This is a genomic window from Sphingobium psychrophilum (assembly GCF_012927105.1).
Classification (GTDB): Bacteria; Pseudomonadota; Alphaproteobacteria; order Sphingomonadales; family Sphingomonadaceae; genus Sphingobium; species Sphingobium psychrophilum.
The window spans coordinates 53939-164188 of the sequence record NZ_JABBFV010000008.1 but is presented as its reverse complement, the minus strand read 5'-3'; the positions used below and the strand labels follow the sequence as shown (position 1 = coordinate 164188).

Annotated in this window: 115 protein-coding genes, 2 tRNA genes and 1 riboswitch (1 of these 118 running past the window's edge); of the genes, 63 read left to right on the top strand and 54 right to left on the bottom strand. The window is 64.6% G+C overall.

All coding sequences use genetic code 11. The annotated features are described in order from the left end of the window. Positions 1 to 53 precede the first annotated feature (53 nt). The 3 genes from HHL08_RS13235 to HHL08_RS13225 all read left to right on the top strand — a co-directional run bounded on the left by HHL08_RS13235 (position 54) and on the right by HHL08_RS13225 (position 1694). Positions 54 to 569: a hypothetical protein gene (locus HHL08_RS13235; protein ID WP_408021778.1), complete on the top strand. Its 516-nt coding sequence runs from the start codon at positions 54 to 56 to the stop codon at positions 567 to 569. A gap of 134 nt (positions 570 to 703) precedes the next feature. Beyond that, positions 704 to 1144, top strand: a complete 441-nt coding sequence (locus HHL08_RS13230; RefSeq protein ID WP_169573621.1) for a SufE family protein — start codon at positions 704 to 706, stop codon at positions 1142 to 1144. A 58-nt stretch (positions 1145 to 1202) separates the two neighbouring features. Then, positions 1203 to 1694, top strand: coding sequence for a hypothetical protein (locus HHL08_RS13225; RefSeq protein ID WP_169573620.1), 492 nt, complete (start codon positions 1203 to 1205; stop codon positions 1692 to 1694). Between the two features lie 89 nt (positions 1695 to 1783). Here the strand turns inward: HHL08_RS13225 and ggt are convergent, their stop codons facing one another. From ggt to HHL08_RS13205, 4 genes are all read right to left on the bottom strand, one after another. Then, the gene (gene ggt, locus HHL08_RS13220; protein ID WP_169573619.1) at positions 1784 to 3484 is read right to left on the bottom strand and encodes a gamma-glutamyltransferase; all 1701 of its coding nucleotides are present in this window, start codon (positions 3482 to 3484) and stop codon (positions 1784 to 1786) included. Between the two features lie 80 nt (positions 3485 to 3564). Further along, positions 3565 to 3822: a DUF3253 domain-containing protein gene (locus HHL08_RS13215; RefSeq protein ID WP_169573618.1), complete on the bottom strand. Its 258-nt coding sequence runs from the start codon at positions 3820 to 3822 to the stop codon at positions 3565 to 3567. Then, a complete protein-coding gene (locus HHL08_RS13210) occupies positions 3819 to 4106 on the bottom strand; it encodes a UvrB/UvrC motif-containing protein (protein ID WP_169573668.1) in 288 nt (95 codons plus the stop codon). The genes HHL08_RS13215 and HHL08_RS13210 overlap by 4 nt, the downstream gene beginning before the upstream one ends. Positions 4107 to 4160: 54 nt before the next feature. Beyond that, positions 4161 to 5219, bottom strand: coding sequence for a quinone-dependent dihydroorotate dehydrogenase (locus HHL08_RS13205; protein WP_169573617.1), 1059 nt, complete (start codon positions 5217 to 5219; stop codon positions 4161 to 4163). 353 nt (positions 5220 to 5572) lie between these two features. Between HHL08_RS13205 and HHL08_RS13200 the strand changes: the two genes are divergently transcribed. From HHL08_RS13200 to HHL08_RS13140, 13 genes are all read left to right on the top strand, one after another. After that, positions 5573 to 6514 (top strand): helix-turn-helix domain-containing protein, encoded by a 942-nt coding sequence (locus HHL08_RS13200; protein ID WP_169573616.1) that lies wholly within the window; start codon positions 5573 to 5575, stop codon positions 6512 to 6514. Between the two features lie 244 nt (positions 6515 to 6758). Continuing rightward, positions 6759 to 7169 (top strand): RrF2 family transcriptional regulator, encoded by a 411-nt coding sequence (locus tag HHL08_RS13195; protein WP_066606680.1) that lies wholly within the window; start codon positions 6759 to 6761, stop codon positions 7167 to 7169. Next, positions 7166 to 8650: a Fe-S cluster assembly protein SufB gene (gene sufB / locus HHL08_RS13190; RefSeq protein ID WP_169573615.1), complete on the top strand. Its 1485-nt coding sequence runs from the start codon at positions 7166 to 7168 to the stop codon at positions 8648 to 8650. The genes HHL08_RS13195 and sufB overlap by 4 nt, the downstream gene beginning before the upstream one ends. A gap of 137 nt (positions 8651 to 8787) precedes the next feature. After that, on the top strand, positions 8788 to 9189 hold the full coding sequence (locus HHL08_RS13185; protein WP_235955048.1) for an endonuclease domain-containing protein: 402 nt from the start codon (positions 8788 to 8790) through the stop codon (positions 9187 to 9189). Beyond that, positions 9186 to 9641, top strand: coding sequence for a hypothetical protein (locus HHL08_RS13180; RefSeq protein ID WP_169573614.1), 456 nt, complete (start codon positions 9186 to 9188; stop codon positions 9639 to 9641). Before HHL08_RS13185 ends, HHL08_RS13180 begins: the two co-directional genes overlap by 4 nt. Positions 9642 to 9668: 27 nt before the next feature. Further along, the gene (locus HHL08_RS13175; RefSeq protein ID WP_169573613.1) at positions 9669 to 9980 is read left to right on the top strand and encodes a hypothetical protein; all 312 of its coding nucleotides are present in this window, start codon (positions 9669 to 9671) and stop codon (positions 9978 to 9980) included. Continuing rightward, the gene (gene sufC / locus HHL08_RS13170; RefSeq protein WP_169573666.1) at positions 9967 to 10713 is read left to right on the top strand and encodes a Fe-S cluster assembly ATPase SufC; all 747 of its coding nucleotides are present in this window, start codon (positions 9967 to 9969) and stop codon (positions 10711 to 10713) included. Before HHL08_RS13175 ends, sufC begins: the two co-directional genes overlap by 14 nt. Further along, positions 10710 to 11462: a SufD family Fe-S cluster assembly protein gene (locus tag HHL08_RS13165; RefSeq protein WP_169573612.1), complete on the top strand. Its 753-nt coding sequence runs from the start codon at positions 10710 to 10712 to the stop codon at positions 11460 to 11462. The genes sufC and HHL08_RS13165 overlap by 4 nt, the downstream gene beginning before the upstream one ends. Further along, a complete protein-coding gene (locus HHL08_RS13160) occupies positions 11459 to 12664 on the top strand; it encodes a cysteine desulfurase (RefSeq protein WP_169573611.1) in 1206 nt (401 codons plus the stop codon). Before HHL08_RS13165 ends, HHL08_RS13160 begins: the two co-directional genes overlap by 4 nt. Next, complete coding sequence (locus HHL08_RS13155) at positions 12661 to 13113, top strand: SUF system Fe-S cluster assembly protein (RefSeq protein WP_169573610.1); 453 nt, start codon at positions 12661 to 12663, stop codon at positions 13111 to 13113. Before HHL08_RS13160 ends, HHL08_RS13155 begins: the two co-directional genes overlap by 4 nt. Beyond that, a complete protein-coding gene (locus HHL08_RS13150) occupies positions 13113 to 13475 on the top strand; it encodes a HesB/IscA family protein (protein WP_169573609.1) in 363 nt (120 codons plus the stop codon). The genes HHL08_RS13155 and HHL08_RS13150 overlap by 1 nt, the downstream gene beginning before the upstream one ends. 27 nt (positions 13476 to 13502) lie before the next feature. Beyond that, positions 13503 to 14300: a Rossmann-fold NAD(P)-binding domain-containing protein gene (locus tag HHL08_RS13145; RefSeq protein ID WP_169573608.1), complete on the top strand. Its 798-nt coding sequence runs from the start codon at positions 13503 to 13505 to the stop codon at positions 14298 to 14300. Between the two features lie 77 nt (positions 14301 to 14377). Further along, positions 14378 to 14530 (top strand): hypothetical protein, encoded by a 153-nt coding sequence (locus HHL08_RS13140; RefSeq protein WP_169573607.1) that lies wholly within the window; start codon positions 14378 to 14380, stop codon positions 14528 to 14530. Here the strand turns inward: HHL08_RS13140 and HHL08_RS13135 are convergent. After that, complete coding sequence (locus HHL08_RS13135; RefSeq protein ID WP_169573606.1) at positions 14527 to 15423, bottom strand: DMT family transporter; 897 nt, start codon at positions 15421 to 15423, stop codon at positions 14527 to 14529. The two genes, HHL08_RS13140 and HHL08_RS13135, sit on opposite strands and share 4 nt — an antisense overlap. Beyond that, positions 15416 to 16435, bottom strand: coding sequence for a threonine aldolase family protein (locus tag HHL08_RS13130; protein ID WP_169573605.1), 1020 nt, complete (start codon positions 16433 to 16435; stop codon positions 15416 to 15418). Before HHL08_RS13130 ends, HHL08_RS13135 begins: the two co-directional genes overlap by 8 nt. A 158-nt stretch (positions 16436 to 16593) precedes the next feature. Between HHL08_RS13130 and HHL08_RS13125 the strand changes: the two genes are divergently transcribed. Then, the gene (locus tag HHL08_RS13125) at positions 16594 to 17685 is read left to right on the top strand and encodes a branched-chain amino acid aminotransferase (RefSeq protein ID WP_169573604.1); all 1092 of its coding nucleotides are present in this window, start codon (positions 16594 to 16596) and stop codon (positions 17683 to 17685) included. A gap of 191 nt (positions 17686 to 17876) precedes the next feature. After that, complete coding sequence (locus tag HHL08_RS13120; protein WP_169573603.1) at positions 17877 to 19085, top strand: FAD-dependent monooxygenase; 1209 nt, start codon at positions 17877 to 17879, stop codon at positions 19083 to 19085. 260 nt (positions 19086 to 19345) lie between these two features. Here HHL08_RS13120 and HHL08_RS13115 read toward each other — a convergent pair whose 3' ends face one another. Further along, on the bottom strand, positions 19346 to 19858 hold the full coding sequence (locus HHL08_RS13115) for a cytochrome b (RefSeq protein WP_169573602.1): 513 nt from the start codon (positions 19856 to 19858) through the stop codon (positions 19346 to 19348). A gap of 96 nt (positions 19859 to 19954) precedes the next feature. Further along, positions 19955 to 21898, bottom strand: coding sequence for an acetate--CoA ligase (gene acs, locus HHL08_RS13110; protein WP_169573601.1), 1944 nt, complete (start codon positions 21896 to 21898; stop codon positions 19955 to 19957). A 184-nt stretch (positions 21899 to 22082) separates the two neighbouring features. On the opposite strand from acs, the gene HHL08_RS13105 reads away from it, so the two are divergent. Next, a complete protein-coding gene (locus HHL08_RS13105) occupies positions 22083 to 22754 on the top strand; it encodes a glutathione S-transferase family protein (RefSeq protein ID WP_088185356.1) in 672 nt (223 codons plus the stop codon). A 6-nt stretch (positions 22755 to 22760) separates the two neighbouring features. On the opposite strand, the gene HHL08_RS13100 is transcribed toward HHL08_RS13105, so the two are convergent. Next, the gene (locus tag HHL08_RS13100) at positions 22761 to 23918 is read right to left on the bottom strand and encodes a GGDEF domain-containing protein (RefSeq protein ID WP_169573600.1); all 1158 of its coding nucleotides are present in this window, start codon (positions 23916 to 23918) and stop codon (positions 22761 to 22763) included. Between the two features lie 59 nt (positions 23919 to 23977). Continuing rightward, positions 23978 to 24856 (bottom strand): LysR substrate-binding domain-containing protein, encoded by an 879-nt coding sequence (locus tag HHL08_RS13095; protein ID WP_088185357.1) that lies wholly within the window; start codon positions 24854 to 24856, stop codon positions 23978 to 23980. Between the two features lie 336 nt (positions 24857 to 25192). Between HHL08_RS13095 and HHL08_RS13090 the strand changes: the two genes are divergently transcribed. The 4 genes from HHL08_RS13090 (at position 25193) to HHL08_RS13075 (ending at position 30986) form a co-directional block, all read left to right on the top strand. Further along, the gene (locus HHL08_RS13090) at positions 25193 to 27487 is read left to right on the top strand and encodes a CDC48 family AAA ATPase (protein WP_169573599.1); all 2295 of its coding nucleotides are present in this window, start codon (positions 25193 to 25195) and stop codon (positions 27485 to 27487) included. A gap of 126 nt (positions 27488 to 27613) precedes the next feature. Continuing rightward, a complete protein-coding gene (locus HHL08_RS13085) occupies positions 27614 to 28288 on the top strand; it encodes a class I SAM-dependent methyltransferase (RefSeq protein ID WP_169573598.1) in 675 nt (224 codons plus the stop codon). Positions 28289 to 28396: 108 nt separating this feature from the next. Further along, positions 28397 to 29497, top strand: coding sequence for a helix-turn-helix transcriptional regulator (locus HHL08_RS13080; protein WP_169573597.1), 1101 nt, complete (start codon positions 28397 to 28399; stop codon positions 29495 to 29497). Between the two features lie 223 nt (positions 29498 to 29720). Next, positions 29721 to 30986, top strand: coding sequence for a glutamate-5-semialdehyde dehydrogenase (locus tag HHL08_RS13075; RefSeq protein WP_169573596.1), 1266 nt, complete (start codon positions 29721 to 29723; stop codon positions 30984 to 30986). Between the two features lie 112 nt (positions 30987 to 31098). Here the strand turns inward: HHL08_RS13075 and kdsA are convergent, their stop codons facing one another. Continuing rightward, positions 31099 to 31950: a 3-deoxy-8-phosphooctulonate synthase gene (gene kdsA / locus HHL08_RS13070; RefSeq protein WP_408021777.1), complete on the bottom strand. Its 852-nt coding sequence runs from the start codon at positions 31948 to 31950 to the stop codon at positions 31099 to 31101. Next, positions 31947 to 32240, bottom strand: a complete 294-nt coding sequence (locus HHL08_RS13065; protein WP_169573595.1) for a hypothetical protein — start codon at positions 32238 to 32240, stop codon at positions 31947 to 31949. Before HHL08_RS13065 ends, kdsA begins: the two co-directional genes overlap by 4 nt. 22 nt (positions 32241 to 32262) lie before the next feature. Between HHL08_RS13065 and HHL08_RS13060 the strand changes: the two genes are divergently transcribed. Both HHL08_RS13060 and HHL08_RS13055 read left to right on the top strand, forming a co-directional pair. Continuing rightward, positions 32263 to 33396, top strand: coding sequence for a hypothetical protein (locus HHL08_RS13060; RefSeq protein ID WP_169573665.1), 1134 nt, complete (start codon positions 32263 to 32265; stop codon positions 33394 to 33396). Next, positions 33393 to 34754, top strand: coding sequence for a cytochrome P450 (locus tag HHL08_RS13055; protein WP_169573594.1), 1362 nt, complete (start codon positions 33393 to 33395; stop codon positions 34752 to 34754). Before HHL08_RS13060 ends, HHL08_RS13055 begins: the two co-directional genes overlap by 4 nt. Here HHL08_RS13055 and HHL08_RS13050 read toward each other — a convergent pair. The 4 genes from HHL08_RS13050 to HHL08_RS13035 all read right to left on the bottom strand — a co-directional run bounded on the left by HHL08_RS13050 (position 34747) and on the right by HHL08_RS13035 (position 41681). Further along, positions 34747 to 35643 (bottom strand): transglutaminase family protein, encoded by an 897-nt coding sequence (locus tag HHL08_RS13050; RefSeq protein WP_169573593.1) that lies wholly within the window; start codon positions 35641 to 35643, stop codon positions 34747 to 34749. The genes HHL08_RS13055 and HHL08_RS13050 overlap by 8 nt on opposite strands. Next, positions 35640 to 38111: a circularly permuted type 2 ATP-grasp protein gene (locus HHL08_RS13045; protein WP_169573592.1), complete on the bottom strand. Its 2472-nt coding sequence runs from the start codon at positions 38109 to 38111 to the stop codon at positions 35640 to 35642. Before HHL08_RS13045 ends, HHL08_RS13050 begins: the two co-directional genes overlap by 4 nt. Next, a complete protein-coding gene (locus HHL08_RS13040; RefSeq protein ID WP_169573663.1) occupies positions 38111 to 41470 on the bottom strand; it encodes a transglutaminase family protein in 3360 nt (1119 codons plus the stop codon). The genes HHL08_RS13045 and HHL08_RS13040 overlap by 1 nt, the downstream gene beginning before the upstream one ends. Positions 41471 to 41594: 124 nt before the next feature. After that, positions 41595 to 41681 (bottom strand) — tRNA-Leu (locus tag HHL08_RS13035). A 160-nt stretch (positions 41682 to 41841) separates the two neighbouring features. Between HHL08_RS13035 and HHL08_RS13030 the strand changes: the two genes are divergently transcribed. Then, entirely contained in the window at positions 41842 to 42336 is a 495-nt protein-coding gene (locus HHL08_RS13030) for a hypothetical protein (RefSeq protein ID WP_169573591.1), read from the top strand. 6 nt (positions 42337 to 42342) lie between these two features. Here HHL08_RS13030 and gltB read toward each other — a convergent pair whose 3' ends face one another. The 5 genes from gltB to HHL08_RS13005 all read right to left on the bottom strand — a co-directional run bounded on the left by gltB (position 42343) and on the right by HHL08_RS13005 (position 51235). Beyond that, complete coding sequence (gene gltB / locus HHL08_RS13025) at positions 42343 to 46884, bottom strand: glutamate synthase large subunit (protein WP_169573590.1); 4542 nt, start codon at positions 46882 to 46884, stop codon at positions 42343 to 42345. Between the two features lie 45 nt (positions 46885 to 46929). Further along, positions 46930 to 48375 carry an NAD(P)-dependent oxidoreductase gene (locus tag HHL08_RS13020; protein ID WP_169573589.1) on the bottom strand — a complete coding sequence of 482 codons (1446 nt, stop codon included), beginning with the start codon at positions 48373 to 48375 and terminating at the stop codon, positions 46930 to 46932. A gap of 164 nt (positions 48376 to 48539) precedes the next feature. After that, entirely contained in the window at positions 48540 to 49349 is an 810-nt protein-coding gene (locus HHL08_RS13015; RefSeq protein ID WP_169573588.1) for an undecaprenyl-diphosphate phosphatase, read from the bottom strand. Positions 49350 to 49469: 120 nt separating this feature from the next. Then, positions 49470 to 50396 (bottom strand): complex I NDUFA9 subunit family protein, encoded by a 927-nt coding sequence (locus HHL08_RS13010; protein ID WP_169573587.1) that lies wholly within the window; start codon positions 50394 to 50396, stop codon positions 49470 to 49472. A 260-nt stretch (positions 50397 to 50656) separates the two neighbouring features. Further along, the gene (locus tag HHL08_RS13005) at positions 50657 to 51235 is read right to left on the bottom strand and encodes a TMEM165/GDT1 family protein (protein WP_169573586.1); all 579 of its coding nucleotides are present in this window, start codon (positions 51233 to 51235) and stop codon (positions 50657 to 50659) included. A 17-nt stretch (positions 51236 to 51252) separates the two neighbouring features. Continuing rightward, a riboswitch (yybP-ykoY riboswitch) is annotated at positions 51253 to 51438 on the bottom strand. Positions 51439 to 51471: 33 nt separating this feature from the next. Here HHL08_RS13005 and HHL08_RS13000 point away from each other — a divergent pair. Further along, positions 51472 to 51888 carry a DUF1801 domain-containing protein gene (locus HHL08_RS13000; protein WP_169573585.1) on the top strand — a complete coding sequence of 139 codons (417 nt, stop codon included), beginning with the start codon at positions 51472 to 51474 and terminating at the stop codon, positions 51886 to 51888. Next, positions 51885 to 53459, top strand: coding sequence for an amidase (locus tag HHL08_RS12995; protein ID WP_169573584.1), 1575 nt, complete (start codon positions 51885 to 51887; stop codon positions 53457 to 53459). The genes HHL08_RS13000 and HHL08_RS12995 overlap by 4 nt, the downstream gene beginning before the upstream one ends. A gap of 102 nt (positions 53460 to 53561) precedes the next feature. Here the strand turns inward: HHL08_RS12995 and HHL08_RS12990 are convergent, their stop codons facing one another. The 14 genes from HHL08_RS12990 to HHL08_RS12925 all read right to left on the bottom strand — a co-directional run bounded on the left by HHL08_RS12990 (position 53562) and on the right by HHL08_RS12925 (position 63626). Next, positions 53562 to 53963: a hypothetical protein gene (locus HHL08_RS12990; RefSeq protein WP_169573583.1), complete on the bottom strand. Its 402-nt coding sequence runs from the start codon at positions 53961 to 53963 to the stop codon at positions 53562 to 53564. Positions 53964 to 54055: 92 nt separating this feature from the next. Next, complete coding sequence (locus tag HHL08_RS12985) at positions 54056 to 54604, bottom strand: hypothetical protein (protein ID WP_169573582.1); 549 nt, start codon at positions 54602 to 54604, stop codon at positions 54056 to 54058. A 13-nt stretch (positions 54605 to 54617) separates the two neighbouring features. Beyond that, a complete protein-coding gene (locus HHL08_RS12980) occupies positions 54618 to 55172 on the bottom strand; it encodes a demethoxyubiquinone hydroxylase family protein (RefSeq protein WP_169573581.1) in 555 nt (184 codons plus the stop codon). Continuing rightward, complete coding sequence (locus HHL08_RS12975; RefSeq protein WP_169573580.1) at positions 55169 to 55648, bottom strand: disulfide bond formation protein B; 480 nt, start codon at positions 55646 to 55648, stop codon at positions 55169 to 55171. Before HHL08_RS12975 ends, HHL08_RS12980 begins: the two co-directional genes overlap by 4 nt. 147 nt (positions 55649 to 55795) lie before the next feature. After that, positions 55796 to 57148, bottom strand: a complete 1353-nt coding sequence (locus HHL08_RS12970; protein ID WP_169573579.1) for a S41 family peptidase — start codon at positions 57146 to 57148, stop codon at positions 55796 to 55798. A 104-nt stretch (positions 57149 to 57252) separates the two neighbouring features. Next, positions 57253 to 57630 (bottom strand): VapC toxin family PIN domain ribonuclease, encoded by a 378-nt coding sequence (locus HHL08_RS12965; protein WP_169573578.1) that lies wholly within the window; start codon positions 57628 to 57630, stop codon positions 57253 to 57255. Next, the gene (locus HHL08_RS12960; protein WP_169573577.1) at positions 57627 to 57824 is read right to left on the bottom strand and encodes a type II toxin-antitoxin system VapB family antitoxin; all 198 of its coding nucleotides are present in this window, start codon (positions 57822 to 57824) and stop codon (positions 57627 to 57629) included. Before HHL08_RS12960 ends, HHL08_RS12965 begins: the two co-directional genes overlap by 4 nt. A 54-nt stretch (positions 57825 to 57878) precedes the next feature. Next, complete coding sequence (locus HHL08_RS12955) at positions 57879 to 59072, bottom strand: murein hydrolase activator EnvC family protein (protein ID WP_206377875.1); 1194 nt, start codon at positions 59070 to 59072, stop codon at positions 57879 to 57881. A gap of 69 nt (positions 59073 to 59141) precedes the next feature. After that, positions 59142 to 59564, bottom strand: a complete 423-nt coding sequence (locus tag HHL08_RS12950) for a 23S rRNA (pseudouridine(1915)-N(3))-methyltransferase RlmH (RefSeq protein ID WP_169573575.1) — start codon at positions 59562 to 59564, stop codon at positions 59142 to 59144. Positions 59565 to 59687: 123 nt separating this feature from the next. After that, positions 59688 to 60077, bottom strand: a complete 390-nt coding sequence (gene rsfS / locus HHL08_RS12945; protein ID WP_088185147.1) for a ribosome silencing factor — start codon at positions 60075 to 60077, stop codon at positions 59688 to 59690. Between the two features lie 12 nt (positions 60078 to 60089). Further along, positions 60090 to 60719, bottom strand: a complete 630-nt coding sequence (locus tag HHL08_RS12940) for a nicotinate-nucleotide adenylyltransferase (RefSeq protein ID WP_169573574.1) — start codon at positions 60717 to 60719, stop codon at positions 60090 to 60092. A 58-nt stretch (positions 60720 to 60777) separates the two neighbouring features. Next, positions 60778 to 60951, bottom strand: coding sequence for a hypothetical protein (locus HHL08_RS12935; RefSeq protein ID WP_169573573.1), 174 nt, complete (start codon positions 60949 to 60951; stop codon positions 60778 to 60780). Positions 60952 to 61039: 88 nt separating this feature from the next. Continuing rightward, the gene (rmuC, locus tag HHL08_RS12930; protein ID WP_169573572.1) at positions 61040 to 62518 is read right to left on the bottom strand and encodes a DNA recombination protein RmuC; all 1479 of its coding nucleotides are present in this window, start codon (positions 62516 to 62518) and stop codon (positions 61040 to 61042) included. 124 nt (positions 62519 to 62642) lie between these two features. Further along, positions 62643 to 63626: a GlxA family transcriptional regulator gene (locus HHL08_RS12925; protein ID WP_169573571.1), complete on the bottom strand. Its 984-nt coding sequence runs from the start codon at positions 63624 to 63626 to the stop codon at positions 62643 to 62645. 129 nt (positions 63627 to 63755) lie between these two features. On the opposite strand from HHL08_RS12925, the gene HHL08_RS12920 reads away from it, so the two are divergent. The 3 genes from HHL08_RS12920 (at position 63756) to HHL08_RS12910 (ending at position 66081) form a co-directional block, all read left to right on the top strand. Next, positions 63756 to 64586: an alpha/beta fold hydrolase gene (locus tag HHL08_RS12920; protein WP_169573570.1), complete on the top strand. Its 831-nt coding sequence runs from the start codon at positions 63756 to 63758 to the stop codon at positions 64584 to 64586. A 67-nt stretch (positions 64587 to 64653) separates the two neighbouring features. Then, positions 64654 to 65439, top strand: coding sequence for an SDR family NAD(P)-dependent oxidoreductase (locus HHL08_RS12915; protein WP_169573569.1), 786 nt, complete (start codon positions 64654 to 64656; stop codon positions 65437 to 65439). Positions 65440 to 65568: 129 nt separating this feature from the next. Then, positions 65569 to 66081, top strand: coding sequence for a hypothetical protein (locus tag HHL08_RS12910; RefSeq protein WP_169573568.1), 513 nt, complete (start codon positions 65569 to 65571; stop codon positions 66079 to 66081). On the opposite strand, the gene HHL08_RS12905 is transcribed toward HHL08_RS12910, so the two are convergent. The 5 genes from HHL08_RS12905 to HHL08_RS12885 form a co-directional block, all read right to left on the bottom strand. After that, on the bottom strand, positions 66036 to 67208 hold the full coding sequence (locus tag HHL08_RS12905) for an aminotransferase (protein ID WP_169573567.1): 1173 nt from the start codon (positions 67206 to 67208) through the stop codon (positions 66036 to 66038). The genes HHL08_RS12910 and HHL08_RS12905 overlap by 46 nt on opposite strands. A 78-nt stretch (positions 67209 to 67286) precedes the next feature. After that, positions 67287 to 68846, bottom strand: coding sequence for a glutamine-hydrolyzing GMP synthase (guaA, locus tag HHL08_RS12900; protein WP_169573566.1), 1560 nt, complete (start codon positions 68844 to 68846; stop codon positions 67287 to 67289). Positions 68847 to 68889: 43 nt separating this feature from the next. Then, on the bottom strand, positions 68890 to 70143 hold the full coding sequence (locus tag HHL08_RS12895) for a TCR/Tet family MFS transporter (protein WP_169573565.1): 1254 nt from the start codon (positions 70141 to 70143) through the stop codon (positions 68890 to 68892). Between the two features lie 26 nt (positions 70144 to 70169). Next, positions 70170 to 70811, bottom strand: coding sequence for a YoaK family protein (locus tag HHL08_RS12890; RefSeq protein ID WP_169573564.1), 642 nt, complete (start codon positions 70809 to 70811; stop codon positions 70170 to 70172). Between the two features lie 43 nt (positions 70812 to 70854). Beyond that, the gene (locus HHL08_RS12885) at positions 70855 to 71466 is read right to left on the bottom strand and encodes a hypothetical protein (RefSeq protein WP_206377868.1); all 612 of its coding nucleotides are present in this window, start codon (positions 71464 to 71466) and stop codon (positions 70855 to 70857) included. A gap of 108 nt (positions 71467 to 71574) precedes the next feature. Between HHL08_RS12885 and HHL08_RS12880 the strand changes: the two genes are divergently transcribed. Further along, positions 71575 to 71901, top strand: a complete 327-nt coding sequence (locus HHL08_RS12880; RefSeq protein WP_169573563.1) for a hypothetical protein — start codon at positions 71575 to 71577, stop codon at positions 71899 to 71901. 15 nt (positions 71902 to 71916) lie between these two features. Here the strand turns inward: HHL08_RS12880 and HHL08_RS12875 are convergent, their stop codons facing one another. The 5 genes from HHL08_RS12875 to rpsM all read right to left on the bottom strand — a co-directional run bounded on the left by HHL08_RS12875 (position 71917) and on the right by rpsM (position 76879). Beyond that, positions 71917 to 74124, bottom strand: a complete 2208-nt coding sequence (locus HHL08_RS12875; protein ID WP_169573562.1) for a prolyl oligopeptidase family serine peptidase — start codon at positions 74122 to 74124, stop codon at positions 71917 to 71919. Between the two features lie 101 nt (positions 74125 to 74225). Then, positions 74226 to 74648, bottom strand: coding sequence for a 50S ribosomal protein L17 (gene rplQ / locus HHL08_RS12870; protein WP_169573561.1), 423 nt, complete (start codon positions 74646 to 74648; stop codon positions 74226 to 74228). 216 nt (positions 74649 to 74864) lie between these two features. Then, the gene (locus HHL08_RS12865; protein ID WP_169573560.1) at positions 74865 to 75926 is read right to left on the bottom strand and encodes a DNA-directed RNA polymerase subunit alpha; all 1062 of its coding nucleotides are present in this window, start codon (positions 75924 to 75926) and stop codon (positions 74865 to 74867) included. Between the two features lie 118 nt (positions 75927 to 76044). Continuing rightward, positions 76045 to 76434, bottom strand: coding sequence for a 30S ribosomal protein S11 (rpsK, locus tag HHL08_RS12860; RefSeq protein ID WP_169573559.1), 390 nt, complete (start codon positions 76432 to 76434; stop codon positions 76045 to 76047). Positions 76435 to 76510: 76 nt separating this feature from the next. Beyond that, a complete protein-coding gene (gene rpsM / locus HHL08_RS12855) occupies positions 76511 to 76879 on the bottom strand; it encodes a 30S ribosomal protein S13 (RefSeq protein WP_169573558.1) in 369 nt (122 codons plus the stop codon). A gap of 279 nt (positions 76880 to 77158) precedes the next feature. Between rpsM and HHL08_RS12850 the strand changes: the two genes are divergently transcribed. Then, a complete protein-coding gene (locus tag HHL08_RS12850) occupies positions 77159 to 77740 on the top strand; it encodes a hypothetical protein (protein ID WP_169573557.1) in 582 nt (193 codons plus the stop codon). Positions 77741 to 78195: 455 nt separating this feature from the next. On the opposite strand, the gene HHL08_RS12845 is transcribed toward HHL08_RS12850, so the two are convergent. The 5 genes from HHL08_RS12845 to HHL08_RS12825 all read right to left on the bottom strand — a co-directional run bounded on the left by HHL08_RS12845 (position 78196) and on the right by HHL08_RS12825 (position 80243). After that, positions 78196 to 78465, bottom strand: coding sequence for a 3TM-type holin (locus HHL08_RS12845; protein WP_169573556.1), 270 nt, complete (start codon positions 78463 to 78465; stop codon positions 78196 to 78198). Positions 78466 to 78476: 11 nt separating this feature from the next. Next, complete coding sequence (locus tag HHL08_RS12840) at positions 78477 to 79016, bottom strand: glycoside hydrolase family 108 protein (protein WP_169573555.1); 540 nt, start codon at positions 79014 to 79016, stop codon at positions 78477 to 78479. Between the two features lie 89 nt (positions 79017 to 79105). Beyond that, on the bottom strand, positions 79106 to 79513 hold the full coding sequence (locus tag HHL08_RS12835; protein WP_169573554.1) for a hypothetical protein: 408 nt from the start codon (positions 79511 to 79513) through the stop codon (positions 79106 to 79108). Then, positions 79506 to 80003 (bottom strand): ImmA/IrrE family metallo-endopeptidase, encoded by a 498-nt coding sequence (locus HHL08_RS12830; RefSeq protein ID WP_169573553.1) that lies wholly within the window; start codon positions 80001 to 80003, stop codon positions 79506 to 79508. Before HHL08_RS12830 ends, HHL08_RS12835 begins: the two co-directional genes overlap by 8 nt. Positions 80004 to 80166: 163 nt before the next feature. Continuing rightward, a tRNA-Pro gene (locus HHL08_RS12825) sits at positions 80167 to 80243 on the bottom strand. Between the two features lie 185 nt (positions 80244 to 80428). Here HHL08_RS12825 and yajC point away from each other — a divergent pair. The 5 genes from yajC (at position 80429) to HHL08_RS12800 (ending at position 85374) form a co-directional block, all read left to right on the top strand. After that, positions 80429 to 80764 carry a preprotein translocase subunit YajC gene (yajC, locus tag HHL08_RS12820; protein WP_169573552.1) on the top strand — a complete coding sequence of 112 codons (336 nt, stop codon included), beginning with the start codon at positions 80429 to 80431 and terminating at the stop codon, positions 80762 to 80764. Between the two features lie 8 nt (positions 80765 to 80772). After that, the gene (gene secD / locus HHL08_RS12815; RefSeq protein WP_169573551.1) at positions 80773 to 82371 is read left to right on the top strand and encodes a protein translocase subunit SecD; all 1599 of its coding nucleotides are present in this window, start codon (positions 80773 to 80775) and stop codon (positions 82369 to 82371) included. 21 nt (positions 82372 to 82392) lie between these two features. Next, positions 82393 to 83394: a protein translocase subunit SecF gene (gene secF / locus HHL08_RS12810; RefSeq protein ID WP_169573550.1), complete on the top strand. Its 1002-nt coding sequence runs from the start codon at positions 82393 to 82395 to the stop codon at positions 83392 to 83394. An 8-nt stretch (positions 83395 to 83402) separates the two neighbouring features. Continuing rightward, the gene (locus HHL08_RS12805; RefSeq protein ID WP_169573549.1) at positions 83403 to 83798 is read left to right on the top strand and encodes an Mth938-like domain-containing protein; all 396 of its coding nucleotides are present in this window, start codon (positions 83403 to 83405) and stop codon (positions 83796 to 83798) included. A 151-nt stretch (positions 83799 to 83949) separates the two neighbouring features. Next, positions 83950 to 85374 carry a M20/M25/M40 family metallo-hydrolase gene (locus HHL08_RS12800; protein ID WP_169573548.1) on the top strand — a complete coding sequence of 475 codons (1425 nt, stop codon included), beginning with the start codon at positions 83950 to 83952 and terminating at the stop codon, positions 85372 to 85374. Between the two features lie 206 nt (positions 85375 to 85580). Here HHL08_RS12800 and HHL08_RS12795 read toward each other — a convergent pair whose 3' ends face one another. After that, a complete protein-coding gene (locus tag HHL08_RS12795) occupies positions 85581 to 89069 on the bottom strand; it encodes an autotransporter domain-containing protein (RefSeq protein WP_169573547.1) in 3489 nt (1162 codons plus the stop codon). Positions 89070 to 89404: 335 nt separating this feature from the next. Between HHL08_RS12795 and HHL08_RS12790 the strand changes: the two genes are divergently transcribed. The 4 genes from HHL08_RS12790 (at position 89405) to HHL08_RS12775 (ending at position 93209) form a co-directional block, all read left to right on the top strand. Further along, positions 89405 to 90526 (top strand): Ppx/GppA phosphatase family protein, encoded by a 1122-nt coding sequence (locus tag HHL08_RS12790; RefSeq protein ID WP_169573546.1) that lies wholly within the window; start codon positions 89405 to 89407, stop codon positions 90524 to 90526. Then, positions 90523 to 91227 (top strand): RlmE family RNA methyltransferase, encoded by a 705-nt coding sequence (locus tag HHL08_RS12785; RefSeq protein WP_169573545.1) that lies wholly within the window; start codon positions 90523 to 90525, stop codon positions 91225 to 91227. Before HHL08_RS12790 ends, HHL08_RS12785 begins: the two co-directional genes overlap by 4 nt. A gap of 44 nt (positions 91228 to 91271) precedes the next feature. Beyond that, a complete protein-coding gene (locus HHL08_RS12780; protein ID WP_169573544.1) occupies positions 91272 to 92780 on the top strand; it encodes a YifB family Mg chelatase-like AAA ATPase in 1509 nt (502 codons plus the stop codon). Positions 92781 to 92873: 93 nt separating this feature from the next. Continuing rightward, positions 92874 to 93209, top strand: a complete 336-nt coding sequence (locus HHL08_RS12775) for an immunity protein Imm33 domain-containing protein (RefSeq protein WP_169573543.1) — start codon at positions 92874 to 92876, stop codon at positions 93207 to 93209. Positions 93210 to 93581: 372 nt separating this feature from the next. Here the strand turns inward: HHL08_RS12775 and HHL08_RS12770 are convergent, their stop codons facing one another. The 3 genes from HHL08_RS12770 to HHL08_RS12760 all read right to left on the bottom strand — a co-directional run bounded on the left by HHL08_RS12770 (position 93582) and on the right by HHL08_RS12760 (position 97582). Further along, positions 93582 to 93965: a bactofilin family protein gene (locus HHL08_RS12770; protein ID WP_206377867.1), complete on the bottom strand. Its 384-nt coding sequence runs from the start codon at positions 93963 to 93965 to the stop codon at positions 93582 to 93584. Beyond that, positions 93946 to 95127, bottom strand: a complete 1182-nt coding sequence (locus HHL08_RS12765; protein WP_206377866.1) for a M23 family metallopeptidase — start codon at positions 95125 to 95127, stop codon at positions 93946 to 93948. Before HHL08_RS12765 ends, HHL08_RS12770 begins: the two co-directional genes overlap by 20 nt. A 160-nt stretch (positions 95128 to 95287) precedes the next feature. Continuing rightward, a complete protein-coding gene (locus HHL08_RS12760; protein ID WP_169573541.1) occupies positions 95288 to 97582 on the bottom strand; it encodes a putative bifunctional diguanylate cyclase/phosphodiesterase in 2295 nt (764 codons plus the stop codon). Between the two features lie 351 nt (positions 97583 to 97933). On the opposite strand from HHL08_RS12760, the gene rpsL reads away from it, so the two are divergent. The 21 genes from rpsL to rplF form a co-directional block, all read left to right on the top strand. Further along, positions 97934 to 98305 carry a 30S ribosomal protein S12 gene (gene rpsL / locus HHL08_RS12755; RefSeq protein WP_088184308.1) on the top strand — a complete coding sequence of 124 codons (372 nt, stop codon included), beginning with the start codon at positions 97934 to 97936 and terminating at the stop codon, positions 98303 to 98305. A 13-nt stretch (positions 98306 to 98318) separates the two neighbouring features. Beyond that, the gene (rpsG, locus tag HHL08_RS12750; RefSeq protein ID WP_088184256.1) at positions 98319 to 98789 is read left to right on the top strand and encodes a 30S ribosomal protein S7; all 471 of its coding nucleotides are present in this window, start codon (positions 98319 to 98321) and stop codon (positions 98787 to 98789) included. A 159-nt stretch (positions 98790 to 98948) separates the two neighbouring features. Beyond that, positions 98949 to 101021, top strand: a complete 2073-nt coding sequence (gene fusA / locus HHL08_RS12745) for an elongation factor G (RefSeq protein WP_169573540.1) — start codon at positions 98949 to 98951, stop codon at positions 101019 to 101021. Between the two features lie 137 nt (positions 101022 to 101158). Continuing rightward, on the top strand, positions 101159 to 102349 hold the full coding sequence (tuf, locus tag HHL08_RS12740) for an elongation factor Tu (RefSeq protein WP_169573539.1): 1191 nt from the start codon (positions 101159 to 101161) through the stop codon (positions 102347 to 102349). A gap of 208 nt (positions 102350 to 102557) precedes the next feature. Next, positions 102558 to 102866 carry a 30S ribosomal protein S10 gene (gene rpsJ, locus HHL08_RS12735; RefSeq protein WP_007686587.1) on the top strand — a complete coding sequence of 103 codons (309 nt, stop codon included), beginning with the start codon at positions 102558 to 102560 and terminating at the stop codon, positions 102864 to 102866. Between the two features lie 285 nt (positions 102867 to 103151). Further along, positions 103152 to 103907 (top strand): 50S ribosomal protein L3, encoded by a 756-nt coding sequence (gene rplC, locus HHL08_RS12730; RefSeq protein ID WP_169573660.1) that lies wholly within the window; start codon positions 103152 to 103154, stop codon positions 103905 to 103907. A 3-nt stretch (positions 103908 to 103910) separates the two neighbouring features. Further along, positions 103911 to 104534, top strand: coding sequence for a 50S ribosomal protein L4 (gene rplD / locus HHL08_RS12725; RefSeq protein WP_169573538.1), 624 nt, complete (start codon positions 103911 to 103913; stop codon positions 104532 to 104534). After that, a complete protein-coding gene (locus tag HHL08_RS12720; protein ID WP_066606478.1) occupies positions 104527 to 104844 on the top strand; it encodes a 50S ribosomal protein L23 in 318 nt (105 codons plus the stop codon). Before rplD ends, HHL08_RS12720 begins: the two co-directional genes overlap by 8 nt. 1 nt (position 104845) lies before the next feature. Beyond that, complete coding sequence (gene rplB, locus HHL08_RS12715; protein ID WP_066606476.1) at positions 104846 to 105682, top strand: 50S ribosomal protein L2; 837 nt, start codon at positions 104846 to 104848, stop codon at positions 105680 to 105682. A 6-nt stretch (positions 105683 to 105688) separates the two neighbouring features. Further along, the gene (gene rpsS, locus HHL08_RS12710) at positions 105689 to 105964 is read left to right on the top strand and encodes a 30S ribosomal protein S19 (protein WP_007707899.1); all 276 of its coding nucleotides are present in this window, start codon (positions 105689 to 105691) and stop codon (positions 105962 to 105964) included. After that, complete coding sequence (rplV, locus tag HHL08_RS12705) at positions 105964 to 106350, top strand: 50S ribosomal protein L22 (RefSeq protein WP_066606469.1); 387 nt, start codon at positions 105964 to 105966, stop codon at positions 106348 to 106350. Before rpsS ends, rplV begins: the two co-directional genes overlap by 1 nt. Positions 106351 to 106354: 4 nt before the next feature. Then, positions 106355 to 107050 (top strand): 30S ribosomal protein S3, encoded by a 696-nt coding sequence (gene rpsC / locus HHL08_RS12700; protein WP_066607441.1) that lies wholly within the window; start codon positions 106355 to 106357, stop codon positions 107048 to 107050. Between the two features lie 21 nt (positions 107051 to 107071). After that, the gene (gene rplP, locus HHL08_RS12695; protein ID WP_056691692.1) at positions 107072 to 107503 is read left to right on the top strand and encodes a 50S ribosomal protein L16; all 432 of its coding nucleotides are present in this window, start codon (positions 107072 to 107074) and stop codon (positions 107501 to 107503) included. Positions 107504 to 107506: 3 nt separating this feature from the next. After that, the gene (gene rpmC, locus HHL08_RS12690; protein ID WP_056691689.1) at positions 107507 to 107710 is read left to right on the top strand and encodes a 50S ribosomal protein L29; all 204 of its coding nucleotides are present in this window, start codon (positions 107507 to 107509) and stop codon (positions 107708 to 107710) included. A gap of 12 nt (positions 107711 to 107722) precedes the next feature. After that, the gene (gene rpsQ / locus HHL08_RS12685) at positions 107723 to 107986 is read left to right on the top strand and encodes a 30S ribosomal protein S17 (protein WP_066606468.1); all 264 of its coding nucleotides are present in this window, start codon (positions 107723 to 107725) and stop codon (positions 107984 to 107986) included. Positions 107987 to 108151: 165 nt separating this feature from the next. Beyond that, the gene (rplN, locus tag HHL08_RS12680) at positions 108152 to 108520 is read left to right on the top strand and encodes a 50S ribosomal protein L14 (protein ID WP_056691686.1); all 369 of its coding nucleotides are present in this window, start codon (positions 108152 to 108154) and stop codon (positions 108518 to 108520) included. Next, the gene (gene rplX / locus HHL08_RS12675; RefSeq protein WP_066606466.1) at positions 108520 to 108831 is read left to right on the top strand and encodes a 50S ribosomal protein L24; all 312 of its coding nucleotides are present in this window, start codon (positions 108520 to 108522) and stop codon (positions 108829 to 108831) included. The genes rplN and rplX overlap by 1 nt, the downstream gene beginning before the upstream one ends. Continuing rightward, the gene (gene rplE, locus HHL08_RS12670) at positions 108831 to 109406 is read left to right on the top strand and encodes a 50S ribosomal protein L5 (RefSeq protein WP_169573537.1); all 576 of its coding nucleotides are present in this window, start codon (positions 108831 to 108833) and stop codon (positions 109404 to 109406) included. The genes rplX and rplE overlap by 1 nt, the downstream gene beginning before the upstream one ends. Positions 109407 to 109458: 52 nt before the next feature. Further along, a complete protein-coding gene (gene rpsN / locus HHL08_RS12665; RefSeq protein WP_169573536.1) occupies positions 109459 to 109764 on the top strand; it encodes a 30S ribosomal protein S14 in 306 nt (101 codons plus the stop codon). 12 nt (positions 109765 to 109776) lie between these two features. Beyond that, complete coding sequence (gene rpsH, locus HHL08_RS12660) at positions 109777 to 110172, top strand: 30S ribosomal protein S8 (RefSeq protein ID WP_066606458.1); 396 nt, start codon at positions 109777 to 109779, stop codon at positions 110170 to 110172. Continuing rightward, a protein-coding gene (rplF, locus tag HHL08_RS12655; RefSeq protein ID WP_169573535.1) for a 50S ribosomal protein L6 crosses the window boundary here: on the top strand, positions 110172 to 110250 show its start. 455 nt of this gene lie beyond the right edge of the window; 79 of the gene's 534 nt are visible here — the first part of the coding sequence; the start codon lies at positions 110172 to 110174; its stop codon lies beyond the right edge, outside the window. Before rpsH ends, rplF begins: the two co-directional genes overlap by 1 nt.

Here is a 110250-nt window from a genome sequence, read left to right as displayed (position 1 = left end):
TCGTTCGGGAACCGACAAGGCCATCGGTGGTTTGACCGACCGGGAGGACGACGATGAAACTGACTATGACCGCCATTGCCCTGATGCTGATGCTGCCGGGCGCTGCCCTGGCGCAGGACCAGGCCAAGCAGGCACCCGAAAAGCAGGAAAAGCGCCGGGACGACACGCTGGACAAGGCGGGCACGATCGCCAGCCAGCCCGTGCGCGACGTCGGCCTGGACAAGGACGAGATCCCGCCGATTTTGCTCAAGGCCATGGATAATCCCTATGCGCCGCCGCCTTCGCGCACCTGCAAGGGGCTGAACACATCGCTGGGGGAATTGAACGCGGTGTTGGGCGAGGATTTCACGGCCGGTGCCGCCGCCAACGAAAATCGCACCGGCAAGATCGCCGAGGCGGTGGGCAAGACGATCGTCAACTCGCTGATCCCGTTCCGCGGGCTGGTGCGCGAAATCAGCGGCGCGGCGCCAGCGCAGCGGCGCTTGCAGGCGGCCGTGACGGCCGGCATCGCGCGCCGCGGCTATCTGCGCGGCCAGGCGGCGGCCAAGGGGTGCAAGGTCACGAGCTGACGGCGCGAAGCAAGGCTGAGGTGTTCCCGCGCAGGCGGGAACCCAGTTCAGACGGCCGGACTGGGTTCCCGCCTGCGCGGGAACACGGTGCGCCGTGATGCAAAGCGGGTTCCGCTTTTGCCATTTGCGCCTATATGGCGGGCATGACCGACCTACCCAATCTCGCCGATCTTCAGGAAGAGTATGAATTTCTCGATGCGGACGACCGCTATAGGCTGCTGATCGACCTGGGGCGCGGGCTGGAGGACATGCCCGATGCGCTCAAGACCGACGCGACCCTGGTGCGTGGCTGTTCGGCGGCGGTGTGGGTCTATCCGACGGTGCTGGATGCCGATACGCCGGATGGGGGCCGGCTGCATTTCCTGGCGGATAGCAATGCCGCGATCACCAAGGGGATCATCGCGCTGGTGCTGCTGACCGTGCAGGATCGCGCGCCGGCCGAGATCAACGCGACCGATATCGAGGGGGCGTTGGCACCGTTTGACCTCAAGAACCAGCTCAGTTCCAACCGGACCCAGGGCATCCCCAACATGATCGCGCTGATCCGCGATACGGCGGCCCGCTACGCCGCATAGGAAACCGCAGGCCGGTTCAGACATTATCCTTCCGTAACTATATGGAAGGAAGAAGGCGATGCGCACCATTTTGATGATTGCAGCGGTCGCGACGCTGGCCGCCTGTTCGGACAAAACCAAGGAACCGAGCCAGCGCGAGCAGATCGGCCAGGTTTGGAAATATGAAGGCGGAGAGGCCGGGAAGGCCAAGGTCGCCTATATCGGCAGCGCCAATGCCGTCGCGACGATGACCGCGCCCGACACATTTTCCGTGTTGCTGGTCCAGCCGCTCGACAAGGGGATGGCGGACGTGACGGTCAAGCTGGTGGGCGCGCCCTTCACCTGCGACCTGTCCGACTGCCGCGTCACCGCGACCACCGACGATGGCAAGCGCCATGCGTGGCAAGGGCGGATGACGCAGGCGAAGGACGGCATCACCATAGCCCCGTCGCAGGGGGCTTATGAGGCGATAAAAGACGCCAAGAGCGTGAAGATCGACCTGGTGGTGGGTCCGAAGGACGCGACCGCGCCGTTCGATTTCAACGTCGCGGGGCTGGATTTGAAGGGGTAATTTGAGAATGTGGCGTGCTTCCGCGCAGGCGGGAGCCCAGATCATATGGCGGTACTGGACTCCCGCCTGCGCGGGAGCACGCTGCGCTTTTATTCCTGCAACGACACGCCTGGACTGCGCGGGTCGGCGGCACCCTGCCAGTGGCCGTCGGGCAGGCGCTCGGCGGCGTTGGCTTTCAGGCCCATTTTGTTGATGCTGACGCGGTGGCCGAGTTTTTCCAGCGGCGCTTTCATCGCCTCCAGCGAGGTGCCCTGTTCCACGACCAGCCCTTCGCCGTTGAAGAAGAGGAGGCCGTGGGCGATCGATTCCTGCGCCGACAGGCCCCAGTCGAAATGGGCGATCAGCGCCTTGGCGACCTGCATGATGATGGTCTTGCCGCCCGCCGCGCCGATGGTGAAGATCGGCGTGCCGCTGGCGTCATAGACGATGGTGGGAGACATGGAGGAGAGGGGGCGCTTGCCCGGTTCCACCCGGTTGGCGACGGGCTTGCCGTCCTTTTGCGGCGTGAAGCTGAAATCGGTCAGTTCGTTGTTGAGGATGACGCCGTTGGCGATCAGCTGGCTGCCGAAGAAGCTTTCGATGGTGGAGGTCCAGGCGGCAATGTCGCCATTGCGGTCGACCGCAACGAAATGGCTGGTGCCGCTTTCGGGTTGGGGTAGCGAGGCGGTGCGGGGTTGCGCGCCGGGCGGGGTGCCGGGTTTATAGACATTCAGCGCCTTGTTGAGCCGGATCAGCGAGGAGCGCTGTTTCAAATAGGCGGGGTCGATCATGCCGCTGACCGGCACCGACACAAAGTCCGGGTCGCCCAGCCAAGTTTCGCGATCGGCATAGGCAAGCTGCATCGCTTCGCCGATGACATGCCAGCTGCGCGGATCGTCCTTGCCCCATTGCGCCAGCGGGAAGCGTTCCACCATGCCGAGAATTTCCAGCACGGTGACGCCGCCGGCCGAGGCCGGTCCCATGCCGCAGATGGTGTAGATGCGGTAATGGCCACAGACGGGTTTGCGCGGTTGCGCCTTGTAGCCCGCGAGGTCGGCCTCCGTCATCGGCACCGGGTTTTTCGGCGCGTTGGTGACAGCCTGGCTGATGAGACGGGCGTTTTCGCCGGTGTAGAAGGCGTCAGGGCCTTCGGCGGCGATGCGTTTGAACAGGGCGGCGAGCGGCGGGTTTTTGAGTGTCGTGCCGACCGGGGGCGGGGCACCGTTCACCCAGAAGAGCTTCTGGATTTCGGGGAAGTCGGCCCAGATGCCCTGGGTCGCGCGCAGCGCGGTGGCGGTGCGTTCGCCCAGCACGAAGCCGTCCTGCGCATAGCGGATCGCGGGAGCGAACAGGTCGGCCCAGGGCAGCTTGCCCCATTTTTTATGCGCGTCCCACGCCAGGCGCAGATTGCCCGGCACGCCGGCGGAATAGCCGCCCGGCCAGGCCTGAATGAAGGGGAGGGGCTTGCCGTCTACGCCCATGAAGCGGTCGGGCCGAGCGGCGGCGGGCGCGGTTTCACGGCCGTCGATCGATTCGAGCAGGCCGGTCGCGCCGTCATGATGCATCAGGAAGCCGCCGCCGCCGATGCCGCTATTATGCGGCTCCACGACGTTGAGCGTCAGCATCATCGCGATCGCCGCGTCGGTGGCGCTGCCGCCCTGGCGCAATATCTCCTGCCCCGCCTGCGCCGCGCGCGGGTCGGCCGCGGACACGGTGGCGTTGGTCGACACCGGCGCGCGGGCGGCGGCGGGTGCGGGGATGAGGGCAAGGAGGGCGAGCGGGGCCAACAGGCGCGAAAGGCGGGGAAGCATGGCATCCACCCTAGCCATTGCGTTGCGCGCCGCAACCCTTTGTCTGGTGCGATGAATCTTAGGGTCGCCTATGCCGTACGTCAGGGGCCGCTTTGATCGCCATCGGTGATAGCGATGCGATAGGGACCGGCTCGGCTTGTGAGCCGCTCCCCTTTCCAGCTCAGCCGCACAAGTCCCTGCGCCACCAAACCGTCGACCGCGGCATGGACCGTCGGCATCGCCCCTCGCCAATCTCCATCGGCGGCCATCGCCCGAGCAACCTCGCTGGGGCATATCGTCGCGCCTTCATGGCGAGCGCCAAGCAGCGTCAGCCTCATTTCGCGTGCAATGTCCGTCATTTTCGCGGCTTGCCCCGCATGCTGCGCCCGGATGTCATCGGGTCTGGCTTTGCAGGCGGCGTCCAGCCTGGCGGCGGCGCAACGCACTGTCGACTGGTGCCGAGGCCCATGGCTCCGGGCTGCTGGCGATGAAGCCCATCCAAATCAGCCTTCGCCGCGTCTTGTGCCGAAGCGCCGCCCCGCATCAGGCTTATCCTGTCCCGATATCGTTTCGCTTCTTCGAAATCGAGAGCACGGGCCGCCGCGTCCATTTTGCGTTGGAGGGTTTCGATCGTGTCGCTGATGTCCGATCAACGCGCAACGACGATAACAGGGTGCAGGGACCAGGCCGGCTGATCCTATTGTGCGTCGACGCCCACCAGTTCGGCGATCGTCTTCACCCCGTCGCGGGCCATCAGTGCCTTCAGCCCGGCGTTGATCCGCTTCGCCAGATAGGGGCCTTCATAGACCAGCGCGCTGTAGAGCTGGACCAGCGACGCGCCGGCGCGGATGCGGGTATAGGCTTGTTCCGCATTGGCGATGCCGCCTACGCCGATCAGCGGCAGGCGCGTGCCGGCGAGGCGGCGGAAGTCCCGAAGCCGCGCCAGCGACAGGTCGGTCAGCGGCGCGCCGGACAAGCCGCCCGTTTCACCCGCATGGGGCGAGCGCAGCGCCGGGCGCGAGAGGGTGGTGTTGGACACGATCAGCGCATCGACGCGATGGTCGATGCAGGCGGCGGTGATATCCTCCACATCGGCCGGTTCCAGATCGGGCGCGACCTTCAGAAAGATCGGCGTCGTTCCCGCGCCGCGCGCCGCCATCACCGCCGAGAGCAGATCATCCAGTGCGGCGCGGCCTTGCAGCGCGCGCAGGCCCGGCGTGTTGGGGGAGGAGATGTTGACGGTGAGATAGTCGGCCAGCGGGGCCATGCAGGTGATGCCGGTCACATAGTCGGCGATGCCGCGCCCGGCCGCCGTCGCATCCTTGTTCGCGCCGATATTGATGCCGATCACCGGGCCGCCGCTGTTTACGGGCTGGCGATAGCGGGCGATCCGGTCCGCCGCCGCGCCCTGGCCGCCATTGTTGAAGCCGAAGCGGTTGATGACGGCGCGGTCCTGAACCAGGCGGAACAGGCGCGGCTGGGGGTTGCCCGGCTGGGCCAGCGGGGTCAGCGTGCCGAGTTCGGCAAAGCCGAAGCCCAAGCCGTGCATTTTATGCGCGATCCGGCCGTCCTTGTCATAGCCTGCGGCGAGGCCGACCGGGTTGGGGAAGCGGATTCCCGCCACTATCGTTTCCAGCATCGGGTCGACGCCAAGCGGGGCGGGGGTGGGCATGAACCGCAGCGCGGCGATCGAGAGATGGTGGGCGCGTTCGGCATCCAGGGCGAACAGCAGCGGGCGGATCAGGCGATAGGACATGGCCATAGCCTATGCCAGCGGACCATCGGTCCGTCGAGTCACTGTGGCTATGCAGCAACAGCGCGGCAACAAGGTTATTTCATGACAAGAAACGTCATGAATGGGACCGTTTGCGCGCGAAAAATGTCCGTTTCATCCAATAAAGTTGCTGCGATTCGGGGGTAAAGCCGCCTTGCGACCCGAAGGCTCTCTGGCCTATGGCCAATGAGACCTTTTACTGACCCGGCGGTGCAAACCGCCGGGTCATTTTTTGGCGCATTTCAAAGCTAGGTGTCGAAAAACTTTACCATATTTCCAAGCGGCCGCTTGCGCTGCGCCTGCGTTGGCGCATATTGATCGGCAGGGGTGAAAACATGGGGTCGCATCACAGCGATAATATGGCGCGCGCCGTCGCGTTGCCGGATGACCGCGGGCCGCTGTCCTATACAGTCGATGCCGCACAGGGGCCTGTCCGGCTGCGCTATTTTGCGCCGCCCGCGCATCTGCGTGCCTATTTCGGATCGCTCTATTATTTTACCGTGTCGGCTGACCGCTATGCCGACGTCACCCGCGCCGATGTGCCGCAGTTGCGGTTGATGCTGAACGGGGGCGGCGATTATCATTTTCAGGACGGGGTGATGATGGCCACGCCCGACGTCTGCCTGTTGGGGCCGACCATGGGCGCGACCCGGTTCGAGCTGGACAGGCCCGCACGGGTGGTCGGCATTTCGCTGCTGCCCGCCGGCTGGCTGGCGCTGCATGGCGGCGACGCCAGCGGATTGGCGGACCGGCTGTGCGACCTGGCGGCGGAGCGGGGCGACGCCTATGCCCGGTTGCTGGACGGGTTGCGCGGGTTGGGCGACGACGCGGATGCGATGGCGGCGCTGTGCTGGAGCGAATTGGGGCGGCTGACGCGGTCGCTCCGCCCGGCGACCTGGGAATTGCTGGCGGCGATCGACGCCTGGCTGATGGACGAAGGGTCGCCGCGGATCGAGATACTGGCCGAAACCACGGGCCTGTCGCCGCGCCAGCTCGCCCGCCTGGCCAATAAATATTATGGCGCGCCGCCCAAATTGCTGGCGCGCAAATATCGCGCGCTGCGCTGTTCGGCGCGGATCGCGCTGGACGGGGAAAGCTGGCAGCAATTGTGCGAGGAGGGCGGCTTTTACGACCAGTCGCACTTCATTCGGGAGATCAAGCATTTCATCGGCCTGACCCCGCACCAGTTGCAGACCGAGCCGTCGGCGGTCGCGCAATTGACGTTGCTGCGGCGATCGCTGGGCGGCGACGTGGCGGTGCTCAACCGGTTGAGTTAGAACCAATCGCCATGCAGCCCAGGCGGGCCTGCAAACCGCGCTTTCCTGCGTTCCGGTGCTCACCTACTTTGAGTACGCTGCGCTCCGTTACTCGGAAATCACGCTTTTCGGCTCCGCCTGAACTAAATGTCGATCGGTTCTAAAGGTTGCTGGCATCAGAAATGCCTTGATTAACCGCGCCTGCGGGACCACATGCGCCCAATCGGATGGAATCAGTCCGATTTGAGAATGGTTCGCAATTGATATGAAATTATCGAGCTTTGCCGACTATGCGGTCGTATTGATGTCCGCAGCGGCGCGCCATTGTGGCGCGGCGAAGATGAACGCGACCACGCTTTCGGCCGAAACCGGTATCCCGTTGCCCACCGCGCAGAAGCTGGTGAGCCGGCTGTCGGCCGCGGGCCTGCTCGAATCGAGCCGGGGCACCGGCGGCGGTGTGCGGCTGTCGCGCCCGCCCGCCACGATCACGCTGGCCGATGTGGTGGAGGCGGTCGAAGGGCCGATCGCCATGACCGCCTGCAACGAATTGGGAGCGCATGACTGCAATCTGGAAACCGACTGCCGCATCCGTCCGCACATGAACGTGGCCAATGAAGCAATCCGATCCGCCCTGGCCGGCGTGACGATCGCCAGCCTTAGCAGAGAAATGGCATGACCGAGCAAATCACCACCGTTCGCAACCAGGAAGCGCAGGAGGCCGCGGATCGCGCGTCCACCTATGAATATGGCTGGGCGAGCGACATCGAGCAGGATTTCGCGCCCAAGGGGCTGAACGAGGATACGGTCCGCTTCATTTCCGCCAAGAAGAAGGAGCCGCAATGGCTGCTCGACTGGCGGCTGAAGGCGTTTGCGATGTGGAAGACGATGACGCCGCCGGACTGGGCGAAGCTGAACGTACCGCCGATCGACTATCAGGACGCCTATTATTACGCCGAGCCGAAGAAGAAGGTGGAGCTGGATTCGCTCGACGAGGTCGACCCTGAAATCCTGGCCACCTACAAGAAGCTGGGGATTCCGATCGCCGAGCAGGAGATGCTGGCAGGCGTCAAAGGCAGCCGCCGGGTTGCGGTGGACGCGGTGTTCGACAGCGTGTCGGTCGCCACCACCTTCCGCAAGGAGCTGGAGGAAGCGGGCGTCATCTTCCGATCGATCAGCGAAGCGGTGCGCGAATATCCCGAGCTGGTGAAGAAGTGGATGGGCAAGATCGTGCCAATGCACGACAATTATTTCGCGACGCTCAACTGCGCGGTCTTTTCCGACGGGACGTTCGTGTACATCCCCAAGGGGGTGCGTTGCCCGATGGAATTGTCCACCTATTTCCGCATCAACGCGGAAAATACCGGGCAGTTCGAGCGGACGTTGATCGTCGCGGATGAGGGGTCTTACGTCTCCTATCTCGAAGGCTGCACCGCGCCGATGCGCGACGAGAATCAGCTGCACGCCGCGGTGGTGGAACTGGTCGCGCTGGACGATGCGGAGATCAAATATTCGACCGTCCAGAACTGGTATCCTGGTGATGCGGACGGCAAGGGCGGCATCTATAATTTCGTGACCAAGCGCGCGCTGTGCCAGGGGCGGAACAGCAAGGTGTCGTGGACGCAGGTGGAAACTGGGTCCGCGATTACGTGGAAATATCCGTCCTGCGTGCTGAATGGCGAGAATAGCGTGGGCGAATTTTATTCGGTCGCGCTGACGAACAACATGCAGCAGGCCGATACCGGGACCAAGATGATCCACAATGGGAAAAACACCCGATCGACCATCGTGTCGAAGGGGATTTCGGCGGGGCGGAGCAACAACACCTATCGGGGCCTCGTGCGCGTGGCGCCCGGCGCGGAGGGCGTGCGGAATTTCACCCAGTGCGACAGCCTGCTGCTGGGCGACCAGTGTGGGGCGCATACCGTGCCCTATATCGAGGTGCGCAATCCCAGCGCGCAGATCGAGCATGAGGCGACGACCAGCAAGATTTCCGACGACCAGCTATTTTACGCGATGCAGCGCGGGCTGGATGCGGAGAGTGCGGTATCATTGATCGTGAATGGGTTCGCGCGGGAGGTGTTGCAGCAACTGCCGATGGAGTTTGCGGTTGAGGCGCAGAAGCTGCTGGGGATTTCGCTGGAGGGGAGCGTGGGGTGATGACGCGCGCGCCCACCCCAACCCCTCCCCTGAAGGGGAGGGGCTTTAGCAGTCGCGAGACATCCGCACGCATTGACTCCCCTCCCCTTCAGGGGAGGGGCCGGGGGTGGGGGCTATCGGCTGAGCGCCTAGCTCAGTTGGATGGCTTCGCGCGCGACATGCGCCGCGATCCTACAGAAGCGGAAAAGCGTCTGTGGACCCGTCTGTCCCACTCGCAATTGGGCGGTCACAAATTCCGTCGTCAGTCCGTGATAGGTCCATTCATTGCGGACTTTTTTTGCCCGCAAAAGGGTCTGGTCGTCGAAGTGGATGGCGACACGCATGATATTCTTGCCGATCTCAAGCGCGATGCTGCGCTGAACAGGCTGGAATTAACAGTGCTGCACGTCGGGAACGCAGACGTGATCCGCAATCTTGACGGCGTGTGTGAGACGATCCTGCTCGCGCTCGAACGGGCGCCTGATCGTTGGGCACGCCCCCACCCCAACCCCTCCCCTGAAGGGGAGGGGCTTACCCACTCTCAAGGAACAGAATTTTGAGCGACGAAGACGATATTCAGGATGCCCTCGCGGATTTCGCGGAGGATGTCGGCAATGGCCAGTCATGGACCGCCGCTGTTCGTATCCTGACCGAGGATTATGAGCTGGAAGAAGGCGAACTGGAGCCGCGCGCGCGCGCGGAGTTCGGCGATCTCGATGCCTATCAGGCGACCAGCCGCGAGACGCTGCAAAAGGCGGACGCGGCGATGACCGAGAAGCTGCGCAAGGACAAGGCGTTCCATAAGGCGAAGGCGCCCAACCTGGCCCGCATGGGTCCGGTCAGCGAATTCGTCGTCGGCTTGTTGGAAAAGGGACCGCCGGAGGGCGAGGCCGACTGGTGGCCCTATATGCCGGTGAAGCGCTATATCGACACGCTGTTCCCCGCGCCGGGCGACGTGCGCGACATGGCGTTCTGGACCGCGCGGACGCTTCAGCGCGCGCATGAGGGATAAGCGATGCCGATAACGACACTGGCGTTCATGGCGGCGGCGCTTCTGGCGCAGGGCGACGCTGTGGCACCGGTGGACGAGGCGGCGATCGTGGTGGTCGCCCGGCGCTTCGATGAGACGCACGGCAAGTTGAGCCGCAGCCTCTTTTCGAAAAAAATGACCTGCACGGTGTCGCAGTCCAGCGGCGATACCGTGATCGACGACGCCGTATGCAATGTCGCGATGACCTGCATCGGCAAAACCAAGAAGCGCCCGGCCTTCCTCGACTGTGTCGCGGCCGGCCGCCAGACCTTCCTTGACAACTACCGCCTTGCGGAACGGGATGACGATGCTCAAAATTGATGACCTTCACGCCACCGTCGCGGACAAGCCGATCCTCAAAGGGCTGACGCTGGCGCTCAATCCGGGCGAAATCCACGCGATCATGGGGCCGAACGGCGCGGGCAAATCGACGCTGGCCTATACGCTGGGCGGACGGCCGGGTTATGAAGTGACCGGCGGCACCGCGACGCTGGACGGCGCGGACCTGCTGGACATGGAGCCGCATGAGCGCGCGGCGGCCGGGTTGTTCCTGGGCTTTCAATATCCGGTCGAAATCCCCGGCGTGTCCAACCTGCAATTCCTGCGCGAAAGCCTGAACAGCCAGAAGCGGGCGCGGGGCGAGAAGGAATTGAACGGCGGCGAGTTCATCCGCCTGGCCAAGGAGAAGGCGGCGCTGCTGGGTCTCGACATGGAGATGCTCAAGCGGCCGGTGAATGTCGGTTTTTCGGGTGGCGAGAAGAAGCGAGCCGAAATGGTGCAGATGGGTATTCTCGACCCCAAGCTGGCGATACTGGACGAGACGGATAGCGGCCTGGACATCGACGCCCTGAAAGTCGTGGGTGCGGGGATCAACGCGATCATGCGCAAGAGCGACAAGGCCGTGCTGCTGATCACCCATTATCAGCGGCTGCTCGATTATGTGAAGCCGGACTTTGTGCATGTGCTGGCAGGGGGCCGGATCGTGAAGTCGGGCGGAGCGGAACTGGCGCTGGAGCTGGAGCGTGAAGGTTATGCCGAGGTGGTGGCAGCGTGAACGCTCTCGCTCTCCCGACCCGCAAGGACGAAGACTGGCGCTATAGCGATGTGGAGGCTGTCGCCTCGATCTGGCCGACGCCCGCGCCGACGCGGATCGACGTGGCGGCAGGCGAAGCCGCGCGCCATCATCTGTTGCAGGACGCAGCGGATGGGGCGGCGGCGGTGCATGACTATGTCATCACCATCGCCGATGGCGCGCGGTGCGATTTTCATGTGCTCAATATCGGCGGCAAGCTGGGGCGGGTGACCTTTCATGTGACGATCGGAAGCCATGCGCATTTCGAGCTGAACGGCGCGATATTGGGTGGCGGTGACCAGACGTTGGAGATCATCACCAGCGTCACCCACGCCAAGCCCGATTCGACCAGCGGCCAGACGATCCGGTCGATACTGGGTGGTCGCGCGACCGGCAGTTACCTGGGCAGCATCAATGTCGCGCGCGATGCGCAGCGGACCGATGCGTTCCAGTCGGTCAAGGCGATGCTGCTGGACCGGACGGCGACGGCCAACGCCAAGCCGGAACTGGAAATCTTCGCCGACGACGTGAAATGTGCGCATGGCGCGACCGTGGGCGAACTGGACAAGGCGGCGCTGTTCTACATGGCGTCGCGGGGCATGGACCCGGCGACGGCCAAGACGCTGCTGCTGCGATCCTTCGTCGCGGGCGTGTTCGACGATGTGGCGGATGATGCGGTCAGGCAAGCGCTGGAAGCGGCCGCGATCGCCAAGCTGGAGGCGCTGGTATGAGTGATCTCGCCCAGACTTTGCGGTTGCGGGACGATTTCCCCGGTGTGGGGAACTGGCATTATCTGGATAGCGCGGCGACCGCGCAGAAGCCCAATGCCGTGATCGACGCGATCGCGCGCGCCTATGGCCCCGATTATGCGACGGTGCATCGCGGCGTTTATGAGCGGTCGGCGAACATGACGCTCGCCTATGAAGCGGCGCGGCGGAAGGTTGCCGGATTCATTGGCGCGGCGAGCGACAGCGAGATCGTCTATGTCCGCGGCGCGACCGAGGGGATCAACCTGGTCGCGCAATGCTGGGCGGGGACGCAGTTGCAGGCGGGCGACCGCATCCTGCTGTCCACGCTGGAGCATCACAGCAATATCGTGCCGTGGCAGATGGTGGCGGAAAAGATCGGCGCGCATATCGACGTCGTGCCGCTGACGCAGGACGGCAAGATCGACCTGGACGCGATGCGCGCGATGATGACGCCGCGGCACCGGATGGTGGCGCTGGCCCATGTGTCGAACGTGCTGGGCAGCGTGCTGGACGTGCGCCGCGCCGCGGATATCGCGCATATGGTGGGCGCCAAGATATTGATCGACGGGTGCCAGGCGGTGCCGCGGCTGACGGTCGATGTGGCGGCGATGGACTGCGATTTCTACGTCTTTTCCGCGCACAAATTATACGGCCCGACCGGCATCGGCGTGTTGTGGGGCCGGGCCGAATTGCTCGACGCCATGCCGCCCTATCAGGGGGGCGGGTCGATGATCGACAAGGTGACGTTCGAGAAGACGACCTACGCCCCCGCGCCCACCCGGTTCGAGGCGGGAACGCCGCATATCACCGGGGTCGTCGGTCTTTCCGCCGCGATCGATTATGTGCAGGCGATCGGGCTGGACCGGGTCCATGCGCATGAATGCGGGTTGGTGGCCAAGGCACGGGCGGCATTGGATGGTATGAACAGCATCCGCCTGTTCGGGCCGGACGATAGCGCGGGCATTCTGTCTTTCGCGGTGGAGGGGGTGCATCCGCACGATGTCGGCACCATATTGGACGAAACGGGCGTCGCGATCCGGGCCGGCCATCATTGCGCACAGCCGCTGATGCGCCATCTGGGCGTCGAGGCGACCGCACGGGCCAGTTTCGGCATCTATAGCGACGATAGCGATGTCGATGCGCTGGTCGTGGGACTAGAACGGGTAAGGAAAATCTTCGGATGACCGAGGAACGCAAGATCATGGTGGAAGAAGTGGATGCGGTGGAAACCCCGCCCAAGGCGCGTGTCGAAGAGGCACCGCGCCAGCGCGACTATCTGGACGGTTTCCTGAGCGCCAAGCCCAGCGCCGTGCCGGCCGGGGAACCGGGCGGCAACCTCTATGACGGGATCATCGAGGCGCTGAAGGAGATTTTCGACCCGGAAATTCCGGTCAATATCTATGATCTGGGCCTGATCTACGGCGTGGATGTGACGGACGATGGCCATGCCGTCGTCACCATGACGTTGACCACGCCGCATTGCCCGGTCGCCGAATCCATGCCGGGCGAGGTCGAACTGCGCGTCGGCGCGGTGCCGGGCGTGGGCGATGCGCAGGTCAATCTGGTCTGGGACCCGCCATGGGACCCGCAGAAGATGAGCGACGAAGCCAAGCTTGAACTGGGGATGCTGTGATGACCGAGGTGCAGACCAAGACCCGCGCCCGCCCCGCCGCCGTCATCCTGACGCCGACGTCGCAGGCGCGTATCGCCGACCTGATGCGCCAAGCGCCTGAGGGCGCGATCGGCGTCAAGCTGTCCACCCCCAAGCGCGGCTGTTCGGGCCTGGCCTATTCGGTCGATTATGTAACGGAAGAGACGAAGTTCGACGAGAAGATCGAAACGCCGGGCGGGGTGCTGTATATCGATGGCGCGTCGGTGCTGTATCTGATCGGATCGACGATGGACTGGGTGGAAGATGATTTCACAGCCGGCTTCGTGTTCAACAATCCCAATGCCAAGGGCAGCTGCGGCTGCGGCGAGAGCTTTACGGTCTAGAATCGTCCATCCGACCGGGGGTAAGTCATGCCACACATGCTCATTTTCGGCATGGGCTATACCGCTTCCCGCCTAGCGATGCGTTTACGTGAAGCGGGCTGGCAGGTGACCGGCACGCGCCGCACCGCCGATGGGCATAGCATCGCCTTCGATGACGAGCGCGCCGTCCGTGCCGCCATCGCTGGCGCGAATCACATCCTTTCCTCCGTCCCGCCAGAAGGGGACGCAGACCCCGTCCTCACCCGTTATGGCGCCGCGATCGCCGCCGCGCCAGCGGTCTGGACCGGCTATTTGTCGTCCACCGGCGTCTATGGCGATGCGGCGGGGGCGTGGGTGGATGAGGCCAGCCCGGTGGGACAGGGACGGCGCACCGCGCGCGCCGCAGCCGATGCCGACTGGGGGGCGTTGCGACCCGACATGCGGCGTTTTCGCTTGCCGGGCATCTATGGGCCGGGGCGATCGGCGTTGGACCGGGTGCGCGCGGGCAAGGCGCATCGCATCGCGCTGGCGGGGCAGTTGTTCAGCCGGGCGCATGTGGACGACATCGTCGCCGGGGTGATCGCGTCTATCCGCGCAGGGCCGCCCGGCGTCTATAATCTGGCGGATGACCTGCCCTGCGCCCAGAATGATGTGATAGAGGCCGCCTGTGACCTGCTGGGCCAGTCCTGGCCGCCGCTACAGACCATGGAGGAGGCCGCCCTGTCGCCGATGGCGCGGGGTTTTTACGCCGAAAATCGCCGCGTTGCCAATGGCCGGGCGAAGCGGCTGCTGGGCTGGGTGCCGCGCTATCCGACCTATCGGGAGGGGTTGCGCGCTTGCCTGTGAGGCAGCTTGGCGCATGGTTTACGGGTTGTTAACCAGCGGCAGCGAAAGCGGGATCATCACGTCGCAAGGATGATCCCATGACCCGTATCGACAAGGCTTTTTCCGCGCTCAGCGACCGGATGCAGCATCTGTCCGCGCCCGGCCGTGCCGTTGCCTCGTCCGAATCGATCTCCAGCCTGCTCGCGAAGGTCGATGCCGCCAAGCGGCGTTACCAGCCAGGCGCGCGTTAAGTCGTTTTCGAGCGCAGGGCGATGGCCATGCCTGTCATCGCCAGCAGCGCGCCGAGGATGGCCAGCGCGCTCCAGCGATAGCCCTCCGCCAGGGTCGAGATCAGCATCGCGATGACCGGGATCAGCACGCTGGTATAGGCGGCGCGGCCCGCGCCCATTCGCTGGATCAGGGTGAAATAGAGCGGGAAGGTCACGACCGATCCGGCGATCCCCAGCCAGCCTATGCCCAATATATAGCCCAGCCGCGGCTCGAATTGCGGCGGGCCGACGGTGGCCCAGGCGAAGGCGGCGTCCACCCCCGCGCCGATCAGCATCGCCCAGGCCAGCACCGCCACCATCGGCAGGCGGCGGGCGATGTCCATCCCCTGCATGACATTGGCGGCAGAGGCGCTTAGCAGCCCGGCGAGCGAGAAGGCCGCGCCGAGCAGTACCATATCCGGCCGGACGGTAGCGGCATGATATTCGTGCAGTAGCATCAGGACGATGCCTGTCATCGCCACCAGCGACCCGCCGATAAAGGCGCGGCTGACCGGTTGGCGGAAGATCAGCCAGGCGAGGATCGAATTGGGGATCAGCAGCATCGCATAGACCACCGCGACCACGCCGGAGGTCAGATAATGTTCCGCCCGATAGACGAAGTTGAAGTTCAGGACGAACTGCGCCACGCCCAGCAGCGTGGCGTAGAGCAGGCCCGTGCCGCCGATGCGGAGCGACACGCCGCGCAGCCGCGCGAAGGCGGCCATGGCGATCCCGGCGAGCAGGAAGCGGTAGCAGACCGACCAACTGGCCGGCACCGAGCCGATCTGGTCGCGAATGACGATCCAGGTCGAACTCCAGATCAGGGTGACGAGGATGAAAGGGGCTATGACGCCGCCCGATTTGCTTTCAGCCATCGGGAAGCGCCCGCAGCGCCTGCGCCAGTGGCGCGACGCTGGCGGCGTCCTGGGACCAGTTGGTGACCAGCCGCGCCGCATCGTCGCCCCAGTCGTAGAAATCGAAGCCCTGCGCGCGCAATATGGCGGCTTCGTCGGCGGACAGGCGGATGAACAGCTCGTTTGCCTGCACGGGATGGAGCAGGCGGCCGGTCGCGCCACCGGCCAGCGCCTGCGCCGCCGCATTGGCCGCGCGGGCATTGGCCAACCACAGGTCGCCTTCGACCATCGCCAGGATCTGGGCGGCGAGATAGCGGCCCTTGGAAAAGAGATGGCCCGACCGTTTGCGCCAGCGTTGCGCTTCGGCCGCGCGCGCCGCGGCCTGTTCGCCGAAGAAGAGCAGCGCTTCGCCGATCATGCCGCCATTTTTGACGCAGCCGAAGGACAGCGCATCCACCCCGGCGCGCCATGTGACGTCGGCGGGCGCGCAGCCCAGATGGGCGACCGCATTGGCGAAGCGCGCGCCGTCCATGTGGAAGCCCAGGCCATGAGTCCTGGCCAAATCGCCCAGCGCCGCGACATCGTCCGGGCTGTAGGCCAGTCCATATTCGGTGGCGTTGGTGATGCTGATCGCGCGGGCAGGCACCTGATGCACGTCGGGGCGGATCGTCTTCAGCCGGTCGGCGACGACGTCTGGCGTCAGTTTTGCGCCTTCGCCGGGCAGCGGCATCAGGGTGGCGCCGTGGGTGAAGAAGCCGGGCGCGCCACATTCGTCGACGACGATATGCGCGTCCTCATGGCAGATCACGCCGCCATAGGGCGGGCAGAGGCAGGCCAGCGCGATGCTGTTCGCCGCCGTGCCGGTGGCGATCCACAGCGCGTGGACCGAGGTGTCGAACAAGGCGCTGAACGCGCCGTCCAGTCGGGCGCTCCAGGCGTCGCCGTCATAGCCATGATCGGCGCAGTCGGCGGCGGCGATGGCCGCCATTACGGCGGGGCTGACGGGCGTGGCGTTGTCGGAAAAATAATGCATGGCCGCAGCGATACCCTTGGCGTCCGGCGGCGGGAAGAGGCCGGCGCGGCATCGCTGGCCCTTTTTTGGCAAAATGGGTCAGCATATATGACCCATTGTTTCGTGCGCCGCTCTGTGACATAGGCGGGCGCCTTCCACGCCAGAACAGGAGACTCACCATGGCCGCCGAGCAGACATCGCGTTTCACCGTTACCCCCAGCACCAAGGCTGTGGCGGCTGACGCGCGCGCGCTGCTGCTGGAAGATCCGGGCTTTGGCCGGCTCTTCACCGACCATATGGTGACGATTCGCTATACCGAGGGGGAGGGCTGGCACAGCCACGCGATCGGCCCGCGCGAACCCTTCCAGCTCGATCCGGCCTGCGCGGTGCTGCATTATGCGCAGGAAATTTTCGAAGGGATGAAGGCGTATCGGCTGGAAGATGGCAGCATCGCCATGTTCCGCCCGGAGGAAAATGCCCGCCGCTTCGCCGCATCGGCCGAGCGGCTGGCGATGCCGGCGCTGCCCGAAGAGCTGTTTCTGGAAGCGGTCGAGCAATTGGTGAAGATCGACGCCGATTGGATTCCGACCGGCGAGGGGAGCCTCTATCTGCGCCCCTTCCTGTTCGCGAGCGAGACGTTCCTGGGAGTTCGTCCGTCCAACGAATATATTTTCTGCGTCATAGCGTCCCCTGCCGGTGCCTATTTCAAGGGCGGCAAGAAGGCCGTAACCCTGTGGGTGTCGGAACATTATACTCGCGCGGCGCGTGGCGGCACGGGCGCGGCGAAATGCGGTGGCAACTATGCCGCGTCGCTGGTCGCGCAGAAGGAAGCGATCGGCCATGGCTGCGACCAGGTCGTCTTCCTCGACGCCGCCGAGAATAAGTGGGTCGAGGAATTGGGCGGCATGAACGTCTTTTTCGTGATGGACGACGGGTCGATCGTCACCCCGCCGCTGGGCGGCACGATCCTGCCCGGCATCACCCGCAATTCGATCATCGACCTGGCCCGAGCCAAGGGCCATGATGTGCGCGAGGAACCCTATAGCTTCGCCCAATGGCGCGCGGATGCGGCCAGCGGCACGCTGCGCGAGGCCTTTGCCTGTGGCACCGCGGCGGTCGTCACCGCGATCGGCACGGTCAAGAGCAGCCATGGCGACTTTACCATCGGCAATGGCGATGGCGGGTTGGTGACGGAGACGCTGCGGGCCGAGCTGACGGGTATCCAGCGCGGGATCGTGGCCGATCCGGCGGGATGGGTACGGACGGTTTAACGGGAGTCGACCAACCTCCGTTTGCCCTCAGCCTGTCGAATGGGTCTGCTGAGCAAAGCTGCTTCGACTTCGCTCAGCCCGAACGGTATTTTTTACGCGGGCTACCCCTGTCCTTTCTGGCCCTGTCCTTTCGGGCGTAGGGTGCCTGGCGGCGCTTCCCAATTCTTGGCCAAGCGCCTAGATAGCGTCGCATGGAACGCTTCGATGTCGTCATATTGGGGGGCGGGCTGGTCGGCCTGACCCTGGGGATCGCTCTTTCGGGCCATGGCGTGCGCTGCGCCGTGGTCGATCCGGCTGACCCGGTTTCAACCACGGCCGCGGGGTTCGATGGCCGGGTGTCGGCGATCAGCTCGACCAGTTACGCCATGATGAACGCCATCGGTGTAGGGAAGCATCTGGCGGGCAAGGGCTGTCCGATCGACCGGATCTGGGTGAGCGACGGGCTGGAGCCGGGGGCACTCGATTTTGCGCCGGACGCCGACGATAGCGTGATGGGCACGATGGTCCCCAATCGCGACCTGCGCGTCGCGCTGGCGCTTGCGGCGGCCGAAGCGGTCAATCTGACCCGCTATCAGCCCGACCGGGCGTTGCAGGTCGATCGTAATGCCGATGGCGTCACGCTGACGCTGGCGAGCGGGGCGACGATCCATGGCGCATTGCTGGTCGCGGCGGAGGGGCGCAACAGCCCGACGCGCGATGCAGCGGGGATCAACACCACGCGCTGGCAGTATAAGCACACCGCCATGGTCACGGCGATCGACCATGAGCTGCCGCACGCCAATACGGCTTACGAAATTTTCTATGTCGGCGGCCCCTTCGCGCTGTTGCCGATGCAGCCGGGCACCCGTTCCGCCGTGGTGTGGACCGTGCCGACCGAGCAGGCACCCGCGATGATGAAGCTGGGCGAGCGCGCCTGGCTGGCCGAGGCGCAGAAGCGGATCGGCGGCTTTCTGGGCGAGATCAGGCTCGCGGGGCCGCGATCCTCCTATCCTTTGGGCTTCCACCATGCCGCGCGCGTCACCGATACGCGGCTGGCGCTGGTGGGCGACAGCGCGCACGCCATCCACCCGATCGCCGGGCAGGGGGTCAATCTGGGCTTCCGCGATGTCGCGGCGCTGGTCGAGGTGCTGGTGGAGGGTATGCGTCTGGGCCTCGATCCGGGCGATGCGCAATTGCTGGCGCGCTATCAGCGCTGGCGCGGGCTGGATTCGATGATGACCAGCGTGGCGATGGACGGACTGGTGCGGCTGTTCGACGTGCCGGGGAAATTGCCGTCGATGATCCGGCGCGCGGGGCTGGCGACGGTGCAGCGCAGCGGGGCGCTGAAAGGGCGCTTCATGGCGGAAGCGCGGGGGCAATCGGGTGCGCTGCCGCGGTTGTTGTCGGGCGAGATGGTTTAGGGGCGGTTCACGACCAGAGGCGGACGCTCAGCAATCGGCAATCTGATGCCGCATTACCGTCACCCCAGCGAAGGCTGGGGTCTCGTGCGGAGGCACGCGGCGGTTCGGCTGGGCACTTACTCAACTGCATTGGATCGTCGCCTGAGACCCCCGCGTTGGCCTTCGGCCGCCCTTCGGGTCGCTGGGGTGACGGGATTTTTACGTCGCCTTTCGCGTGAAGTCTCGCGCAAATCGGACTGACGTCTAACCATCCAATCCCGTCACAGCATCCGCCGCAGCACGTCGTCCTTCAGCACGAGATGGTGGCGCAGCGCGGCGCCGATGTGGATCGCGATCAGCGCGGCCCAGAGCCAAGGCAGCAGTTCATGCGCGCCGCGGGACAGGGTGACGATGGCGTCTTCCTTGCCCACGCCGAATTTGGGGACGTCGAACAGGAAGAACCAGTTGAGCGGGCGCGTGCCCGCCGACGACATGATCCAGCCCGACAGCGGCAGGACCAGCATCAGCGCGTAGAAAATAAAGTGGGTCGCCTGGGCCGCGCCCTTTTCCCAGAGCGGCATGGCCGCGGGCAGGCGCGGGGCGGGATGGGTGAGCCGCCAAACGATCCGTAGCAGCGTCAGCGCCAATATGGTCAGGCCGATTGATTTATGCACCGACATCACCGCCCAATCCTTGGGCAGGGCGTCATGGGCGAAGCCCAGCGCCAGGTTGAGGAGGATCAGGACGGCGATCGCCCAGTGCAGGGCGCGGGCGACGGCGGTATAACGGGCCATGTACGGCTCCTTTTTGCGGATGTCTGCCGGGAGCCAGGACCATTCTGTCCGATGACCCTGGCTTCATTCTGAACGGGATGCCGTGCGGCGACCCATTCAAGACTGACGATTGGCGACCAGATTGTCCACCACCGACGGGTCGGCCAGCGTGCTGGTGTCGCCTAGCGCCTGCGTCGATACCTCGCCCTCCGCGATCTTGCGCAGGATGCGGCGCATGATCTTGCCGGACCGGGTCTTGGGCAGGCCGGGGGCGAACTGTACGACGTCGGGCGTGGCGATCGGGCCGATTTCGGTGCGGACCCATTTGACCAGCGTCTTGCGCAACTCGTCGGTCGCTTCCTCGCCGCTGTTGAGCGTGACATAGGCGTAGATGCCCTGGCCCTTGATGTCGTGCGGGAAGCCGACGACGGCGGCTTCGGCGACGCTTTCATGCAGCACCAGCGCGCTTTCGACTTCCGCCGTGCCCATGCGGTGGCCCGACACGTTGATGACGTCGTCCACGCGGCCGGTGATCCAATAATAGCCGTCGGCGTCGCGCCGCGCGCCGTCACCTGTGGTGTATTTGCCGGGGAAGGTGGTGAAATAGGTCTGGAAGAAGCGATCATGATCGCCCCAGACGGTACGCATCTGGCCGGGCCAGCTTTGCGCGATGACGAGGTTGCCTTCGGCCGCGCCGTCCAGCACTGTCCCCTCCGCATCCACGATCTGCGGCACCACGCCGGGCATGGGGAAGGTGGCGGAGCCGGGCTTGAGATCGGTCGCGCCGGGGGTGGGGGCGATCATTGCGGCGCCGGTTTCGGTCTGCCACCAGGTATCGATGATCGGGCAACGGCCTTCGCCGACGACGCCATGATACCAGCGCCAGGCTTCCGGGTTGATCGGTTCGCCGACCGTGCCGAGCAGGCGCAACGAGGCGCGGCTGGTGGAATGGACGAAATCGTCGCCCTCCTTCATCAGCGCGCGCAGCGCGGTGGGGGCGGTGAAGAGGGTCTGGACCTGATGGCGGTCGACCACTTCCCAGATGCGGGCAGGCGTCGGGTAATTGGGCACGCCTTCATACATCAGCGTGGTCGCGCCGTTCGCCAGCGGGCCATAGACGATATAGCTGTGGCCGGTGACCCAGCCGATGTCGGCGGCGCACCAGTAAATGTCGCCGGGGCGATAATCGAAACAGAGTTCGTGCGTGAGGGCCGCCCAGAGCAGATAGCCGCCGGTCGTGTGCAGCACGCCCTTGGGCTTGCCGGTGGAGCCGGAGGTGTAGAGGATGAACAGCGGGTCTTCGGCGTGCATCGGTTCGGGCGGGCAGTCGGGCGACGCTTTGGCGGCTTCGTCATGCAGCCAGAGGTCGCGGCCGTCCTGCATCATCACCGCGCCGCCGGTCGCCTTGACGACGATGACCTTCTTCACGCTGGGGCAATGGGCGAGGGCGGCATCGACATTGACCTTGAGCGGCACCGCCTTGCCGCCGCGGCGACCTTCGTCGGCGGTGATGACGATGTTCGAATCGCAATCCTGGATGCGGCCTGCCAGGGCATCCGGCGAGAAGCCGCCGAACACGACGCTGTGGACCGCGCCGATCCGGGCGCAGGCGAGCAGGGCGAAGGCGGCCTCCGGGATCATCGGCATATAGACGGTGATGCGGTCGCCCTTCTTCGCGCCGGCGGCTTTCAGCACGTTGGCGAAGCGGCACACTTGTTCGTGCAGTTGGCGGTAGCTGTAGCGGCGCGGCTGCGCGTCGGGCGAATCGGGTTCCCACAGGATCGCGGTCTGGTCCGCCCGCTCGGCCAGATGGCGGTCGATGCAGTTGGCGCTGACGTTCAGCACGCCGTCGGCGAACCATTTGACGCCGAAATCCGCTTCGGCAAAGCTGCTTTCATTGCTTTTGGTCGGGGCCGTGATCCAGTCCAGCCGCTGCGCCCGTTCCAGCCAATAGGCGTCTGCGTCCCCGATCGAGCGCGCATAATCGGCGTCGCGCGCCGCCCGGTCCATCAGCGCGTCCTTGGCCCATGCCTCCGGCACCGGGAAGAAATCGTCAGACATCGGGCATCCTTTCCATCACGAAACCATTATTGGCGTCTCTTCTATCGCGCCGCCGCCAGGATCGAAAGGCCGGACCATGCCGTATCGCCCCATCCCTTCGGACAATAGCGCCGCGCCGCGAAGCTACATCTGTCGTATTTTGTCGCTTTCCCCGCGGCGCGGCCGCGCCTAACAGGGGTCGCTTATGTGGTTGCTTTATCAATTCCCGCTCTGCCCCTTTTCCCGCAAGGTCCGGCTTCTCCTAGGCGAGAAGGGCATTGGCTATGACCTGGTGCGGGAATCGCCCTGGGCGATGCGCGACGAGTTTCTGGACCTGAACCCGGCCGGCACGACGCCGGTGATGGCGGATGCGGACAAGGGCGTGACCCTGATCGACAGCCAGGCGATCTGCGAATATTTCGAGGAGACGGTGGAGAAATTCCCGCTGATTTCCGGCACCGCTGCGGGCCGCGCTGAAGTGCGGCGGCTGACCGCCTTTTTCGACCAGAATTTCTACGGCGACGTGGTCGGGCCTTTGTTGCACGAGCGGATGAAGAAGCGACTGATCGAGCGCGCGCCGCCCGACGCGCGCATCCTGCGCGAGGCGATGAAGCGGGCGAACGTCCATATGGACTATATGGACTATCTGCTGGATCATCGCAGCTGGATGGCGGGCGGGACGCTGAGCCTGGCGGATATCGCGGCGGCGGCGCATCTGTCGGTGGCGGACTATCTGGGCGGGATCGACTGGCAGGGGCATGAGCCGGTCAGGCGCTGGTATGCGGGCTTCAAGTCGCGCCCGTCCTTCCGGCCGCTTCTGTCGGAGCGGATGGAGGTCATCACCCCGCCGGCCCATTATGAGAAGCCGGATTTTTAAGAGGATTTAGTCAACCTCCGCCGCGAGATAGACGCGGTTGCGGCCATGTTCCTTGGCCAGATAGAGGGCGCGGTCGGCGGCCTTGAGAGCGGCGCGCGGGTCTTCGTAGATCAGGACGTTGGCAACGCCGGCCGAAAAGCTCACCCGCTCCATGCGTTCGCCATTGGTGCGGTTGACCAGGCTGCGGTTGGCCAGATCCTCGCGCACGCTGTCCACCGCCTCGCAGGCTTCGGCGGCGCTTTTGCCGCGGAACAGCATCACAAATTCCTCGCCGCCGTGCCGCGCGACATGGCAACGGTCGTTGGACGCCTTGGATAGCAGGCCAGCGACGAATTTCAGCACCCGGTCGCCGGTGTCATGGCCATGGGTGTCGTTGATCAGCTTGAAATGGTCGATGTCGCAAAAGGCGACCGACAGCGCTTCGCCATTGGCGATCGCCTGCTGCATCTCTTCGCCTAGCACCCCTTCGAAGGCGCGACGGTTGGGCAGGCCGGTCAGATGGTCATGTTCGGCAGCGCGGCGGGCATTTTCCAGGCTGGACTTGAGCGCCTTGGTCTGGCGCTGGTTATCGCGCAGCTGGGTTTCGACCTGGCGGGTCTTTTCGACCATCGATCGGGTCAGGCCGACCAGGCGGGCCAGTACCGGCTCATTGTCGCGGCCTTCGCCCAGATCCTTGGCCTGTTCCTGTAGCGCGGCGCCATAATCCTTCGCCGAATTGCGCGATTCATGCATCAGGCCGGTGAAGTGGGTGAGGTTTTCCTCCACCTTGTCCAGCATCGTCGCGAGTGATTCGGGCGTCACTTCATCGGCGCGCTGTTCGGCGGCGATCGATTCGATCCAGCCGTTGGTGATCTTGCCCCGCTCCATCATCACGGCCTTGATCGCCTTTTCGACGCCGATATTGGCACCGGTCAGATAATCGAGCGCGACGCTGAAATTGACCGGGGTCAGGTCGAGATCATGGGCGAACAGGAAGTCGCCGATATCGGCATAAAGCTGCCGTCGGCGGTTGATTTCCCGGTTGGAGGCCGTGCCGCCGCGCGGCCGTAGCTCTTCTTCCACGGCCTCCTCCTCGGATTTGCCTGAAAAACCCCTGGCCCAGCGTGCCAGACGATCGGTCAGCCCATGTTGCGGGCTGGCGGAAGATGATTGTGCCCCGTTCATGATCCTTCATAACGGACGGCGTCGAACAAGGTTAAGGCGTCGGCAGGAAAAGTTGTGCGTCAGATATCGGCGCTGACCAACCAGTCGCGGAAGATGCGCACGGCGCGGGTCTGCAACGCGCGGGGGCGGCAGACGAAAAAGTAGCGATAGGGGCTTTCGACATGGATCGGGAACAGCCGCACCAGCCGCGGGTCGCCCGACTGTTCATAATGGCTGGCGTGCATCACCGCGACGCCCAGTCCCTGGGCGGCGGCCTCCAGCATCAACTGGCCCGAATCATAATTGTCGATCGCCAGCGGTTGCAGGTCGGGCAGGCCGGCGGCCTCCTTCCAGGCGTCGAACGACATCGCCATGTCGCGATGGAGCAGGATCGTCTGCTGCGCCAGTTCGGTGGGGGAGGCGAGGGCCTGTGGCCCCTCCAGCAATTCGCGCCGGCCGATCAGATAGACTTCCTCATGATCCAGCTCATGCGCGTACAGCGCGGGATCGATATCCTTCGACAGTACGATCGCCGCATCCAGCCCTTCGCCCAGCCGCGCGACCGCATGGGGAGTCGTTTCGATATCGATATGAAGCTGCGGGTGCTGCTGGCGCAGCTTGCCCAGATGCGGGAATAGGCGTTGCGTCGCGAACAGCGGCATCACCGCCAGGCGCAGGCGCAACTGGTTGCCGCCGCTCTGGATATTTTCCAGCGCCTGGGACAGCGAATCGAGCGCGGGCGCGATATCGTCGAGCAGCCGCTGCCCTTCGGCATTGATTTCCAGCGCCTGGTGCTTGCGGTCGAACAGGGGGCGGCCGATGAAGCGTTCCAGCGCCTGCACGCGGCGGCTGAGCGCCGGAGTCGAGAGGGCGAGTTCCTCCGCCGCCGCCTTGACGGACCCCAGGCGGGCAACCTGAACAAAGGCCTCCAGGGCCGTGAGGGGCGGCAATCTGCGCATATCTCGTCAAATATCTAAGCCGGTGCGCTGCGCCGCGTCATGTCTTATTGTCGGGCGCATCGCGAGCCGGGGTTCAAGCATCCTCTCCACACAGAGCAGGAAAACAGGCAAAATGGCAAGATGCATTTTTTGCAACTCCGCGTTTCTTTTCGCACTTGCAATAAAATGTGCCGCGCCGCACATAGGAGGTGCCTTTCAGGCATCCTCTCCTAAAACTTTCGGGGCTGGCCTTTCGGGCCGGCCCTTTTTTTCGTCGATCGATCCGGCGGCTTGCCCCTTTTCGCGCGTCCTTGCGTTCCCTATCTCGTTACGGAACCAGAAAGACGGGGATGGCCAGTGGCGGATCAGGAAAATAGCGGACGCCGGATTCAGGTCGCCAATGCGCGGCCGGAGGATGCCGGGCGCGGTTTGGCGCGGTTGCCGCTGGCGGTGATGGCGGAATTGCAGCTGGCCGAAGGCGATGTCATCGAAATTGTGGGCAAGCGATCGACATCGGCGCGCGTGGTGCGGCCGTATAAGGAGGATGAAGGGCTGGACGTGCTGCGCCTGGATGGTTTGCAGCGCGCCAATGCCGGGGTCGGCTCCGGCGACTTCGTCGAGATCGGCAAGGCGGAGCCGCGGCCCGCGCAAAGGGTCGTGTTCGCGCCTGCACAAAATAATCTGCGGTTGCAGGGCAATCCCGACGCCTTGAAGCGCGTCTTCTATCAGCGGCCCCTGACCGCGGGCGACGTCGTCGCGACGTCGGGGCAGCAGCAGGTGCCGCCCGGCGACATGCCGCCGCAGCTGCGCCAGATGCTGGCCGCGCCCGCCTATGCCTTGCAGGAAATCCGCCTGGTCGTGGTGTCGACGGTGCCCAAGGGCATCGTCCATATCGACGCCGACACAGAAGTCGAACTGCGCGCCGAATATGAGGAGCCGCGCGAATCGCGCCGCGCCGACGTCACCTATGACGATGTCGGCGGCATGGCCGATGCGATCGACCAGCTGCGCGAGATGGTGGAACTGCCGCTGCGCTACCCCGAATTGTTCACCCGGCTGGGCGTCGATCCGCCCAAGGGGGTGCTGCTGCACGGCCCGCCGGGTACTGGCAAGACGCGGCTGGCGCGGGCGGTCGCCAATGAATCGGACGCCGAATTCTTCCTGATCAACGGGCCGGAGATCATGGGGTCGGCCTATGGCGAGTCCGAAAAGCAATTGCGCGAGATTTTCGAGGCGGCGTCCAAGGCGTCGCCATCGATCCTGTTCATCGACGAGATCGATTCGATCGCGCCCAAACGGGGGCAGGTGACCGGCGAGACGGAAAAACGCCTGGTCGCCCAGTTGCTGACGCTGATGGACGGGTTGGAGCCGCGCACGAACCTGGTCGTGATCGCCGCTACCAATCGGCCCGAAGCGATCGACGAGGCGCTGCGCCGACCCGGCCGGTTCGACCGCGAAATCATCGTCGGCGTCCCCGACGAACGCGGTCGGCGCGAGATATTGGGCATCCATACCCGCGGGATGCCGTTGGGCGACAAGGTGGACCTCGCCGAACTGGCACGCATGACCTATGGCTTTGTCGGCGCGGACCTCGGCGCGCTGACCCGTGAGGCGGCGATCGAGACGGTGCGCCGCTTCATGCCGCGCCTGAACCTGGAGGATGGGACGATCCCGCCCGACGTGCTGGAGGAACTGTGCGTCACGCGGGAGGATTTCCTGTCCGCGATCAAGCGGGTGCAGCCTTCGGCCATGCGCGAAGTGATGGTGCAGGCGCCCAATGTCAGTTGGGAGGATATTGGCGGGCTGGACGACGCGCAGATGCGCCTGAAGGAAGGGGTCGAGCTGCCGCTCAAAAATCCCGATGCCTTCCGTCGGCTGGGCATCCGTCCGGCCAAGGGTTTCCTGCTCTACGGCCCGCCCGGCACCGGCAAGACATTGCTGGCCAAGGCGGTGGCGCGCGAGGCGCAGGCCAATTTCATTGCCACCAAATCGAGCGACCTTCTGTCCAAATGGTATGGCGAGAGCGAGCAGCAGATCGCCCGCCTGTTCGCCCGCGCGCGGCAGGTGGCGCCCACGGTCATCTTCATCGACGAACTGGACAGCCTGGTCCCTGCGCGCGGCGGGGGGCTGGGCGAACCGGCGGTGACGGAGCGGGTGGTCAACACCATATTGGCCGAGATGGACGGGCTGGAGGAATTGCAGTCGGTGGTCGTCATCGGTGCCACCAATCGCCCGACGCTGATCGATCCGGCGCTGCTGCGGCCAGGCCGGTTCGACGAGCTGATCTATGTGCCGGTGCCCGACGAGGCGGGCCGCCGCCGCATATTGGGCATCCATACCGGCAAGATGCCGCTGGCCGATGATGTCGATCTGGACGGACTTGCCCGCGAAACCGACCGGTTCACCGGCGCCGACCTGGAAGATCTGGTGCGCCGGGCGGGTCTGTTCGCGCTGCGCCAGTCGCTGTCGGTCGAGAAGGTGACGCAGGCGCATTTCGAGAGCGCGCTGGGCGACACCCGCGCATCGGTCACGCCCGAAATGGAGCGCGAATATGAGCAGATCCAGTCGCAGTTGAAGCAGCGGGCGATGCAGGTCGATCCGATCGGCTTCGTCGCGCCGGGCATGGTCCGATCGCGCACGCAGGCCGATTGAACAAGCGAGGCGGCGGATTGAACCCATCCGCCGCCGCCGCGTTCATGACGTTCGTGTTGCAAAGCCGCTTGCCAGCGAGGCCGGGATTTGCAAGGCGGCAAGCATGATCCATATAGGCGGGTGTTGATGGCCTCCATTCCATTGAAGAAGAACAAGAATAAGACTGGTGCAGGCAAGACTGGTGCAGGCAAGACTGGCGCAGGCAAGACTGGGTCATTTTTCAGCCAATGGGGCATGTTCTTTCGCCAGTTCGTCAAGCATCCGGGGATGATCGGTTCGGTCATCCCTTCGTCCGCGACGGTGGTGAACCGGATGCTGGACCAGGTCGATTGGCGCAATACCCGGCTGTTCGTGGAATATGGCCCCGGCGTCGGCACCTTTACCCGATCGATTCTCGACCGGTTGTCGGCCGACGGCACGCTGCTGGCGATCGACCTCAATCTCGACTTCGTCGCTTATCTGGAGGCGGAGATCGATGATCCGCGGCTGCGCGTGGTCCATGGGTCGGCCGCCGACGTGCGTCGCTTCATCAAGGAAGCGGGCTATTATCAGGCCGATTATGTCCTGTCGGGCATCCCCTTTTCGACCCTGCCTGAAGGCGTGGGCGAGGCGATCTGCGCGGAAACGCGCGCCGCATTGCGGCCGGGCGGGGCGTTCCTGATCTACCAATATTCGCGCTATGTGCTGCGCCTGCTCAACCCGCTGTTCGGTGATGTGAGCGATGCACTGGAATGGCGCAACATCCCGCCATGCCGTATGATTCGCGCAGTCCGGCAGGAGGCGTTGGCGCAGGCCGCCTGATCTGTACTGATTGAGGACAAGTTTCCGGCCTAAACCCGTGGCCCTCCAGAGCGAATTTGACTTCCGCCACGCTTGGGCTAACCCCGTTGCGGGGCTTGGGGGAAGATCATGGCGACGCGCGCCGAAGGTAGCGATCCGTGGGCGGACCTGTTCCTGTCTGCGGCGCTGGAACCGGAAAAATGGGGGGAAGCAATCAAGGCAATGGCCGACGCGACCGGGTCGCGCCATGGGCAGTTGATCGGCTTTGGGCCGGGGGCGTCCGGCTTCAATTGGATCAGCGATATCGACGCCAGCATCGTTTCCAAGACGGCGGCGATCGATCAGTCCGCGCCCGATCTGAATTTCCGGGTGGGAGCGGACCGGCTCGCTGACCGACCGACCATCGTGCATGAAGCCCATTATGACGTCGCCCGGCAATCGCTGCGGTCCGACGCCTATCTGGACCTGTGTTCGGATTTCGATATTTTCGATGGGTGCCAGACGCGGCTGGTGGCCAATGAGGACCAGATGGTCGGGCTGGCCCTGCTGCGCGGCAGCAAGGACGGACGCACGAGCCAGCAGGACCGCGACCTGTTCGGCCAGATTGCGGGCCATGCGCGGAACGCCGTCCGGCTTCAGCAGGCGATCGAGCAGCAGGGCTTCGCCTTGCTGTCCGGCACGTTCGAGGCGATGGATCGGGCCTGCTGGCTGCTCGACGCGAGCGGGCGGGTGGGCGGCATGACCCCGCGCGCCGAAGCCTTGCTGTCGTCCAGCCGAATCAGGGTCAGCGATGGCTGGTTGGCCAGCGATCGGGCGGAGGAAACCCGTGCGATGGTGCGGGCGATGCGCGCGGTGATCGATCCGCCCGGCTTGCCGGCCGATCCGGTCGCGCTGGCGGACGATGCCGGCGGCGTTGCGATCATGCTGGAATTTCACCCGCTGCCCGTGCGCCCTTGGGCGCTGCCCTTTGCCCCGCGCGCGATCGTTATCGCCCGCATTGGCGCGCCGACCGATCGGCATGTGCAGTCGTTGACGCGCGCCTTCCGCCTGACCCCGGCCGAGGCGGACATCGCCATCCGCCTTGCGGCAGGACAGGCGCGCAAGGATATCGCCGTGGCCCGCGGCGTGTCGGTGGAGACGCTCAAGGTGCAGTTGCGCAGCATATACGACAAGACCGGTTGCAGCCGGGAATCGCAGCTGGTGCGCATCGTCGGCCTGATCAGCCACTGATTTTTTTCCGAATTTTTGTTCGCCTACCCCCTTTGGGGTATGTGGCGGCCGCCACGACAGGGTAGAAAATGACGCAGGCGGGTTCGTCCTGCTGGGCCGGCGGCCGGATCATATTGCGACCCATGATCCGGTCGTCGGCACTATTTCTTGCTAAGCTCCGCCGCTTTCGTTTCGGCGTGCTTTCATGTTAAGGCGCGGCCGACCTTTCGGCGAGAGCTTTCCCATGAACGACCTGACCCAAACCCCCGAAATGCTGATCGCCACGATGGGCGCGCGCGCGCGGCGCGCCGCCGCGGCGATCGCGCAGGCCAGTGACGTGCAGAAGGCCGATGCGCTGCGGCGTGCCGCGCAGGCGCTGCGGGATCAGGCGCCGGCGATTATCGCCGCCAATGCGCGCGACATGGCCAATGCCGTCGCGAACGGGCTGTCGGCCGCGCTACTCGATCGGCTGAAGCTGGACGCGGCGCGCGTCGCCGCCACCGCGGAGGGCGTGGAGCAGGTCGCGACGCTCGCCAATCCGCTGGGCAGCGTGATCGACACTGTGGTGCGCCCCAATGGGCTGGAACTCAGCCGGGTGCGCGTGCCTTTGGGGGTGATCGGCATCATCTATGAAAGCCGGCCCAATGTGACGGCGGACGCGGCGGCCTTGTGCCTGCGCGCGGGCAATGCGGTGATCCTGCGCGGCGGCAGCGAGGCGAAGGAGAGCAACCGGGCGATCCACGCCGCCATCGTCGAGGGGATCGTCGCTGCCGGCCTGCCGGCCGACGTGGTGCAACTGGTCCCCACCACCGATCGCGCCGCCGTGGGGGCGCTGCTGAAAGCCGCCGAATATGTCGACCTGATCGTACCGCGCGGCGGCAAGAGCCTGGTCGCGCGGGTGCAGGAAGAGGCGCGGGTGCCGGTGCTGGCCCACCTCGACGGCATCAACCATAGTTATGTCGATGGCGCGGCGGACCCCGCCATGGCGCAGGCTCTGGTCGTCAATGCCAAGATGCGGCGGACCGGCGTATGCGGCGCGACCGAAACGGTGCTGATCGACCGGGCCTATGGCGCGGCGGCGGCGGTGGTGACGGCTTTGCTGGACGCCGAATGCGAAGTGCGCGGGGACATGGACGTGCAGGCAATGGACGCGCGGGTTGTTGCGGCGAGCGATCAGGACTGGGATACCGAATATCTCGACGCGATCGTCTCGGTCCGGCTGGTCGATGGCGTGGACGATGCGATCGCCCATATCGCCGCCCATGCCAGCCATCATACCGATGCGATCATCACGGAGGATGGCGCGACGGCCGAGCGGTTCCTGAATGCCGTGGATAGCGCGATCGTGATGTGGAACGCATCGACCCAGTTTGCCGATGGCGGCGAATTTGGGCTGGGCGCGGAAATCGGTATTTCGACCGGTCGGCTCCATGCGCGCGGGCCGGTGGCACTGGAAGGGTTGACGACCTATAAGTGGATCGTGCGCGGGGCCGGGCAGGTGCGGCCTTAAGCCTCATCCGTTCGGGCTGAGCGAAGTCGAAGCCCTGGCCTGAGCGCAGCGAAGGCTTCGACTGCGCTCAGGCCGGTCCTTCGACTTCGCTCAGCCCGAACGGAAGGGGGTTTTATCTCTTCACTACTTCGTCGATCGCCTTGAGCTTCACCAGCATCGGGCCGACCCAGTCCAGCGGTAGCATCACCGGGCCATCGGAGGGGGCATTGTCGGGGTCTTCATGCGCTTCGGCGAAGATTGCGGCGACGCCGGCCGCAACCGCGCTGCGGGCCAGAAGGGGCGCAAATTCGCGCTGGCCGCCTGACGCTGTGCCCAGGCCGCCGGGCTGCTGCACCGAATGGGTGGCGTCGAAGATTACCGGATAGCCGGTTTGGGCCATGGTCGGCAGTGCGCGCATGTCGCTGACCAGCGTATTGTAGCCGAAGCTGGCACCGCGTTCGGTGAGTAGGATGCGCTCGTTGCCGGTCGATGCGACCTTCTGTGCCACGGCCGCCATGTCCCAGGGGGCGAGGAACTGGCCCTTTTTCACGTTGACGATCGCGCCGGTCCGCCCGGCGGCGAGCAGCAGGTCGGTCTGGCGGCAAAGGAAGGCGGGGATTTGCAGGATGTCGACCGCTTGCGCTGCGGCATCGACCTGACTTGCGTCATGAATGTCGGTCAGCACCGGGCAGCCGAGCGTCGCCTTCACCTCCGCCAGGATCGCCAGCCCCGCGTCGATGCCGACGCCGCGCTGGCCCGACACCGACGTCCGGTTCGCCTTGTCGAAGCTGCTCTTGAAGATGAAGGGCACGCCCGCCTTGCCCGCCGCCTTTGCCAGCGCGTCGGCCATGAACAGCGCATGGTCGCGGCTTTCGATCTGGCAGGGGCCGGATATCAGGACGAAGGGCAGGTCGTTGCCGAAGGTGACCGGGCCTGCGGTCACATGTTTCGGGGGCACGGGCTTGGGATCGGTCATGGCGGTCATTTGGGCGCTTTGGCGAAGCGGCGCAACAGTTGACCGCGCCACGGCCCCTTGCCCTGATGATAGTTCCAGCAGAACCAGCCGAAGGCGAGGCAGGCGAGCAGGGATGGCAGCGCCATGGGATCGCCATTGGATTTCATGTGGCGATAGAAGGTCATATCGGCCCGCCACCGGTCCCGCTCGCTGCCGCCGCCATTGATGCCGTACATATTGTCATGTTTTCGACAGCCGACATTGCGGTTGTATTTGCGGTGATCGATGAAATAGCAGTAGTCGCGTTCGGGCGTGCTCATGCGCGCGATTAGGGCGATGCTGTTGGAAAAGTTCAAGCGTAAAGTCTTCTACCTGGGCGGTTTCGATCCACGCGGCGTGCGTTTCTACCACCAGCTCTATCGCGAGCAGGCGGCGCGCCATGGCGCATTGACGGGGGAGGAACTGGCTGTGGGCGGTCGGCAGGCGGGGGCGGCCGGATCGATCGTGTCGGCGCATTGGACCGTGGATAACCCGGTCGCCGGGGTCGAAACCGACTATGAATATCTCCGCTGGGAAGATCTGATCGGCAAGGTGTGGATTCGCAATCCGCTGAGCCTCGCCCTGCGCGCGGCCCGCGCCTATGCCGGCCATGTGCGCCAGATGGATTTCCTGCGGATGCGCCGGCTACGCAAGGGGCCGGTCATCACCATCCTCTATCCGCCGATATTGGCGGTGCTGATCCCGCTGCTGCTGGCGCTGGTGCCTGCGTTGCTGCTGTCGCTGTTGCTGCCCTTCTGGGCGTCGGCGCTGATCGGCATCGCGCTCAGCGCCTTTCTGTCGGGGCGCATCCTGGCCAAGCTGGTCGTGCCCTGGCTGTTGCGCTTCATGACCTATCATGGCGCGCTGGCGGCGCAGGGGCCGGGCGATGCGCTGGACGATCGGATCGACCAGTTCGCCGTGCGGATCGCACAGGAACTGGACGGCGATTGGGACGAGGTGCAATTGGTCACCCATAGCGCCGGCACGATATTGGGGATGCGGTTGATCCGTCGCCTGATCGCGCTGCGCGGCGGCGCCCTGCCCGATCATTTCGTCATGCTGGGGCTGGGGCAGGTGGTGCCGGTCATCGGCCTGCGCCGCGACGCGACCTGGTATCATGACGATCTGCGCGCGCTGGCGGACAAGCGCTTCCGCTATGTCGACATCAGCTCCCCGCCCGATGGCGCGGCCTATTATAACGTCAATCCGTTCCGGCTGGTCGCCGATGCTCATGCGGCGAGGGTGGACATGCTATCGCCGCGCTTCCATCTCTTCTACGAGCCGGACAATTATCATGGCGGATGGTCGAACAAATATGAGGCGCATTTCGATTATCTGCGCGTCGGCGATCGCCTGTCGCCGCTCGACTTCATCAGCCTGACCGCCGGGCGCCGCACCGTGGACGACGCCGTCGCCGCTTTCAGGACGATCCCGTGACCGACCTTTTCACGCCCCCCTATCCGCAACCGCCCCGGACCAAGCGCGGCCTGATCAAGCGGTTCCTGCGCGGCTGGCACAGCTGGATCCATGTGCTGTTCAACAAAAGCTATACGATGAAGATGGGCGAGATCCGCCTGCCCGGCCGCACCATGTATATCGCCAATGAACTGAGCCTGGTGGACCAGATATTGCGCGGCGGCACCGCCTATCCCAAGCATAGCGAATTGGTGCGCAACCTCGATCCGCTGATCGGCAACAGCGTCTTTTCCGCCAATGGCGCGGATTGGGAAAGCCAGCGGGCGATGGTCAATCCCGCCTTCGCCCATACCGCGCTCACCAAGTCGATGCCGCTGATGGTCGCGGCGGCGGACGACCTGCTCGCCCGGCTCGACGCGGCGGATCGGGGCAGGCCGGTCGATATCGATCCGATGATGACCCATGTCGCGGCCGACATCATCTTCCGCACCCTGTTTTCGCAGGCGCTGGACGCCGAGCGTTCGAACATCATTCATACCGCGTTTGGCAAGTTCCAGCGGCTGGCACATAGCGCGTCGATGCTGCGGCTCTATGGCCTACCGGCCGGCTGGTTCGAGAAGCGGTCCAAAGGCCCGGCGCGGGCCATCCATGACGTGTTCCGGCCGATCGTGGAGGCGCGTTACGAAGGGTGGCACGCGCGGGGCGAAGCACCGCATCGGGATATCCTGCAATCGCTGATCGAGGTGAAGGATGCGCAGACCGGGGACAGCTTCACCTGCCAACAGGTGATGGAGCAGGTGTCGACGATCTTCCTGGCGGGGCATGAAACATCAGCCAGCACGATGACCTGGGCGCTCTATATGCTGGCCGAATGTGCGCATATTCAGGACCGGGTCCGAGCGGAGATTGCTGGCGTCGCAGGCGACGCGCCGCTGACCGCGGCGATGCTCAAGGACATGGGGCAGCTGCGCAATATCTTCAAGGAAACGCTGCGCCTCTATCCGCCGGTGTCGTTTCTGCCGCGCGAAGTCACCTGCCCCATGGACATGCGCGACAAGCATCTGGAGACGGGGTCGATGCTGGTGGTCGCGCCCTGGCTGACCCAGCGCAACAAGGATAATTGGGCCTGTCCGCACGCCTTCGACCCCGATCGGTTCGACGATCCGGCCAATGCGGAGATGGCGAAGCAGGCCTGGTTTCCGTTCGGCCGCGGCCCGCGCGTGTGCGTCGGTGCGGGCTTCGCCCAGCAGGAGGTGATGACGGTGATCGCCAGCGTCGTGCGCCGTTATCGGCTGACCGTGCCTGCCGGGTTCAAGCCCGAACCGATCAGCCGCCTGACGATCCGGCCGAGGACGGGGATGCCGCTGTTGTTCAGCTAAGCGCTACTTCTTCTTCCGGCGCGACATCGACCATGACGCGTAGGCTCTGGCCCGCGCCGCCGACGAATAGCCCGTCCATCGGCGCGACGTCGGCATAGTCGCGGCCCATGGCGACGAAGAGATGCCCGTCATGGGTGATGACGCCATTGGTGGGGTCGAAACCGATCCAGCCGCGCGTCGGGCCGCACCATAGCATGACCCAGGCGTGCATCGCGTCGGCACCGATCAGCCGGGGCCTGCCCGGCGGCGGCAGGGTGCGCAGATAGCCGCTGACATAGGCGGCGGGCAGGCCGGCTAGGCGCAGCGCGACGACCATGACATGGGCGAAATCCTGGCACACGCCATGGCGCGCGGCGAAGGCATCGGCGACCGGGGTGGAGGCGTCTGTCGCGCCGGGTTCATAGGCAAACTCGGCCTGGATGCGCCGGGTCAGGTCGAGCGCGGCGGCGACGATCGGCCGGTCCGGGGCGAGCATAGCGCCCACCCAGTCGCCGATTGGAGCCAGCAGCGGCGCGCGGGGCGAGGCGTAGAGATAATGGGCGGGGGCGGACGGCCCCATGTCGCGATCCAGCAGGGCGGCTTGTGCGACCGCGGCGATGGTGGGGTCGTCGGGCTGCGGGACGATTTGTGGACCATTATCGACCCCGGCGCGGAAGCGGGCTTCAATCGTCAGTTGGCGGATCGGGTTTTCGATCACCAGCCGGGCGACGTTGACCGGCCAGGCGCCGGGGCGCGATTCGATGGCGGAGGGCAAGGGATCGACCGTCAGCGCATAGTCGGACGTCCATTGGCCGGTCCAGGGCGCGGGGCGCAGCCGCAGGTTGAAGCGGGCGAGGCGCACGGGGCTGGCGTAGCGGACAATGGTCTGGTGGCGGACATGGTAGATCATGACAGCAGGTCCGGGGTCTGCGTCTTGCGCAGTTGCAGGAAGTAGCGCTGGCCGATCGCATCGGACAGGCGGAGCAGGCGGGTTTCGATATCGTAGATGTCGTCCATCGTCAGCATGTCGCCGGTCAGCGGGGCGAGCCGGGCAACCAGCGCATCGGCCAGACGGCGCGGTTCTTCGGGCATGCCGTCCGCGCGCAGCGTGGGCAGGGCGGCGACATGGTCCGCAAGGCGCGCTGCCTGATAGGCGATGGCGCGCGGATTATGCGGCTCCAGTGCGACGAGATCGCGCACCGGGGGCAGCGCCGGGCCGGTCAGGTAGCGGGTGCGATAGCTGATCTGGCTGTCTTGCAGGTCCAGCAGCACGGTCAGGTCGTCGGCCGACGCCTGGTCGTTGCCGAACGTCGTCAGCAGGCGGCAGCCGTTGATCGCCCGTTCCATCCGCCGGCCCATATCGTGAAAGCGCCAGCCTTCGGTGCGGCCCATATTTTCCGCGGCCAGGCCCGACAGCGCGGAAATCCGTTCGATCATGCGGGAAGAAGCGTCGAGCAGGGTTTCGGTGACCTGGCCATCGAAAGCGGGCAGGGGCAGGCGGACCAGCCGCCAGAAATCGCTGGCGAGCCGGTCGCGCAGCCCTTCGCCGATATTGGCGACCACGGCCATCAATGCGCGCACGCTGCCCGACCGGCGGGCGTCGCCAAGCGCCGTGGCGCAGAGCGGGCCGATCGCGCCATTGCGTCCGCTGATCGCGCCCCATAGCGCCAACTGATCGACCAGCCGCGCCATCGTGGGCGATGCGAGCGACGGACCCAGATCAGCCTCGATCGATCCGCCGACGATCGCACGGACCAAGCGCAGCGTCATTTCGGTCCGTTCGATATAGCGGCCGAGCCAGAAGAGATTGTCGGCCGCCTTGGCCGGCAGCATCCCGCCGATGCGGCGGATGGCGGGCGCGCCGACGCCCAGCAGGCTGTCGGGCGGCACCGGCTTGCTGTCGATTACGCACATGTCGGCGGACATGTCGCCCCGGCCCATCAGCGCGGCGCGAATGTCGCCATGCGCCGCGAGCCGGGCAAAGCCGCCGGGCATCACCCGCCACTGGCCGGTGGCGTCGCGCGCCACGAAGATGCGCAGGGTGAAGGGCAGGGGGGTCAATTGCCCGTCAATGATCGCGGGCGTGGTCGACAGTTTGACGACTTCCTGCCCGACATAGTCCATCGGCCGCCGGACCATTGCGTCGAGCAGGGTCGTGCGCTGCGTGCCGTCCAGCGCCGATCCGGGCGTGAAATGGGCGTCGGGCAGGCCCGCGACATCCTGATCGAAGGCGGAGCCGACGACCAGATTGTCGAGCCGTGCGCGCACATGGTCGCGCTCAGGGCCTTGGCCGCACCACCAGGTCGCGATATTGGGCAACAACAGTTCCGCGCCCAGCAGTTCGCGCGCCAGTTGCGGCAGGAAGGCGGCGAAGGCGCGCGATTCGATGACGCCCGCACCGGGCCAGTTGCTGACCATCAGCCCGCCGCGGGCGCAGGCATTATAGAGGTCGGGCACGCCGATATGCGAGCGGCCGTCGAAGGCGAGCGGGTCAAGGAAGCGGCTGTCCATCCAGCGCCATAGGCCATCGATGCGTTTCAGCCCTTGGATCGTGCGCACGAACAGCCGCCCGTCCGACACGATCAGGTCGTCGCCTTCCACCAGCAACAGGCCCAGATAACGGGCGAGATGCGCCTGTTCGGCATAGCTCTGGTTGAAGCGGCCGGGGGTCAGCAGGCCGATGCGCGGATCGGTGCGCTCGCAATCGGCGGCGAGGCCGCGGCGCAGTTCGTCGAAAAAGGGGGCGAGCCGCCGCGTGTTCATCGCGCCCAGCAGATCGCCGGTGGCGCGGGACAAAGCGAGGCGGTTTTCCAGCGCATAACCGACGCCGACGGGGGTCCGCACCCGATCAGCCAGCACACGCCATTCGCCGGTTGGACCGCGCCCGATATCGGCGGCGTAGAAATGGAGATGATGGCCGCGCGGCGGCGGCGTGCCGGTCATGACCCGCCAATAATGCGGGCTGCCGGTGACGATGCTGGCGGGCAGCTTGCCGTCGCGAACCAGCGACTGGGTGGAATAGATGTCGCCGATGACCCGTTCGAGCAGGTTGGCGCGCTGCACCAGCCCGCGTTCGATCTGCGCCCATTCGCCTGCATCGATCAGCAGCGGCACCGGGCCGAGCGGCCAGGAGCGTTCATGCTCGTCGCCGGTCAGGCGGAACGCCATGCCCAGATCGATCGCCTGCCGCGATACATGGTCGGCCAGCGTCGCGGGATCGCCCTGCGCCTGGGTCGACAGTCGCCCCAGCATGTCGCGCCAGCGCATCGCCATGGCGGGGGACGCGCCGGCGAACAGGTCGCCCGCGGGTGCAGTGGCGAGATAGGCGTCCGCCCAGGCTTCACCGCTTGCGCGCGGCGCAAGGGCGTCGGCAGCCATCACAGTCCGCTATGTTTGAAGCGCAGGTCGAGGGTCATGGGGAATTCGTTCGCTGGCTCGGCGGCGGGCATGTCGATCTGGCCGGGGGTATGGCCATAATCTTGGAAGCGCGCCTTGCGCCGGGCTTCGGCCTCATAGCCATTGACCGGCAGCGTGTCGTAATTGCGCCCGCCCGGATGCGCGACATGATAGACGCAGCCGCCCAGCGACCGGCCGCTCCAGCTGTCGAGCACATCGAAGGTCAATGGCGCGTTGGCGGGCAGATTGGGGTGGAGGCAATTGGCGGGCGTCCACGCCTTGTAGCGCACGCCACCCACGCCCTCGCCGGGCACGGACGTTGCCGTCATTGGCACCCGGCGGCCGTTGCAGGTTACGATATGCCGCCCGGCGACGAGGCCGGTGGCGCGGACCTGCAACCGTTCGGTCGATGAATCGACATAGCGCACTGTGCCGCCGATCGCGCCGGTTTCGCCCAGCACGTTCCAGGGTTCGAGCGCATGGGTGATTTCAAGGCCCACGCCGCCCGCATCGACCGCGCCATGGATCGGAAAGCGGAACTGGCGCTGCGCTTCGAACCAATTGGGGTCGAAATCATAGCCCGCGCCGCGCAGGTCCGACAGGACTTCCAGAAAATCGGCCCAGACGAAATGGGGCAGCATGAAGCGGTCGTGCAACGTCGTGCCCCAGCGAATGAGGCTACCCTGTTGCGGCTGACGCCAGAACCAGGCGGCGAGCGCGCGGATCAGCAATTGCTGGGCCAGGCTCATCCGCGCTTCGGGGGGCATTTCGAACCCGCGAAACTCCAGCAGGCCAAGACGACCGGTCGGGCCGTCTGGCGAGAACATCTTGTCGATGCAGATTTCGGTGCGGTGGGTGTTGCCGGTGACGTCGACCAGCAGGTTGCGGAACAGGCGATCGACGAGCCAGGGGGGCGGCGCTGCGCCCTCGCCCGCAAACGGGTTGGGCACCTGCGCCAGCGCGATCTCCAACTCGTACAGGCCGTCATGCCGCGCTTCGTCGATGCGCGGCGCCTGGCTCGTCGGGCCGATGCAGAGGCCCGAAAAGAGGTAGGAGAGCGCTGGATGCCGCTGCCAGTAGAGGACGAAGCTTTTCAGCAGGTCCGGGCGGCGGATAAAGGGCGAATCGGTCAGGGTCGCGCCGCCCAGCACGATATGGTTGCCGCCGCCGGTGCCGACCGATCGGCCGTCCACCATGAACTTGTCGGCGGTCAGATCACATTCGCGGGCCAGCGCATAGACGCGTTCGGTGATCGCCACCGTTTCGTCCCAGCTGGACGCGGGCTGGACGTTGACTTCGATCACGCCGGGATCGGGCGTGGCCTTCAATACGTCGATGCGCGGGTCTGGCGGGGGGGCATAGCCCTCGATCCGCACGGGGATGCGCAGCGCTTCGGCGGTCGCCTCCACCTCTGCGATCAATTCCAGATAATCTTCCAGTGCCTGCACCGGGGGCAGGAAGACCGAGAGGTAATGGCCGCGCGGCTCGACAGTAACGGCGGTGCGGACCGCGCCTTCGATGAAGACCTGCTCGACCCGGTCCTGCGCGGCGACGCCGCCGTCCGGGCCGGCGACGCGCTGGGCCTGCTGGGCGCGGACGTCCTCGACGCTGGCCTGTTGCGGCACCTGAGCGCGGAAATCGGGCAGGGGCTCGCGCGGCTCGCTGGTGTCGCGGGGGTGGATATAGGGATAGTCGGACGGCGGCACATAGGGTAGCGAGCCGAGCGGCAGGCGATAGCCCAGCGCCGAATCGCCCGGCACCGCGAACAGCTTGCCGCGGCGCAACTGCCAGATTTCGCTCTGCCAGCGCGGGGTCGCGACCTGGCTCTGCCAACGCTGCACCGGCAGGACATAGCCTACCGGCTGGTCGAGGCCGCGTTCGAACGTCTTGACCATCCGCGCGCGCGCTTCGGGATCGCTGATCTTGGGATCTTCGGGGCTGGCGTTGAGCGGCAGGTCCGCTTCCTTCACCGCCCACACCGCCGGATCTTCATAGACCGCATGGGTATAGTCTTCGGTGAAGCCCATGTTGGTCGCCATATGGGCAAGGAAGGCCTTTGCGTCCGCGGCCGTGACCTGCGCTGCCCCTTCGGGGGCGTTATCGGGCGCGATCAGGCTGTCGTCGCGCCAGATTGGCGTGCCGTCCTTGCGCCAATAGACCGCATAGGCCCAGCGCGGCAGGCTTTCGCCCGGATACCATTTGCCTTGACCATGGTGAAGCAGGCCGCCGGGGGCAAATTCTGCGCGCAGCTTGCGGATCAGCCGGTCGGCATAGGCGGCCTTGGTCGGGCCGACCGCGTCGCCATTCCATTCGCCTTCATCGCCGCCGTCTTCCACCACGAATGTCGGTTCGCCGCCGGTGGTCAGGCGCACGTCCTGGGCGATGAGGTCTGCGTCCACCTTTGCCCCCAGCGCCATCACCGCGTCCCAGCGGCTGTCGGTGAAAGGCTTGGTGATGCGCACCGCTTCGGCGATGCGACTGACGGTCATGGCAAATTCGAAATCGACTTCGGCGGGTTCGGCCATGCCGCTGATCGGTGCGGCGGACTTGTAGTGCGGCGTGGCGCAGAGCGGGATATGCCCTTCGCCCGCGAACATGCCGCTGGTGGCGTCGAGCGCGACCCAGCCCGCGCCGGGCACATAGGCCTCCGCCCAGGCGTGGAGATCGACCACGTCCTGGGTGACGCCCTTTGGCCCTTCGATCGGTTCGACATCGGCGACCAGCTGGATCGAATAGCCCGACACGAAGCGCGCGGCGAAGCCCAGCCGGCGCAGCAGTTGCACCAGCAGCCAGGCCGAATCCCGGCAGGAGCCGGTGCCGACGTCCAGCGTCTCTTCGGGCGTCTGCACGCCCGCCTCCATGCGGATGACATAGCCGACCTGTTGTTGCAGGCGGCGGTTCACCTCGACCAGGAAATCGACCGTGCGGCTTTGATAGCCATCATATTGGGCGACCATCGCCTCGAACCTTGGCCCCTGATCCTCGATATCGAAATAGGCGGCGAGGTCGGTCTTTAGCTGGTCGTCATAGGCGAAGGGGTAATTTTCCGCATAAGGCTCCACGAAGAAGTCGAACGGATTGATGATGTCGAGATCGGCAAGGAGATCGACCTGGATGCGGAAATGATCGACCGGGTCGGGGAACACCACGCGCGCCAGCCAATTGCCGTGCGGGTCCTGCTGCCAGTTCAGGAAATGGTTCGCCGGCTCGATCTTTAGCGCATAATTGGGCACCTTGGTCCGACTATGCGGCGCGGGGCGCAGGCGGATGACCTGCGGACCGAGCCGGATCGGGCGGTTGTAACGATAGGCGGTGAGGTGGTGGAGGGCGGCCTTGAGCATGGCCGGATCAAACGCCACCGCTTGTTGCAATGCAACAGCCAATATGTTGGGGAGTGAAGTTTCTGACCTGTTTCAGCCAGCTTTCCCGGCCTCTCGCCCTGATGGCGATGGCGCGGGATAGTGATGGTGCGGCCAAGAAGACTCGAACTTCCACGGGCTTTCGCCCACAACGACCTCAACGTTGCGCGTCTACCAATTCCGCCATGGCCGCACATCAACAGGGAAACCGGCGGGGCCGGTGCCTTGGTAGGAGGCGGCCCTTAGCAAAGGCTTTTACACCATGCAACAAGTGATCGGCATCCGCGTTATGATTGATCGGAGAAGGTGATGCTGTTGCCCTGCGAGGGGGCGGCCGCCGTGGGAGACACCACATGATGACGGCGCATTTCTGGATGGGTACTGGCGCGACCCTGGGCGTGGCGGCCATGATGGGGCTGGGCCTGGGCGGCTATGTCACCAGCCCGCAGGGTCCGGCGCGCAACGCCAGCGAATATGTGGAGACGGTGATCGCCGATCAGGCGGCGACCGATACGTCCCTTGCAATGCAGAAGGGGCCGGGGGCGATCCATTGCACCGGTTGCGGCCCTACACTGGCCGAGCGGCGCTGGCAGGCGGACATGGCGGGGGTGGACTTGGACGCCATGACCCACGGGAGTAGCGATCCGGTGATTCAGGATTATGAGGCGGAACAGCCGCCCGAAGACATCATGCCCGCCGCCGCGCCTGCGCCGGTCCGTATCGTGCCGCTGCATGCCACGCGATTCGTCGCCGACGACTCGCCGCCGCCCGTGATCTTGACGCGCACCGAGCCAGACGCAGTTCCGCCGCCGACGCTGGTGGCGACGACGGCAGACATGCAACCTTAAATCGCTTTATTCGGCCGCGACCGTTTCCACCGCGCTATCGCTCAGCGGATGGGCGAGGCGGCCCAGCATTTCCTTCGGACACACCTGCCAGATATAGCGGCGCCAGCGATCCCAGTCGTCTAGGATGGTGTTGGACCATTTGCTGTCCGTCGCCACCGCATGTTCGGCGATCAGCGCCTTGACCTGCGCCTCCCAATGGGCGCTGTCCAGCCGCTGCCAGACGATGCCTTCGGGGTTCGCCTGCGCGGGGAAGCTTCCATCCTCGTCCAAAATAAAGGCCATGCCGCCGGTCATGCCCGCGCCGAAATTGGCGCCGGTCTTGCCCAGGATGACCGCGGTTCCGCCGGTCATATATTCGCAGCCATTGGCACCGCAGCCCTCCACGACCACCTGCGCGCCCGAATTGCGGACCGCAAAGCGCTCACCGGCCTGGCCTGCCGCAAACAGCTTGCCGCTGGTCGCGCCGTAGAGGACAGTGTTGCCGATGATCGTGTTGTCCTTCGACGACAGCGGGCTGGATACGGTCGTGCGCACCTTGATGATGCCGCCTGACAGACCCTTGCCGACATAATCGTTGGCGTCGCCGAAGACCTCCAGCGTGATGCCCTTGCACAGGAAGGCACCGAGCGACTGGCCGGCCGACCCGCGCAGGCGCACGGTCAGATGGCCGTCCGCGAGCGTCGACATACCGAACCGGTCGGTTACGGCGGACGACAGCCGGGTGCCGACCGCGCGGTGGGTGTTGCGCACCGTATAGGTCAGCTGCATCTTCTCGCCCCGTTCGAACACGGCCTTGGCGTCGCGCATCATCTGCGCGTCCAGGCTGTCGGGCACTTCGTTGCGCCATTGCGTCAGCGAAAAGCGGCGCTGGTCGTCGGGCGCATCCACCTTGGCCAGGATCGGGTTGAGGTCGAGATCATCGAGATGTTCGGCCCCGCGATTGACCTGCTTAAGTAGCTCGGTGCGCCCGATCACCTCGTCCAGGCTGCGGAAGCCCAGGCGCGCGAGGACTTCACGCACTTCCTCGGCGATGAAGGTCATCAGGTTGATGACCTTCTCCGGCGTGCCGGTGAACTTCTGGCGCAGGGCCTCATCCTGCACGCACACGCCCACGGGGCAGGTGTTGCTGTGGCACTGACGCACCATGATGCAGCCCATGGCGACGAGGCTGAGCGTGCCGATGCCATATTCCTCCGCGCCCAGGATCGCGGCGATGACGATGTCGCGCCCGGTCTTGAGGCCGCCGTCGGTGCGCAGCTTCACCCGATGGCGCAAGCCATTAAGCGTCAGCACCTGGTTGGCTTCGGATAGGCCCATTTCCCAAGGGGTTCCGGCATATTTGATGCTGGTCTGGGGCGATGCGCCGGTGCCGCCGACATGGCCGGCGATCAGGATGACGTCGGCATGGGCCTTCGCCACGCCCGCCGCCACCGTGCCGATGCCCGCCTGGCTGACCAGCTTCACGCAGACGCGGGCGCGCGGGTTGATCATCTTGCAGTCGTAGATGAGCTGCGCCAGATCCTCGATCGAATAGATGTCGTGATGCGGCGGGGGCGAGATGAGCGTCACGCCGGGCGTCGAGTGGCGCAGCTTGGCGATAAATTCGGTCACCTTGAAGCCGGGCAGTTGGCCCCCTTCGCCGGGCTTTGCGCCCTGCGCGACCTTGATCTCGATCTCTTCGGCCGAGGCGAGATATTCGGCATGGACGCCGAAGCGGCCGGACGCGATCTGCTTGATGACCGAGTTGGCGTTGTCGCCATTCTCATAGGGCTTGAAGCGGTTCGCGTCCTCGCCGCCTTCGCCCGACACCGCCTTCGCGCCGATGCGGTTCATCGCGATCGCCAGCGTCTCATGCGCTTCGGGACTGAGCGCACCCAGCGACATGCCCGGCGTCACGAAGCGCTTGCGGATTTCGGTGGTGGCTTCCACCTCGTCGATCGGCACGGCTTCGCGGGCGAAATTGAACTCCATCAGGTCGCGGAGGTAAACCGGTGGCAAATCACGCACGCCGCGCGAAAATTGCAGATAGGTCGAATAGCTGTCGGTCGCGACCGCGGTCTGCAACAGGTGCATCAGTTGGGCGGAATAGGCGTGGCTCTCACCACCCTGGCGCTGGCGGTAAAAGCCGCCGATCGGCAGGCGCACCACCGCCGCGTCGAACGCCTGTTCATGGCGCAGCATCGCGCTGTAGTGCAGCGAGGCGTAGCCTTCGCCCGAAATCTTCGCGGGCATGCCGGGGAAGAGATCGTTCACCAGCGCGCGGGACAGGCCGACCGCTTCGAAATTATAGCCGCCGCGATAGCTGCTGATGACCGCGATGCCCATTTTGGACATGATCTTAAGCAGGCCTTCGTTGATCGCGACGCGATAGCGTTCGAAACAGGCGTCGAGCGACAAGTCGCCGAACAGGCCGCGGGCATGTCGGTCGGCGATGCTGGCTTCGGCCAGATAGGCGTTCACCGTGGTCGCGCCGACGCCGATCAGCACCGCGAAATAATGGGTGTCGAGCGCTTCGGAGGACCGGACGTTGATCGATGCGTAGGAGCGCAGCCCCTTGCGCACCAGATGCGTGTGCACAGCGGCGGCCGCCAATACGCCCGCGATCGCGGCGCGTGTCGCGCTGACGCCCTCATCGGTCAGGAAGATTTCGGTGCGGCCTTCGCGCACCGCCTGTTCGGCCTCCTCACGGATGCGGGAAATGGCAGCGCGCAACTGCTCCTGCCCGCCGCTCGCGGGGAAGGTGCAGTCGATCTCGGCCACGGACGGGCCGAAATAGGCCTTGAGCCGCGCCCATTCCGCGCTGGTCACGACCGGCGATTCCAGCACCAGCACATGGCTGTTCTGCGCGCCTTCCTCCAATATGTTGTGGAGGTTGGAGAAGCGCGTCTTCAGGCTCATCACATGCCGTTCGCGCAAAGGGTCGATCGGCGGGTTGGTGACCTGGCTGAAATTCTGGCGGAAGAAATGGCTGATCGTGCGCGGCTTGTCCGAGATGACGGCCAGCGGCGTGTCGTCGCCCATCGACCCGATCGCTTCCTTGGCGTCCTCCACCATCGGCGAGAGGATCAGTTCCAGATCCTCCAGCGTCAGGTTGGCGGCGACCTGGCGGCGGGTCAGTTCGGCCTTGTCCCAGCCCGGCAGCGCGGTCGGCGCTTCGGCGAGGTCCGCGACAGTCAGGAAATCCTTGATCAGTTCGCCATAGGGGCGTTCGCCCGCGATCCGATCCTTGATCGCGCGGTCGTCATAGATTTCGCCTTCGAGCAGGTCGACGGCGATCATCTGGCCCGGACCCATGCGGCCCTTTTTGACGATGGTGGTTTCGGGCACGACGACCATGCCGGTTTCGGACCCCACGATCAGCAGATTGTCGCCGGTCAGCGTGTAGCGCAGCGGGCGCAGCGCGTTGCGGTCGACGCCAGCCACGACCCAGCGGCCGTCAGTCATGGCGAGCGCAGCCGGGCCGTCCCAAGGCTCCATGACGGAGGCGAGATAGTCGTACATGTCGGCATGGGGCTTGGGCAGGTCGGCGCTCTGCGCCTGCCATGCTTCGGGCACCAGCATCAGCTTGGCCGTTGGCGCGTCGCGGCCCGAGCGGCAGATCGCTTCGAACACGGCGTCGAGTGCGGCGGTATCGGACGCGCCGGCCGGGATGACGGGCTTGATATCCTCCGACTGCTCGCCGAAGGCGAGGCTCGCCATCTTGATCTCGTGGCTCTTCATCCAGTTCTTGTTACCGCGAATCGTGTTGATTTCGCCATTATGGGCGAGGGTGCGGAACGGCTGGGCCAGCCACCATTGCGGGAAGGTGTTGGTCGAATAGCGCTGGTGGAAGATGGCAACGCGGCTTTCGAACCGCTCGTCCTGCAAATCGGGGAAGAAGACCGACAGCGATTCGGCGAGGAACAGCCCCTTGTAGATGATAGAGCGGCAGGACAGCGAGCAGACGTAGAAATCCTGAATCTGCGCGGCGATCACCTGCTTTTCGATCCGGCGGCGGATCAGGTAAAGATCCTTCTCGAACTCGGCCTGATCGCGTTCTTCCGGCATCGGGCCGGCGATCATGATCTGCTCGATTTCGGGGCGCGTGCGCTGCGCCTTTTCGCCGATGACGGATACGTCCACCGGCACTTGTCGCCAGCCATAGATGGTGTAGCCGGCCTCGATGATCTCGGCTTCTACGATGGTGCGGCAGGTTTCCTGGGCGGACAGGTCCGTGCGCGGCAGGAAGATCATGCCGACGGCAAGGCGATTGGGCAGCGGCTTGTGGCCGGAATCCGCAATCGCATCGTCGAAGAATCGCACCGGCAGGTCGACATGGATGCCAGCGCCATCGCCGGTCTTGCCATCGGCATCGACTGCGCCGCGGTGCCATACGGCCTTGAGCGCATCGATCGCGCTGGCGACGACGCGGCGGCTGGGCCGGCCGTCGGTCGCGGCGACCAGCCCCACGCCACAGGCGTCGCCTTCCATGTCGGGATGATACATGCCCTCGGCCGCGATCCGTGCGCGTTCTTCGGGGCTGGCGGTGAACTGTGTCTGCTCAGTCATGATCGGGATATCCTTCCGATGACGATATTCAAAAAGGCGGGGCGATCAGGCTGCGACGGACTGTCGCGCCTTCGCCTTGGCCTTCAGATAGCGGTGCATATGGTCGGTCACGTCGCGGCCGTCGCGGATCGCCCAGACGACCAGGCTTGCGCCGCGCACGATGTCGCCGGCCGCAAACACGCCGTCCACGCTGGTCATCATCGTCTTGTGATCGACGCGCAGCGTGCCCCAACGGGTGACGGACAGGTCTTCGCTGCCGAACAATTTGGGCAGGTCTTCGGGGTCATAGCCCAGCGCCTTGATGACGAGGTCCGCCTCCAGCGTATGTTCGCTGCCCGGATCGGCTTCGGGTGCGCGGCGGCCGGAGGCGTCGGGCTGGCCCAGGCGCATCTTGGTGACCTTGACGCCGGTGACGTGCTCCGTGCCTTCAAACGCGATCGGGGCGGTCAGCCAGACGAATTCGACGCCCTCTTCCTCGGCATTGGCGACTTCGCGCTGCGATCCGGGCATATTTTCCCGGTCGCGACGATAGAGGCACTTCACCGACTTGGCACCCTGGCGGATGGCGGTGCGGACGCAGTCCATCGCGGTGTCGCCGCCGCCGATGACGACGACATTCTTGCCCGTCGCCAGCAGCGACCCGTCGTCATGTTCCGGCACCGCGTCGCCGAAGCCCGCCTTGTTGGAGGCGGTGAGGTAATCAAGCGCCTTGACCACGCCCGCGGCGCCGACGCCCGGCGCCTTGATGTCGCGCGGCTTGTAGACGCCGGTCGCGATCAGGATCGCGTCATGCTTGGCGCGCAGGCCTTCCAGCGTCGCATCGCGGCCGATCTCGAAATTCTCGTGGAAGACGATGCCGCCATCCTTGAGGCGCTGGACCCGGCGCATGACAATGTCTTTCTCCAGCTTGAAGCCGGGGATGCCATAGGTCAGCAGGCCGCCGGCGCGGTCGTGCCGGTCGTAGACATGGACCTCATAGCCCGCGACGCGCAGATATTCCGCCGTCGTAAGCCCCGCCGGACCCGCGCCGATGACGCCGACCGACTGGCCGTTGGGCGCGCCGGGAACCAGCGCTTCGACCCAGCCCTCCTTCCACGCGGTATCGGTGATGTATTTTTCAACCGAGCCGATGGTGACGGCGCCATGGCCGGAAAATTCGATGACGCAATTGCCCTCGCACAGGCGATCCTGCGGGCAGATGCGGCCGCAGATTTCGGGCATGGTGCTGGTCAGGTTCGACAGCTCATAGGCTTCGCGCAAGCGGCCCTCGGCCGTCAGACGCAGCCAGTCGGGAATATGATTGTGCAGCGGGCAATGGGTCGAACAATAGGGCACACCGCATTGCGAGCAACGCGACGCCTGTTCCTCCGCCTTGTCCAGGATGAAGCTGCGGCTGATTTCGAGGAAATCGTCGGCGCGGTCATCCGCCGCGCGCTTTTCCGGATAGGATTGCGCCTTACCCACAAATTTCAGCATCGGATTGTCAGCCATGGATCGCCCCTGAATCTGTTTCAGTAGCGCGCATAGCAGAAAAACCCACGCAGTCACGTGGATTCTGGCATTTAGGTCAGTATAACTTACCAAATAAACGCCATTTTATCGTCTAGTTGCGAACAAATCGCAAAAACTGGACTGATATAAGTACCGTTTCGGACCTACCTCATACCGAGCCAAATGAGTGCGGCGCAGCCCGCAACGATTCGATACCAGGCAAAGGGGGTGAAGCCATGTTTGGACACAAGCCCGACAAACCATTTGATGACCAGTAGCGCGACGAAGAAGGCGACGATGAAGCCCAGCGCGATACTGTCCCAGCCCACCGCCGCGCTGGTGATCTGATCGCCCTTTTTGAGTAGCTCCAATGTGGTGGCGCCCAACATGGTCGGGATGGCGAGGAAGAAGCTGAACTCCGCCGCGGTGCGCCGTTCGACGCCCAGGGTCAGCGCGCCCATGATCGTCGCGCCCGACCGGCTGACGCCGGGAATCATCGAAATGCACTGGATCAGGCCCACGCCCAGCGCGCGGATCGCGGGAATGTCGGCGATGCCGTGGAACCGCTGTTCCTTCACCATGCGTTCGACAGCCAAGATCGCCACGCCGCCCACGATCAGCGCCCAGGCGACGACCTTTGGCGCGCCCAGTAGCATCTCGACATAGTCGTGCAGCGCCAGGCCGACGATGGCGGCGGGCATGAAGGCGAGCAGGAGGTTGCGCAGGAACCGCCAACTTACCGGCTCGCGCCGCAGCAGCCCCATGCCCACCGCCCAGAAGGTGCGCCAGTAAAGTACCACCACCGCCAGGATCGCCCCCAGCTGAATCACCACGTTGAACATCGCCCAGGTGGCAGAATCGTAGCCCAGCAATTCGCTCGCCAGGATGAGGTGGCCGGTCGAGGATACCGGCAGGAACTCGGTCAGTCCCTCCACGATGCCCAGCAGGATGACGGTGAGGTAATGCAGGTCCATGGGCTAACCTTTGGCGCAGCGTGCTCTCGCGAAGGCGATGAAGCGAGAGCACGCACCTCGTTTCAGCCCGGTTCGAACGGTGGGACTGGACTCCCGCCTGCGCGGGAGCACGAGCTTGCGTCAGACGCGCGCCCGGCCGGCGAAACGGCCATGCTTGCGATAGCGCACCATCCACTTGTCGGCGACCGCGCCCAGTGGCGTCGGCGCGACGCCCAGCGCTTCCAGCCCTTCCGAGCCGGGCGCTGCGACATTGTCGCGACCCAGCATGGCAAGCTGGTCGCGGCTGATCGGTCCGCCCGGCAGCATCGCCAGCAGCGACGCCATGCCATGTGGGACGTCGATCAAGGGCTTGTCGCGGCCGATCGCCTTGGCGATCCAGGCGTTGATCTCTTTCATGCTCATCACCTGCGGCCCGGCGACTTCATAGGTCTTGCCACCGTAAAGGCCCGGCTGCGCGGCGGCATGGGTGATCGCGTCGGCCACATCGCCGACATAGACCGGCTGGAATTTGGTCGCAGGCGCGATCACCGGGACGACCGGGAACAGGCTGATGAGGTCGGCGAAACGGTTGAGGAACTGGTCTTCCGGCCCGAAGACGATCGACGGACGGATGATGGTGGCGGTGGGGAAGGCGGCCTTGACCGCCGCTTCGCCCGCCGCCTTCGACCGGCCATAGGCCGACGGGCTTTCCGCGTCCGCGCCGATCGCGGAGATATGGACCAGCGCCTTCACGCCTGCCGCCGTGGCGGCTTTCGCCACATTGGCCGCGCCGACATGGTGGAAGGCGTCGAAATCGCCCGCCAATATGCCGACCAGGTTGATGACGACGTCGGCGCCATGGATGGCGCGCGCGACGCTGTCGGGCTTGCGGATGTCGGCCGCCACGAACTGTGTCTGGCCAAGATTGCCCAGCGTTTTGACCTTCATCGCGGTGGCCAGGTCGCGCTGCGCGATCCGCACCCGCGCGCCACGCGCCATCAGCGCCTGGGCGACCTGTCGGCCCAGAAAGCCGCCGCCGCCGAACACCGTAACCAGACTGTCCTTCATCACGCGCGTCCCATTGCAGAATTTCAGGAGAATGACTCTGCCAAACCCCTTGCAACAGCCGCCGCGCGCTGACAACCGCCTTTAGAGCCTGTCTCGAAATGCGCCTTTGGCGCATCCGCACCGGCCCTCACCCCCACCCGACCTCCCACAGAGTGTATCCTGAATGGGTGGTCGGGTGGGGTTCAAACGAGTCACGTGCCTCGTTTGAGGGCCGGTGCAGCAACCGAAAGGCGCTCTTCCGCGCATTTCATGACGGACTCTTAGCCGAACCAGCCCTGAAGATCGGCCAGCATCCACAGGCCAAGGCCCAGGAACAGCAAGGCCGCGCCAACCTGTAGCGCGCGCATCGGGACTTTCTTGGCCAGTGCTTCGCCGAACAGCACGGCGGGGACGTTGGCGACCATCATGCCCAGCGTCGTGCCCATGGTGACGGCGATCAGGCTGTCGAACCGCGCGCCCAGCGCCACGGTCGCCACCTGCGTCTTGTCGCCCATCTCCACCAGAAAGAAGGCGACCAGCGTGGTCACGAACACGCCCGCCTTGGTCGGGGCCTTCAGCGGCGCATCCTCGTCGAACGTGTCGGGGATCAGGGTCCAGGCGGCCATGGCGATGAAGGAGGCGGCGACGGCATAGCGGAACCAGGTCTGGGTCAGCACGCCCGCGATCGAATGACCGACCAGCGCGGCCAGGAAATGATTGGCGACCGTGGCGGCGAAGATGCCCAGGATGATCGGGACCGGCTTCCTGAAGCGGGTGGCGAGCAGCATGGCGAGCAACTGCGTCTTGTCGCCCATTTCGGCGAGCGCGACGAGGGCCGCGGAGGTAAGGAGGGCTTCCATCGACAATTTCCGGGGCCGGGCGGAGTGAGCAGACGCAATGCCATCGTCGCCTCCCGCCCGGCCGGACAGAAAAGCGCCGATGCCATTGGTCTCGCCTTACGCGGATATCCGCGTCCCATATGCCATGGCCTCTCGGCCAAATATGTTGACATATGGCCCGTTCCTGAAGCGGAACGGCTGGCTACTCCCCAGATGACGCGCTAACCTTTAGGGGAGGGACTGGGGGAAGGCAAGCCATGGCGAAGGACGCGAACAGGACGGTCGAAACGGCGGCGGACGTAGAGGCGTTTCTGGCGGCGGTGGAACCGGAGGAGCGGCGCGAGGACGGTCGCAGCATCGCCGCGCTGATGGCGGCGCTTTCGGGCGAACCCGCCCGCATGTGGGGACCGACCATCATCGGCTTTGGCCGCTATCACTATCGCTATGACAGCGGACGGGAGGGCGAGAGCTGCCGGATCGGCTTTGCGCCGCGCAAGGCGGAGCTGGTTTTCTATCTGGCCGGACTGGAGGAGGATGACTTTGCGAGCCTGGGCAAGCATCGACGTGGCAAAGGCTGCCTCTATGTGAAACGCCTGTCCGGCGTCGACATGGCGGTATTGGAGGCGCTGATCGTCAAGAGCCTTGCCCATATGGACGAGGTCTATCCGCGATGAAGACGCTGCTGCCGATCCTGGCCCTGTCGCTGACCGCAGCGCCCGCGCAGGCGCAGATCGAACAGGCGACCATTACGTCGCTTTCCGCCGATCTGGCGAGCGGTCGCATGACCAGTCAGAAGGCGGTGCGCGCTTATCTCAAGCGCATTGCCGCGATGGATCGCAAAGGGCCGCGGCTCAACAGCATCATCAGCCTCAATCCCCATGCGGTTCAGGAGGCGCGGGCGCTGGATGCCGAGCGCCGGGCGGGCAAGCTGCGCGGGCCGCTCCATGGCGTGCCGATCCTGCTGAAGGACAATGTCGAGGCGGCGGGCATGCCGACAACCGCCGGGTCACTGGCGCTCGCCCGCAACGATCCCGGCCGCGATTCGCCGGTCGCCGCTGCGCTCAAGGCCAAGGGCGCGATTATATTGGGCAAGACGAACCTGTCCGAATGGGCCAATTTCCGGTCCGAACGGTCGATAAGCGGCTGGAGCGCGATTGGCGGCCTCACCCGCAATCCCTATGCGCTCGATCGCACCACCTGCGGTTCGTCGAGCGGATCGGGCGCCGCGGTGGCCGCCGGATTCGCACCCGCCGCGATCGGTAGCGAAACCAACGGGTCGATCATCTGCCCAGCCTCCATGATGGGGCTGGTGGGGTTGAAGCCGACGGTCGGCCTGGTCCCGCGTACCCATATCGTGCCGATCAGCCATAGCCAGGATACGGCCGGCCCGATGGCGCGCAGCGTGCGCGACGTCGCCATCCTGCTGTCGGCGCTGATCGCGAGCGATCCGGCCGATCCCGCGACCGCCGACGCCATGGCCCGTGCGAAGGATTATGCCGCCGCGATCGATCCCACCGCGATCGCCAAGATGCGGATCGGCGTTCTGCGCGGCGGGGCGCAGCCGGAGTTACTGGCGCGTTATGAAGCGGCGCTGGCGCTGCTCAAGGGGCTGGGTGCGACGCTGGTAGAGGTCAAGAAGCGGGCGATGGATGGCATGTCCGCCGCCAGCTACGACGTGCTGCAATATGAGTTCAAGGCAGATGTGAACGCCTATCTGGCCTCCACCCGGCCCGATCAGGTGGAGAGCCGGACGCTCGCCGACCTCATAGCTTTCGACGACGCGCACAAGGCGGCCGAAATGCCGTTGTTCGGGCAGGAGATATTCGCCCTGTCGCAGGCGAAGGCAGGACTGGACGATCCCGCGTACAAGGCGGCGCGCGCGAAATCGCTGCGGCTGGCGGGGGCGGAGGGGATCGACGCGATGCTGGCCGACAATCGCGTCGACCTGCTGGTGACCATCAGCTACGGGCCTGCCTGGCCGTCCGATACGGTGTGGGGCGATCAATATGAGGGGCCGAGCGGCTCCACTAGCCCGGCAGCGATCGCGGGCTATCCGCATTTGACCGTGCCCATGGGGCTGGTGCGCGGCCTGCCGGTGGGGTTGAGCTTCATCGGCGCGGCCTATGCCGAGCAAAGGCTGCTCGATGTGGGCCAAGCCTATGAACAGGCGGCGGGGATCAGGATCAAGCCGGATTTCCGGGCGAGCGTGGATGGCGGGGCGGAACTGGAGGGGCAGCGGCCCTGATATAAATCGGGCCGGCAAGCCGCGTTTTCTCGCGCAGGCGCGAACCTAGTCCTGCGGCCGCAACTAGATTCCCGCCTGCGCGGGAAAACGCTGCCCTTATAGTCAAGGTTCGCCGGCGCTTTCCTGCATCCGCCGTTCGGCGAACCATTGTTGCAGCATCTGCGCGGTGCAACCGGTGAAGCCGTTGCTGCCGATCGCGTTGCAGCTGTTGGGCAGCGTCTGCCGCTGGGTCTGCTCCATCGTCGCCACCTGGCTGCCCCAACCCGGACCGCCGGACACGGCGGGCTTTTCACGCAGCTTCTTGGGGATGCGATAGCGTTCGGCCTCCGGCTTTCGCGCGCACACGACGATATCGTCACCCTGGCTTTGCGGACAGGGATCATCGCCATAGACCAGCAGGTTGATGATCCGTTCGGGCGGTGGCTCCGCCTGCGCGAGCGCCGGAGAGGAAAGCAGGGGGACCAGCATCAGGCCGATCAAGGGAAGCACGACGCGGGGTCGCATAAGATAAATCCTTTACCACCCCTGTTAGGTGCCGGGCGTGCCCAATGCCCGGCGGGTTCATCGATCAGGACGTCATGAACGCCCCGAATCCGTCAGCGTTGCGGCGCTGCGGGAGCCGGCTGGGGCTGCTGCGCCGCCTTTTCCTCCGCCTTCACCCGCGCTTCGATCACGTCGCTGTCGGCATCGATGGTGGACAGGCGCTTGGCGCGTTCGGCCGCGACCAGATCCTTCCAGCTGGCATTGTCGAGCGCCTGCCGCTCCGCCTTGGCCAGGCGGGACAGCTGCGCAAAACAACCGGTCGCGCCGCCGCCGCCGACGGGCGAGCAGCTTTCGGTGCCTTGCCGACCGACATATTCCATCGACCGGACCCGTTCGCCCCACGCCTGCTTGCTGGGCATATTGGGATCGCCGCGCAGCGGTTCGGGGATGCGATAGCGTTCCTCTTCCCCCTTGCGCGCGCAGACCACGATGTCGTCGCCGGCGCTTTGCGGGCAGGCGTCTTCGCCATAGACGATAACGATATTGACCTTCTCCGAAGTCGGATCGGTGGCGGCGGTCGGTGCGGTCGCCGGTTGGGCCAGCGCGGGGACGGCCGCGCCCAGCATCAGCGCGAAGGCTGCGATCATTGGGGTCTTGCTCATATATCCGTCCTTATCAGAAGCGCTTGGAAAGCGCGATGGCGGCTCGGCATCCCAAACGGATGGCGCCCGACAACAGGGGGTAGGCGGGGGCTTGTTCGGCACCATGCGCCAGTGCGGCGTCGCGATGCTCAACCTCCTCCGCCTGGAAATCCGCGATGGCGGTAGAGAGTTCCGGATCGCTGTCGCCCAATTGCGCCAGTTGTTCGGCATAATGACGGTCGATCTCGGTTTCGATCGCCGCGGTGCAGGCCATCGCCGCCTTCGGCCCCATCGCAGCGGTGACTGCGCCCAAGGCGAAACCGGCCGCGCTCCAGATCGGCGCCAGCGCCGTCGGGCGGACGCCACGCCGCGCGATCATCGCGTCGAAGGTGGCGCGATGCCGTTCCTCCTGCGCGGCCATGCCGGCGATCAGGCGAGCATAGGGATGGCGATCGCCCATGACCGCAAGTTGGCCGGCATAGATGCGCACCGCACCAAATTCGCCAGCCTGGTCGACGCGCACCATGGCGGTGCGATCGGCATCGGACAGGCTTTTGCCCGGTCTGGGGAAATCCTGGGGCGCGGTCATGCTTTCCTCGCTTTGAGCAACAGAGCCAAGATGGCGAGCGCGGCGGCCCCGGACAAGAGGCCGTTATAGCCGGCGAGCGAAATGCCGAACAGATCCCAGGGCGCAACGTCGCAGCGGATAAGCGGGGTCGCCCAGATCTGGTTGAGCAGGTCGGCACCGCCGCCGCCCGGGGTGGTGGAACAGGTGGTCAGCCCTTCCCACCAGCCATATTCGACCCCGGCGTGGAACAGGCCGATCAGGCCGCTGATGCCGATGGCAAGGCCCGCCAGGCCCGCAAACAGCGCGCTGACGCAGGCGCGGCCGCGCAGCGCATAGGCGAGCAGCACTAGCGGGATGGCGGCCATATGCGGGTAACGCTGCCACCAGCACATCTCGCACGGGTGCAGGCCGCCGATATATTGGGACGCATAGGCCCCGCCCAACAACAGGACCGGGGTCAGCAGGGCGATAGCGCGGGCAAGCGGGATGCTCTTCATAACGCCCGCTTAAAGCCTTGGCTTGCTTTCGTCATGCTGAACTTGATTGCCTGGACGTATCGCAGGGTGTTCCCGCGCAGGCGGGAACCCAGATCAGACGGTGGGACTGGGTTCCCGCCTGCGCGGGAACACCCTGTTTAGAAGCGGTTACTTCGCCCCCGGCTTGCGCGCCGCGACCTGCGCCTGGGCGATGGTCGCGCCGGGCGTGCTGGCCAGGCGCGCGATCGTCTTGAGCGCATAGTCGAGCTGGAAGTCCTCGACGCCCTTCTTCTTCAGTTCCTCGGCAGACAGGGCGAAACGCGGATCGTCCTTCGTGTCCTCCTCCAGCGCCTTGTCGTCGGTCTTGATCTCGTTGATCAGATGACGGCGCAGGTCGCTTTCGCGGAATTTTGGGCGATTCTTATAATCGGGATCGGACAGTTGCGGCACGCGGATGTCGGGCTGGATGCCGCCTTCCTGCACGCTGCGGCCCGACGGCGTGTAATAGCGCGCCGTCGTCAGCTTGAGCGCGGTCGTGTTCGACAGCGGCAACATGGTCTGGACTGAGCCCTTGCCAAAGCTGCGTTCGCCCATCACCAGCGCGCGATGCTGGTCCTGCAATGCGCCGGCGACGATTTCGGAGGCCGAGGCGGAACCAGCATCGACCAGCACGATCACCGGCAGGCCCTTCGCATCGTCGCCCGGCTTGGCATAATAGCGTTCGACATCGCCCTTCGCCCGGCCGCGTTGCGACACGATCTCGCCGCGTTCCAGAAAGGCGTCGCTGACCGTCACCGCTTCGTCCAGCAGGCCGCCGGGGTTGGAGCGCAGGTCGAGGACATAGCCGGTAGGCTTGTGGCCCAGCGATTTGTCGATACTGCGGATCGCCGACCGCACGTCCGCCCCGGTATTGGCCGAGAAGCTGACGATGTTGATGACGCCGATATTGTTCTTCACTTCCCATTTTACGGGCTTGAGCTGAATGATCTCGCGCGTCAGGGTCAGGTCGATCGGCTTGTCGCGGCCCGCGCGCACGATCGTCAGCTTGAGCGCGGTGCCCGGCGCGCCGCGCATCTTGTCGACCGCTTCGTCCAGCGTGCCGCCATAGATGAGCTGGCCGTCGATATGGGTGATATAGTCGCCCGCCTTGATCCCGGCGCGCCAGGCCGGGGTATCCTGCGTCGGTGCGATCACCTTGACCGCGCCATCCTCCTGCGTGACCGAGAGGCCGAGCCCGCCATAGCTGCCCTCCGTCTGGGTGCGCAGATTCTGGAAGTCGCGCGCGTCGAGGAAGTTCGAATGGGGATCGAGGCTGGCGAGCATGCCGTCGATCGCGCCCTTGATCAGCTTTTCATCATCGACTTTTTCGACATAATCGCTGCGGACTTTCTGGAACACGTCCATGAATTCATCGAGCGCCTTGTAGCTCGACGCCTCCCCATCGGCGAGCGCCGCGGTGGTGGCGGGAATGAGCGCAAGCGCCCCAAGCGCGACGGCGCCCTGGAGGAAGGTCGATTTCATGGCTGTCCTTGATTCCGGCATCTGCGTCGCACTATAATCCGATTCGCGTCCCGACGCAAAAGCGCGCTTCGATGGAATGTCCCGCAGCATCGATGAGCGTCGGGTTAATGGGGGCGATCGGACTGGAAAGCGATGCCAAGCCGCAGGGCGGCGTCGTGCAATCTGCGATTGTGCGTCCAGAGGGACGAACCTGCGGTCAGTAGCACAGATGACAGAAGGTGCGTATCAACATAACCAATGCCGATATTGAAAAGCGGGACCTGTTCGATCAAGGCATCGACCTCTCGATTTTTCGCCAGCACGGCTTCGGGCAGTTTCCGCAGCATCCCTAGAACGCCCTTCCTGTTTGTCAGACTGCCGAGAGCAATTTCGCCGATGACAAAAGGATGCGCCAATATCCGCCCCGCGTTCAAGTCCGCCGTCAACAGGGGGTTCGACATACGCAGATGATCCATCCAGATCGAACTATCAGCCAATATCATGCAGGGATCGAACGCCTTCGAGGTGGCAGCTCGAAATCAGGTTCGGAGCCGCCCAGCAATGCCAAGCGGCGGGCGGCCTCCCGCTGCACCAAGGCTTTGAGCGCTTCCCTAACCAGGGCGGATTTTTCAGTCAGCCCGGTCAGTTCCTGAGCTTCGGCGACCAATTCGTCATCAAGGGCCAGTGTTGTGCGCATAAGCATACTCCTGAAGCATGATAAATAGCATCAAATGATGCTGCTATCAATGCCTCAACCCAGCCCCACCAACGGTACGATATCAACCGGGCGGCCGTTGCGGCGCAGTTCTACCGTGACATTGGGGCGTTCCGCGCCGGTGATGCCGACGGGATCACCTTGACGCACCGTATCGCCGACCTGCGCCGTGACGCGGTGCAGGCCGGTGATGAGCGTGGTCCAGCCCTGGCCATGGTCGATGATGAGGATCTGGCCATAGTCGCGATAGGGGCCAGCGAAAGCGATACGACCGGCGGTGGGCGCGATCGCTTGTGCGCCGGGTTGCGTGACCAGGGTCAGGCCGCGTGATCGCACGCCGCCGTCATTGACCTCCCCCATGCCGGTGACCAACTGGCCGATCACCGGCAGGCGATAGGGGGGCGGGCCGCCGGCCGAGGCGGTGCGTTCGGGTGCGGCGGCACCGGCCTGGTCGGGGCGTGCGGGGCGGAGCAGCGGGCCGGACAGCGCGGCCAGCGAATCGCGCAGGTCGCCGGCATCTTCCAGCCGGTCCATCAGATCGACGATGTCGCGCGCCCGCTCGCCCAGCGCCAGCGCACGTTCGCCTTCCATGCCGGCATTGGCGCGATAGTCGCGGGCGGCGAGGCGCTTTTGCGCTTCCAGCGCGGCCAGGGCGGTCTGGCGGTCCTTGCGGTCGGCCTGCGCCTGGCCCAGCGCGTCGGCGGCCTGCCCTGCGGTTGCGCGCAGGGCTCGGCTTTTGTCCAGTTCCAGCCGCAGGCCGGCCGTGCGCTGCGCGATCACTGGCAGCACCTGGCCCAGCACAGCGCGCATATGGACCGCGTCGCCCACCGATCCGGGCTGGACAAGCGCCAGCGCCAGCGGACGGCGGGCCATCATCTGGAGCGCGGCGGTGAGGCGGACGACCGGCTCCTGCTTGGCCGCGAGGCGGCTGGCCTGGGCGCGCTGCATCCGGTTGATGATGGCGATGCGGGCCTGCGCGGCCTGAATATCGGCTTCGGCCTGCTGGATGCGGGCGGCGAGCGCGGCGGCGCGGCGGCGGGCCTGTTCGGCTTCGTCGCGGGCGAGGCTGGCCTGCTGTTCCAGCCGGGCGGAGCGATCGCGCGCTTCGTCCGACTGGCGGCGGGCGTTTTTGAGCGATTGCTGTTCCTGCGCCAGCGTCGTGCCGGCGGTGCCGGACAGGATGATCGCGCTGTCGTTGGCGGCAGGCAGGCGCGTGGCGGCCAGGGCCATCAGGCCGGCCAGTCCGCTTGCGATGAGGAGATTGCGCTTCACCCTGGTCCCGATCCGTGGCTCTCGCGGTTATCCTTCGCGATGATAGGGGTGGTTGGCAAGGATGGAACAGGCGCGCCACAATTGTTCGGCCAGCATCGCCCGGGCCATCATGTGCGGCCAAGTCATCGCGCCGAAGGCGATCAGCAGGTCCGCATTCGCCCGGTCCGCGTCATCGAACCCGTCCGCCGCACCGATCAGGAACCGACATTCGCGGGTGCCTGCGTCGCGCCAACCCTCGATCCGGCGAGCGAAATCGAGGGAGCCGAGCTGCTTGCCCTTCTCATCGAGCATGACCGTGACGGTGCCGGGCGCTTGCTGGGGCAGCTTGCCGCCGCGGTCCGGCATTTCGGTGATCTTGTGCGGCATGGTCAGCCGCTTGAGATAGCGGTCGACCAGGTCGGCTTCGGGCGAGCGCCCGATCTTGCCGCGCGCGATGATGTGGAGGAGCACACCCTACTCCGTTCATGCTGAGTAGGGGCGAAGCCCCGTATCGAAGTATCCGCGTGATCCTTCGATATGCCGCTTCGATTTCGCTCAGCGGCTACTCAGGACGAACGGAGACTCCCTAAAAGTTCAGGCGTTGCCCGCGACCGGCGCGTCGACGAAGCCCCACATCCGTTCCAAATTATAGAAGCTGCGCACTTCCGGCTTGAACAGATGGACGATCACGTCGCCGGCATCGATCAACACCCAGTCGGCGACCGGCAGGCCCTCAACCCGCGCGGAGCGGCCGGTTTCTTTCTTGATCCGTTCGGCCAGATGCTGCGCGATCGCCGCGACCTGACGCGATGAACGGCCGCTGGCGATCACCATATAATCGGCGATGCTGCTCTTGCCTTCCAAGGGGATCGAGATGGTTTCCTGCGCCTGGTCGTCGTCGAGCGATTGCATGACGAGGGCGTGCAGGGCGGCCACGGATTCAGCGCCAAGCGCGGTGTCGTTGGCAGGGGCGAGGTTAGACAATGATACTCCAATCTAGATGACATACCGGCGCGTGAGCGGATCGCGCACACACGTTGCTTCATATTCGCGATGCCAGAGGGGGTCCGCCTGCCGCAGCAGGGTTGCCGATCTTGGATCAGGGCGAAAGCGCAATAGCACGAGCGCCGGTGGTCTCCAATTCGTCCAGTCTGCACTCTGGCGCGCGGACCGGACGAAGCGCCGCAGCCAGCTCATGGCCGCAGAGCCACGAGAGGCATCATTATAGCCCGGACGGGCTATAACAGCAATGGGCATTTGTCGGGCGATGCCGCGCCAGTCGCGCCACTGCCCAAATTGCGCCAGATTATCCGCGCCCATCAGCCAGATGAAGCGGTTTTTGGGGTAGCGGCGGGTGAGCGCGCGGAGCGTATCGACGGTGTAGCGCGTGCGTAGCTGGCGCTCGATCGCGGTGGCGCGAATCGGGGCGCGGCGGGCGATTGTGCGGGCATGGGCGAGGCGGGCGGCGAGCGGGGCCATGCCCTTAGCAGGCTTCAAAGGGTTGCCGGGGGAGACGAGCCACCAGATTTCGTCAAGTTCGAGCGCGTCCCTGGCGAAGAGCGAGATGGCGCGATGGCCGCCATGCGCCGGATTGAAGGAGCCGCCAAGCAGGCCGATGCGTGTCATGGACCTGCCATGCCAGCGCGACGGCAGGGTCGCAATGGGGCCGATCGGCTGATCCGGGTCAGCGGCCGCCAAATGCGGGCTTGTGCGTCCGCCGATAGGGAATCTTGTCCAGTTTCGCCATCAGGTCGGCAAAGGGACTGTCCAACGCGGTCCGGCCATCGCGCGGCGGCGGATCAACCTTTGCCTTGTCCGGGCGCCGCAGCGGGCGGCGCGTCAATAAAGTCTTCCACATGATCATCTCCGACCCGCGATCCTGGTTGAGTCTGGTCGCTTATGGGAAAGAGACGCAGGCGAGCCGTGCTTGTTCCTCTATTTGTTCGTTACGCTGCCGGCAGGGCGCGCGCTTCGTCGGTCTGGGCGTCGCGTGCCAGCACGTCGAGTGATTCGAGCGTTTCGATCTCCTTGCCGCCGGTTTCGATGTCGAGGTCGCGGAATTTGCGGCCGGTCGAGAGGACGCGGCTTTCGAAGCTGCCGATGAAGCTGTTATAGTTGGAGACGGCGCTGTTGAGGCCGGAGCCGAGGCGCTTGAGATGGGTGGCGGCGACGGAGAGGCGCTCATAAAGTTCCTTGCCGAGCTGGCCGACCTGCTGCGCCTGTTCCTGCATTTTGGCCTGACGCCAATGGCCTGCAAGTGTGCGCGCGAGGGGGAGGAAGGTGGCGGGGCCGCAGATGATGACGCGGTTCTTCGCCGCGCGTTCCCACAGGTCCATGTCCGCTTCCAGCGCGGCGGTGACGAAATTGTCGCCGGGCACATACATGATGACGAAGTCGGGCGCCTTGTCGAATTGCTCCCAATAGGCCTTGCGCCCCAGCGCGTCGGCGTGGCTGCGCATGGCGCGGGCATGGTCGAGCATATGGGCGTCGCGTAAGCCGGGGTCGATCTGATCGACGGCGTTGAGATAAGCGACGAGCGAGCATTTGACGTCGACCACCATCTGCTGGTCGCCGGGCAGGTTGATGATGAAGTCGGGCCGCATCCGGCCGTCTTCCACCGTGACCGAAACCTCCTCCTTGAAATCGACGAAGGGGGAGAGGCCGGCGGTTTCGATCAGGTTCTTGAACTGTTGTTCGCCCCAGCGGCCGCGGGTCTTGGGTGCGGCGCGCAGGGCATTGACCAGCTTGGCGGTTTCCTCCCGCACCTGGCCTTGGCCCAAATGCACCTGCTGCACCGCCTCGCGCAGTTCGGCATAGCTGCCGACCCGGTCCTTCTCGACGCGGGCCAGCCCTTCCTCATAGCGTTTGAGCGTGGTTTCAACGGGGTTGAGCAGGGTCTTGAGCTGCGCTTCGCTCTTTTCGTTTGCCTGGGCGAAGCGCTGGTCGGCGCGGGTCAGGAACTGGGTCTGAGCCGATTCGAGCAGCTTGCCGCCAATCTCGCTGAACTGGGCGGAGAGTTGCTCCTTGGCATCCCGCAGCGCGGCGATCTGCTGTTCGAAGGCCTGGGTGCGGGCCTGGGTGTCGGACTGGAGCGCGGCCAGTTCGCGCAGCGCGGCTTCGCGTTCGGCCTGGATGGCGTCGATGCGCTGGGCGGCGGCGGCCTGAATGGATTCCAGCCGTTGATCGGCTGCGACCTGCGCCGATTCGAGGCGGGCGATGCGGGTTTCGGCCTGGGCGACGCGCTCCTTTTCCACCGCCAGTTCGGCGATGGCGCCGTTGCGCTGGGTGGTGGCGAGGTCGAGTCTGGTGGCGAGATCAGCCTTTTCTGCCGCGAGCGGGGCGGTGGACCGGGCGCTGAGAAGCCAGCCGACGGCCAGGCCGATCAGCAGGGCGACGAGAATGAAGAGGGCGGCCAGGCTTTCCATGATAATCCTTTGGGAACGAAACAGGAACCTAGCTGGCGAGGGCGGATGCTGCAAGTGTGAGACGGCGAGTGCGACAGTTGAAACGCATCATCGATTTTCAATAGTTAGCTAACTATCGAAATACTCAGGCCGCCTGCGCGCTGGGTGCGGCGAAGCGGGCGCGATAGTCGCCGGGCGACAGGCCGACAAGGCGGTGGAATAATTTGCGGAAAGCGGCGGCGTCTTCATAGCCGACGCTCCAGGCGATCTGGTCCACGGTGCGGCGGGTAAATTCCAGATGTTCGCGCGCCTTGGCGATGCGCAAATGCTGGACATATTCGATCGGGGTCATGGCGGTCGCCGCCTTGAACCGGCGCTGGAAGGTGCGTTCCTCCATGCCGACCTGCGCCGCCATGTCGCGAACGCTGACGGCCTTGGTCTCGCGGGCGGCGAGCCAGTGTTGCGCCTTCAATATCGGTTCGTCGCCATGGGTCATGCGCGGCATGAAGCGGGCGAAATGCTTCTGTTCGCGCCCGGCGCTGTCGATCAGCAGGAATTTGGCGGTATCGAGCATCACCGTCGGACCGAGCAGACGGTCCACCAGCCGCAAGCCAAGGTCCGTCCAGGCCATCAGGCCGCCGGCGGTGATGATGTCGCCATCGTCGATGACGATGCGGTCGCAATCCAGTTTGACGTCGGGAAAGCGGTCGCGGAACGGATCGGCGAACCACCAGTGGGTCGTCGCCGGGCGGCCGCTGAGCAACCCGGTCGCCGCGAGCAGGAACGCGCCGCCGCAGTTGGAGGCGAGGGTGGCGCCGGCGGCGTGGCGATCCAGCAGCCAGCGGGCATAGGGCGCGGCTTCCTGCGCATCGGGAACACCCGACAGGCGGCCGGGGACGAGCCAGATGTCGGGCGTGCCGGGATGGCCTTCATGCGTGTCGTGACTGCGGACGAAGCCGTCATCGGCCTGCATCCGCCAATGGCTGACCCGCAGCATCGGGCCGCCATGCTGGTGCGAAAACTGCCCGGCGATGGCGATCAGGTCGGTCATGCCATGGACCATCGCCTGCTGGCAGTCGCGGTAGAGGAGGATGCCGATTTCGGCCCTGGGGGTCTGCGTTGCGTCCATGGGGCAGCCTTTGTCGCAATCGGCCCGCTTAATGTCGGGACCGCCAATCCCGATCCTCCGTCATTGCCCTTAAAACTGCAAGCACAGGGCGAGAGAGACGCTCCTCCAGACACAGAAGGGATTTTCATCATGCGCAATTTCGTGACCACCAAGGACGGCACCCGCATCTTCTATAAGGATTGGGGGCCGCGCGATGGCCAGCCGATCGTCTTTTCCCATGGCTGGCCGCTGAGCGCCGACGCCTGGGACGCGCAGATGGTGTTTTTCGCCAATCAGGGTTTCCGCACCATCGCCCATGACCGCCGCAGCCATGGCCGGTCGGATCAGGTGTGGGACAATAACAACATGGACCAATATGCCGACGATCTGGCCGATGTGATCGCGGCGCTGGACTTGCACGATGTCGTTCTGGTCGGCCATTCGACCGGCGGCGGCGAAGTCACCCGCTATGTCGGCCGCCATGGCACGAGCCGCGTTGCCAAGCTGGCGCTGATCGGCGCGGTGCCGCCGCTGATGCTGAAGACCGAGGCCAATCCGGGCGGTCTGCCGATCGAGGTCTTCGACGGCATCCGCAAGGGCACGTTCGACAATCGCAGCCAGTTCTTCAAGGATCTGACCATCCCCTTCTACGGCTACAACCGCGAAGGCGCGGCGATCTCCGAAGGGGTTCGTGACGATTTCGTGCGGCAGGGGATTATGGGCGGGTTGAAGGGCCAGCTCGACAGCATCCGCGCCTTTTCCGAGAGCGATTTTCATGCCGACCTGGCCAGGGTCGATGTGCCGACTTTGGTCCTGCATGGCGACGACGACCAGATCGTGCCGATCGGGGCGGCAGCCCTCTCCACTGTCAAGATCGTTACGCAGGCGATGCTGATCGTGTATGAAGGGGCCGATCATGGACTGACGGTCACGCATCAGGATCGGTTTAACGCCGACCTGCTCGATTTCATCAACGGCTGACACTATCGACCCCGTTCGTTTCGAGCGTGTCGAGAAACGAACGGGAGTCTTTCAAAGGAGACTTCCCATGACCAACGAAACCATTCTCATCACCGGCGCGTCGGACGGCATTGGCGCGGTCTATGCCGATCGCTTCGCCAGGCGCGGCGCCAACCTGATCCTGGTCGCCCGGCGGGCGGACAAGCTGGAGGCGCTGGCCGCCAGTTTGCGCGAGCAGACCGGCGTGCGCGTCGAGGTGATCGCCGCCGATCTGGCCAAGGTCGACGATCTGGCCCGGATCGAGGCGCGGTTGCGCGATGACGACGCCATCACCGGCCTGGTCAACAATGCGGGCATTGCGGGCGAACAGGGCTTCGTCGAAACCGACCCGGATTATCTTTCCGGCATGATCGCGCTCAACATCCTGGCAGTGACGCGGCTGTCGCGGGCCATTGCGCCGCGGCTGTCGGCCAAGGGTGCGGGGACGCTGATCAACATCACGTCGGTCACTGCGCTGATGCCCGATGGCTTCACTGCGGTTTATCCCGCGAGCAAGGCCTATGTCCTGGCCTTTACCGAGGCGTTGCAGGTCGAACTGGGTGGCAAGGGCGTGAAGGTGCAGGCGGTGCTGCCGGGGATCACCCGGACGGCGATCTGGACCGCCGCGCAGATCGCGGGCATCCCGGCGGACATGGTAATGGATGTCGAGGTGATGGTCGACGCGGCGCTGGCCGGCCTGGACATGGGCGAGCCGATCACCATTCCCGCGCTGCCGGACCGGGGCGACCTGGACGCCTATCTCGCCGCGCGGGGGGCGTTGCGGCCGGGCCTGTCGCTCAAGGATGCGGCGGCGCGGTATATGATAAAAGCCTGACCCTATTCGTCATTCCCGCGCAGGCGGGAATCCATCCCTGACGTTGCACATGGATGCGCTGTTGGGAGATGGATCCCCGCCTTCGCGGGGATGACGGGAAGGGGAGCAATTTTCCCAAGGAGAAACATCATGATCCTCGGTCTTTCCATTCCGGCCTTTATCGCGCTGCATGTCGCGATCAGCCTGATCGGCATTGTAACGGGACTTGCTGCCCTGTTGGCGCAGGCGAAGGGAATGTTCCTGCCCCGCATCCAGGCCCTTTTCCTCGGCACGACGCTGCTGACCAGCCTGACCGGCTTCCTCTTTCCCTTTCGCGGCTTTACGCCGGCGATCGGGGTCGGGATCGTCTCGACCTTAGTGCTGATCGTCGCTTTTGTCGCGCTTTATGGCCTGAAACTGCGTGGCCGGGCACAAGTCATTTATGCGGTGAGCGCGACCGCGGCGCTGTGGCTCAACCTGTTCGTGCTGGTGGTGCAGAGCTTCCTCAAGGTGCCGGTGCTCAACGCCTTTGCGCCGACAGGGACGGAGCCGCCCTTCCTGGCGGCGCAGGGGTTGCTGCTGATTGCGATGCTGATCCTGGGCGCGGCGATCGTGCGTCAGCCGAGCGTCGCGCGGAAGGCGGCGAGCCGCTCGATCGCCTGATCGAGCGTATCGTCGCTCTTGGAAAAGCAGAGGCGGACCAGATGGGTCACTGGCTTTGCGGGGTAGAAGGCGCTGATCGGGATCGCCGCCACCCCGGCCTCCTCGATGATCCGCTCGCAAAAGGTCACATCGTCCAGCGCGATGCCTGATGCCGGCAGGTCGATCGACAGGAACCAGGTGGCGCCGCTGGGCTGCACGACATAGCCCGCCGCACCAAGGCCCGCCGCCAGCCGGTCGCGTGACGCCTGATAGGCGGCGCGCTGGTCGGAGAACCAGGCGTCGGGATAGGCCAGACCTTCCGCCACTGCCCATTGCAGGCCGGGCGGAGTGGTGAAGGTCAGGAATTGATGGGCGCGCGCCAGCAGCGTGGCGATCGGCGGGGCGGCACACATCCAGCCGACCTTCCACCCGGTGACGGAGAAGATCTTGCCCGCCGACCCGATCTTCACTGTCCGCTCGCGCATACCGGGCAGGGCGATCAATGGGCGGTGGGGGACGCCGTCATAGACGGTCTGTTCCCAGACTTCGTCGCACAGCGCCACCAGATCATGAGTCACGCACAGGTCGGCGAGCAGAGCCAGTTCCGCCTCGCGCAGGACGATGCCGGTCGGGTTCACCGGATTGTTCATCAGCAGGATGCGGGTGCGGGGCGTGATCGCTGCGCTCAGCGCTTCGCGCGTGACGCGCCAGTCGGGCGGGGTCAGCGTCACCACCTTCGCGACGCCGCCGACCCGTTCGACCAGCGGCAGATAGGCGTCATAGAGCGGAGCCAGCATCAGCACTTCGTCGCCCGGTTTTACCAGCGCCAGCAGGCTGGCGGCGATCGCTTCGGTCGCGCCGGAGGTCACGATCACTTCCTGCGGGTTGAGGTCGAGTTGCTGGTGGCGGGCATAATGGTCGGCGATCGCGGCGCGCAGTTCGGGCAGGCCCGCCATGGGCGGATATTGGCTGGACCGGGTCAGCAGCGCGTCGGCGGCGGCTTGCAACACGGCGCGCGGGCCGGGGCCTTCGGGAAAACCCTGTCCCAGGTTGATCGCGCCGGTGTCGCGGGCGCGGGCGGACATATGTTCGAAGATGGTGGTTGGCATGTCCCGATAGACGGGGTGGCCAAGGGAGGGACCGGTCATGTCAGTCTCCACCGCTGCGGCGGCTTGCGCCGCCGAGTAAATCGGATGGCCGTCCCCCGGACGGCCATTTTATCCGATTTACTCCCACTCGATCGTGCCCGGCGGCTTGCTGGTATAGTCATAGACCACGCGGTTGATGCCCTTGACCTCGTTGATGATGCGGGTCGCGACGCGGCTCAAAAAGGCGGCGTCGAAGGGGTAGATGTCGGCGGTCATGCCGTCGGTCGAGGTCACGGCGCGCACGGCGCAGACGCTGTCATAGGTGCGCAGATCGCCCATGACGCCCACGGTGCGGACCGGGAGCAGCACGGCGAACGCCTGCCAGATCGCGTCGTAGAGGCCTGCGTTGCGGATTTCCTCCAGATAGATGAAGTCCGCCTTGCGCAGGATGTCGCAGCGTTCCTTGGTCACTTCGCCGGGGATGCGGATGGCAAGGCCAGGGCCAGGGAAGGGGTGACGGCCGACGAAGATGTCGGGCAGGCCGAGTTCCTTGCCCAGCACGCGCACTTCGTCCTTGAACAGTTCGCGCAAGGGTTCGACCAGCTTCATGTTCATGCGGTCGGGCAGGCCGCCGACATTATGGTGCGACTTGATCGTCACCGAAGGCCCGCCGGTGAAGCTGACCGATTCGATGACGTCGGGATAGAGGGTGCCCTGCGCCAGATAGTCGGCGCCGCCGATCTTCGCGGCTTCTTCCTCGAAAACCTTGATAAATTCGCCGCCGATGAACTTGCGCTTCTTTTCCGGGTCGGTGAGGCCGGCGAGGCCGCCGAGGAAGCGTTCCTCGGCATTCACATGCACCAGTTTGATGCCATAATGTTCGCGGAACAGGCTGACCACCTGTTCGGCTTCGCCCAGGCGCATCAGGCCATGGTCGACGAAGACGCAGGTCAGCTGATCGCCGATCGCTTCGTGGATCAGGACCGCGGCGACCGCGCTGTCGACGCCGCCGGACAGGCCGCAGATGACGCGGCCGGAACCGACCTGCGCGCGGATTTCGGCGATCTTGGTCGCGCGAAATTCGGCCATGGTCCAGTCGCCGGCGAGGCCGCAGACATGGCGGACGAAATTGGCGAGCAGCTTGCCGCCGTCGGGGGTGTGGACGACTTCGGGATGGAATTGGGTGGCGTAGAAGCGCTTGGCCTCGTTCGCGGTGACGGCATAGGGCGCGCCTTCGCTGGTGGCGACGACTTCGAAGCCGGGGGCAAGGGTCGTGACCTTGTCGCCATGGCTCATCCACACCTGATGCTTTTCGCCTTCGCTCCATAGGCCGTCGAACAGGGCGCAGCCCTTCTTCACTTCGATGAAGGCGCGGCCAAATTCGCCGCTCTCGCCGCCTTCGACATTGCCGCCGAGCTGCTGCATCATCGTCTGCTGGCCGTAGCATATGCCCAGGATGGGAATGCCGGCGTCGAAGAGGGCGTGGGGCGCGCGGGGGCTGTCTTCCCACATCACCGAGGAGGGGCCGCCCGACAGGATGACGCCCTTGGGCTGCATCCGTGCGAACGCCTCTGCGGCGGTATTGAAGGGAGCGATTTCGGAATAGACGCCGGCTTCGCGGACGCGCCGGGCGATGAGCTGGGTCACCTGGCTGCCGAAGTCCACGATAAGGATGGAATCCTGAAGGGGCAGCGTCATCGAATCGCCTTTATGTCGAGCGGTGGAAGGGATTCGCGCCCGGTTAGTCGCCCGGCCCCGATATGTCCAGTTGCGGCTTGAACTGCTGGCCGGCGCGCCAGCCGATCAGCGCGGCGAAGGCCAGCACGGCGGCGGCGATCAGGAAGGCGCTGCCGATGAAAGGCAGGGTCGGCCGGGGGCCGACCGACAGCGAATAGATGGCGCCGAAGAAGAGCGGCGAGATGATGCCGGCGATCGCGCCGACGCTGTTGTTCGCACCCTGCAACTGGCCCTGTTCGGATTCGGAGACGTGGCGGGTCATCAGCGACTGGATCGTCGGCATGGCCAGGCCCCAGAGCGCATTGGGGAGCATGGCGGCGATGAACAGCCAGCCGGTCGATGCCAGACCCATGGACGCAATGCCGATCGCGCCGAAGCAGAGGCCCACGACCATGGTGGTGCGGTCGCCCAGCCGTTTCACCACGGGACCGACCAGCAGTCCCTGCACCCCCATGTCCATCAGACCGACCAGCGCCAGCAGCCCGCCCACCTGCCACGCGCCCCAGCCATAGCGGTCGCCGGCATAGAGGACGAAGATAGCGGAGAAGATATGGTGGGCGAAATAGAGGAGGAAATTGCCGAAGGCGAGGCTGGAGAGTTCCGGGTGCGAGCGGAGCAGTTTGAGCGCGCCGAAGGGGTTGGCGCGGCGCCAGCTGAAGGCCATGCGCTTTGCCGGGGCCAGAGATTCGGGCAGGACGAAGAAGCCGTAGACGAAGGCGAGGGCGGACAAGGCGGCAGCGGCCCAGAAGGGCGCACGCACCGAAATTTCGCCCAGCAGGCCGCCGATCAGCGGCCCGGCGACGAAGCCTGCGCTGAAGGCTGCGCCGATCAGGCCATAGCCCCTGGCGCGATCCTGTGGCGGGGTGATGTCGGCCATATAGGCGAAGGTGGAGGTGAAGCTGGACGAGGTGACGCCCGCCAGGATGCGGCCCAATGCCAGCCACCAGAGATTGGGGGCCAGCGCCATCAGCACATAGTCGAGCGCCAGCCCCGCGACCGAGATGAGGATCACCGGGCGGCGGCCGAAGCGGTCGGACAGCGAGCCGATCAGGGGCGAGCAGATGAACTGCATCCCCGCCCAGAGCGCGACGAACAGGCCGTTCCACATGCCGGCCGCCGCGTCGGAGCCGGACAGGGTTTCGATCAGTTGCGGCAGGACCGGGATGACGATGCCCATCGACATGACGTCGAGCAGCGCCGTGATGAGGATGAAGGCGATCGCGGCGGTGCGACGGGGGGAAGCGGGCGGGGCGGTCATGGCAACGGCCTATCCGCGCGCGGCGCTTATGCCAAGGGCAACGGTCCCAGGCGCAGGCTCCATCCCAGCAGCAGCAACGACCAGGCGCAGGCGACCCACAAGGCGTCAAGGCCGATGGCGCCGAACAGGACGGTGCCGACGATCGCGCCCGCAATCAGGCTGAGCCACAGCATCAGCCATAGCAGCCATCCCCAGCGTGGCCCGCCGGCCAGGGCGGCGGCGATCGACTGTCCCATCTTGACGAGGGCGCCGGTCATGTAGGTCACGCCGATGCTGACTTCGCCGTCGCGCTGGAAGACATTGTTGACCGCGCCCATCGCCGCCGCCATCGGCAGGGTGAGCAGGTCGCCATGCCGATCCGCAAGCAGCGCCGCCATGATCAGCAGGACCAGGACCAGCGCCAGCACCACCTGCTTGCGCCAGCGGCCCGCCCGTCGCGCCAAAAGCGCGCCCGCGACGACCCCGGCCAGGAAGGCGGCGATGAGGCCAGCAGCCGTGGCCGCTACCGCGGAGCCGGTCGCGACGCCCACGGCCATGCGGGTCGAATTGCCGCTCATGAAGGATACGAACAGCCCGCCTAGTCTCAGCAGGCCGAGCGCATCGACCATGCCGGCCAGCGCGGCCAGGCCAAAGGCAAGCATATGGTGGGAAAGGGGCTGGCTGCGCATGGGCTATCCCTAGAGCGCGCAGCACTCGCCCGTCTTTATTTTCTTAGCGGGCTGCGATGTCGCGGCTGAGATAGACCTCTGCGACGCGGCCGTTTTTCATGGCGCAGGTGAAGCGGCGCGAGATGCCGTCATTGGCGCGATAGCTGGTGCGGGTTTCGACATAGCCGTCGATATTATAGCCGTCGGCGGTGGCGAGGGGCGTTTCCATGTGGCGGACTTCGGCATAGCCGCCTTCGCGCTGCTGCGCTTCGTCGCGGGCGGCGAGCGCGCAAGTATCGGTCATGCCGGCGTCCTGCGTGGCGATATCGGAAAAGTCGGCGTCGTCGCGCGGCACGTCGTTGCGGACGTCGGTGCCGGTGCTGGGGGGCGGCGCGTCATATTCGCCGCCGGTGTTCGGATCGCGGATCTTTTTGTTCTTGTTCATGGACGAGGCGACGATCGCCACCGCGCCGACGATCGCGGCGACGCCGATCGCGTCGCCCAGACCGAAGCCGTCGCCCCGGCGATGATGCCGGTTCCAGCCGCCATGGCCACCGCCATTCCAGCCGCGGTCATAGCCGTAGCGCGGGCGCGCCTCGGCGGCGGTCACGCTGCCGATCAGCAGCCCTGCGCTTACCAGCGCCCCGGTCATCCAGCGTGTCTTGGTCCCGATCATGCCTGCGTCTCCATGCGATGAGTGGCGGTATAATGAAGGCAGGCTGTCGGAGGGCTGAACAGGGAGAGACTGCTTGTCGAGATGCTAGGCTTGTCTTAGCATGATGGCATGTCCGACGATGCCATTCTGATCCAGGCAAGCATATATTTGCTCACATCTGCGGAAGGGGGCCGTCGCACGCCGTTGCGCGGGGAAAGCAGTTATCGGCCCAATCACAATTTCCGCGGCCCAGACAACAGCCGGATGTGCGTAGGCGCAATTGACCTTGCCGAAGGAGAAGAAATTGCTCCGGGTGAAACGATAGAACGGGATATCATCATGTGGATATGGCCGGAAATAAATGATCTCATACAGCCGGGACGCGAGTGGTTGATTCAAGAAGGCGCGCAGGTCGTTGGACATGGAACGATCCTTGCCGTGCTTGCGCCCGATTGACGGGCCTCACAACGTCTATTCCGGTTTCGCCTTGATCTTCAGGCCGGTGAAATAGGCCGCGAAGCTGTAGCTGTCGGCATATTCGTCGATCAACTTGTCGACCGGCTTGCCTGAGCCATGGCCGGCACGGTTTTCGACGCGGAGCAGGCGGGGGCGGGCGCCCAGGTCGGCAGCCTGGAGCGCGGCGGCATATTTGAAGCTGTGGGCGGGGACGACGCGGTCGTCGGTGTCGGCGGTGGTCACAAGGATGGCGGGGTAATCCTTACCGCCCAATATGTTGTGATAGGGCGAATAGCCGTAGAGCAGCGGGAAATCGGCTGCCTTGTCGGGCGATCCATAATCGTCGATCCAGTAGCGGCCGGCGGTGAAGCGGTCGAAGCGCAGCATGTCCATGACGCCGACGGCGGGCAGCGCGGCGGCGAAGAGGTCGGGGCGCTGGTTGACCACCGCGCCCACCAGCAATCCGCCATTGGATCGCCCCTCGATCGCGAGGCCACCGGGCGGGGTGAAGCCGTTGGCCTTGAGATATTGCGCCGCCGCGATGAAATCGTCGAAGACATTCTGCTTGTTCGCGCCGCGCCCGGCATCGTGCCACGCCTTCCCATATTCGCCGCCGCCACGCAGATTGGCGATGGCATAGGCGCCGCCCTGTTCCAGCCAGGCCATGCGCGTGGCCGAATAGCCGGGCGTCAGGCTGATATTGAAGCCGCCATAGCCGTAGAGGATGGTCGGGGCGGCGATCGCGCGGTCGGCCAGCGCCTTTTTGCGGAGGATCGTCATCGGGATCAGCGTGCCGTCCTTCGACGGGTAGAGGCGCTGTTCGATACCGAAATCAGTGGGGTCGAAGGGGAGGTCGGGCTGGGCGAAGATCTGGCTTTGCAGGCTGGCCGTGTCGAAGCGGTAGATGCTGGACGGGGTGACGAAGCCGGAGAAGCTGAAAAAGGTTTCAGGGTCGCCCTCCCGCCCGCCAAAGCCCGCCGCGGTGCCAAAGCCCGGTAGCGGCACGTCGGTCACCTTGCGCCCGTCCAGTTCGACCAGTTCGGCCACGGTCTGCGCGTCGCTCATATAAGCGAGGATCATGCGGTTGCCGACCAGCGATCCGCCCGCCAGCGTTTCGGGCCGTTCGGGCACCACTTCCCGTGGCCCCCGGCGCGGACGCGTGGCGTCCAGCGTTACCACCCGCATATGGGGGGCACGATCGTCGGTCAGGAAGAAGAGGGTCGTGCCCTTGCTGCCGATCAGGCGCCAGTCCTGCGCCGGTCCATTGACCAGCAGGCGGGGCTTGATCGGGCCGCCGGTGAGTTCGGCGACATGGAGTTCGCGGCGGGGATCGATCCCCTGGAAGGAGCTGATGACCAGCCAGCGGCCATCGCCGGTCACCTGCGCCTGATGGCTGAGCGCGGGCCGATCGGGCGTGGCGTAGATCAGCTGGTCCTGCGCCTGGGCCGTGCCGATGCGGTGATAATAGAGTTGCTGGTCCTGGCTGGCGGAGCGGAAGGCTTGGCCCTCCTGCGGCGCGGCGAAGCGGGAGTAGAAAAAACCCTCGGCCAGTCCATCCCAGGCGATTTGCGAGAATTTCACCCAGTCGACCCGGTCGTCCAGCACTTTGCCGGTATCGACGTCGAGCAGCTTGAGCGTGCGCCAGTCGCTGCCCGCCTCCTGCACCGCGAAGGCGAGGGTGCGGCCGTCGGGGGCGGGGGTCCATTCCGCCAGCGCGCTCGCGCCGTCCTTCGTCCAGTCATTGGGGTCGAGCAGCAGCCGTTGCGCGCCCGTCAGCCCTTCGCGGACATAGAGCGGGGTCTGGTTTTCCAGCCCCTTGTTATAGCCGTAGAAGTAGCGTCCGCCTGCCTTGCGCGGGACGGTGAAGCGGCCGTGCGAGAGCAGCGCCTGCATCCGGCCCTTGAGCGCTTCGCGGCCCGGCAGATCGTCGAGATAGCGGCGGGTGAGGGCGTTTTCCTGGCCCACCCAGTCGCGCACCGCGGGGTCGGCGCGCAGGTCGTTTTCGAGCCAGCGATAGGGGTCGGCGACCTTCACGCCGAAATGATCCTCGATCAGGTCCAGCCGTTTGGCGATCGGATAGCGCAGCGCGTCGGACGCCGTGCGCCCGCCCGCGTCGATGGCCGCGGCTTCCGGGGCCGCGCCCTCCGGTGCCGCCAAGGCGGGCAGCGGCGCCAGCATAGCCGCCAGCAACAGCGGCAGCAGGATCAGGGCAGCGGCGCGCATCCTCTCTTTTCGATTCTTTTCCAAACGACAACAGGCCGTGGCTCCTAGAGAGCCACGGCCTGTTGGTAAAGCGCCAGTCCCTTAATTCGGGACTGGTCGGATCAGGCTTCTTCCAGCTCGTCGTCTGCGCTGAAGACCGGACCGCTGTCCTGACCCTTGGCGCTGACGTCGCGGTCGACCAGTTCGATGATCGCCATCGGCGCCGCGTCAGACGCGCGGAAACCGGCCTTGATCACGCGGGTATAGCCGCCGTTGCGATCCTTGTAACGCTCGGCCAGGATTTCGAACAGCTTGATCAGCTGGGCATCGTCCTTCAGGCGGGCGTCGGCCAGACGACGGTTGGACAGGCCACCCTTCTTGGCGAGGGTGATCAGCTTTTCGACATAGGGACGCAGGGCCTTCGCCTTGACCGCGCCGGTCATGATCTGCTCATGCTTGATGAGCGAGGCGGCCAGGTTGCGCAGCAGCGCATTACGGTGACCGGTGGCGCGTTGCAGCCTACGCTGACCCATTCTATGACGCATATTGCATTCCTTCGTTCGTTAAGGGACCGTGCAAGGTATCCCAGACCAGGCGGTTTTCAGGGGACCGCCCAATAACCCCGTTTCCTCCCCGGAACGGGGAGGGGGACCGCCGCAAAGTGGTGGTGGAGGGGGCTGTCGGCTGAACGCCGCGCCCGGAGGCGAACCCCCTCCACCACGCCCTTCGGGCGCGGTTCCCCTCCCCAGAAGTGGGGAGGATCAGCCCAGCAGCTCTTGTTCGAGCTTCTTGGCCATTTCCTCGATATTTTCCGGCGGCCAGCCGGGGATGTCCATGCCCAGGCGCAGGCCCATGGACGACAGCACTTCCTTGATTTCGTTCAGCGACTTGCGGCCGAAATTGGGGGTACGCAGCATCTCGGCTTCGGTCTTTTGGACCAGATCGCCGATATAGATGATGTTGTCGTTCTTGAGGCAGTTGGCCGAGCGGACCGACAGTTCCAGTTCGTCCACCTTCTTGAGAAGATAGCGGTTGATCTGGTTGGTGTCGCTTTCGCCTTCCGAAGCCGCAGCGGCGGTGTGACCCGCAGCAGGGGCGGCGGCGGGCAGCGCGTCTTCGAAGTGGACGAACAGCTGAAGCTGGTCCTGCAGGATACGGGCGGCATAGGCCACCGCGTCTTCCGGCGTGACGGTGCCATCGGTTTCGATGGTCAGCGACAGCTTGTCATAGTCCAGTTCCTGGCCGACGCGGGTGTTGTCCACCTTGTAGGCGACCTGACGGACCGGCGAGTAGAGCGCGTCGATCGGAATGAGGCCGATCGGTGCGTCCGCCGGGCGGTTGGCGACGGCAGGGACATAGCCCTTGCCGATGTCAGCCGTCAGTTCCATGTTGAGCGTCGCGCCCTGATCCAGATGGCAGATGATCAGATCGGGGTTCATCACTTCGATGTCGCCCACGACGCTGATATCGCCAGCCTTCACCACGGCCGGGCCGGTGGCGGAGAGCTGAAGGCGCTTTGGCCCGTCGCCTTCCATGCGCAGGGCGACCTGCTTGATGTTGAGGACGATGTCGGTCACGTCTTCGCGAACGCCCGCGAGCGACGAGAATTCATGCAGGACGTTCTCGATCTTGATCGAGGTGACCGCCGCGCCCTGGAGCGAGGAAAGAAGAACCCGCCGCAACGCATTGCCGAGCGTCAGACCGAAACCGCGCTCAAGCGGTTCGGCGACGAAGGTCGCTTTCCGCTTGCCGTCGCTGGTCGGCTTGATTTCGAGGGCGTTGGGCTTCTTCAATTCCTGCCAGTTCTTCATGTTGACAGTCATGTAATTCCCCTGGGGATGTGGCCGAAACGCTTATCATCCTGGACCCGACAGGACGTTGCGGCCGATGTAGACGGGAAACGGGCGGCGCGTCCGCCGCCCGCATATCGCTCAGCCGCTGTTAGACGCGGCGACGCTTGGACGGACGCACGCCATTGTGCGGGATCGGCGTCACGTCGCGGATGGAGGTGATGTGGAAGCCGACGGCCTGCAACGCGCGCAGGGCCGATTCACGGCCCGAACCGGGGCCTTTGACTTCGACTTCCAGGGTGCGCACGCCATGTTCGGATGCCTTGCGACCCGCATCTTCGGCGCACACCTGCGCGGCGTATGGGGTCGACTTGCGGCTGCCCTTGAAGCCCATCATGCCGGCCGAGGACCACGAAATCGTGTTACCCTGCGCGTCGGTGATGGTCACCATGGTATTGTTGAAGCTGGCGTTGACGTGGGCCACGCCGGCCGAGATATTTTTGCGTTCGCGGCGCTTAATGCGCTGGGGTTCGCGTGCCATGTTGCTCTAATCCTACTGAAATCGTTCAAAAGCAGAAGTCGCCGGAGGGTCATGCGACGTGCGTGACCCTCAACGATTACTTCTTCTTGCCAGCGATCGCCTTTGCCTTGCCCTTGCGGGTGCGCGCATTGGTGTGCGTGCGCTGGCCGCGGACCGGCAGGCCCTTGCGATGACGCAGGCCGCGATAGCAGGCCAGATCCATCAGGCGCTTGATGTTCATCGCGGTTTCGCGACGCAGGTCGCCCTCGACGGACAGGCCGGCGTCGATGGTTTCACGGATCTGCAACACTTCGGCGTCGGACAGGTCCTGCACGCGGCGGCTGTGATCGATGCCCAGCTTGTCGGCGATGTCGACGGCGGTCTTGCGACCGATGCCGTGAATGTAGGTCAGCGCGATGATCACGCGCTTGTTGGTCGGGATGTTAACACCCGCAATACGTGCCATGGTAATAGTGTCTCCTGCTCCACAGGGCCGACCGGAGTCGTCCCTATCTCAAAGCGTCCGAGCCGATTTTCCCTGGCCAGGAAAAACGGCCAATTACATAACCCAAATACGCAAAAAAGACGGCCAGTGCCAAAAGCACCGCCGCTCGCCACGTTCAGGGGAAGGGGGCCTTTAGCGATTCGGCGGAAAACTGTCAATTGCCGTGCGGTCGGACGCAGCGGGTTGGCGGCTCGACCCTTTTCGGGTTGAGCGGGGGCCAAGCGTCCGGCATGGAAGGCTATGCGTATCCTTCCGTCCTTCACCGCGCTTGCGCCGTTTTTGATCCTGCTCGGTTCCTGCGTCGGCCCCGCCGCGCAGCGGCCGGTGGCGCAGCCCGCACCCGCGCCTGCACGCCCGGCCCCGGCTGCACCGGCGCCAGTGCCACAGGCACAGCCTTCGCCGGTGGCGAAGGAATGGCAATATCGGCCGGTCGCCCCGGGTAGCTGGCGCTACCGCGCCGAGGCGGCAGGGTCTTCCGCGGCGTTCGGGTCCGGCGTCGCCGACGCGCAACTGACGCTGCGGTGTGACCGGGCCAGCCGCCGGGTCAGTCTGGCGCGGGCCGGGGGTATGGCAGGGGCTGGAGCCGGGACTGGGCAGGGCGCGCTGATCGTGCGGACCAGCTATGGCGCGGCGAGTTGGCCGGCGACGGTGTCGGCCGGGGCGGCGGGGCAACTGGTCGCCTTCCGCGCCGCGTCCGACACGGGACTCGACCAACTGGCCTATAGCCGTGGCAAGATTGCGGTGGAGGCGGCGGGGCAACCGATGCTGATCGTTCCGGCCTGGGCCGAGATATCGCGCGTGATCGAGGATTGCCGGGGATAGGCGGCGCGGGCGGTTCGGTCCGAAACGCGGACGGGCAAGTATGATTCGAAAAAAGAAAATTACAAGGCTTGATCATGCCCTGCGTCTGATTCAAAGTCTGTCTCGTGGCCGGTCAGAGGTTACATCGAAGTCGGTCACGCGGGCTTCAACTAGCGAAAGGAGGTGATCCGATGTCTCATGGTTCAGCATTGGGGTCGGTTCAGTCCATTCGGGAAACGCGCCGCTGAGCGACGCCTTAGCGTCGATCCCTCCATCAGAGACTGTGAGCGCCAACAGACAGGCCATGTCTCTGTGCGGGCGATAGCGCGATAATTCGTTTTCCTTGGGCGGTGCTTCCGGCCGCTGACCATGCACATGATGGGCCGTCGGGTTTTATCCCGACGGCCCCTCTCATGCTTTGCGTGGTCTATATCTTATTGCAGGGTGGGGCATGGGCCGGGTTGATCCTTGGCCGGTCAGCGTTCCAGCCCCTTCGCCTTGCCCCAGGCGCGCGCGGCGGTGTAGCCCAGATAGCCGGTGCCAAAGAGCGCATAGAGCGGTTCGGGCAGAGCGCCCAGATAGGCGCGCATGCCGGCGGTAATCGCCGCCGCCGTGGCCGGATGGATGCCCGCGATCAGGCCCATCGGCACCGACCAGAGCAGCAGCGCGTACATGATATAGAGAAAGGCCGGGCGGGCGCGCCTGACCCACGGATCGATCGAGTCGGGTTCGGATTCCTGCTGCATGTTCGCCTCCTTTAACCGATTCGGTTGGCGAGCCAGCCGTAGAGAAAGGCTTCGTTGGCCGGGCGCTGTTCGGCCAGGGCGACATAGCGCTCGCCCTGCATCGCCTCCATCGCTTTGAGCAGCACCTTATCGCCAGCCGCGCCGCGCAGGGAGCGGAAGGCGCGTAAGGCCGCGAGCGTTCGCGCGCCGATCGCCCGGTCCACCTTGATATCGGGATAATCCTGCTGGTTGCGATTGAGCGCGTTGAGCGACCGCTGGAGGAAGCCGGTCGCAGTCGCGACGCCCATATTGACGCCCGTGTCGAACAGTTCGGCGGCGATCGGTCCGCTCATTTCGGCGATAAAGGCATAGCCCGGCCGGTCCCAATAAAGGCGGCGGTAGATGCCCTCGGCCACGCTGCGCGGCATTGCCTTCATGTCGCCGGCATAGCCATTGGCGCAGGCGACGTCCAAGGTGATGCCCATATTAGTCGGGCCGCCGCGATCGGCGGGGTGGTGGCTGTAACCGCCTTCGCGGGCGATGACCTCGTCGATCAGGTCGTGAATGTCCATATGCGCCTCCTAAGTGGAATGAGGCGAATCATTTATCCCATATGGTTCGTTGTAGGACAGGGGGAAAATGTGGAGCGGTGTGGCGTGCCCTACCTTATCGGTTTGAACAGGGCCTTCACGACAAACACCGCGAGCCCGATAATTTGGGCAAAATTTTGAACCAATAATAACGGCAGTAGCCAGTCATACTTGGTGAAATCCCAGTATCCGAAGCCTACCTGAGTGAGCAAAAAACATTGGAAGCTAATCAAGCCTGCCATGACGAGCATCAAGAAATAAGACCAAAGGCCTTTATGTCGGTAGTGAGACGCCACGCCTAGCAGATGCTCGAAGTCTTCCTGCGCTCGAACAGAAGACGAACGAAACTCTGATTGATAGTCCGATTCGTAGTCAATTTGTTGGTAATCCGGCGGAGATACCTGATTGACATAGCGTAAAAGATCTTCCTGACTTGGAAGGTCAATGTCATCTTTATAGTCGTTGCCGCCTTCACGCATGTTTAAGACGATTTTCCATCATTTGCCGAGAAACGCCAAAGATGGATGCCAGTTGGGCGACCGGCGCGTGCCTGACGGATCTCAACAAATGTGACGGAACAAGCAGATTCGCAGCAAATACATTCGCCTCTTGTTCAAAAGGGTCGGTTCGGCTGGGCTTCTGGAACCTTGGCAATACCGTATATTTAGCTGGATCGCCATGGAACAGGTCGCGATGTAGCATCCAATGGCCCAACTCGTGAGCGATCGTAAAAGTCTGCCTATTCAGCGGATCTTCCGCGTTAACATACAGCTTTCCAGTGCGAAAATCGCAGAACCCCGCCACCTTGTCGGCGGCGTCACCAAAGCGGACAAAAACCACGTCTACGCCGTTACTTTCCGCGATTTCATGGACAGGAATCGGGGGCGTCGAAAATGGTTTAGCTAGCTCGTTAGCCTTGCGAATTGCATCGATATAACGGGGGCGGACCAAGTCTTGCAATGCCGACATTTCGGATCTCCCCGTACTCTTAGTGAAGAATGTCAGAATCGCCAATTGCTGGCAAGGTTCCAAATTGCGCAAGCTTGTCGATTGCCATCCCACCAAGTGGGGGTGTGCCGCCCGTAAAACAAGAAAAGCCGCCCTGCGCTTGGCAGTCGGCGGCGGTTTTCCTTGGTCGGGACGAGAGGATTCGAACCTCCGACCCCCACACCCCCAGTGTGATGCGCTACCAGGCTGCGCTACGTCCCGACCGGAGGGCGCCCAATATAAGCACAAATGGGAAGTTGCAAGCGCTCAATCGCATCTCTTTGCGCCGACCGTTCGAATCCCTAATCATATTGCCTCTGCGCCCCCATCTGTGTTAGCCGCCCGCGCTTGATCCGTGGACGCCGAGAGGGCGTGCGCGACCGACAGAGAATAAGGCAGTCCCACCCATGTTCATTACCCCAGCCTTTGCCCAGACCGCGGGCGGGCAAGCCTCCGGTGCCGGAATCCTGGTGCAGATGGCGCCGCTGGTCCTGATCTTCGTCGTCTTCTATTTCCTGCTGATCCGTCCGCAGCAAAAGAAGATGAAGGCGCACAAGGCCAAGATCGACGCCGTGAAGAAGGGCGATCAGGTCATCACCGGTGGCGGCCTGGTCGGCAAGGTCATGCGCGTGGACGAGATTTACGCCGATATCGAACTGGCGCCGGGCCTGAAGGTCAAGGCGGTCAAGTCGACCCTGACCGAGGTGATCGATCCGACCGCCGCCAAGCCCGCGAACGACTGAGCGCCTTCATGCTGAACTTCTCGCGCTGGGCGGTCTTTGCGATCATCCTGCCTCTGGCGATCGGCGTGCTGTGCGCGATTCCCAGCTTCCTGCCGGACGCGACCGTGGCGCAGCTGCCGCGTTTCATGCAGACGCGCGTCAATCTGGGCCTCGACCTGTCGGGCGGCAGCCATCTGCTGCTCGAAGCATCGACGCAGGATGTGGCCAAGCAGCGCCTGACCAACATGGAGGAGCAGGTCCGCACCGAATTGCGTCGCGGCGATCCCCGTATCGCGATCGGCGATATTTCAGGCCGCGACGGCAAGCTCAGCTTCATGGTGCGCGACCCCGCGCAGGTCGATGCTGCCGTCGAGCGCATCCGGCCGCTGACGCAGGGGGCGGGCCTGACCGGCCAGCGTGATTTCAATGTCGAGGTGGTCAACAGCTCCACGATCGTCATCACGCCGACCGATGCGGGCATCAAGAATGCGATCAAGAGCGCGATGGAGGTGTCGACCGAAGTCATCCGTCGCCGGATCGACGAAATGGGCACGCGCGAGCCGACGATCCAGCAGCAGGGCGACAATCGTATCGTCGTGCAGGTGCCGGGGCTGCAAGATCCCAAGGCGTTGAAGGCCCTGCTGGGCCAGACCGCCAAGCTGGAATTCAAGCTGGTCGACACGACCGCCAACCCGTCCGAAGTGGCGCAGGGCCGTGCGCCGGTGGGCAGCGAAGTGCTGCCTTACGTCAACAACCCGTCGGGCGTTCCGTTCATCGCGGTCAAGCGTCAGGTAATGGTGTCGGGCGAAGATTTGACCGACGCGACCCAGGGTTACGACCAGAGCAACCAGGCAATCGTCAACATCCGATTCAACAGTTCAGGTGGCCGCAAGTTCGGGCAGGTGACGTCGCAGAACGTCAACCGCCCCTTCGCGATCATATTGGACGGCAAGGTGCTGTCGGCGCCCAATATCAACGAACCGATCCTGGGCGGCAGCGCGCAGGTGAGCGGCAGCTTCACCGTCGAAAGCGCCAACCAGCTTGCCATCGCGCTGCGATCGGGCAAGCTGCCGGTGAACTTCGTGGTGGTGGAAGAGCGTACCGTGGGACCGGGGCTGGGCGCGGATTCGATCCGGGCGGGCCTGATCGCATCGGTCGTCGCGGTGGTCGCGGTCGCGGTGTTCATGTTCGTCAGCTATGGCCGGTTCGGCATGTATGCCAACCTGGCGGTCGCCATTAACGTGGCGGTCATTTTGGGCGTCATGGGCATATTGGGCGCGACGCTGACGCTGCCGGGCATCGCCGGCTTCGTGCTGACCATCGGCACCGCGGTCGACGCCAACGTGCTGATCTACGAGCGTATCCGCGAGGAACGGCGACGGGGGCGCAATGTCGTGGCGGCGATCGAGCATGGCTATAAGGAAGCCAGCCGCACGATCTTCGAAGCGAACGTGACCCACGCTATTGCCGGCGGTATCATGCTGGCGCTGGGGTCGGGGCCGGTCAAGGGCTTCGCCATCGTGCTGCTGATCGGCATTGCGACCAGCGTGTTCACCGCCGTCACCTTCACCCGCATGGTCGTCGCGAACTGGGTGCGCCGCACCCGTCCGACCGACATTCACATTTAAGAGGGGCGGGAGGACACACCCATGAAACTTCTCAAGCTCGTCCCCGACAATACCAATATCGGCTTCGTCGCGGTGCGGAAATGGGCGTTTGCGCTCACCGCGCTGCTGACCGTGCTGGCCGTGGGCGCGACGGCGCACAAGGGCCTCAACCTGGGCGTCGATTTCGTCGGCGGCCTGATGATCGAGGCGAAATTCCCGCAGGCGGTGGATACCGACAAGGTGCGCTCCACCATCGGTACGCTGGGCGTGGGTGAAAGCTCGCTCCAGCAGTTTGGCGACGCCAATACCGTGCAGATTCGCCTGCCTTTGCCCGAACAGGGCGGGGCCGGTGCGGCGAACGCGGTGGTGGAAAAGACAAGGCTGGCGATGGTTGCGCAATTCCCCGGCGTCACCTTCTCCCGCTACGACACGGTGTCGGGCAAGGTGTCGGGCGAGCTGATCCAGAATGGCGTGCTGGCGGTCGTGCTGGCGATCCTGGGCATCGCGGTGTTCAGCTGGTTCCGTTATGAATGGCAGTTCGGCGTCTCGACCTTCGTCGCGATCGTGCATGACGTGTTGATGACGCTGGGCTTCTTCGCGGTCACGCAGCTGGAGTTCGACCTGAACATCATCGCGGCGGTGCTGACGATCGTGGGTTATTCGATCAACGACAAGATGGTGATCGACGACCGTATCCGCGAAAATATGCGCAAATATCGCAAGATGGACATGAAGTCGCTGATCGACCTGTCGGTCAACGAGACGCTGCCGCGCACGGTCATGACGTCGGTCACGATCCTGCTGGCGCTGGGCGCGCTGCTGTTGCTGGGCGGGCATGTGCTGCGCGGCTTTACCGCGGCCATGATGCTGGGCATTATCGTGGGCACCTATTCGTCGGTCTATGTGTCGTCTTCGCTGCTGATCTCGCTGGGCCTGACCCCGCAGACGTCGGAGAAGAAGGCGGCCAAGAAGGGCGACTATGCCGGGACGGCCGAGCGCGTAGGTCCCAGAGAGACGGGACGCGACGATGGGGCGAAGCCCTGAGCGACCCTATGTCTGGCGATCGGGGCATAAAGGTCCGCCGGGACGATGACGGTCAGGGACCGATCGTCACCGGCTTTCAGGGCCGGGGCTTTCGGGTGCGCGACGACGTGTTTCCCGACGGCCTGCTGCTCAGTCCTGTGCGGGCTCTGGCCTGGGCCGATGCGCCGGGCGTGGACGCGCTGACCGTGGAGTCGCTGGGCGACCTGTTCGATACCGCGCCGAAGCCTGAATTTCTGCTGCTGGGCACCGGTGCGGGGTTGCGCCAGCCGGCGCGCGCGTTCGTCCGCGCGGTCGAGGCGCTGGGGATCGGCGTGGAGGCGATGGATAGCCGCGCTGCGGCCCGCGCCTGGGGCGTGCTGCGCGCCGAGGAGCGGCAGATCGTGGCGGCGTTGCTGCCTTTGTGAAGCGGGGCGTGTTCCCGCGCAGGCGGGAACCCAGTCCCACGCCTGAACTGGGTTCCCGCCTGCGCGGGAACACGCACGCTTTGCCAGAAGCCTTGCCCTTCCATCACCGCTCCGCCAAGCTGCATGCCTCTTCCATCCAGGGGGCTTTTCCATGGCATTTCGTCGTCCCGCCGCCGCGCTGATCGCGGCGCTTCTCGTCACCACCAGCGCCCATGCCGCCACCCCGGATGCGCAGGCGCGCGGGGACGAGGCCGCTTTCCGTGGCCTGTACAAGGAACTGGTCGAAACCGATTCGAGCTGGCCCGATGGTAGCTGCACCGTCGCGGCGGAGCGGATGGGCGCGCGGTTGAAGGCGGCGGGATATGGCGACGGCGATGTGTCGATCATCGTCGATCCGGCGCATCCCAAGGAGGGCAATCTGTCGGCCATCCTGCGCGGCAGCGACGCCAAGCTGCCCGCCATCCTGCTGCTCGCCCATATCGATGTGGTGGCGGCCAAGCGGGCCGACTGGGAGCGCGATCCGTTCAGCCTGATCGAGGAGGGCGGCTATTTTTACGGCCGCGGCACGTCCGATGACAAGGCGATGGCGGCCGCCTTCACGGATCAGATGATTCGTTACAAGGCGGAAGGTTACAGCCCCAAGCGCACGATCAAGCTGGCGCTGACCTGCGGCGAGGAGACGGAGAAGGCGCTGAACGGCGTCGAATATCTGCTGAAGAACAAGCCCGACGCGCTGAAGGCCGGATGGGCGCTGAACGAGGGCGGCGGCGGGTCGCTGGACGAGAGCGGCAAGCCGGTGAGCCAGGGCGTGCAGGCGGGGGAGAAAGTCTATCAGGACTTCACCTTCACCGCGACCGCGCCGGGCGGCCATAGTTCGCGCCAGACCCCGCATGTGAACGCGATCGGCTGGATGGCGGCGGCGCTGGCGCGGGTCAATGATTATGATTTCCCGGTGAACCTGACCCCGGCCGCCAAGGCCTATTTCGGCGCGTCGGCGTCGCTCTATCCGGCCAAGGTGTCGAGCGCGATGGCGGCGATCGGCGCGGGCAAGGCGAGCGAGGCCGATTATGCCGCGGTGTCGGCGGAAAGCGCCAGTTGGAACGCGACGCTGCGCACCACCTGCATCCCGACGCTGATTGCGGGTGGCCATGCCCCCAATGCCCAGCCGCAATCGGTGACCGCCAACGTCAATTGCCGGATCATTCCGGGGGAGGCCGTGGACGCCGTGTTGGCGCGGCTGAGCGAGGTCGCGGCCGATCCGAAGGTCAAGGTGACGCTGGCCGATCCGCCGCAGCCCAAATCCTCCGCGCCCGAATTGACGCCGCAGATCATGGGGCCGATCGAGGCGCTGACCAAGGAGATGTGGCCAGGCGTGCCTGTGATCCCACGCCTGGCGACCGGGGCGACCGACGGGCGTTTCACCAATGCGGCGGGCATCCCGACCTATGGCGTGTCGGGCATGTTCGCCGACCCGGACGGGCAGGGGGTCCATGGCCTGAACGAACGCATCCGCGTCAAGTCGCTGCTGGACGGCCGGGCGTTCCTCTACCGGCTGGTGAAGCTATATACGCAGTGAGAGGCGACGTGGGCGTAAAACCGCTCCGTTCGCTTCGAGCGAAGTCGAGAAGCAGATAGCGCTGTGTCTGAGTTCCTCGACTTCGCTCGAAACGAACGGAGGTGGTGTAAATCCGCTTGAAGTCATCACGCTCTATTGCTTCTCCGCCCCAACGAAAAAGGGCCGCCCGATCGGGCGGCCCTTTCCTTTCGGCTGGGAGCCGGAAATCAGAAGCGGAATTTCACCGCGGCTCGATAGCTCTGATATTTCACATCCTTGCGCCAGAGCGTGGTGTCCGCCGACAGGGACAGATCGACATTGCCGGTGGTGATCGTCAGGCCGCCGCCGACCTCGCCCCAATTCTGGTCCGAACCGCCGAGCGCGAAGGGCGCCAGGCTGCCGGTGCCGCCGACCAGATTGGCCAGGAAGAAGCCCGGCTGGTCGTTGAATTCATGGACGAAGTTGGCGGTCACATAGGGTTTGAACCCGCCATTATTGGCCTTTACCGTGGCACCCAGGCGACCCTGCGCGCTGCGAATGGCACGGCGTTCGATCACCAGCGCCGCGTCGCCGCCATATTCGGCCAGGTTGCCCGAGCTGATATAGGCGCCGCGGATCGAGCCGCGTGGCACGATGCTGAAGGTGTCGCTACCCAGCGCCTTGCTGAGCCCCAATTCGCCCGACAGCGCCAATTCCTGGTCGCTGCCATTAAGGGTGTAGGGGGTGACGCCGACGGCGAAGGAACGGCGCGAGCGGGTGGCGAGGGTGCCGGCGCTGGCGACGCCGTCCAGCTTGACGCCGCCCAGGTCGAAGGCACCATAGACGGTGCCCTGATAGAGCCGCGCGCGCGCCGTGTCATTGGCGCCGGTATTGCCCTTCAGCTCGCTGAACGAGGCAGCCAGGCCGACCACGCCATTGTCGCCGAACGCCTTTTCGACGCCCGCCGCAGCATACCAGCCATCGAACTGGTCACGACCGAGCGGGACGGCGGTGCGCATCGGCGCGCTCTTGCCGTCGAGATAGCCGCCAGCCAGGAAGGCGCTCATATCGTCGGGCAGCACGCCTTCGCGCGTCGTCGTGTCGCCGCCGCCCTGATCCATGCCCAGATCGATATTGTTGAGGCTGGCGGAGGCGAGCTGGATCGGCTGGCCGACCATGGTCAGCGTGCCGCCGAGCGAACCGGCGTCCAGCTTGGTCAGGCGATCGCGATAGAAGCGCGCCATATTGTCGTTGAGCACTTCGGCCATCGACGTCTTAAGCGCTTCGGTGCGCGGCGCCATCGCTTCGAACGTCGCCTGGACCCCGGCGATGCTCAGCAGGTCCGCTTCGCCATAGAGGGTGGCGAAATTGGCGTAGCGCGACCGGTTCTGGTCGAGCAGCTGGGCAAAGCTGGTCTGGTTCTGCGCCGCCGGGTTGACTACGGCGGCATAGAGGCCCGCGTCGATCCGCACGCTGACGCTATAGTCGCCATAGATCAGCACGGGCTTGAGCACCGCCGACAGCTGCGCCGGGGCGGTGAAGGTGCCGTCGATGCCGCCTTCCGCCGTTACGAACGTATATTGGTTGCCAAAGCGGATCTTGGTGCCGGCAGCCTGGCCGAAGGCCACCCGCCCGCCCAGCGCCGCGATGCCGTCGATCGGATCGCCGGCCGCGAGTAGCGACACGTCGCCATCGGCCTGCGCTGCGGTGATCGCAGCCGCGCTGCGCTGCTCCGCCGTGCCACCGCCGCCATCGCCGCCACCGCCGGTGTCGGGGGTTTCGCCGCCATCGTCTTCGCCGCCATCATCCGCGACGAACTCTGTGGCCTTGACCGCCAGCACGTCCGACACGCCGTTGGCGCCCAGGTCGATCTGGAGCGTGCTGCCCGATGTTAGCAGCGCATTGCCCTCTACGGTGAACGTGCCGATGGTGCCGATGCCGCCGGGGGCGATAGTGCCCAGGATGTTGGTGAAGAAGGGCGTGCGCAGCGTGCCGCTGCCCGACAACAGGCCGGTCAGCAGGAAATAGTCGCCCGGCGTTTCGATCGTGCCGTTGACGTTCACCACCCCGGCGAGGTGGGAAATGTCCATCAGGCTGGTCAGCGAGCCATCGGCGGTGACGTCCAACGCTGCGCCGGTGCCGGCGATAGTGAAGCGATCGACGGTGACGTCGGTGTCGAGCGTTGTCTTGCCCGTGGCGCTCAGCGTCACGTCATAATAGCGGCCAATGATCCCCTGCGACGCCAGCGGGTCGATATTATTGGGGACGAAATTGGTGGCGCCGGGCAGGCCATTGGCCAGCGTCGGGCTTGGCAGGACGGCAGCGCTAGCGCCTTCGGCCTGCGCCTCATGCTCGGCACCGTCGAGTAGCGTGACGCTCTGCGCGTTCGGGCTGCGCTCCGCGATCTCGACCTTGCCGATAGAATTGGCGCGGGTGGCTGACCCTGCCGGTGTCGCGGTCGTCCCGCCCTCTTCGGTGACGGGCTGGCCGTTCACGATCAGCGTGTCGGTGCCGACATCGTAGCAGATATCGTCAGGGCTGTAGCAGAGCTGGCCGAATTTCGAGGCGCTGTCTTCGCCAAAGGCGCCCGCGCCCGGCGTTGTGGGTATGCCGTTGACCAGGGCACCGTTGCTGTCGATGATCCGGTAATTGGGATCGAGCGCGGTGATCCAGTGGGAGGCGTCGCTCCACTTGCCATCGCCCGCCTTGGCCGTGGCGTAGCGATAGGGGTTGTTCTGCGCAATCCAGTCCCAGAACAGGTAGAGCGGCTGATAGAAGGACGAGCCGCCGTAGGAACTTTGCGGCTGTTCGAAGAAGTAGCGGCTGCCGCCCGACAGGACGCCCAATATGGTCTTTTCATCGAAGGCCTGGTCCAGGATCAGCGGGCCGCCCGAATCACCGCCAGCGGTGCTGCCTTCGTTGGCCAGGGCGTCATCCTTGAACAGGTTGAAGTCGAAGGGGTTTTCGCGGGTCGGATCGTCGAAATCCGTGTGGTAGAGATTCTGCGTATAGCCGCCCGCTTCGCCGAAGAGGAAGCTGTCGACGTCGTCGAGCGAGCCCAGCATGCCCAGGAAATTTTCGGCCGTTTTGCGGCGGAAGTCGATGCCTAAGCTGCTGCCGGTGGTGCCGCTGCCGGTGCGGCCATAGCCGGTGATGGTGACATGATAGCCGGTGCCGCTCGTCTCGCTGATGGAGGACGGAGCGGGCAGGGCGGAAAACAGCATCGTCCAGGTCGGCACGTCGGATGCGGGCGTGTCCAGCGTCGCCATCGCGACGTCGCCATACAGGAAGCTGAGCGCCGGCGGATCGAGCGAATCGGGGTTATAGGCGATGTTGTTGACGTTGTAGACGCTGAGCGCCGTGTTGGTCTGGAACCCGCTGTTCAGCCAGCTGACGAGCCCCGGCCGGGCGTTGTTCTGGAACGCAAAGGCGACGGGCACGCCGTCGTTGACGGTGCTGTAGTCAGCGGACGTCAGGTCGTTGACGCAATGGGCGGCGAAGATGACGGTGCGCGGGTTGATCAGCGTGCCGGTGCAGACGAAGCCATCGGCGCGATACATGATGCCGACGCCATTGACGTCGCTGCCGTCAATGATGTCCGCGGGGCTTTTGTCGTCGGTAGGGACGACGGCCTGGGCCATCGGTGCGACGGTAAGGGCGGCGATGGCCGCCGACGCCAGCAAGGCAGGACGACTGACGCGCGCCAACAGGCCCGCACCATTCTTGCGAATGTGCATGATATAAACTCCCCAAAGACCGAACGGGAAGCTAATCAACTGTATTGCCCAAGACAATCCGACAATCATGAAATCTTGTGTTATGTATCCAAAACATCACAGCATGTCTGTTTTGTCCTAAAGGGTAATGGTGTCGCCCAGGCGACCTTGTTCTTTGCTGATCCGAAACGAACCTTCCTTTTCAGGCGCGTGCAAGGCGTATCGTTAATCCTTGTTAAGTCTTGCATCGGTGGCCGTGCCGGCCGCGCCTTGCGCGATGCGTCATATCTGCCTAAACATGGTTGCAAGTTCCGGTCCCCCTTTGGTGGCTGGCGAATATAGAAGCGAGTTACGGCATGGTGCAGCAGAGCCGCCCATCGCCGCAGAGTTCCGGCCCGGCCGGCCGTTATGCGGGCAAACGCGCCCGCCCCGGTCCGGGCGATGGGAGCAAGGCTGCGGCCATTCCGCCCCCGTCGACGCAACGGGGTTTTCCGCCCCATGGCGCGCGTGAGCGCCGGTCCTATGCCGCCATCGACCTGGGCACCAATAATTGCCGCCTGCTGATCGCCAAGCCATCCGCCGACGGCTTCATCGTCATCGACGCTTTTTCGCGCATCGTCCGGCTGGGCGAGGGGCTGGCAGCGACCGGCCGGATCAGCGATGCGGCGATCGACCGCGCGATCGCTGCGCTGTCCGTCTGCGCCGACAAGCTGCGTCGCCGCCATGTGACGCTGGCGCGGTCGGTCGCGACTGAAGCCTGCCGCCGGGCGTCCAACGGGGAAGAGTTCATCCAGCGCGTCTATCGCGAAACCGGCATCGCGCTCGACATCATCAGCGCGCAGGAAGAGGCACGGCTGGCGGTGCTGGGGTGCCATGCGCTGTTGGAGCCGGGCGACGGGCCGGCGCTGATTTTCGACATTGGCGGCGGATCGACCGAATTGGTGCTGGTCGATTCCAGCGGATCGGCCGGTGCGCCGCGGATCGTCGACTGGGTCAGCGCGCCCTGGGGCGTCGTGTCGCTGACCGAGAGCGAGGCGTTCGACCATGGCGACAAGGCGGAGCGGCTGGCGGCCTATGACCGGATGCGGGCGCGGGTGAGCGAGGCCTTTTCGCCGCTCGCCCGGCGTTTGCCGCAGGGGGCGGAGGATATCCGCCTGCTCGGCACATCGGGCACGGTGACGACGCTGGCCAGCCTGCACCTCAACCTGCCGCGGTACGACAGGCAGGCGATCGACGGGCTGATCGTGCCGTGCGAATCGATGCGCGCCATTTCGGAGCGGCTGTCGACCATGGCGCTGGCGGAGCGGCAGAAGCTGCCCTGCATCGGCACCGAGCGCGCCGACCTGGTGGTGGCGGGCTGCGCCATATTGGAATCGATCCTCGACATCTGGCCGGCCGCACGACTGGGCGTGGCCGATCGGGGGATTCGCGAAGGCATATTGCGCGGCCTGATGGACCGCGACGGGAGAGTGATGTGAGGGGCGCTGGCGCAGGCAGGGTGCGGGTCAAAACCGCCAAGGGGCGCACGGCGCAGTCGGTGCGCTGGCTGGAGCGCCATCTGAACGATCCCTATGTCAAAAAGGCCAAGGCCGAAGGATGGCGCAGCCGCGCTGCCTTCAAACTGATCGAGCTGGACGAGAAATTCCATTTCGTGAAGGGATCTAAGGCGGTCGTGGACTTAGGCGTCGCGCCGGGCGGTTGGGCGCAGGTGGTGCGCAAGCTGGCGCCCAAGGCGGCCGTGGTGGGCATCGACCTGTTGCCGGTTGATCCGATCGGGGGCGTGACCCTGTTCGAAATGGATTTCATGGACGACAAGGCGCCGCAGATGCTGTGCGATGCGCTGGGCGATGCGCCGGACTTGGTGATTTCCGACATGGCGGCCAATACTGTCGGCCATGCCGCGACCGACCATCTGCGCACCATGGGCCTGGTCGAGGCGGCGGCGTGGTTCGCGGTGGAGAATCTGCGCAAGGGCGGGACGTTCGTGGCGAAGGTGTTTGCGGGTGGGACCGACGGCGAATTGCTGGTCCTGCTCAAGAAGAATTTCACGACGATCAAGCACGCCAAGCCGCCCGCCAGCCGCAAGGGCAGCGTCGAATGGTATGTCGTGGCGCAGGGGTTCAAGGGGCGGCCGGACGAGCCTGCAAGGGGCCGGGCCGGGGAGCCGATCGAGGAATAGTCCAGTGATGGACTGACGGGGCAGCGGGGAAAAGGCAGGGGCATTTGGTCGCAACGGTATCGACGGTCGCTTATCTGGGGCTGGAGGCGCGCGCCGTGGAGGTGCAGTGCCAGCTGGTGCCGGGCCTCCCCAACTTCATCCTGGTCGGCCTGCCCGACAAGGCGGTGGCGGAAAGTCGCGAGCGGGTGCGCAATGCGATCGCCGCGATCGGCCTGTCGCTGCCGCCCAAGCGGATCACAGTGAACCTGTCGCCCGCCGACCTGCCCAAGGAAGGATCGCATTTCGACCTGCCGATCGCGCTCGCCTTGCTGGGCGCGATGGGGGTGATCGATGCCGAGACGCTGGCGGGCTATGTGGTCGTTGGCGAACTGGGGCTGGACGGGCGCACCGCGCCGTCGCCCGGCGTGCTGCTCGCCGCGCTCCATGCGGGCAGTCAGGAGATGGGGCTGGTCTGTCCGGTCGCGCAGGGGGCGGAGGCTGCCTGGGCTGGCGAAGTGGAGGTCGTCGCCGCGCCGGATTTGCTGAGTTTGCTCAATCATTTCAAGGGGAGGTCGGCGCTGTCGGCACCGCAGCCGGGAGTCGTAGAAGCGCCGGTGCGGGGCGCGGACCTGAAACAGGTCAAAGGGCAGGAGGTTGCCAAGCGCGCGCTGGAAATCGCGGCAGCGGGCGGCCACAACCTGCTGATGGTCGGGCCGCCGGGCGCGGGCAAGTCGCTGATGGCCAGTTGCCTGCCGGGGATATTGCCGGACATGACGCCGTCCGAAGCGCTGGAAAGTTCGATGGTGGCGAGCGTCGCCGGCACGCTGGAGGGCGGACGGATCAGCCGGGCGCGGCCGTTCCGGTCGCCCCATCATAGTGCGTCGATGGCGGCGCTGGTTGGCGGTGGCCTCAAGGCGCGACCGGGCGAGGTCAGCATGGCGCATCTGGGCGTGCTGTTTCTGGATGAGCTGCCGGAGTTCCAGCGGACCGTACTCGATTCGCTGCGGCAGCCGCTGGAGACGGGCGAGGTGACGGTGGCGCGGGCCAATGCGCATGTGACTTTCCCCGCGCGGGTGCAGTTGATTGCGGCGATGAATCCGTGCCGCTGCGGGCATCTGGGCGATCCGGCGCTGGCCTGCTCGCGCGCGCCGCGCTGCGCTGCGGATTATCAGGCCAAGGTATCGGGGCCGCTGCTCGACCGCATCGACCTGCATGTCGAGGTGCAGGCGGTGACCGCCGCCGACCTGGTGCTGCCGCCGCCCGCCGAAGGATCGGCCGAGGTCGCGGCGCGGGTCGCGGCGGCGCGCAGCGTCCAGACCGCGCGCTATGCCGGGACCAAGGTGCGCACCAATGCCGAAGTGGATGGCGAGCGGCTGGAGGACGTCGCCGGGCCGGACGAGCCGGGGCGGCAATTATTGGCGCAGGCGGCCGCGGCGATGAAGCTGTCGGCGCGGGGTTATACGCGGGTGCTGCGCGTGGCCCGCACGATCGCCGACCTGGCGGGCGCGGAGCGGGTCGGGCGGGTGCATGTGGCGGAGGCGTTGAGTTACAGGCGAAGGGCGCCGGTGAATTGAGGGGGCGACCAATTAACGAACAGTTATGGCCGATAATCGTGATCGTCGCAGTTCCTGATAGCCGATCTGTATAGGTCACGTTAAATCCAACGCATGGACCAAATTCAGCTAGAGATATGCAAACGCTATGGTGCCAAATTCACACCATCTGAAGAAACATACAAGCTGGGTATTTCGGATCGCGCCCTACGCGGTGAACTCCCGTTAAATGGCCTACGCCATCCGTCGGAAAGTGGGACGACGGGCTGGTTCATCTGGTCAGGTGAATGGTCGGATGATCCCGACTTTTTCAAACCCCTGCACTTATATCATCTGCAAAAGGACTGCCCCGTTGCACTGCCATTCATGGCATTACCGCCCGGATGGAGGTTCTTGATCGCGTTGGGATATGAAGACGTTTGGTCCGATGATACCCTGCTGAATATCTAAACTAGGCGGTCCGCCCTCCACCCAAGCCAGACGGCTGCTCTGTCAAGGCAATGGCTGGATGCTGACCAGCGTGTAGAGGCCGATCAGAAGGCCGCTGCCGGTGAAGGCGAGCAGGAAGCGGCGGATGTCGGGCCAGAAGTCGGGACGTTCCATGGCGCATATCTCCCGTCGGGATGACGATGCGGGGCGTAGGAGCGGGGTGGCGTGGCCAGTGACAAATATGGTTAGGGTGAGGACGCGCCCCGTGCTCCGTTCGCCCTGAGCCTGTCGATGGGCTGTTCCTTTTGGCGCCGTTGCGAGGAAGGAACGGGGCTTCGACAGGCTCAGCCTAAACGGAGGAGGGGTAATGCCCCTTGTTCTTAGCGCAGGCGTTCAACCCGCGCTGTCGTTAGCGATCAGCTTCAATTCGGTGGCGGGGGCGTCGCTGTCCTTGGGGCGGAAGCGGCCTTCGATGCGGCTGCCCGGTTCGATCGTGATGCGTTCATAGACGACGTCGCCGGTGATCCGGGCGCTGCTTTCCACCACCAGTTCGCCCGCCGCGATCGACCCGTCGACCAAACCGGCGAGACGGGCGCTTTGCGCGGTGACGTGGCCGGTGATGCGGCTGTCTGGTCCCTGCACCAGCGCGGCGCAGCTGATGTCGCCCTCTATCACGCCATCGACATGCAGGTCGACCGAAGCGGCGAGGTTGCCGGTGATCGTCACGTCGCTGCCGATCAGCGAGAAGGGCGTGTGCTTAGCTCCGGTCGCGGACATCGGCGAAACGGGCCGTGGCGATTTGCTGGATTTGGAGAACATCTTTGCGGGCCTCCAGAAAGGGGCGGGGATTGACGGCCTGGCCGTTCAGCCGGACTTCGAAATGGAGATGGGTGCCGGTCGAGCGGCCTGTCGATCCCATGCGGCCGACCGTGTCGCCGCGCGCGACCCTTTGTCTCACTTGGGCAGCGAAGCCGGACAGGTGGGCATAGCGGGTCATGATGCCGTTGCCATGTTCAACTTCGACCACATTGCCATAGCCCTGGCGCTGGCCGACATAGCTGACCTTGCCATCGGCCGCGGCGGTGATCGGCTGGCCGTAGCGGCCGGGAAAGTCGAGGCCGGCATGGAAGGCGGCATGGCCGTTGAAAGGATCGCGGCGATAGCCGTAGCTGCTGGTGAGCATCGGTGCGGCGGTGGGCTGACCCGACGGGATGGTGAGCAGGCTGCGTTCCAGAAATTCCATGCGCGACATGGCGTCGGCCAGATTTTCCAGTTCGTCGGTCAGCGCGCCCTTGTCGCCTTTCCACGGCACGAAGGGGCCACCCTGGGCGCGGGCGGCGGTGCGGGCAAGATTGTCGGGGTTGAGGCCGAAGCTACGGATCGCGGCGGCGGCCTTGTCGGCGCGGCGTTCGACCGCGGCGGTCAGCAGGGTGGCGAATTGACGCTGGCGCGCTTCCAGCCGGACCAGCGGCGCGGCTTCGGGTGCCAGGCTGATCTTGGCGGTCAGTGCGTCGGATTTGTCCGCCTTGGTCGGGGCGGCCATGTCGCTGCCGGGCGCTTTGTCGCTCTGATCCCCGAAATGGGTCTTGTAGAGGTCGTCCATGAAGTCCTGGCGGGCTTCCAGATCCTGCGCCAGATCCTCGACCGACTTGCGATAGCCTTCGACCTTGGTGGCGGCGGTGGCGACCGAGCGGCCCTGCTGCGCCAGCGCGGCGCGTTCCTGCGCGACCGAGGCGCTGCCGGCCAGCATCGAGAGGGTCATGCCGCCCCAGCCGAGCAGCGCGACGGACGCCACGCCGATCGCAGCCAGCTGCGCGCGGCGGGAAATGCGGACGAACTTCACCTGGCCACCGGAACGGAGGAAAATCTCCCGTTCAGGACACAGGGCAAGCAGCCGTTCCCGCAGGGGAGCGACCCCCTTCTTTTTATGATGCGACAATGCGACCCCGACTCTTTTATAAGGAGGGGGCCGGTAGCAAAGCTTTGCCTTTTTCGCGAATCCGTCGTTGCGGAGTCGTGACGAGTCGAGCGACGAACGCGCCGAAATGAACGATCGGGCTTTTTGTTCCCGGCTTCTGACGATTATTTGCAGATTTATTTTAACGCTGGCGGGACTGATCCCGCTGGTCGAGCAGGGCTTCCACGTCTGTCGCGGGGATAGCGGCGCTGAAATGATAGCCCTGAGCCATATGGCAGCCGCCCGCGCGCAGATAATCGAGCTGTTGCTGGTTCTCCACCCCCTCCGCCACGGTGCGGATGCCAAGGCTGTAGGCGAGGTTCAGCACGGTGCGCACGATGGCGGCGTCGTCCGGGTCGGTTTCCAGGTCGCGGACGAAGCGCTGGTCGATCTTGATGACGTCGATCGGGAATTGTTTGAGGTGCGAGAGCGACGCATAGCCGGTGCCGAAATCATCGAGGGCGATGGCGACGCCCGCATCGCTGAGCCGCTGGAGCAGGCGGCCGACCCGGTCGGCATTGCGGCCCAGGAACACCGATTCGGTCACTTCCAATTCGATGATCGACGGCGGCAGGTCCACGTCCTTGAGGCGGCCCAGCAGGCGGTCGGCGAAATCATCGTCATTGAGGTCGGCACCCGACACGTTGAAGGCGACATGGCCGAAAGGCAGGCCGGCATCGCGCCAGCGGCGGCAGTCGGCCAGGATGCCGTCGATCATTTGCGCGGTAATGGCGGGGCCGAGGTCGGGATGTTCGAAGGCGGCGGCGATATCGGCCGGCATGATGGTCGCGCCATCGGCTGTGGGGCAGCGGAACAACGCCTCGAACCCGACCAGCGCGCCGGTGGCGAGGTCGATCTTGGGCTGATACCAGGGGCAGGGGCTTTCCTGCGCCAATATGTGGCGCGCGCGGTCGAGCATCGTCGCCTCCCGCTCCCAATTGGCGAGCAGGGCCGGTTCGAACAGGGTCGCGCGCCCGCGGCCGGTATTTTTGGCGTGATACAGGGCGATGTCGGCATGTTTGACCAAGGCAGTGACATCGCCGCCATGGTCGGGGAACAGTGCCACGCCGATGCTGACCCGCGCTTCGATCGGCCGGCCGCGAAAGCTGAGCGGCGCATGGAGATGTTCGGTGATGCGCGCCAATATGGGCATCAGTGCGTCGACGTCGGGCAGGCGCGTCAGCAGCACCGCAAATTCGTCGCCGCCCATGCGCGCCACCAGGTCGCCGGGCCGCAGCGCATGGCGCAACCGATCCGCCACCGCGCACAGCAAGGCGTCGCCCGCATCATGCCCGGCGGTATCGTTGACCCGCTTAAATTCGTCGAGGTCGATCAGCAGGATGGCCGATTGCGCCGCATCCACCAGCCGGCTGGCCGGACCTGTCGTCGCCTGCGTCACCGCCGCCATGAAATGCGCGCGGTTGGCAAGGCCAGTCAACGCATCGGTCATGGCCAGCCGCTCCAGATGCAGTTCGGCCTCCTTGCGCTCGGTAATATCGACCACGCTGGTCACGATGCAGGGCACGCCATTCACGACGATCGGGCGCGAGGACAGGAGCGTGTCGCGGATATGGCCGTCCGCCCGGCGCATGCGACATTCGAAATTGTCGACCTGCGCCTCCCGCTGCAGCAGCTTGAACAACTGGTTGCGGACCGGCAGGTCGACATAGGTCTGTTCCACATGCGCCAGGGCGACATCGCCAGCGGGGGCAAAGGCGTCCTGCGCCGCGCGGTTCAGGCGCAATATGCTGCCATCATGCCGGGTGACGAGCAGGGGAATCGGCACCGCCATGAACATGCGTTCCATCGCATCCAGGCTGTTGGCCTGCGCCGCCTGCGCCGCCTGCGCCAGCTGGCCGGCCGTCCATTCCTGGCGCTGTAGCCGGTTGTGCCGGGTGATGGCGATCCACATGCCGCAATGCAGGATCAGCATCGCCAGGATCATGCCGATCGCGGTCTGGCTGTGCGGGGCCGGGGCGAGATAGCCCGCCAGCATCGCGATCGCGCAGGCGAGGCCGCCGCCGACATTGCCGCGAAAACTGGTCGGCACCACCAGATAGAAGACCAGCGGCAGCATGACGAGCACGAACAGCGCGATGTCGCTGCGCGAACTGACGAGCAGGGCGACGCCGATGGCGGTGATCGCCTGCCACAGGAAGCAGAGCCGTTCCAAGGCGGGGAAGGTGCGGGCACCGCGCCAGAGCGCGAGGCACAGGAGCGATCCGGCGATCACCGCGAGTCGGGCCGGGATGGCGACCCAGAAATGGGGGGTGCCGACAAAGCGCCAGTCGCTGAGGAGGAAGATGATATTCAGCAGCGCCGACAGGGCAAACAACGTCCGGGCGTGGCGGCGTGTTTCGGGCAGTCGTTCAGCCTGGAACGTCGATTCCCGCTCTGTATCGGGAAATTCGCCGGTATAAGGGGATAATATCGTCACATCGCGTCCAGGCTGAGCGGAGCGTGATAATAGCGTCATTAAGGTTATCAATTTCCTAAGCGGTTGGAAAAGCGCCCGCCTGTGCGGGGCCGCAAACCGCTGCTGCTGCTTGCTTGACCCGCCGAGCGCGCATCGCTATAGGCGCGGCTGCCCAGCGGACTGCCATGCGAAGATTCGTCTTTGCCCGGCATATCTACGGGGCGACACTAGAGCTGAACATTGCCGGGTGCTCTTGCGGCTCCAGGGGGCTTATGCCCACCGGGGCCTTTGCCGTTTGGTCGAATCTTTCGTCCATGGGGTGCGAGACGCGGGGATGCCCAGGTAAAGTAACTGAAAAAGGTGAAGGGCTTCATGCCAACAATCAACCAGCTGGTCCGCAATGGCCGCGATCCGCAGAAGGCCAAGAGCAAGGTCCCTGCGATGGAAGCAAATCCGCAAAAGCGCGGCGTTTGCACCCGTGTTTACACGACGACCCCGAAGAAGCCGAACTCGGCGCTTCGCAAGGTGGCCAAGGTTCGCCTGGTCAACCAGCGCGAAGTCATCACCTACATCCCAGGTGAAGGCCATAATCTTCAGGAACACAGCGTCGTGCTGATCCGTGGCGGTCGTGTCCGCGATCTTCCCGGTGTGCGCTACCACGTTCTTCGCGGCGTTCTGGATACGCAGGGCGTCAAGGATCGCAAGCAGAGCCGTTCCAAATACGGCGCCAAGCGTCCTAAGTAAGGGAGACTAGAATATGTCACGTCGTCGTCGCCCCGAAAAGCGCATCATCCTGCCCGATCCCAAATATGGCGATCAGGTTCTGTCCAAGTTCATGAACAGCATCATGCAGGACGGCAAGAAAGCCGTCGCCGAATCGATCGTTTATGGCGCTCTCGAAACCGTCGAGACTCGCGCCAAGAAAGATCCGATCGGCATGTTCCATGACGCGCTGAACAACATCAAGCCGGGCATCGAAGTGCGCAGCCGCCGCGTTGGCGGTGCGACCTACCAGGTTCCCGTCGAAGTGCGTCCAGAGCGTTCGCAGGCCCTGGCGATCCGCTGGCTGATCACCGCTGCGCGCAATCGCAGCGAGACCACCATGGCGGCCCGCCTGTCCGGCGAGCTGATGGATGCGGCCAATAACCGCGGCAATGCGGTTAAGAAGCGCGAAGATACGCACCGCATGGCGGAAGCGAACCGCGCCTTCTCGCACTATCGCTGGTAAAAAGATCAGCGGGGTGGACGCCGATAGGCGATCACCCCGTTTATCGCCCTAAAAATCCGTCCGTTCGTCGTGGGCTACCCATGGCGAACGGATTGGTTTAGGGGCCACCCCAGATCAAACGAATCCCAACCGCCGGCGCGCCGGCAACGGAGAAGCATCATGGCCCGCAGCCATCCGCTCGCTAAATATCGCAACTTCGGTATCATGGCGCACATCGACGCCGGCAAGACCACCACGACCGAGCGTATCCTCTACTACACCGGCAAGTCCTACAAGATCGGCGAAGTCCATGACGGCGCTGCGACCATGGACTGGATGGAGCAGGAGCAGGAGCGCGGCATCACCATCACGTCGGCTGCGACGACCTGCATCTGGAACGACCACCGCCTGAACATCATCGACACCCCCGGCCACGTCGACTTCACCATCGAAGTCGAGCGTTCGCTGCGCGTCCTTGACGGCGCGGTCGCCGCGTTTGACGGCGTTGCCGGCGTCGAGCCGCAGTCGGAGACGGTGTGGCGCCAGGCGGACAAGTACAAGGTTCCGCGGATGTGCTTCATCAACAAGCTCGACCGCACCGGCGCCAATTTCTATTATTGCGTGCAGACGATCATCGATCGCCTGGGCGCCAAGCCTGCTGTCCTGTATCTGCCCATCGGCGCGGAAGCGGACTTCCGCGGCTTGGTCGACTTGGTCGAAGATCGCGCCATCATCTGGAAGGATGAGAATCTGGGCGCCGAGTTCAGCTATGAAGCGATCCCGGAAGACCTGGCCGACAAGGCCGCCGAATATCGCGAAAAGCTGATCGAACTCGCCGTCGAACAGGACGACGAGGCGATGGAAGCCTATCTCGAAGGCAATCTGCCCGACGTCGCGACGCTGAAGGCGCTGATCCGCAAGGGTACGCTGAACCAGTCGTTCGTGCCGGTGCTGTGCGGTTCGGCGTTCAAGAACAAGGGCGTTCAGCCCCTGCTCGACGCGGTCGTGGATTATCTGCCTTCGCCGCTGGACATCGAAGACGTGCAGGGCATCAACCCCGACACGGACGAGACGGACAGCCGCGAAACGTCGGACGAAGCGCCCTTCTCCGGCCTGGCGTTCAAGATCATGAACGATCCGTTCGTCGGCTCGCTGACCTTCCTGCGCGTCTATTCGGGCACCCTGACCAAGGGCACCTATCTGAACTCGGTCAAGGACAAGAAGGAAAAGATCGGTCGTATGCTGCTGATGCATGCGAACAGCCGTGAAGACATCGATGCGGCCTATGCCGGCGATATCGTCGCGCTGGCCGGTATGAAGGAAACCACCACCGGGGACACGCTGTGCGCCGAGCGCAAGCCGATCATTCTGGAACGGATGGAATTCCCCGAGCCGGTCATCGAGCTGTCGGTGGAACCCAAGACCAAGGCTGACCAGGAAAAGATGGGCGTCGCGCTCAACCGCCTGGCCGCCGAAGATCCGTCCTTCCGCGTTTCGACCGATCACGAATCGGGCCAGACCATCATCAAGGGCATGGGCGAGCTTCACCTCGAGATCCTGGTCGACCGCATGAAGCGCGAGTTCAAGGTCGAGGCGAATGTCGGTGCGCCGCAGGTGGCCTATCGCGAATATCTCAAGAAGGCCGTCGACGTCGACTACACCCACAAGAAGCAGTCGGGCGGCACCGGCCAGTTCGGCCGCATCAAGGTGAAGGTCACGCCGGGCGAGCGCGGCGCGGGCATCATCTTCAAGGATGAGATCAAGGGCGGTAATATTCCCAAGGAATATATCCCGGCGATCGAAAAGGGCATGCGCGAAACCGCAGCGACCGGTTCGCTGATCGGCTTCCCGATCATCGATTTCGAAATCAACCTGTATGACGGCGCCTATCATGACGTCGATTCATCGGCGCTGGCGTTCGAAATCACCGGCCGTGCCGCGATGCGCGAAGTCGCGCAGAAGTCGGGCATCACGCTGCTCGAACCGGTCATGAAGGTCGAAGTCGTCACCCCGGAAGAATATCTGGGCGACGTCATCGGCGACATGAACAGCCGTCGCGGCCAGATCCAGGGCACCGACACGCGCGGCAACGCGCAGGTCGTCGAGGCGATGGTGCCGCTGGCCAACATGTTCGGTTACGTGAACTCGCTGCGTTCGTTCACCCAGGGGCGCGCGAACTATTCGATGACCTTCTCGCATTATGACGAAGTGCCGCAGAATGTGGCGGATGAAGTCAAGGCGAAGATGGCCTGATGACTTTCCCGAGCCGAGCCGTGCGAACGGCTCGGTTAGGGGCTGGTAATCTGTAAATTTGCTGCTATGGACGCGCCTTCGCGAGGCGCGGCCGAGCGGTCAGACCCAAGCTGATTTTGATTAGAAGGTAGGATAAAATGGCTAAGGCTAAGTTTGAGCGGAACAAGCCGCACTGCAACATCGGCACCATCGGTCACGTCGACCATGGCAAGACCTCGCTGACCGCAGCGATCACGAAGGTGCTGGCCGAAAGCGGCGGCGCGACCTTCACGTCGTACGACAACATCGACAAGGCGCCCGAAGAGCGCGAGCGCGGCATCACCATTTCGACCGCCCACGTCGAATATGAAACCGCCGCACGCCACTATGCGCACGTCGATTGCCCGGGTCACGCCGACTACGTGAAGAACATGATCACCGGTGCCGCCCAGATGGACGGCGCGATCCTGGTCGTTTCGGCCACCGACGGCCCGATGCCCCAGACCCGTGAGCACATCCTGCTCGCCCGTCAGGTTGGCGTTCCCCAGCTGGTCGTGTTCATGAACAAGGTCGACCTGGTCGACGACGCTGAAATCCTCGAACTGGTCGAGCTGGAAATCCGCGAGCTGCTCAGCAGCTATGATTTCGACGGCGACAACATCCCCGTCATCCCCGGTTCGGCCGTTATGGCTCTCAAGGACGAGCGTCCTGAGCTTGGCCATGACGCCGTGCTGAAGCTGATGGAAGCTGTCGACAGCTGGATCCCGCAGCCTGAGCGTCCTGTCGACAAGCCCTTCCTGATGCCGATCGAAGACGTGTTCTCGATCTCGGGTCGCGGCACCGTCGTCACCGGCCGTGTCGAAACCGGCATCGTCAAGGTTGGTGAAGAAGTCGAGATCGTCGGCCTCAAGAACACCACCAAGACGACCGTGACCGGCGTGGAAATGTTCCGCAAGCTGCTCGACGAGGGTCGTGCAGGCGACAACATCGGCGCCCTGGTGCGCGGCACGAAGCGTGAAGACGTGGAGCGTGGTCAGGTTCTGGCGAAGCCCGGCACCATCACCCCGCACACCGAATTCGACGCCGAAGTGTACGTCCTGTCGAAGGAAGAAGGCGGCCGTCACACCCCGTTCTTCGCCAACTATCGTCCGCAGTTTTACTTCCGCACGACGGACGTGACCGGCGAAGTGATCCTTCCTGAGGGCACCGAGATGGTCATGCCCGGCGACAATGTGAAGCTGAACATCAAGCTCATCGCCCCGATCGCGATGGACTCGGGTCTGCGCTTCGCCATCCGTGAAGGCGGTCGTACCGTCGGCGCAGGGGTTGTCGGAACGATCTCGAAGTAATATAGGACCGCAGCGGCGCGAATCATCTGATTCGCGCCGCTCGGAATTTTAACCGCCCCGGATCGCCTTTCTCCGGCTCGCAAGAGCTAGAAGGGCAGTTTACGGGGCGGATATTTTTGGTTGGCGCATTTTCACAAATCATCGGCTGCTCCGGCTGATTTTTGAAAATGCTCTGAGTTTTTGGCTCTTTCGCATCGGTACAGGAACTATGGACAGCAACATCCGCATTCGTCTCAAGGCGTTCGATCATCGCGTGCTTGATCAGGCGACCGGCGACATCGCCGACACCGCCCGCCGCACCGGCGCCCTTATCCGCGGTCCGATTCCCCTTCCGACGCGCATCGAAAAGTTCACGGTCAACCGTGGCCCGCACATCGACAAGAAGTCGCGCGAGCAGTTCGAGGTCCGCACCTACAAGCGTATGCTTGACATTGTGCAGCCGACGCCGCAGACGGTCGACGCGCTGATGAAGCTGGACCTGGCTGCCGGCGTGAACGTAGAAATCAAGCTGGCCTAAGCCGGCAAGTCCCTGCTCTCCGAAAGGTGGGCGGGGTATCGGGTATTTCGGCCCCCTATGTTTAAGAGGGTGTCGGAAGCTCAAACGACACAAGGGATACCGCACAGCACTGGGCAACCAGAGGGTCTGTGGTTCTGGTCCCCCGTCGCCGTTCCCGAGAGGGGAAGGCATCCAACCCGGACGGGGTGATCTACACATTGGGTTGGCCGCGAAGCAGAGATGCTGAGCGGTTTTTTCGTTGGATACGCCCGTTGCTAAGACGGGCCTCTATGGGAGTAACAAGTGATGCGCACAGGCGTGATCGCTAAGAAAGTCGGGATGACCCGTCTGTTCCAAGAGGACGGACGTCATGTTCCCGTTACGGTTTTGGCCCTTGAGGGCAATCAGGTCGTGGCGCGCAAGAATGTCGACAGCGACGGCTATATCGCCGTTCAGCTCGGTGCCGGCGTCGCGAAGGTGAAGAACGTCGCCAAGCCGCAGCGTGGCCACTTCGCTAAGGCGCAGGTCGAGCCCAAGGCTCGCCTGGTCGAATTCCGCGTCGCCGAGGATGCGCTCCTCGAAGTCGGCGCTGAAATCGCCGCTGACCATTTCATCGACGGCCAGCTGGTCGACGTGTCGGGTCACACGCAGGGCAAGGGCTTTGCTGGCGCCATGAAGCGCTGGGGCTTCGGCGGTATGCGCGCCACCCACGGCGTGTCCATCAGCCACCGTGCGCATGGTTCGACCGGTAACCGCCAGGATCCGGGCCGCGTCTTCAAGAACAAGAAGATGGCCGGCCACATGGGCGACCGCGAACGGACCCAGCAGAACCTCGAAATCGTCCGCACGGACGTCGAGCGTGGTCTGATCTTCGTCAAGGGCAGCGTGCCGGGGGCCAAGGGCACCTGGTTGACCATCAAGGATTCCGTCAAGGTTCCTCGTCCGGCCGACGTTCCCTATCCCGCCAGCCTGAAGAAGGCTGACAACAGCAACGACGCTCCGGCGAACACCCCGGCGGAAGACGCCGCGGCTCCCGAAGCGACCGAAGGCCAGGAGGGCTAAACCATGAAGGTCAAGGTACAGACCCTCGACGCAGCGGAAGCTGGCGATCTGGAGCTTAACGATGCCGTGTTCGGTGTTGAGCCCCGCGCCGACATTCTGCACCGCGTCGTCACCTGGCAGCTCGAAAAGCGTCGCGGCACCGCCCGCGGCACCCGCGAGCGTAGCGACGTTGCCCGCACCGGCAAGAAGTTCGGCCGCCAGAAGGGCGGCGGCACCGCCCGTCACGGCGATCGCCGCGCGCCGATCTTCATCGGTGGTGGTAAGGCGCACGGCGCCCGCGTCCGCGACTTCAACCCCTCGCTGAACAAGAAGGTTCGCGCGCTGGGTCTGAAGATGGCGCTGTCGTCGAAGGTCAAGAGCGGCACGCTCACGATCATCGACAGCCTGGACGTCGCCGAAGGCAAGACCAAGGCGCTGGTCGCCAGCCTCGCCAAGCTGAACCTGACGAAAGTCCTGTTCATCGACGGCGATGCGGTGAACGTCAGCTTCGCGAAGGCTTCGGCGAACATCATCGGCGTGGACCTGCTCCCTGCCGTTGGCGCCAATGTCTATGACATCCTGAAAGCCGACTCGCTGGTGCTCACCCGCGCCGCGGTCGAAAAGCTGGAGGCCCGTTTCAATGGCTAAAAAGCAAGCCGGGACCGTCGACAACCGTCATTATGACGTGGTTGTCGCCCCGCACATCACCGAGAAGTCGACCCTTCTCAGCGAAAACAACGCCGTGGTCTTCAAGGTGGCGGGCACTGCCTCCAAGCCTGAGATCAAGGCCGCTGTCGAAGCGATCTGGGGTGTGGACGTCAAGAGCGTCAACACGCTGGTCACGAAGGGCAAGACGAAGCGCTGGAAGGGCAAGCCCTACAAGCGTTCGGACGTGAAGAAGGCGATCGTCCGCCTGGCCGAAGGCCAGTCGATCGACATCACCGAGGGAGTCCGCTGAGATGGCTCTGAAGCATTATAACCCGACGAGCCCCGCTCGCCGCGGCCTGATCCTGGTCGACAAGTCCAGCCTGCACAAGGGCAAGCCCGTCAAGGCGCTGACCGAAGGCAAGCGCAAGACGGGTGGTCGCAACAACAAGGGTCATGTGACCTCGCGCGGGATCGGTGGCGGTCACAAGCAGCGCTATCGCATCATCGACTTCAAGCGCCGCTTGTGGGATGTCGAAGGTACGGTCGAGCGTCTGGAATATGACCCCAACCGCACCGCGTTCATCGCGCTGGTCAACTATCCTGACGGCACCCAGAATTATATTCTGGCGCCGCAGCGTCTTGCCCCCGGTGACAAGGTCATCGCGGCCAAGAAGACCGACGTGAAGCCGGGCAATGCGATGGAACTGGGTCAGATGCCGGTCGGCACGATCATCCACAACATCGAGATGAAGCCAGGCAAGGGCGGTCAGCTCTGCCGTTCGGCGGGCACCTACGCCCAGCTGGTCGGTCGCGATCGTGGCATGGTGATGGTGCGTTTGTCCTCGGGCGAGCAGCGCTACATCCGTTCGGACTGCATGGGCACCATCGGCGCCGTCAGCAACCCGGACAATGGCAACACCAACCTCGCCAAGGCAGGCCGCAACCGTTGGAACGGCATCCGCCCGCTGACGCGCGGCGTTGCCAAGAACCCGGTCGATCACCCCCATGGTGGTGGTGAAGGCCGGACCTCGGGCGGCCGTCATCCGGTCACCCCGTGGGGCAAGCCGACCAAGGGTGCTCGCACTCGTCACAACAAGTCGACCGACAAGATGATCATCCGGTCGCGTCACGCCAAGAAGAAGAGGTAATCCGCGATGGCTCGTTCCGTCTGGAAAGGTCCTTTCGTGGACCTCAGCCTTCTAAAGAAGGCAGAAACGGCGCAGGACGCCGGTGGCCGCGCCCCGATCAAAACCTGGTCGCGTCGTTCCACCATCCTGCCGCAGTTCGTTGGCCTGACGTTCAACGTCTATAATGGCCGCAAGCATGTTCCGGTGTCCGTCAACGAGGATATGGTGGGTCATAAGCTGGGCGAATTCGCCCCGACCCGCTTCTTCCCCGGCCACGCCGCCGACAAGAAGGGCAAGCGCTGATGAGCAAGGAAAAAGCTCCCCGTCGCGTCGCCGACAATGAGGCGCTGGCCGTTGGCACGCAGATCCGTGGTTCGGCCCAGAAGCTGAACCTGGTCGCCACGCTGATCCGCGGCCGCAAGGTCGAGGACGCGCTCAACATCCTCGCCTTCTCCAAGAAGGCGATGGCTGTCGACGTGCGCAAGGTGCTGGCTTCGGCCATCGCCAACGCGGAAAACAACCATAATCTCGACGTCGATTCGCTGGTCGTCGCGGAAGCATCGGTGGGCAAGGCGTTCACCCTGAAGCGCTTCCACGCTCGCGGCCGCGGCAAGTCGACCCGTATCCTCAAGCCCTACAGCCGCGTGCGCATCGTCGTGCGTGAAGCTGGCGAAGAAGCGGAGGCGTAAGCACATGGGTCACAAGAGCAATCCGATCGGTCTTCGTCTCCAGATCAACCGTACCTGGGACAGCCGCTGGTTCGCCGAAGGCGCCGACTATGGTCGCCTTCTGCTGGAGGATCTCAAGATCCGCCAGTTCATCTTCAAGACGCTGCCGCAGGCCGCGATCTCCAAGGTCGTGATCGAGCGTCCAGCCAAGCTGTGCCGCGTGTCGATCTATGCCGCCCGTCCGGGCGTCATCATCGGCAAGAAGGGCGCGGACATCGAAAAGCTTCGCAAGAAGCTGGGCGCGCTGACCTCGTCCGACGTGTCGCTGAACATCGTCGAGATCCGCAAGCCGGAAGTCGATTCCAAGCTTGTCGCACAGGGCATCGCCGATCAGCTCGAACGCCGCGTGGCTTTCCGTCGCGCCATGAAGCGTGCGGTGCAGTCGGCCCTGCGTCTGGGTGCCGAAGGCATCAAGATCACCTGCGGCGGCCGTCTGGGCGGCGCAGAGATCGCGCGCGTCGAATGGTATCGCGAAGGCCGCGTTCCGCTGCACACGCTGCGTGCGAACGTCGACTATGCCGAAGCCACGGCGCACACCGCCTATGGCGTTTGCGGCATCAAGGTCTGGATCTTCAAGGGCGAGATTCTCGGCCATGATCCGTTCGCGACCGACCGGCTGATGCTGGAGGCTCAAACCTCCGGCGTGCGCCCGGCGCGTTGAAGATAAGAAGGTAATAGCGTCATGCTGCAACCGAAGAAAATGAAGTTCCGCAAGACCTTCAAGGGTCGGATCAAGGGCGATGCCAAGGGTGGCTCGGCTCTGAACTTCGGTTCCTATGGCCTGAAGGCCATGGAACCAGAGCGCGTCACCGCGCGCCAGATCGAAGCGGCTCGCCGCGCGATCACCCGTCACATCCGCCGTCAGGGCCGGTTGTGGATCCGTATCTTCCCCGACGTTCCGGTGTCGAAGAAGCCTGCCGAAGTCCGTCAGGGCAAGGGCAAGGGTTCGGTCGAATATTGGGCCGCCCGCGTGAAGCCGGGTCGCATCCTGTTCGAACTGGACGGGGTGCCCGGTCCGCTCGCAGCAGAGGCCTTCTCGCGCGCCGCGATGAAGCTGCCCATCAAGACCAAGGTCGTCGCCCGCCTCGGCGACACCTCGCATCTGGAGGGTTAACACATGGCGAATGTTGCAGACCTGAAGACCAAGACGGACGACGAACTGTCGACCGAACTGAACAACCTGAAGCGCGAGCAGTTCAATCTGCGTTTCCAGGCGGCCACCAACCAGCTGGAAAAGCCCAGCCGCGTCAAGGAAGTCCGTCGGTCGATCGCGCAGATCAAGACCCTGCAGACGGAGCGTAACAGCTCCGCTGCCAAGTAAAGGAACCACACGATGCCCAAGCGCGTGCTGACGGGAACTGTGGTTTCCGACAAGACCGACAAGACGGTGGTCGTTCGCGTGGAGCGCAAGGTAAAGCATGCGCTCTACGGCAAGATCATCCGCCGTTCGAAGAAGTACCATGCCCATGACGAGGGCAATGTCTACAAGGAAGGCGAGACGGTCCGAATCGAAGAGACCGCCCCGATTTCCAAGCTCAAGACCTGGAAGGTCATCGAGCGCGTGGACACCCACAAGTCGCCGGAAACGGCGTCCTGAGGGACGGCTCGCTGAGCCTTTGACTCTAAATGCGACGCGGGGCTGGCCTTTTCCTTCGGAAAGGGTTACAGGCCCGCGCTTCGCGTAGAGTCACCGGGCTCTAGGCACGAAATTCGGAACCGCCGGGAATTGCCCCGGTAGGCCAAATGAGAAGGAACCGGATCTATGATCCAGATGCAATCCAATCTTGACGTCGCTGACAACAGCGGCGCCAAGCGCGTCCAGTGCATCAAGGTGCTGGGCGGCTCGAAGCGTCGCTTCGCTGGCGTGGGCGACATCATCGTCGTCTCGATCAAGGAAGCCGCGCCGCGTGGCAAGGTGAAGAAGGGTGACGTGCATCGCGCCGTCATCGTGCGTACCGCCAAGGATATCCGCCGTGCAGACGGTTCGGTCATCCGTTTCGACGGTAACGCCGCTGTGCTGATCAACAAGAACGAGGAGCCGATCGGCACCCGTATCTTTGGCCCGGTCGTTCGCGAGCTGCGCGCCAAGAAGCACATGAAGATCATCAGCCTTGCTCCCGAGGTGCTGTAATGAGCGCTGCTAAGATCAAGAAGGGCGACAAGATCGTCGTCCTGGCTGGCAAGGACAAGGGCCGTACCGGCGCTGTCCTGGCGGTGATGCCCAAGGACGACAAGGTTCTTGTCGAGGGCATCAATGTCCATGCCAAGCATCGCAAGCCCGACCAGGCGAACCCGCAGGGTGGCATCGAGCGCAAGCCTGCGCCGCTGCACATTTCGAACGTCGCTGTCGCCGACAAGGATGGCAAGCCGACCCGCGTCCGTTTCGAGGACCGCGACGGCAAGAAGGTCCGCGTCGCCGTCAAGTCCGGTGAGGTGCTGTAATGAGCGACAAGTATATCCCGCGCTCCAAGGCGCAGTATGATGCGGAAATCGTCAAGGCGATGACCGAAAAGTTCGGTTACACGAACGTCATGCAGATGCCCCGGATCGACAAGATCACGCTCAACATGGGCGTGGGAGAGGCGACCCAGGACAAGAAGAAGGTCACGCAGGCCGCCGAGGAAATGGAACTGATCGCCGGCCAGAAGCCGGTCATCACCAAGGCGAAGAAGTCGATCGCGCAGTTCAAGCTGCGTGAAGGCATGCCGATCGGTGCCAAGGTCACGCTGCGCCGCGAGCGCATGTATGAATTTCTGGACCGCATGATCAACATCGCTCTGCCCCGCGTCCGCGATTTTCGTGGTCTCAACCCGAAGAGCTTCGACGGCCGTGGCAACTATGCCTTCGGCATCAAGGAGCAGATCATCTTCCCAGAGATCAGCTATGACCGTGTCGACAAGGTTCGCGGCATGGACATCATCGTGACCACCACCGCGAAGACGGACGACGAAGCGCGCGAACTGCTGCGCCTCTTCGGCTTCCCCTTCCCGCAGGAAGAAGAGAAGCAGGCGGCCTAATCTAGGCCCCGCTTCTCTCCCAACGCTAAAGCTAAGGAAGAGAACTTAAGTCATGGCGAAACTGAGTTCCATCAACAAGAATGAGCTTCGCAAGAAGCTGGTCAAGAAATATGCCGGCCGTTATGCGAAGCTCAAGGCGATCGCAAATGATAACGCGGCCGATGACAGCGATCGTCTGATCGCGCGTCTGAAGATGGCGGAAATTCCCCGCAACGGTAACCCGACCCGCGTTCGGAACCGCTGCGAGATGACCGGCCGTCCGCGTGCCTATTACCGCAAGTTCCGGCTCTGCCGTATTCAGCTGCGCGATCTGGCCAACAAGGGCCTGATCCCCGGCGTCACCAAGTCGAGCTGGTAAGGATATCATCTCATGGCATTGACCGATCCCTTGGGTGATATGCTCACCCGCATCCGCAACGGGCAGCAGGCGAAGAAGGACAGCGTTATGTCCCCGGCGTCCAAGCTGCGCGCTCGCGTTCTCGACGTGCTTCAGCGTGAAGGCTACATCCGTGGCTATTCCGAAGAAGCCCTTGGCAGCCATCCTGGCCTGCGCATCGAGCTGAAATATTTCGAAGGCCAGCCGGCGATCAAGCATGTCGCCCGCGTGTCCAAGCCTGGCCGTCGCGTCTATTCGGGTTCCAAGGAACTGCCGATCGTGCGCAACGGCCTGGGCATCACCATTGTCTCGACGCCTCGCGGCGTTCTGTCCGACGCCGAAGCGCGCGAACAGAATGTCGGCGGCGAAGTGCTGGCGGAGGTGTTCTAATGAGCCGCATCGGTAAAAAGCCGGTCGCGATCCCCGCAGGGGTGACCGCGACCATCGAAGGCGGGCAGCTGTCGGTCA

Bases quoted from the DNA above. Each gene is read 5' to 3' on its own strand.
- HHL08_RS13235 (WP_408021778.1), top strand. From the start codon at position 54: ATGAAACTGACTATGACCGCCATTGCCCTGATGCTGATGCTGCCGGGC.
- HHL08_RS13230 (WP_169573621.1), top strand. From the start codon at position 704: ATGGCGGGCATGACCGACCTACCCAATCTCGCCGATCTTCAGGAAGAG.
- HHL08_RS13225 (WP_169573620.1), top strand. From the start codon at position 1,203: ATGCGCACCATTTTGATGATTGCAGCGGTCGCGACGCTGGCCGCCTGT.
- ggt (WP_169573619.1), bottom strand. From the start codon at position 3,484: ATGCTTCCCCGCCTTTCGCGCCTGTTGGCCCCGCTCGCCCTCCTTGCC.
- HHL08_RS13215 (WP_169573618.1), bottom strand. From the start codon at position 3,822: ATGACGGACATTGCACGCGAAATGAGGCTGACGCTGCTTGGCGCTCGC.
- HHL08_RS13205 (WP_169573617.1), bottom strand. From the start codon at position 5,219: ATGTCCTATCGCCTGATCCGCCCGCTGCTGTTCGCCCTGGATGCCGAA.
- HHL08_RS13200 (WP_169573616.1), top strand. From the start codon at position 5,573: ATGGGGTCGCATCACAGCGATAATATGGCGCGCGCCGTCGCGTTGCCG.
- HHL08_RS13195 (WP_066606680.1), top strand. From the start codon at position 6,759: ATGAAATTATCGAGCTTTGCCGACTATGCGGTCGTATTGATGTCCGCA.
- sufB (WP_169573615.1), top strand. From the start codon at position 7,166: ATGACCGAGCAAATCACCACCGTTCGCAACCAGGAAGCGCAGGAGGCC.
- HHL08_RS13175 (WP_169573613.1), top strand. From the start codon at position 9,669: ATGGCGGCGGCGCTTCTGGCGCAGGGCGACGCTGTGGCACCGGTGGAC.
- sufC (WP_169573666.1), top strand. From the start codon at position 9,967: ATGCTCAAAATTGATGACCTTCACGCCACCGTCGCGGACAAGCCGATC.
- HHL08_RS13160 (WP_169573611.1), top strand. From the start codon at position 11,459: ATGAGTGATCTCGCCCAGACTTTGCGGTTGCGGGACGATTTCCCCGGT.
- HHL08_RS13155 (WP_169573610.1), top strand. From the start codon at position 12,661: ATGACCGAGGAACGCAAGATCATGGTGGAAGAAGTGGATGCGGTGGAA.
- HHL08_RS13150 (WP_169573609.1), top strand. From the start codon at position 13,113: ATGACCGAGGTGCAGACCAAGACCCGCGCCCGCCCCGCCGCCGTCATC.
- HHL08_RS13145 (WP_169573608.1), top strand. From the start codon at position 13,503: ATGCCACACATGCTCATTTTCGGCATGGGCTATACCGCTTCCCGCCTA.
- HHL08_RS13140 (WP_169573607.1), top strand. From the start codon at position 14,378: ATGACCCGTATCGACAAGGCTTTTTCCGCGCTCAGCGACCGGATGCAG.
- HHL08_RS13135 (WP_169573606.1), bottom strand. From the start codon at position 15,423: ATGGCTGAAAGCAAATCGGGCGGCGTCATAGCCCCTTTCATCCTCGTC.
- HHL08_RS13130 (WP_169573605.1), bottom strand. From the start codon at position 16,435: ATGCATTATTTTTCCGACAACGCCACGCCCGTCAGCCCCGCCGTAATG.
- HHL08_RS13125 (WP_169573604.1), top strand. From the start codon at position 16,594: ATGGCCGCCGAGCAGACATCGCGTTTCACCGTTACCCCCAGCACCAAG.
- HHL08_RS13120 (WP_169573603.1), top strand. From the start codon at position 17,877: ATGGAACGCTTCGATGTCGTCATATTGGGGGGCGGGCTGGTCGGCCTG.
- HHL08_RS13115 (WP_169573602.1), bottom strand. From the start codon at position 19,858: ATGGCCCGTTATACCGCCGTCGCCCGCGCCCTGCACTGGGCGATCGCC.
- acs (WP_169573601.1), bottom strand. From the start codon at position 21,898: ATGTCTGACGATTTCTTCCCGGTGCCGGAGGCATGGGCCAAGGACGCG.
- HHL08_RS13105 (WP_088185356.1), top strand. From the start codon at position 22,083: ATGTGGTTGCTTTATCAATTCCCGCTCTGCCCCTTTTCCCGCAAGGTC.
- HHL08_RS13100 (WP_169573600.1), bottom strand. From the start codon at position 23,918: ATGAACGGGGCACAATCATCTTCCGCCAGCCCGCAACATGGGCTGACC.
- HHL08_RS13095 (WP_088185357.1), bottom strand. From the start codon at position 24,856: ATGCGCAGATTGCCGCCCCTCACGGCCCTGGAGGCCTTTGTTCAGGTT.
- HHL08_RS13085 (WP_169573598.1), top strand. From the start codon at position 27,614: ATGGCCTCCATTCCATTGAAGAAGAACAAGAATAAGACTGGTGCAGGC.
- HHL08_RS13080 (WP_169573597.1), top strand. From the start codon at position 28,397: ATGGCGACGCGCGCCGAAGGTAGCGATCCGTGGGCGGACCTGTTCCTG.
- HHL08_RS13075 (WP_169573596.1), top strand. From the start codon at position 29,721: ATGAACGACCTGACCCAAACCCCCGAAATGCTGATCGCCACGATGGGC.
- kdsA (WP_408021777.1), bottom strand. From the start codon at position 31,950: ATGACCGCCATGACCGATCCCAAGCCCGTGCCCCCGAAACATGTGACC.
- HHL08_RS13065 (WP_169573595.1), bottom strand. From the start codon at position 32,240: ATGAGCACGCCCGAACGCGACTACTGCTATTTCATCGATCACCGCAAA.
- HHL08_RS13050 (WP_169573593.1), bottom strand. From the start codon at position 35,643: ATGATCTACCATGTCCGCCACCAGACCATTGTCCGCTACGCCAGCCCC.
- HHL08_RS13045 (WP_169573592.1), bottom strand. From the start codon at position 38,111: ATGGCTGCCGACGCCCTTGCGCCGCGCGCAAGCGGTGAAGCCTGGGCG.
- HHL08_RS13040 (WP_169573663.1), bottom strand. From the start codon at position 41,470: ATGCTCAAGGCCGCCCTCCACCACCTCACCGCCTATCGTTACAACCGC.
- HHL08_RS13030 (WP_169573591.1), top strand. From the start codon at position 41,842: ATGATGACGGCGCATTTCTGGATGGGTACTGGCGCGACCCTGGGCGTG.
- gltB (WP_169573590.1), bottom strand. From the start codon at position 46,884: ATGACTGAGCAGACACAGTTCACCGCCAGCCCCGAAGAACGCGCACGG.
- HHL08_RS13020 (WP_169573589.1), bottom strand. From the start codon at position 48,375: ATGGCTGACAATCCGATGCTGAAATTTGTGGGTAAGGCGCAATCCTAT.
- HHL08_RS13015 (WP_169573588.1), bottom strand. From the start codon at position 49,349: ATGGACCTGCATTACCTCACCGTCATCCTGCTGGGCATCGTGGAGGGA.
- HHL08_RS13010 (WP_169573587.1), bottom strand. From the start codon at position 50,396: ATGAAGGACAGTCTGGTTACGGTGTTCGGCGGCGGCGGCTTTCTGGGC.
- HHL08_RS13005 (WP_169573586.1), bottom strand. From the start codon at position 51,235: ATGGAAGCCCTCCTTACCTCCGCGGCCCTCGTCGCGCTCGCCGAAATG.
- HHL08_RS13000 (WP_169573585.1), top strand. From the start codon at position 51,472: ATGGCGAAGGACGCGAACAGGACGGTCGAAACGGCGGCGGACGTAGAG.
- HHL08_RS12995 (WP_169573584.1), top strand. From the start codon at position 51,885: ATGAAGACGCTGCTGCCGATCCTGGCCCTGTCGCTGACCGCAGCGCCC.
- HHL08_RS12990 (WP_169573583.1), bottom strand. From the start codon at position 53,963: ATGCGACCCCGCGTCGTGCTTCCCTTGATCGGCCTGATGCTGGTCCCC.
- HHL08_RS12985 (WP_169573582.1), bottom strand. From the start codon at position 54,604: ATGAGCAAGACCCCAATGATCGCAGCCTTCGCGCTGATGCTGGGCGCG.
- HHL08_RS12980 (WP_169573581.1), bottom strand. From the start codon at position 55,172: ATGACCGCGCCCCAGGATTTCCCCAGACCGGGCAAAAGCCTGTCCGAT.
- HHL08_RS12975 (WP_169573580.1), bottom strand. From the start codon at position 55,648: ATGAAGAGCATCCCGCTTGCCCGCGCTATCGCCCTGCTGACCCCGGTC.
- HHL08_RS12970 (WP_169573579.1), bottom strand. From the start codon at position 57,148: ATGAAATCGACCTTCCTCCAGGGCGCCGTCGCGCTTGGGGCGCTTGCG.
- HHL08_RS12965 (WP_169573578.1), bottom strand. From the start codon at position 57,630: ATGATATTGGCTGATAGTTCGATCTGGATGGATCATCTGCGTATGTCG.
- HHL08_RS12960 (WP_169573577.1), bottom strand. From the start codon at position 57,824: ATGCGCACAACACTGGCCCTTGATGACGAATTGGTCGCCGAAGCTCAG.
- HHL08_RS12955 (WP_206377875.1), bottom strand. From the start codon at position 59,072: ATGGCCCTGGCCGCCACGCGCCTGCCTGCCGCCAACGACAGCGCGATC.
- HHL08_RS12940 (WP_169573574.1), bottom strand. From the start codon at position 60,719: ATGACACGCATCGGCCTGCTTGGCGGCTCCTTCAATCCGGCGCATGGC.
- HHL08_RS12935 (WP_169573573.1), bottom strand. From the start codon at position 60,951: ATGTGGAAGACTTTATTGACGCGCCGCCCGCTGCGGCGCCCGGACAAG.
- rmuC (WP_169573572.1), bottom strand. From the start codon at position 62,518: ATGGAAAGCCTGGCCGCCCTCTTCATTCTCGTCGCCCTGCTGATCGGC.
- HHL08_RS12925 (WP_169573571.1), bottom strand. From the start codon at position 63,626: ATGGACGCAACGCAGACCCCCAGGGCCGAAATCGGCATCCTCCTCTAC.
- HHL08_RS12920 (WP_169573570.1), top strand. From the start codon at position 63,756: ATGCGCAATTTCGTGACCACCAAGGACGGCACCCGCATCTTCTATAAG.
- HHL08_RS12915 (WP_169573569.1), top strand. From the start codon at position 64,654: ATGACCAACGAAACCATTCTCATCACCGGCGCGTCGGACGGCATTGGC.
- HHL08_RS12910 (WP_169573568.1), top strand. From the start codon at position 65,569: ATGATCCTCGGTCTTTCCATTCCGGCCTTTATCGCGCTGCATGTCGCG.
- HHL08_RS12905 (WP_169573567.1), bottom strand. From the start codon at position 67,208: ATGACCGGTCCCTCCCTTGGCCACCCCGTCTATCGGGACATGCCAACC.
- guaA (WP_169573566.1), bottom strand. From the start codon at position 68,846: ATGACGCTGCCCCTTCAGGATTCCATCCTTATCGTGGACTTCGGCAGC.
- HHL08_RS12895 (WP_169573565.1), bottom strand. From the start codon at position 70,143: ATGACCGCCCCGCCCGCTTCCCCCCGTCGCACCGCCGCGATCGCCTTC.
- HHL08_RS12890 (WP_169573564.1), bottom strand. From the start codon at position 70,811: ATGCGCAGCCAGCCCCTTTCCCACCATATGCTTGCCTTTGGCCTGGCC.
- HHL08_RS12885 (WP_206377868.1), bottom strand. From the start codon at position 71,466: ATGATCGGGACCAAGACACGCTGGATGACCGGGGCGCTGGTAAGCGCA.
- HHL08_RS12880 (WP_169573563.1), top strand. From the start codon at position 71,575: ATGTCCGACGATGCCATTCTGATCCAGGCAAGCATATATTTGCTCACA.
- HHL08_RS12875 (WP_169573562.1), bottom strand. From the start codon at position 74,124: ATGCGCGCCGCTGCCCTGATCCTGCTGCCGCTGTTGCTGGCGGCTATG.
- rplQ (WP_169573561.1), bottom strand. From the start codon at position 74,648: ATGCGTCATAGAATGGGTCAGCGTAGGCTGCAACGCGCCACCGGTCAC.
- HHL08_RS12865 (WP_169573560.1), bottom strand. From the start codon at position 75,926: ATGACTGTCAACATGAAGAACTGGCAGGAATTGAAGAAGCCCAACGCC.
- rpsK (WP_169573559.1), bottom strand. From the start codon at position 76,434: ATGGCACGCGAACCCCAGCGCATTAAGCGCCGCGAACGCAAAAATATC.
- rpsM (WP_169573558.1), bottom strand. From the start codon at position 76,879: ATGGCACGTATTGCGGGTGTTAACATCCCGACCAACAAGCGCGTGATC.
- HHL08_RS12850 (WP_169573557.1), top strand. From the start codon at position 77,159: ATGCGTATCCTTCCGTCCTTCACCGCGCTTGCGCCGTTTTTGATCCTG.
- HHL08_RS12845 (WP_169573556.1), bottom strand. From the start codon at position 78,465: ATGCAGCAGGAATCCGAACCCGACTCGATCGATCCGTGGGTCAGGCGC.
- HHL08_RS12840 (WP_169573555.1), bottom strand. From the start codon at position 79,016: ATGGACATTCACGACCTGATCGACGAGGTCATCGCCCGCGAAGGCGGT.
- HHL08_RS12835 (WP_169573554.1), bottom strand. From the start codon at position 79,513: ATGCGTGAAGGCGGCAACGACTATAAAGATGACATTGACCTTCCAAGT.
- HHL08_RS12830 (WP_169573553.1), bottom strand. From the start codon at position 80,003: ATGTCGGCATTGCAAGACTTGGTCCGCCCCCGTTATATCGATGCAATT.
- yajC (WP_169573552.1), top strand. From the start codon at position 80,429: ATGTTCATTACCCCAGCCTTTGCCCAGACCGCGGGCGGGCAAGCCTCC.
- secD (WP_169573551.1), top strand. From the start codon at position 80,773: ATGCTGAACTTCTCGCGCTGGGCGGTCTTTGCGATCATCCTGCCTCTG.
- secF (WP_169573550.1), top strand. From the start codon at position 82,393: ATGAAACTTCTCAAGCTCGTCCCCGACAATACCAATATCGGCTTCGTC.
- HHL08_RS12805 (WP_169573549.1), top strand. From the start codon at position 83,403: ATGTCTGGCGATCGGGGCATAAAGGTCCGCCGGGACGATGACGGTCAG.
- HHL08_RS12800 (WP_169573548.1), top strand. From the start codon at position 83,950: ATGGCATTTCGTCGTCCCGCCGCCGCGCTGATCGCGGCGCTTCTCGTC.
- HHL08_RS12795 (WP_169573547.1), bottom strand. From the start codon at position 89,069: ATGCACATTCGCAAGAATGGTGCGGGCCTGTTGGCGCGCGTCAGTCGT.
- HHL08_RS12790 (WP_169573546.1), top strand. From the start codon at position 89,405: ATGGTGCAGCAGAGCCGCCCATCGCCGCAGAGTTCCGGCCCGGCCGGC.
- HHL08_RS12775 (WP_169573543.1), top strand. From the start codon at position 92,874: ATGGACCAAATTCAGCTAGAGATATGCAAACGCTATGGTGCCAAATTC.
- HHL08_RS12770 (WP_206377867.1), bottom strand. From the start codon at position 93,965: ATGTCCGCGACCGGAGCTAAGCACACGCCCTTCTCGCTGATCGGCAGC.
- rpsL (WP_088184308.1), top strand. From the start codon at position 97,934: ATGCCAACAATCAACCAGCTGGTCCGCAATGGCCGCGATCCGCAGAAG.
- rpsG (WP_088184256.1), top strand. From the start codon at position 98,319: ATGTCACGTCGTCGTCGCCCCGAAAAGCGCATCATCCTGCCCGATCCC.
- fusA (WP_169573540.1), top strand. From the start codon at position 98,949: ATGGCCCGCAGCCATCCGCTCGCTAAATATCGCAACTTCGGTATCATG.
- tuf (WP_169573539.1), top strand. From the start codon at position 101,159: ATGGCTAAGGCTAAGTTTGAGCGGAACAAGCCGCACTGCAACATCGGC.
- rpsJ (WP_007686587.1), top strand. From the start codon at position 102,558: ATGGACAGCAACATCCGCATTCGTCTCAAGGCGTTCGATCATCGCGTG.
- rplC (WP_169573660.1), top strand. From the start codon at position 103,152: ATGCGCACAGGCGTGATCGCTAAGAAAGTCGGGATGACCCGTCTGTTC.
- rplD (WP_169573538.1), top strand. From the start codon at position 103,911: ATGAAGGTCAAGGTACAGACCCTCGACGCAGCGGAAGCTGGCGATCTG.
- HHL08_RS12720 (WP_066606478.1), top strand. From the start codon at position 104,527: ATGGCTAAAAAGCAAGCCGGGACCGTCGACAACCGTCATTATGACGTG.
- rplB (WP_066606476.1), top strand. From the start codon at position 104,846: ATGGCTCTGAAGCATTATAACCCGACGAGCCCCGCTCGCCGCGGCCTG.
- rpsS (WP_007707899.1), top strand. From the start codon at position 105,689: ATGGCTCGTTCCGTCTGGAAAGGTCCTTTCGTGGACCTCAGCCTTCTA.
- rplV (WP_066606469.1), top strand. From the start codon at position 105,964: ATGAGCAAGGAAAAAGCTCCCCGTCGCGTCGCCGACAATGAGGCGCTG.
- rpsC (WP_066607441.1), top strand. From the start codon at position 106,355: ATGGGTCACAAGAGCAATCCGATCGGTCTTCGTCTCCAGATCAACCGT.
- rplP (WP_056691692.1), top strand. From the start codon at position 107,072: ATGCTGCAACCGAAGAAAATGAAGTTCCGCAAGACCTTCAAGGGTCGG.
- rpmC (WP_056691689.1), top strand. From the start codon at position 107,507: ATGGCGAATGTTGCAGACCTGAAGACCAAGACGGACGACGAACTGTCG.
- rpsQ (WP_066606468.1), top strand. From the start codon at position 107,723: ATGCCCAAGCGCGTGCTGACGGGAACTGTGGTTTCCGACAAGACCGAC.
- rplN (WP_056691686.1), top strand. From the start codon at position 108,152: ATGATCCAGATGCAATCCAATCTTGACGTCGCTGACAACAGCGGCGCC.
- rplX (WP_066606466.1), top strand. From the start codon at position 108,520: ATGAGCGCTGCTAAGATCAAGAAGGGCGACAAGATCGTCGTCCTGGCT.
- rplE (WP_169573537.1), top strand. From the start codon at position 108,831: ATGAGCGACAAGTATATCCCGCGCTCCAAGGCGCAGTATGATGCGGAA.
- rpsN (WP_169573536.1), top strand. From the start codon at position 109,459: ATGGCGAAACTGAGTTCCATCAACAAGAATGAGCTTCGCAAGAAGCTG.
- rpsH (WP_066606458.1), top strand. From the start codon at position 109,777: ATGGCATTGACCGATCCCTTGGGTGATATGCTCACCCGCATCCGCAAC.